The 110221-nt window shown below is 63.0% G+C and carries 112 protein-coding genes, 2 tRNA genes and 2 pseudogenes (2 of these 116 running past the window's edge); 46 read left to right on the forward strand and 70 right to left on the reverse strand.

Translation table 11 applies throughout. From position 1 onward, the window contains the following. Window positions 1-347, forward strand: the 3' portion of a protein-coding gene (locus FJ443_RS13305) for a TetR/AcrR family transcriptional regulator (protein ID WP_181175100.1). Its footprint begins 445 nt before the window's first position; the window shows 347 of its 792 coding nt (coding positions 446-792); its start codon lies beyond the left edge, outside the window; it ends in the stop codon at window positions 345-347. Continuing rightward, entirely contained in the window at window positions 344-1591 is a 1248-nt protein-coding gene (gene kynU / locus FJ443_RS13310) for a kynureninase (protein ID WP_140664409.1), read from the forward strand. The genes FJ443_RS13305 and kynU overlap by 4 nt, the downstream gene beginning before the upstream one ends. A 63-nt stretch (window positions 1592-1654) precedes the next feature. On the opposite strand, the gene kynA is transcribed toward kynU, so the two are convergent. Both kynA and FJ443_RS13320 read right to left on the reverse strand, forming a co-directional pair. Continuing rightward, window positions 1655-2491 (reverse strand): tryptophan 2,3-dioxygenase, encoded by an 837-nt coding sequence (kynA, locus tag FJ443_RS13315; protein ID WP_140664412.1) that lies wholly within the window; start codon window positions 2489-2491, stop codon window positions 1655-1657. After that, window positions 2488-4113 carry an AMP-binding protein gene (locus FJ443_RS13320; protein ID WP_140664414.1) on the reverse strand — a complete coding sequence of 542 codons (1626 nt, stop codon included), beginning with the start codon at window positions 4111-4113 and terminating at the stop codon, window positions 2488-2490. The genes kynA and FJ443_RS13320 overlap by 4 nt, the downstream gene beginning before the upstream one ends. A gap of 166 nt (window positions 4114-4279) precedes the next feature. Here FJ443_RS13320 and FJ443_RS13325 point away from each other — a divergent pair, with 166 nt between their 5' ends. Continuing rightward, window positions 4280-5110 carry an alpha/beta hydrolase gene (locus FJ443_RS13325; protein ID WP_140632812.1) on the forward strand — a complete coding sequence of 277 codons (831 nt, stop codon included), beginning with the start codon at window positions 4280-4282 and terminating at the stop codon, window positions 5108-5110. A 15-nt stretch (window positions 5111-5125) separates the two neighbouring features. On the opposite strand, the gene glp is transcribed toward FJ443_RS13325, so the two are convergent. The 5 genes from glp to FJ443_RS13350 are packed head-to-tail and all read right to left on the reverse strand — an operon-like array spanning window position 5126 to window position 10550. Continuing rightward, complete coding sequence (glp, locus tag FJ443_RS13330) at window positions 5126-6331, reverse strand: gephyrin-like molybdotransferase Glp (RefSeq protein ID WP_140515365.1); 1206 nt, start codon at window positions 6329-6331, stop codon at window positions 5126-5128. After that, window positions 6331-6831: a cyclic pyranopterin monophosphate synthase MoaC gene (gene moaC / locus FJ443_RS13335; RefSeq protein WP_140525225.1), complete on the reverse strand. Its 501-nt coding sequence runs from the start codon at window positions 6829-6831 to the stop codon at window positions 6331-6333. Before moaC ends, glp begins: the two co-directional genes overlap by 1 nt. Window positions 6832-6833: 2 nt before the next feature. Beyond that, window positions 6834-7646, reverse strand: a complete 813-nt coding sequence (trpC, locus tag FJ443_RS13340) for an indole-3-glycerol phosphate synthase TrpC (RefSeq protein ID WP_140664417.1) — start codon at window positions 7644-7646, stop codon at window positions 6834-6836. Window positions 7647-7650: 4 nt separating this feature from the next. Beyond that, window positions 7651-8661 (reverse strand): anthranilate phosphoribosyltransferase, encoded by a 1011-nt coding sequence (gene trpD / locus FJ443_RS13345; protein WP_140515367.1) that lies wholly within the window; start codon window positions 8659-8661, stop codon window positions 7651-7653. Next, window positions 8658-10550 carry a SurA N-terminal domain-containing protein gene (locus FJ443_RS13350; RefSeq protein WP_140664419.1) on the reverse strand — a complete coding sequence of 631 codons (1893 nt, stop codon included), beginning with the start codon at window positions 10548-10550 and terminating at the stop codon, window positions 8658-8660. Before FJ443_RS13350 ends, trpD begins: the two co-directional genes overlap by 4 nt. 143 nt (window positions 10551-10693) lie before the next feature. Here FJ443_RS13350 and tpiA point away from each other — a divergent pair, with 143 nt between their 5' ends. From tpiA to FJ443_RS13375, 5 genes are all read left to right on the forward strand, one after another. Next, window positions 10694-11461 carry a triose-phosphate isomerase gene (tpiA, locus tag FJ443_RS13355; protein WP_140664422.1) on the forward strand — a complete coding sequence of 256 codons (768 nt, stop codon included), beginning with the start codon at window positions 10694-10696 and terminating at the stop codon, window positions 11459-11461. Between the two features lie 171 nt (window positions 11462-11632). Further along, a complete protein-coding gene (gene secG / locus FJ443_RS13360; protein ID WP_140498650.1) occupies window positions 11633-12109 on the forward strand; it encodes a preprotein translocase subunit SecG in 477 nt (158 codons plus the stop codon). A 330-nt stretch (window positions 12110-12439) separates the two neighbouring features. Further along, entirely contained in the window at window positions 12440-13564 is a 1125-nt protein-coding gene (locus tag FJ443_RS13365; protein WP_140664424.1) for a L,D-transpeptidase, read from the forward strand. Between the two features lie 212 nt (window positions 13565-13776). Further along, on the forward strand, window positions 13777-15414 hold the full coding sequence (locus FJ443_RS13370) for a CTP synthase (protein ID WP_140498648.1): 1638 nt from the start codon (window positions 13777-13779) through the stop codon (window positions 15412-15414). A gap of 26 nt (window positions 15415-15440) precedes the next feature. Beyond that, window positions 15441-15992, forward strand: a complete 552-nt coding sequence (locus FJ443_RS13375) for a DUF1697 domain-containing protein (RefSeq protein ID WP_140498647.1) — start codon at window positions 15441-15443, stop codon at window positions 15990-15992. A gap of 46 nt (window positions 15993-16038) precedes the next feature. Here the strand turns inward: FJ443_RS13375 and FJ443_RS13380 are convergent, their stop codons facing one another. Then, window positions 16039-17496 (reverse strand): NCS1 family nucleobase:cation symporter-1, encoded by a 1458-nt coding sequence (locus FJ443_RS13380; RefSeq protein WP_140664427.1) that lies wholly within the window; start codon window positions 17494-17496, stop codon window positions 16039-16041. A gap of 328 nt (window positions 17497-17824) precedes the next feature. Here FJ443_RS13380 and FJ443_RS13385 point away from each other — a divergent pair, with 328 nt between their 5' ends. Both FJ443_RS13385 and dusA read left to right on the forward strand, forming a co-directional pair. Beyond that, window positions 17825-18127: a DUF982 domain-containing protein gene (locus tag FJ443_RS13385; protein WP_140498645.1), complete on the forward strand. Its 303-nt coding sequence runs from the start codon at window positions 17825-17827 to the stop codon at window positions 18125-18127. A gap of 456 nt (window positions 18128-18583) precedes the next feature. Next, window positions 18584-19582 carry a tRNA dihydrouridine(20/20a) synthase DusA gene (gene dusA, locus FJ443_RS13390; protein WP_140498644.1) on the forward strand — a complete coding sequence of 333 codons (999 nt, stop codon included), beginning with the start codon at window positions 18584-18586 and terminating at the stop codon, window positions 19580-19582. Window positions 19583-19599: 17 nt separating this feature from the next. On the opposite strand, the gene FJ443_RS13395 is transcribed toward dusA, so the two are convergent. Together FJ443_RS13395 and FJ443_RS13400 are read right to left on the reverse strand one after the other, a co-directional pair. After that, window positions 19600-20304, reverse strand: coding sequence for a TIGR02281 family clan AA aspartic protease (locus FJ443_RS13395; protein ID WP_140498643.1), 705 nt, complete (start codon window positions 20302-20304; stop codon window positions 19600-19602). 13 nt (window positions 20305-20317) lie between these two features. Beyond that, window positions 20318-20551, reverse strand: a complete 234-nt coding sequence (locus FJ443_RS13400) for a DUF1289 domain-containing protein (protein WP_140498642.1) — start codon at window positions 20549-20551, stop codon at window positions 20318-20320. 160 nt (window positions 20552-20711) lie between these two features. Here FJ443_RS13400 and FJ443_RS13405 point away from each other — a divergent pair, with 160 nt between their 5' ends. Further along, complete coding sequence (locus tag FJ443_RS13405) at window positions 20712-21710, forward strand: nicotinate-nucleotide--dimethylbenzimidazole phosphoribosyltransferase (protein WP_140498984.1); 999 nt, start codon at window positions 20712-20714, stop codon at window positions 21708-21710. Window positions 21711-21747: 37 nt separating this feature from the next. On the opposite strand, the gene FJ443_RS13410 is transcribed toward FJ443_RS13405, so the two are convergent. Then, window positions 21748-23268 carry a HAMP domain-containing sensor histidine kinase gene (locus tag FJ443_RS13410; RefSeq protein WP_140515376.1) on the reverse strand — a complete coding sequence of 507 codons (1521 nt, stop codon included), beginning with the start codon at window positions 23266-23268 and terminating at the stop codon, window positions 21748-21750. 73 nt (window positions 23269-23341) lie between these two features. Between FJ443_RS13410 and FJ443_RS13415 the strand changes: the two genes are divergently transcribed. From FJ443_RS13415 to FJ443_RS13430, 4 genes are all read left to right on the forward strand, one after another. Then, a complete protein-coding gene (locus FJ443_RS13415) occupies window positions 23342-23965 on the forward strand; it encodes a thermonuclease family protein (protein ID WP_140515377.1) in 624 nt (207 codons plus the stop codon). Between the two features lie 49 nt (window positions 23966-24014). Then, a complete protein-coding gene (locus FJ443_RS13420) occupies window positions 24015-24626 on the forward strand; it encodes a glutathione S-transferase (protein WP_140515378.1) in 612 nt (203 codons plus the stop codon). 2 nt (window positions 24627-24628) lie between these two features. After that, on the forward strand, window positions 24629-25246 hold the full coding sequence (locus FJ443_RS13425; protein ID WP_224518976.1) for a uracil-DNA glycosylase family protein: 618 nt from the start codon (window positions 24629-24631) through the stop codon (window positions 25244-25246). Window positions 25247-25354: 108 nt separating this feature from the next. Next, window positions 25355-25846 (forward strand): Lrp/AsnC family transcriptional regulator, encoded by a 492-nt coding sequence (locus FJ443_RS13430; protein WP_006205209.1) that lies wholly within the window; start codon window positions 25355-25357, stop codon window positions 25844-25846. Window positions 25847-25892: 46 nt separating this feature from the next. On the opposite strand, the gene FJ443_RS13435 is transcribed toward FJ443_RS13430, so the two are convergent. The 13 genes and pseudogenes from FJ443_RS13435 to moaA all read right to left on the reverse strand — a co-directional run bounded on the left by FJ443_RS13435 (window position 25893) and on the right by moaA (window position 35090). Continuing rightward, on the reverse strand, window positions 25893-26462 hold the full coding sequence (locus tag FJ443_RS13435) for a DUF3299 domain-containing protein (RefSeq protein ID WP_140664430.1): 570 nt from the start codon (window positions 26460-26462) through the stop codon (window positions 25893-25895). Between the two features lie 47 nt (window positions 26463-26509). Next, window positions 26510-26989 carry a GNAT family N-acetyltransferase gene (locus FJ443_RS13440; RefSeq protein WP_224646503.1) on the reverse strand — a complete coding sequence of 160 codons (480 nt, stop codon included), beginning with the start codon at window positions 26987-26989 and terminating at the stop codon, window positions 26510-26512. Window positions 26990-27100: 111 nt separating this feature from the next. Next, the gene (locus FJ443_RS13445; protein WP_140557183.1) at window positions 27101-27784 is read right to left on the reverse strand and encodes a DNA alkylation repair protein; all 684 of its coding nucleotides are present in this window, start codon (window positions 27782-27784) and stop codon (window positions 27101-27103) included. A gap of 7 nt (window positions 27785-27791) precedes the next feature. Then, window positions 27792-28661, reverse strand: coding sequence for an NAD(P)-dependent oxidoreductase (locus FJ443_RS13450; RefSeq protein ID WP_140498634.1), 870 nt, complete (start codon window positions 28659-28661; stop codon window positions 27792-27794). 110 nt (window positions 28662-28771) lie between these two features. Beyond that, window positions 28772-29596 (reverse strand): ABC transporter permease, encoded by an 825-nt coding sequence (locus FJ443_RS13455; RefSeq protein ID WP_140498633.1) that lies wholly within the window; start codon window positions 29594-29596, stop codon window positions 28772-28774. Then, complete coding sequence (locus FJ443_RS13460) at window positions 29593-30309, reverse strand: ABC transporter permease (RefSeq protein WP_140498632.1); 717 nt, start codon at window positions 30307-30309, stop codon at window positions 29593-29595. Before FJ443_RS13460 ends, FJ443_RS13455 begins: the two co-directional genes overlap by 4 nt. 74 nt (window positions 30310-30383) lie before the next feature. Then, a complete protein-coding gene (locus tag FJ443_RS13465) occupies window positions 30384-31169 on the reverse strand; it encodes an ABC transporter substrate-binding protein (protein ID WP_140498631.1) in 786 nt (261 codons plus the stop codon). 159 nt (window positions 31170-31328) lie between these two features. Further along, a complete protein-coding gene (gene mobB, locus FJ443_RS13470) occupies window positions 31329-31838 on the reverse strand; it encodes a molybdopterin-guanine dinucleotide biosynthesis protein B (protein WP_140557185.1) in 510 nt (169 codons plus the stop codon). Between the two features lie 76 nt (window positions 31839-31914). Then, window positions 31915-32007 (reverse strand): annotated as a pseudogene (locus tag FJ443_RS32060) (molybdenum cofactor guanylyltransferase MobA); the annotation flags it as partial. Between the two features lie 42 nt (window positions 32008-32049). Further along, window positions 32050-32970, reverse strand: a complete 921-nt coding sequence (locus FJ443_RS13480; RefSeq protein WP_140557186.1) for a DMT family transporter — start codon at window positions 32968-32970, stop codon at window positions 32050-32052. Window positions 32971-33089: 119 nt separating this feature from the next. After that, window positions 33090-33449 carry a hypothetical protein gene (locus tag FJ443_RS13485; protein WP_140498628.1) on the reverse strand — a complete coding sequence of 120 codons (360 nt, stop codon included), beginning with the start codon at window positions 33447-33449 and terminating at the stop codon, window positions 33090-33092. 117 nt (window positions 33450-33566) lie between these two features. Beyond that, complete coding sequence (locus FJ443_RS13490; RefSeq protein WP_140557188.1) at window positions 33567-34040, reverse strand: hypothetical protein; 474 nt, start codon at window positions 34038-34040, stop codon at window positions 33567-33569. Window positions 34041-34094: 54 nt separating this feature from the next. Beyond that, window positions 34095-35090 (reverse strand): GTP 3',8-cyclase MoaA, encoded by a 996-nt coding sequence (moaA, locus tag FJ443_RS13495; protein ID WP_140557190.1) that lies wholly within the window; start codon window positions 35088-35090, stop codon window positions 34095-34097. Between the two features lie 197 nt (window positions 35091-35287). Here moaA and FJ443_RS13500 point away from each other — a divergent pair, with 197 nt between their 5' ends. Together FJ443_RS13500 and FJ443_RS13505 are read left to right on the forward strand one after the other, a co-directional pair. Continuing rightward, complete coding sequence (locus tag FJ443_RS13500) at window positions 35288-35641, forward strand: DUF971 domain-containing protein (RefSeq protein WP_140557192.1); 354 nt, start codon at window positions 35288-35290, stop codon at window positions 35639-35641. 63 nt (window positions 35642-35704) lie between these two features. Continuing rightward, a complete protein-coding gene (locus tag FJ443_RS13505) occupies window positions 35705-36316 on the forward strand; it encodes a pyridoxamine 5'-phosphate oxidase family protein (RefSeq protein WP_140498624.1) in 612 nt (203 codons plus the stop codon). 21 nt (window positions 36317-36337) lie between these two features. On the opposite strand, the gene FJ443_RS13510 is transcribed toward FJ443_RS13505, so the two are convergent. Next, window positions 36338-36790, reverse strand: coding sequence for a MarR family transcriptional regulator (locus FJ443_RS13510; RefSeq protein ID WP_140664432.1), 453 nt, complete (start codon window positions 36788-36790; stop codon window positions 36338-36340). A 47-nt stretch (window positions 36791-36837) separates the two neighbouring features. On the opposite strand from FJ443_RS13510, the gene FJ443_RS13515 reads away from it, so the two are divergent. Next, window positions 36838-37749, forward strand: coding sequence for an alpha/beta fold hydrolase (locus FJ443_RS13515; RefSeq protein ID WP_140561218.1), 912 nt, complete (start codon window positions 36838-36840; stop codon window positions 37747-37749). 8 nt (window positions 37750-37757) lie between these two features. Here the strand turns inward: FJ443_RS13515 and FJ443_RS13520 are convergent, their stop codons facing one another. Next, window positions 37758-38159: a rhodanese-like domain-containing protein gene (locus FJ443_RS13520; protein ID WP_140548470.1), complete on the reverse strand. Its 402-nt coding sequence runs from the start codon at window positions 38157-38159 to the stop codon at window positions 37758-37760. Window positions 38160-38231: 72 nt separating this feature from the next. Next, complete coding sequence (locus FJ443_RS13525) at window positions 38232-38846, reverse strand: TetR/AcrR family transcriptional regulator (protein WP_140525204.1); 615 nt, start codon at window positions 38844-38846, stop codon at window positions 38232-38234. 97 nt (window positions 38847-38943) lie between these two features. Here FJ443_RS13525 and FJ443_RS13530 point away from each other — a divergent pair, with 97 nt between their 5' ends. Both FJ443_RS13530 and FJ443_RS13535 read left to right on the forward strand, forming a co-directional pair. Next, the gene (locus FJ443_RS13530) at window positions 38944-39690 is read left to right on the forward strand and encodes an SDR family oxidoreductase (RefSeq protein ID WP_140525203.1); all 747 of its coding nucleotides are present in this window, start codon (window positions 38944-38946) and stop codon (window positions 39688-39690) included. Between the two features lie 210 nt (window positions 39691-39900). Further along, window positions 39901-41796, forward strand: coding sequence for a murein L,D-transpeptidase (locus FJ443_RS13535; protein ID WP_140664435.1), 1896 nt, complete (start codon window positions 39901-39903; stop codon window positions 41794-41796). 4 nt (window positions 41797-41800) lie between these two features. Here the strand turns inward: FJ443_RS13535 and FJ443_RS13540 are convergent, their stop codons facing one another. From FJ443_RS13540 to FJ443_RS13560, 5 genes are all read right to left on the reverse strand, one after another. After that, entirely contained in the window at window positions 41801-42277 is a 477-nt protein-coding gene (locus FJ443_RS13540) for a hypothetical protein (protein WP_140664437.1), read from the reverse strand. Between the two features lie 166 nt (window positions 42278-42443). Next, on the reverse strand, window positions 42444-42701 hold the full coding sequence (locus FJ443_RS13545; protein ID WP_140525200.1) for a PepSY domain-containing protein: 258 nt from the start codon (window positions 42699-42701) through the stop codon (window positions 42444-42446). 304 nt (window positions 42702-43005) lie between these two features. After that, on the reverse strand, window positions 43006-43179 hold the full coding sequence (locus FJ443_RS31160; RefSeq protein ID WP_181165341.1) for a hypothetical protein: 174 nt from the start codon (window positions 43177-43179) through the stop codon (window positions 43006-43008). A 196-nt stretch (window positions 43180-43375) separates the two neighbouring features. Continuing rightward, window positions 43376-43450: transfer RNA gene (locus FJ443_RS13555), tRNA-Val, on the reverse strand. 375 nt (window positions 43451-43825) lie between these two features. Continuing rightward, on the reverse strand, window positions 43826-44509 hold the full coding sequence (locus FJ443_RS13560; protein WP_140498617.1) for a phosphoglycolate phosphatase: 684 nt from the start codon (window positions 44507-44509) through the stop codon (window positions 43826-43828). Between the two features lie 387 nt (window positions 44510-44896). Here FJ443_RS13560 and rpiA point away from each other — a divergent pair, with 387 nt between their 5' ends. From rpiA to gor, 3 genes are all read left to right on the forward strand, one after another. Then, window positions 44897-45592 carry a ribose-5-phosphate isomerase RpiA gene (rpiA, locus tag FJ443_RS13565; RefSeq protein ID WP_140498616.1) on the forward strand — a complete coding sequence of 232 codons (696 nt, stop codon included), beginning with the start codon at window positions 44897-44899 and terminating at the stop codon, window positions 45590-45592. 21 nt (window positions 45593-45613) lie between these two features. Beyond that, window positions 45614-46210 carry a DUF2059 domain-containing protein gene (locus tag FJ443_RS13570; RefSeq protein ID WP_140498615.1) on the forward strand — a complete coding sequence of 199 codons (597 nt, stop codon included), beginning with the start codon at window positions 45614-45616 and terminating at the stop codon, window positions 46208-46210. Window positions 46211-46328: 118 nt separating this feature from the next. Then, on the forward strand, window positions 46329-47720 hold the full coding sequence (gene gor, locus FJ443_RS13575) for a glutathione-disulfide reductase (protein WP_140664440.1): 1392 nt from the start codon (window positions 46329-46331) through the stop codon (window positions 47718-47720). 52 nt (window positions 47721-47772) lie between these two features. On the opposite strand, the gene mgtE is transcribed toward gor, so the two are convergent. The 5 genes from mgtE to FJ443_RS13600 form a co-directional block, all read right to left on the reverse strand. Further along, complete coding sequence (gene mgtE / locus FJ443_RS13580; protein ID WP_140664443.1) at window positions 47773-49137, reverse strand: magnesium transporter; 1365 nt, start codon at window positions 49135-49137, stop codon at window positions 47773-47775. Window positions 49138-49427: 290 nt separating this feature from the next. Then, the gene (locus FJ443_RS13585) at window positions 49428-51332 is read right to left on the reverse strand and encodes an ABC transporter ATP-binding protein/permease (protein WP_181168624.1); all 1905 of its coding nucleotides are present in this window, start codon (window positions 51330-51332) and stop codon (window positions 49428-49430) included. A gap of 372 nt (window positions 51333-51704) precedes the next feature. Then, the gene (locus tag FJ443_RS13590; protein ID WP_140498611.1) at window positions 51705-51974 is read right to left on the reverse strand and encodes a hypothetical protein; all 270 of its coding nucleotides are present in this window, start codon (window positions 51972-51974) and stop codon (window positions 51705-51707) included. Then, window positions 51949-52629 carry a DsbA family protein gene (locus FJ443_RS13595; RefSeq protein WP_140498610.1) on the reverse strand — a complete coding sequence of 227 codons (681 nt, stop codon included), beginning with the start codon at window positions 52627-52629 and terminating at the stop codon, window positions 51949-51951. The genes FJ443_RS13590 and FJ443_RS13595 overlap by 26 nt, the downstream gene beginning before the upstream one ends. Before the next feature lie 61 nt (window positions 52630-52690). Next, window positions 52691-54511, reverse strand: a complete 1821-nt coding sequence (locus FJ443_RS13600) for an extracellular solute-binding protein (protein WP_140515397.1) — start codon at window positions 54509-54511, stop codon at window positions 52691-52693. A gap of 225 nt (window positions 54512-54736) precedes the next feature. Here FJ443_RS13600 and FJ443_RS13605 point away from each other — a divergent pair, with 225 nt between their 5' ends. Continuing rightward, window positions 54737-55366, forward strand: a complete 630-nt coding sequence (locus tag FJ443_RS13605) for an invasion associated locus B family protein (protein ID WP_140498608.1) — start codon at window positions 54737-54739, stop codon at window positions 55364-55366. A gap of 92 nt (window positions 55367-55458) precedes the next feature. On the opposite strand, the gene hspQ is transcribed toward FJ443_RS13605, so the two are convergent. After that, a complete protein-coding gene (gene hspQ, locus FJ443_RS13610; RefSeq protein ID WP_181165343.1) occupies window positions 55459-55782 on the reverse strand; it encodes a heat shock protein HspQ in 324 nt (107 codons plus the stop codon). Window positions 55783-55941: 159 nt separating this feature from the next. Next, entirely contained in the window at window positions 55942-57156 is a 1215-nt protein-coding gene (locus FJ443_RS13615; RefSeq protein WP_140664446.1) for a UbiH/UbiF family hydroxylase, read from the reverse strand. Window positions 57157-57268: 112 nt separating this feature from the next. Here FJ443_RS13615 and FJ443_RS13620 point away from each other — a divergent pair, with 112 nt between their 5' ends. The 8 genes from FJ443_RS13620 to FJ443_RS13655 all read left to right on the forward strand — a co-directional run bounded on the left by FJ443_RS13620 (window position 57269) and on the right by FJ443_RS13655 (window position 65573). Further along, window positions 57269-58165: a DUF2182 domain-containing protein gene (locus tag FJ443_RS13620; protein ID WP_181175102.1), complete on the forward strand. Its 897-nt coding sequence runs from the start codon at window positions 57269-57271 to the stop codon at window positions 58163-58165. A gap of 14 nt (window positions 58166-58179) precedes the next feature. Continuing rightward, entirely contained in the window at window positions 58180-58794 is a 615-nt protein-coding gene (locus FJ443_RS13625; RefSeq protein WP_140515399.1) for a DUF1326 domain-containing protein, read from the forward strand. Then, entirely contained in the window at window positions 58791-59609 is an 819-nt protein-coding gene (gene pcsA, locus FJ443_RS13630; protein ID WP_140498605.1) for a phosphatidylcholine synthase, read from the forward strand. The genes FJ443_RS13625 and pcsA overlap by 4 nt, the downstream gene beginning before the upstream one ends. Window positions 59610-59636: 27 nt before the next feature. Then, window positions 59637-60614, forward strand: a complete 978-nt coding sequence (locus FJ443_RS13635) for a quinone oxidoreductase (protein ID WP_140557210.1) — start codon at window positions 59637-59639, stop codon at window positions 60612-60614. A 215-nt stretch (window positions 60615-60829) separates the two neighbouring features. Continuing rightward, window positions 60830-62407: an ABC transporter ATP-binding protein gene (locus FJ443_RS13640; protein WP_181168422.1), complete on the forward strand. Its 1578-nt coding sequence runs from the start codon at window positions 60830-60832 to the stop codon at window positions 62405-62407. Beyond that, window positions 62404-63534: an ABC transporter permease gene (locus FJ443_RS13645; protein ID WP_140664452.1), complete on the forward strand. Its 1131-nt coding sequence runs from the start codon at window positions 62404-62406 to the stop codon at window positions 63532-63534. The genes FJ443_RS13640 and FJ443_RS13645 overlap by 4 nt, the downstream gene beginning before the upstream one ends. Further along, a complete protein-coding gene (locus FJ443_RS13650) occupies window positions 63534-64454 on the forward strand; it encodes an ABC transporter permease (protein ID WP_140498601.1) in 921 nt (306 codons plus the stop codon). Before FJ443_RS13645 ends, FJ443_RS13650 begins: the two co-directional genes overlap by 1 nt. 51 nt (window positions 64455-64505) lie before the next feature. Beyond that, window positions 64506-65573, forward strand: a complete 1068-nt coding sequence (locus tag FJ443_RS13655; RefSeq protein ID WP_140498600.1) for a BMP family ABC transporter substrate-binding protein — start codon at window positions 64506-64508, stop codon at window positions 65571-65573. Between the two features lie 45 nt (window positions 65574-65618). Here the strand turns inward: FJ443_RS13655 and FJ443_RS13660 are convergent, their stop codons facing one another. After that, the gene (locus FJ443_RS13660) at window positions 65619-66725 is read right to left on the reverse strand and encodes an acyltransferase (RefSeq protein WP_140664455.1); all 1107 of its coding nucleotides are present in this window, start codon (window positions 66723-66725) and stop codon (window positions 65619-65621) included. Window positions 66726-66824: 99 nt separating this feature from the next. Then, window positions 66825-68138 (reverse strand): 30S ribosomal protein S12 methylthiotransferase RimO, encoded by a 1314-nt coding sequence (rimO, locus tag FJ443_RS13665; RefSeq protein WP_140664458.1) that lies wholly within the window; start codon window positions 68136-68138, stop codon window positions 66825-66827. 315 nt (window positions 68139-68453) lie between these two features. Between rimO and FJ443_RS13670 the strand changes: the two genes are divergently transcribed. Further along, on the forward strand, window positions 68454-68879 hold the full coding sequence (locus FJ443_RS13670; RefSeq protein WP_140561200.1) for a hypothetical protein: 426 nt from the start codon (window positions 68454-68456) through the stop codon (window positions 68877-68879). Between the two features lie 29 nt (window positions 68880-68908). On the opposite strand, the gene FJ443_RS13675 is transcribed toward FJ443_RS13670, so the two are convergent. The 5 genes and pseudogenes from FJ443_RS13675 to FJ443_RS13695 form a co-directional block, all read right to left on the reverse strand. Beyond that, window positions 68909-69595: a TerC family protein gene (locus FJ443_RS13675; RefSeq protein ID WP_140498596.1), complete on the reverse strand. Its 687-nt coding sequence runs from the start codon at window positions 69593-69595 to the stop codon at window positions 68909-68911. A gap of 197 nt (window positions 69596-69792) precedes the next feature. After that, window positions 69793-70200, reverse strand: a complete 408-nt coding sequence (locus FJ443_RS13680; protein ID WP_140498595.1) for a DUF930 domain-containing protein — start codon at window positions 70198-70200, stop codon at window positions 69793-69795. Between the two features lie 45 nt (window positions 70201-70245). After that, the gene (locus tag FJ443_RS13685; RefSeq protein WP_140525192.1) at window positions 70246-70944 is read right to left on the reverse strand and encodes a DUF2161 family putative PD-(D/E)XK-type phosphodiesterase; all 699 of its coding nucleotides are present in this window, start codon (window positions 70942-70944) and stop codon (window positions 70246-70248) included. A gap of 47 nt (window positions 70945-70991) precedes the next feature. Then, window positions 70992-71249: pseudogene (locus FJ443_RS31670) on the reverse strand (FAD-dependent oxidoreductase); the annotation flags it as partial. Window positions 71250-71495: 246 nt separating this feature from the next. Continuing rightward, a tRNA-Ser gene (locus FJ443_RS13695) sits at window positions 71496-71585 on the reverse strand. Window positions 71586-71912: 327 nt separating this feature from the next. On the opposite strand from FJ443_RS13695, the gene FJ443_RS13700 reads away from it, so the two are divergent. The 8 genes from FJ443_RS13700 to FJ443_RS13735 all read left to right on the forward strand — a co-directional run bounded on the left by FJ443_RS13700 (window position 71913) and on the right by FJ443_RS13735 (window position 80312). Further along, window positions 71913-73130: a septal ring lytic transglycosylase RlpA family protein gene (locus tag FJ443_RS13700; protein WP_140557224.1), complete on the forward strand. Its 1218-nt coding sequence runs from the start codon at window positions 71913-71915 to the stop codon at window positions 73128-73130. Between the two features lie 83 nt (window positions 73131-73213). Further along, complete coding sequence (locus FJ443_RS13705; RefSeq protein ID WP_140557226.1) at window positions 73214-74380, forward strand: D-alanyl-D-alanine carboxypeptidase family protein; 1167 nt, start codon at window positions 73214-73216, stop codon at window positions 74378-74380. Between the two features lie 183 nt (window positions 74381-74563). Beyond that, window positions 74564-75238 carry a dTMP kinase gene (gene tmk, locus FJ443_RS13710; protein WP_140561191.1) on the forward strand — a complete coding sequence of 225 codons (675 nt, stop codon included), beginning with the start codon at window positions 74564-74566 and terminating at the stop codon, window positions 75236-75238. Then, complete coding sequence (locus FJ443_RS13715; RefSeq protein WP_140557229.1) at window positions 75235-76290, forward strand: DNA polymerase III subunit delta'; 1056 nt, start codon at window positions 75235-75237, stop codon at window positions 76288-76290. Before tmk ends, FJ443_RS13715 begins: the two co-directional genes overlap by 4 nt. 83 nt (window positions 76291-76373) lie before the next feature. After that, window positions 76374-77927: a methionine--tRNA ligase gene (gene metG / locus FJ443_RS13720; protein WP_140664461.1), complete on the forward strand. Its 1554-nt coding sequence runs from the start codon at window positions 76374-76376 to the stop codon at window positions 77925-77927. After that, the gene (locus FJ443_RS13725; RefSeq protein WP_140498582.1) at window positions 77927-78721 is read left to right on the forward strand and encodes a TatD family hydrolase; all 795 of its coding nucleotides are present in this window, start codon (window positions 77927-77929) and stop codon (window positions 78719-78721) included. The genes metG and FJ443_RS13725 overlap by 1 nt, the downstream gene beginning before the upstream one ends. Before the next feature lie 3 nt (window positions 78722-78724). Next, the gene (locus FJ443_RS13730) at window positions 78725-79546 is read left to right on the forward strand and encodes an MBL fold metallo-hydrolase (RefSeq protein ID WP_140664463.1); all 822 of its coding nucleotides are present in this window, start codon (window positions 78725-78727) and stop codon (window positions 79544-79546) included. Window positions 79547-79829: 283 nt separating this feature from the next. After that, window positions 79830-80312, forward strand: coding sequence for a heme-binding protein (locus FJ443_RS13735; protein ID WP_140664466.1), 483 nt, complete (start codon window positions 79830-79832; stop codon window positions 80310-80312). A gap of 385 nt (window positions 80313-80697) precedes the next feature. Here the strand turns inward: FJ443_RS13735 and FJ443_RS13740 are convergent, their stop codons facing one another. Further along, window positions 80698-81465, reverse strand: a complete 768-nt coding sequence (locus tag FJ443_RS13740; protein ID WP_210239466.1) for a putative nucleotide-diphospho-sugar transferase — start codon at window positions 81463-81465, stop codon at window positions 80698-80700. Window positions 81466-81823: 358 nt separating this feature from the next. Further along, on the reverse strand, window positions 81824-82084 hold the full coding sequence (locus FJ443_RS13745) for a DUF1127 domain-containing protein (RefSeq protein WP_181165346.1): 261 nt from the start codon (window positions 82082-82084) through the stop codon (window positions 81824-81826). 135 nt (window positions 82085-82219) lie between these two features. On the opposite strand from FJ443_RS13745, the gene FJ443_RS13750 reads away from it, so the two are divergent. Beyond that, a complete protein-coding gene (locus FJ443_RS13750; protein WP_181175103.1) occupies window positions 82220-83737 on the forward strand; it encodes a winged helix-turn-helix domain-containing tetratricopeptide repeat protein in 1518 nt (505 codons plus the stop codon). A 43-nt stretch (window positions 83738-83780) separates the two neighbouring features. Here FJ443_RS13750 and FJ443_RS13755 read toward each other — a convergent pair whose 3' ends face one another. From FJ443_RS13755 to FJ443_RS13775, 5 genes are all read right to left on the reverse strand, one after another. Further along, entirely contained in the window at window positions 83781-84173 is a 393-nt protein-coding gene (locus FJ443_RS13755) for a GFA family protein (protein WP_140664469.1), read from the reverse strand. A gap of 78 nt (window positions 84174-84251) precedes the next feature. Further along, the gene (locus FJ443_RS13760) at window positions 84252-85136 is read right to left on the reverse strand and encodes an aldose 1-epimerase family protein (protein ID WP_140664471.1); all 885 of its coding nucleotides are present in this window, start codon (window positions 85134-85136) and stop codon (window positions 84252-84254) included. A gap of 205 nt (window positions 85137-85341) precedes the next feature. After that, entirely contained in the window at window positions 85342-86058 is a 717-nt protein-coding gene (locus FJ443_RS13765; protein WP_140525179.1) for a Bax inhibitor-1/YccA family protein, read from the reverse strand. Between the two features lie 23 nt (window positions 86059-86081). Beyond that, window positions 86082-86852: an anti-sigma factor gene (locus tag FJ443_RS13770; RefSeq protein WP_140664474.1), complete on the reverse strand. Its 771-nt coding sequence runs from the start codon at window positions 86850-86852 to the stop codon at window positions 86082-86084. Then, complete coding sequence (locus FJ443_RS13775; RefSeq protein ID WP_246671044.1) at window positions 86849-87370, reverse strand: sigma-70 family RNA polymerase sigma factor; 522 nt, start codon at window positions 87368-87370, stop codon at window positions 86849-86851. Before FJ443_RS13775 ends, FJ443_RS13770 begins: the two co-directional genes overlap by 4 nt. A gap of 205 nt (window positions 87371-87575) precedes the next feature. Between FJ443_RS13775 and FJ443_RS13780 the strand changes: the two genes are divergently transcribed. Then, window positions 87576-88760, forward strand: coding sequence for an amino acid aminotransferase (locus FJ443_RS13780; protein ID WP_140498574.1), 1185 nt, complete (start codon window positions 87576-87578; stop codon window positions 88758-88760). An 89-nt stretch (window positions 88761-88849) separates the two neighbouring features. Then, window positions 88850-89674 carry a nucleoside triphosphate pyrophosphohydrolase gene (gene mazG, locus FJ443_RS13785; protein ID WP_140584645.1) on the forward strand — a complete coding sequence of 275 codons (825 nt, stop codon included), beginning with the start codon at window positions 88850-88852 and terminating at the stop codon, window positions 89672-89674. 61 nt (window positions 89675-89735) lie between these two features. Here the strand turns inward: mazG and hflX are convergent, their stop codons facing one another. The 8 genes from hflX to dusB all read right to left on the reverse strand — a co-directional run bounded on the left by hflX (window position 89736) and on the right by dusB (window position 99949). Next, window positions 89736-91124 (reverse strand): GTPase HflX, encoded by a 1389-nt coding sequence (hflX, locus tag FJ443_RS13790; protein ID WP_140664477.1) that lies wholly within the window; start codon window positions 91122-91124, stop codon window positions 89736-89738. Next, window positions 91125-91370: an RNA chaperone Hfq gene (hfq, locus tag FJ443_RS13795; protein WP_006202172.1), complete on the reverse strand. Its 246-nt coding sequence runs from the start codon at window positions 91368-91370 to the stop codon at window positions 91125-91127. It abuts the gene before it with no gap. A 145-nt stretch (window positions 91371-91515) separates the two neighbouring features. Further along, the gene (locus FJ443_RS13800; protein ID WP_140564573.1) at window positions 91516-92379 is read right to left on the reverse strand and encodes a D-amino-acid transaminase; all 864 of its coding nucleotides are present in this window, start codon (window positions 92377-92379) and stop codon (window positions 91516-91518) included. Window positions 92380-92563: 184 nt separating this feature from the next. After that, window positions 92564-93925, reverse strand: a complete 1362-nt coding sequence (locus FJ443_RS13805) for a sigma-54 dependent transcriptional regulator (RefSeq protein ID WP_140498569.1) — start codon at window positions 93923-93925, stop codon at window positions 92564-92566. After that, window positions 93915-96200 carry a PAS domain-containing sensor histidine kinase gene (locus tag FJ443_RS13810; RefSeq protein ID WP_181165348.1) on the reverse strand — a complete coding sequence of 762 codons (2286 nt, stop codon included), beginning with the start codon at window positions 96198-96200 and terminating at the stop codon, window positions 93915-93917. The genes FJ443_RS13805 and FJ443_RS13810 overlap by 11 nt, the downstream gene beginning before the upstream one ends. Before the next feature lie 130 nt (window positions 96201-96330). Then, a complete protein-coding gene (gene ntrC / locus FJ443_RS13815) occupies window positions 96331-97791 on the reverse strand; it encodes a nitrogen regulation protein NR(I) (protein WP_140498568.1) in 1461 nt (486 codons plus the stop codon). Continuing rightward, a complete protein-coding gene (locus tag FJ443_RS13820; protein WP_140658221.1) occupies window positions 97788-98930 on the reverse strand; it encodes a nitrogen regulation protein NR(II) in 1143 nt (380 codons plus the stop codon). Before FJ443_RS13820 ends, ntrC begins: the two co-directional genes overlap by 4 nt. Then, entirely contained in the window at window positions 98927-99949 is a 1023-nt protein-coding gene (gene dusB / locus FJ443_RS13825; RefSeq protein WP_140664479.1) for a tRNA dihydrouridine synthase DusB, read from the reverse strand. Before dusB ends, FJ443_RS13820 begins: the two co-directional genes overlap by 4 nt. Before the next feature lie 239 nt (window positions 99950-100188). Here dusB and FJ443_RS13830 point away from each other — a divergent pair, with 239 nt between their 5' ends. Together FJ443_RS13830 and FJ443_RS13835 are read left to right on the forward strand one after the other, a co-directional pair. Further along, complete coding sequence (locus FJ443_RS13830) at window positions 100189-101418, forward strand: bifunctional 2-C-methyl-D-erythritol 4-phosphate cytidylyltransferase/2-C-methyl-D-erythritol 2,4-cyclodiphosphate synthase (RefSeq protein ID WP_140664481.1); 1230 nt, start codon at window positions 100189-100191, stop codon at window positions 101416-101418. After that, entirely contained in the window at window positions 101415-101921 is a 507-nt protein-coding gene (locus FJ443_RS13835) for a CinA family protein (RefSeq protein ID WP_140664482.1), read from the forward strand. Before FJ443_RS13830 ends, FJ443_RS13835 begins: the two co-directional genes overlap by 4 nt. On the opposite strand, the gene FJ443_RS13840 is transcribed toward FJ443_RS13835, so the two are convergent. The 9 genes from FJ443_RS13840 to FJ443_RS13880 all read right to left on the reverse strand — a co-directional run. Beyond that, the gene (locus FJ443_RS13840) at window positions 101900-102355 is read right to left on the reverse strand and encodes a type II toxin-antitoxin system RatA family toxin (RefSeq protein ID WP_140664484.1); all 456 of its coding nucleotides are present in this window, start codon (window positions 102353-102355) and stop codon (window positions 101900-101902) included. The genes FJ443_RS13835 and FJ443_RS13840 overlap by 22 nt on opposite strands. 114 nt (window positions 102356-102469) lie before the next feature. Beyond that, window positions 102470-103435 carry a lipoyl synthase gene (gene lipA, locus FJ443_RS13845; protein WP_140664485.1) on the reverse strand — a complete coding sequence of 322 codons (966 nt, stop codon included), beginning with the start codon at window positions 103433-103435 and terminating at the stop codon, window positions 102470-102472. 135 nt (window positions 103436-103570) lie between these two features. Further along, complete coding sequence (locus FJ443_RS13850) at window positions 103571-103828, reverse strand: GlsB/YeaQ/YmgE family stress response membrane protein (protein WP_140498561.1); 258 nt, start codon at window positions 103826-103828, stop codon at window positions 103571-103573. A 99-nt stretch (window positions 103829-103927) separates the two neighbouring features. Beyond that, on the reverse strand, window positions 103928-105373 hold the full coding sequence (gene lpdA, locus FJ443_RS13855) for a dihydrolipoyl dehydrogenase (protein WP_140557255.1): 1446 nt from the start codon (window positions 105371-105373) through the stop codon (window positions 103928-103930). A gap of 15 nt (window positions 105374-105388) precedes the next feature. Then, window positions 105389-106024 carry an SGNH/GDSL hydrolase family protein gene (locus FJ443_RS13860; protein ID WP_140557256.1) on the reverse strand — a complete coding sequence of 212 codons (636 nt, stop codon included), beginning with the start codon at window positions 106022-106024 and terminating at the stop codon, window positions 105389-105391. 123 nt (window positions 106025-106147) lie between these two features. Beyond that, entirely contained in the window at window positions 106148-107542 is a 1395-nt protein-coding gene (locus FJ443_RS13865; RefSeq protein ID WP_140664487.1) for a pyruvate dehydrogenase complex dihydrolipoamide acetyltransferase, read from the reverse strand. Between the two features lie 18 nt (window positions 107543-107560). Then, window positions 107561-108952: a pyruvate dehydrogenase complex E1 component subunit beta gene (locus tag FJ443_RS13870; RefSeq protein WP_140664489.1), complete on the reverse strand. Its 1392-nt coding sequence runs from the start codon at window positions 108950-108952 to the stop codon at window positions 107561-107563. Between the two features lie 15 nt (window positions 108953-108967). Beyond that, window positions 108968-110005: a pyruvate dehydrogenase (acetyl-transferring) E1 component subunit alpha gene (gene pdhA, locus FJ443_RS13875; protein ID WP_140501346.1), complete on the reverse strand. Its 1038-nt coding sequence runs from the start codon at window positions 110003-110005 to the stop codon at window positions 108968-108970. 214 nt (window positions 110006-110219) lie between these two features. Then, window positions 110220-110221, reverse strand: partial view of a septum formation initiator family protein gene (locus FJ443_RS13880; protein WP_140501344.1) — a 2-nt sliver only. 322 nt of this gene lie beyond the right edge of the window; a 2-nt sliver of its 324-nt coding sequence is all that appears in the window; the start codon falls outside the window, past its right edge; its stop codon straddles the right edge of the window (only 2 of its three bases are visible, at window positions 110220-110221).

The following is a 110221-nucleotide window of genomic DNA, read 5'->3' on the forward strand; positions in this document are numbered from 1 at the left end:
ACGTCAACGATACAGGCACGCTTGGCCAATCGATCGCGCAATTCGGCCGCAATACCATAATGCCGCTTGTTGGCGACCTGCTTCGAACCGCAAGTCGGGCCGGCCCGATCGCCTGTGACGATCCTGCCGAAGCCGCCGACATCTACATCAGTCTTTTGATCGGCGATCTCCAGGTTCGCCGGATCGTTGGGGTGCTCGAGGAACTGCCTCGGGCGGAAATCGAGCAAAGATCGAACCGGGCGTTCACCCTGTTCTTGCGCCTCTATGCGGCCAGCCCTTGCCCGGGCGGCAAAACAGCCGGCCCGTTTCCAGGGCGCTCTTCTCACCGAGGAACATCGCGACCATGAGCAAAATTCCCGATCTCGCAGCGATCGAGGCAATGGACACCGCGGATCCGCTGCGTGCCATGCGTGACCGCTTCACCTTGCCCCAGGGGGTGATCTATCTCGACGGCAATTCGCTGGGCGCCGCTTCGCCAGCCGTGTTCGGCGAGCTGCAGAAGGCCGCCACGCAGGAGTGGGCGCAGGATCTCATCCGCGCCTGGAACACCGCCGGCTGGTTCGACATGCCGGTCGAACTCGGCGACCAACTCGGGCGCCTGATCGGGGCCGCCGCCGGCCAGACGGTGGTCTGCGATACCACCTCGATCAACATCTACAAGGTGCTGCATGCGGCACTCGGGATGCGGCCGGACAGGTCAGTCATCATCGCCGAGGGGGACAGCTTTCCGACCGATCTCTATATGGCCGAAGGCGTTGCCTCGACGCGGCCGGGCACGGTGCTGCGGCTCGAGGGTGTCGATGCGCCGACCATAGAAGAACTGATCGACGAGCGGGTCGCGGTCATCCTGGTCAACCACGTCAACTACAAATCCGGGCAGTTACGCGACATGGCCGCGCTGACGCGGACGGCACATGATGCCGGCGCGCTGATCGTCTGGGATCTCTGCCATACCGCCGGCGCCTTGCCGGTCGAGCTCGACCGTTCGAACGCCGATTTCGCCGTCGGCTGCACCTACAAATATCTCAATGGAGGCCCAGGTGCCCCGGCCTTCATCTACGCGGCCGAGCGCCACCATGGCGATGTCCGCCAGCCGCTCAGCGGCTGGTGGGGCCATGCGCGGCCTTTCGCCTTCGAACAGGGTTTTGCTGCCGGCACAGGCATCCGCCGGTTTCTCTGCGGCACGCAGCCTGTGCTGTCGATGCGCGCGCTCAAAGGGGCCCTCGATGTCTGGAACGACGTCGATATGGCAGAGGTGCGCAGGAAGAGCATCGCATTGACCGATCTGTTCATCCAGCTCGTCGAGGCAAAATGCGGCGCCTACGGCCTCGAACTCGAAGGCCCGCGCGACGGCAATGAGCGCGGCAGCCAGGTGTCGTTCCTCCACCCGCATGGCTATCAGGTGATGCGGGCCTTGATCGAGCGCGGCGTGATCGGCGATTTCCGCGCGCCATCCACGATTCGCTTCGGCTTTACGCCGCTTTATGTCGGCTATGTCGATGTCTGGCAGGCTGTCGAGGTGCTGGAAGACATTTTGCGCACGGACGCGTGGCAGGAGGCGCGTTTCGCCGTCAAGGCGGCGGTGACTTAAGAGCCTGTCGCTCAGAAAAGCGCAGCGGGTTCGGGATAACGATATGCAGTCGGCAAAGCTACGTCAGAGCCGGGTGCGGACCTTCCACAGCTCCGGGAACAACTCCACCTCCAGCATCTTCTTCAGGTAGGACGCGCCCGATGTGCCGCCGGTGCCGCGCTTCATGCCGATGATGCGCTCGACCGTGGTGACGTGGTTGAAGCGCCAACGGCGGAAATAATCCTCGAAGTCGACCAGCTTCTCGGCGAGTTCGTAGAACATCCAGTAGCGCTGCGGGTCGCGGTAGATGGTCTGCCAGGCGACAAGGACCTCTTCGTTCTCGGTCCGCGTTTCGCGCCAGTCCGTACGCCTTGCGTCGGCGCCGATGTCGAAGCCGTTGCGGGCGAGCAGCAGCAGCGTCTCGTCGTAGAGCGACGGTTGCGCCAGAATCGCCTCCAGTTTCTCGCTGAGGTCCGGCCGGTGTTTGTGCGGTCCGAGCATTGCGAGATTGCGGTTGCCGGCCACGAACTCGATGGCACGGTACTGCCAGGACTGGAAGCCCGAGGACTGGCCGAGCGCATCACGAAACTCGGTGTATTCACTGGGCGTCATGGTGCGCAGCACGTCCCAGGCATTGTTGAGCTGCTCGAAGATGCGGGCGACACGCGAAAGCATCTTGAAGCTCGGTTCGAGACGGTCGGCGCGGATGGAGCGGATTGCTGCGCCGATTTCGTGCAGCGCGAGCTTCATCCAGAGTTCCGACGTCTGGTGCTGGATGATGAACAACATCTCGTCATGGGCTGACGAAAGCGGATCCTGCGCCTCGAGCACCTTTTCCAGATGCAGATAGTCGCTGTAGGACATGCGCTCCTTGAACGACATTTCCGCGCCCTCGGCGGACGGGTCGTAGGGCTTGCTCAATTGATCTTCTCCGCGCGCAGCCGGAAGCGCTGGATCTTGCCGGTCTGCGTCTTGGGCAAAGCGGCGATGAATTTTACCGAACGCGGATATTTGTAGGGCGCGATCATGGCCTTGACGTGATCCTGCAGACGCTTGACGGTCATTGCGTCTGGCGCCACGCCTTGCACGAGCACGACATGAGCCTCGACGATCTGACCGCGCTCGGCATCCTCGGCGCCAACCACCGCGCATTCGGCGACATCGGCATGCGCCAGCAGCGCCGCTTCGACCTCAGGGCCGGCGATGTTGTAGCCGGCACTGACAATCATGTCGTCGGAGCGCGCGGCGAAGTGGAAGAAACCGTCCTCGTCCTGCCAGAACGTGTCGCCGGTGAGATTCCACCCGTCGCGGACATAGTCGCTCTGCCTGGCATCGGCCATGTAGCGGCAGCCGGTCGGTCCCCGCACCGCGAGCCTGCCCGCGGTGCCGCGCGGCACTTCGCGCATTTCGTCGTCGACGACGCGCGCCTGATAGCCGCCAACGGCCTTGCCGGTGGAGGCAGGCTTCATGTCATCGAAGCGGTTGGAGATGAAAATATGCAGCATTTCCGTGGCGCCGATGCCGTCAAGGATCGGCTTTCCGGTTTTCTCAGTCCATTCCTCGAAGACCGGCGCGGGCAAGGTCTCGCCGGCCGAAACGGCGACGCGCAGCGACGATAAATCGGCCCCTTCGTCCATGGCCTTGAGCATTGCGCGATAGGCGGTGGGCGCGGTGAAGGAGATCGTCGCTTTGTAGGTTTCGATGATGTGGACCATGTTGGGTGGCGTGGCCTGTTCCAGCAGCGTCGCCGCGGCGCCGAAACGCAGCGGAAAGATGGCGAGCCCGCCAAGGCCGAAGGTGAAGGCCAGCGGCGGCGAGCCGACGAAGATGTCGTCAGGCGTCACCTGCAGGATCTCGCGGGCGTAGGCGTCGGCGATGATCAGGAGGTCGCGGTGAAAATGCATCGTCGCCTTCGGCACGCCTGTCGTGCCTGAGGTGAAGCCGAGCAGGGCGACGTCGTCACGCCCGGTCTGCACCGCAGTAAACGTCACGGGCTTGTCGAGGGCGGCGCGATCGAGCTCGGCGTCATGGTTGGCGGTGCCGTCGAAACCGATGACCTGCTTGAGGAACGCGCTGTCCTTGGCGCAGGCGGTCATCTCGTCCATCAGCCTGGTGTCGCACAGCGCTGTCGTGATTTCGGCCTTGTCGACGATCTTGGCGAGTTCGCCGGCGCGCAGCATCGGCATCGTGTTGACCACGACGGCGCCGACCTTGGTGGCGGCCAGCCAGCAGGCCACCATTGCGGGGTTGTTGGCCGACCGGATCAGTACCCGGTTGCCTGGCTTGACGCCGTAATTCTCGACCAGCGCATGCGCCAGCCTGTTCGTCCAGTCGGATAATTCCTTGTAGGTACGGCGGCGGCCGTTGCCGATCAGCGCGGTGTGGTCGCCCAACCCTTTCTCGACCAGCCTGTCGGTCAGTTCGACGCCGGCATTGAGCCGTTCGGGATAGTCGAAGCCGTCGAGCAGGAAGTCCGGCCATTGATCCGGCGGCGGCAGGTTATCGCGCGTGAACGTGTCGATATGCGCTGATGGCCCAAGCATTTTCGGCTGCCCCTGTCTGCCTCACGCCCATCGCTGAACAAAGCACAGGATCGCACCAGTCGAAATTTGTTTCAAGCCTAAAATGTTTTGCCTTGGAGCATTGACGTTGCCGCTGTCGATGGCCATTGCTAGCGGCTGAAACGATGCCGTCCGGGGGAGGGTGCCGATGCTCGAACATCGCATTGCCGATTGGGACAATGCCTACGCCAACGGCGCCAACATCGCCGGCAGCGATCGCTGGCCGGCCGCATGGGTCGAACCGGCGCAGGCATTTCGCGATGCGCTTGCGGCAAAGGGCAGGGCTCAGCTCGACATCGCCTATGGCGACAGGCCGCGCAACCGGCTCGATCTCTTCCTTCCCGCCGGGGCACCCAAGGGGCTCGTCGTGTTCATCCATGGCGGCTACTGGCTGGAGTCCGACAAGGATAGCTGGTCGCATCTCGCCAAGGGCTCGGTTGACAGCGGCTTTGCCGTGGCGATGCCGTCCTATACGCTCTGCCCCGCCATACGCATCGCCGGCATCTCCCACGAGATCGGCGCGGCGATCGGCAAGGCGGCGGCGATGGTCGGGGGACCGCTTATGCTGACCGGGCATTCGGCCGGCGGCCATCTCGCCAGCCGCATGGCGACGACATCAACGCCCCTGGCGGCCGGCGTGGCAAGGCGCGTACGCCACGTCGTTTCGATTTCGGGCCTGCATGACCTGCGTCCGCTTATGCGCACCGGCATGAACGCGGCGCTGAAAATCGATGAAGCCGAGGCGCTGACGGAAAGCCCGGCGCTGCTGCGGCCCATGGATGGCGCTCGCGTCACGTGCTGGGCCGGAGGCGGCGAGCGGTCCGAGTTCTTGCGCCAGAACGCCTTGCTGGCCAATATCTGGACAGGGCTTGGTGCCGTCACGAGCGCGGTGGTCGAGCCGGACCGACATCATTACGACATTGTCGAAGGCCTGGCTGATCCGGTCCATCCGCTGACACGAACTTTGCTTGCGGAGTAGAAAAACGGCGAAACTTCACCTCAGCATTATAACGCTGCAGGCATTTCCTACAGCCGCGGCGGACGCAGACGGTTCGCGCACGATCAGTCCGTTGGCGTCGGCCAGTATCCTCAGCATCGAGGAATCCTGGATGCTGAAAGGGGTTGCCACCAGCATGCCGGCCTCTTGCCTGACCACCGCCCGCACATAGTCCTGGCGCAGATCATTGGCCTGCATGGCGGCGCCCAGCCTTGCCTGACGAATATCTTGCCGGAAATCGCGGCCGCCGAGGCGTGCCAGGAGCGGTTTCAGGAACAGTTGCGAGCAGACGAGGCTCGCCACCGGATTGCCGGGCAGGCCGATGCACCTGATGTCGCCGAGGCGGCCGAACATCAGCGGCTTGCCGGGACGCATGGCGATCTTCCAGAAACCGAGCGTCATGCCTTCGCCGGTCAGCACGTCATGGATCAGATCGTGGTCGCCGACCGAGGCGCCGCCAAGCGTGACGATGACATCAGCGCCGGCCGCGACCGCTTTCCTGACCAGCGCCGCGATGGCTTCCTCGCGATCAGCGGCAATGCCGAGATCAAGCGCATGCGCGCCGACCGATTGCGCGGCGGCGGCGACGCCATAGGCGTTTGACGAAATGATCTGGTCGGGGCCGAGTTCGCTGCCGGGCGGCAGCAGCTCGTCGCCGGTGGCGATGATGGCAACCAGCGGCCGCTTTACGACGCCCACCCGGGGATGGTTGGCCGAGGCGACAAGCGACAGTGCTGCCGGATCGAGCACGCGGCCTTTTTCCAGCAGGATGTCGCCCTCGGAGAAATCGAGCCCGAAGCGGCGGATGTTGCGCCCCTCGGCCGTCGGTTCGACCACCTCGATGCTGCCGCCGCCGAGGTCACGAACGTTTTCCTGGATGACGATGGTGTCTGCGCCTTGCGGCAGCGGAGCACCGGTGAAGATGCGCACGGCCTGCGCCTTGCCGACGGCGCCGTCAAAGCCGCGCCCGGCCGCCGCCACGCCCATCACCGAAAGCCGGGACGGCACGGACGCGACATCGACAGCGCGGACCGCGTATCCGTCCATGGCAGAGGCGTTGAAGGGCGGTTGGGTGCGCAACGCCACCACCGGTTCCGCGAGAACGCGATCCACGGCCTCGAGGAGCGAAACGCTTTCGCTCGCAAGCGGCGCAGCACCCTCCAGCAGGCGTTCGAGCGCTGCTGCGACCGGAAGCAGCGCCATCAGGCGACCGCCCCATCTTCGCCAGCGGCTTTGTAGTCGCCCGACTTGCCGCCGGTCTTTTCGACCAACCGGATGCCGGTGATGATCATGGCACGGTCGACCGCCTTGGCCATGTCGTAAATGGTCAGGCAGGCAACCGAAGCCGCGGTGAGCGCTTCCATCTCGACGCCGGTCTTGCCGGTGACGCGCGCCAGCGCAATGATCTTCAGTCCGGGCAGGGCAGGATCGGGCTCAATGTCGACGGAGACCTTGGTCAAGAGCAGCGGATGGCAGAGCGGGATCAACTCATGCGTCTTCTTCGCTGCCATGATGCCGGCTATGCGCGCGGTGCCCAGCACATCGCCTTTCTTGGCATTGCCGGCCAGGATCATCTTCAGCGTCTCGGGCCGCATCGAGACGAAACCCTCGGCGACAGCGGTGCGCGTCGTTTCGTCCTTGCCGCCAACATCGACCATGTTGGCCTGGCCCTGCGGGCCGAGATGGGTGAGGGCGGCCGTCATCGTCAGACGGCCTCGGCCGCTGCCTTGCCGGTGAGCAGCACGCGCGTTGCCGCGGTCACATCCTGCTGGCGCATCAAACTTTCGCCGACCAGGAAGGTGCCGATGTCGCTCTTCTGCAATCTGAGGCAGTCGTCATGAGAGAAGATGCCGCTTTCGCTGACCAGCAAGTAACCGCCCGGAATCATCGCCCGCAGTCGTTCCGAGGTTTCGAGACGGGTCTCGAATGTCCGCAGATTACGGTTGTTGATGCCGATTAATTGCGACGACAGCTTCAGTGCGCGCTCCGTCTCGGCCTCGTCGTGGACCTCGATCAGCGCATCCATGCCGAGTTCGAATGCCGTCGCTTCAAGCTCGCTCGCCAAATCATCATCTACGCTGGCCATGATGATCAGGATGGCGTCCGCCCCCCAGGCGCGAGCTTCATGGACCTGATAAGGATCGAACAGAAAATCCTTGCGCAGCGCGGGCAGGGTGACGGCGGCTCTTGCCTTGGTGAGAAATTCCGGCGCGCCCTGGAAAGACGGTGCGTCGGTCAGCACCGAAAGACAGGCGGCGCCGCCCTTTGCATAGGCCCGCGCGAGCGCTGGCGGATCGAAGTCGGCGCGGATCAAGCCCTTGGACGGGCTTGCCTTCTTGATCTCGGCAATCAGAGCGAAGCCGCCGGATCTGCGCTTCGCCTCAAGCGCCGTGAGAAAGCCGCGCGGCGCGTCAGTGTCTTTCGCCCGCGCCTTGATCTCGGCCAGCGGCACGCGCGCCTTGGCCGTCGCGATCTCGTCGCGCTTGTAGGCCTCGATCTTGCGCAGGATGTCCGACATCTGTCTAACCGTTCGAAATCTCGACCAGCCGGTCGAGCACCTGCAGCGCCCGGCCGCTGTCGATGGCTTGCACTGCCGTCGCCATGCCGTCGGCGAGCGTCGTCGCCTTGCCCGCCACCACCAAGCCGCCGCCGGCGTTCATCAGCACGGTGTCGCGAAAAGCGCCCACGGCGCCACCCAGCATAGCGCGCAACGCCTCGGCGTTGTAGGCAGCGTCGCCGCCGCGCAGTTCTTCCTTGGTGTGACGGGTCAGGCCAACCGCTTCGGGCGTCAAGGTGAAGGTGCGGATCTCGCCGCCGATCAGTTCGGCGACATGCGTTTCACCCGTGGTGGTGATCTCGTCGTAGCCGTCACCATGAACGACCCAGGCATGCTCGGTGCCCAGCGCCTTCAGCGTCTGGGCCACCGGTATGATCCATTCCGGCATGAATACGCCGACCATCTGCCGGCGCACGTCGGCCGGGTTGGAGAGCGGACCGAGCAAGTTGAAGATGGTCCTGGTGCCGAGCTCCACGCGGGTCGGGCCGACATGCTTCATCGCCGGGTGATGTGCCGGCGCGAACATGAAGCCGACACCAGCCTCGTGGATGCAGCGGCCGATGGCCTGCGGCGTGAGGTCGATCTTGACGCCGAGCGCGGTCAGGACGTCGGCCGCACCGGTCAGCGAAGACAACCCGCGATTGCCATGCTTGGCGACCGGAACCCCGCTGGCGGCGATGACGAAAGCGGATGCCGTCGAGATGTTGACGGAGTGCGAATTGTCGCCGCCGGTGCCAACGATGTCGATGGCGCCGACAGGTGCGTCGACGCGAAGCATCTTGGCGCGCATGGTGGCGACGGCGCCCGAAATCTCGTCCACCGTCTCGCCGCGCACACGCAACGCCATCAGGAAGCCGCCGATCTGGCCGGGCGTAGCATCGCCCGACATGATGATGTCGAAGGCCTCGCGCGCCTCGTCGAAGGACAGGGCGGTGCCGGTCGCGACCTTGGCGATATGGGTTTTCAGCGCGCTCATCTTGTCGAGGCTTGGGCAACGGCAGCCTGGTCGACGCGGACGCCGTACTGCGTCTGCAACTGCGCCACCAACTGGTCGAGCAGATCGTCCGACATGCCGGAGGTGAAGGACTTGCGCGCGTCCTCGGGCACCGAACTGGCATCGGCCCCGGCGGGTTCGAACACCTCGGCGACCTTGAACAGGATTTGCGCGTCGCTGGTGGGAGAGGGGATCAAGCCGGTGCCGCCTTCGCCGACGCCGAACATCACCGCTGCACCTTCCTTGCCGAAATCGGCGTCGTCGGCTTCGCGCTTCAGGCCACGCTTGGTCTGCTTTTCCAGCTTGAGCTCGCCGGCAATGACGTCGAGCGTTGCGCCGGCCTTGAGCCGCTTTTCCAGCTCCTGCGCCTTGGCGGTCAGCCGCTTGGCCGTCTCGGCCGCGGTCCAGTCGGCAACGACCTTCTGGCGAACTTCGTCCAGCGTGCGGTCGCGGGCCGGCGTGATCGAAGCCACTTCATAGAAAATGAAGCCGTTATCGGCCGTGGTCAGCGCCTCGTTTTCAGTATTCGGTTCGGCATCGAAGGCAGCCTTGATCAGGGCCGGCGATTCCGGCAGATCCTTGACGATGGAGCCATCGGGCCGCAGGCCACTGCGATCGATCGCGTCGACAGTGACGACCTTCAGCTTCAGCTTGGCGGCGGCGTCGGCCAGCGAACTGCCGGCGGCGCGACTGTCCTCGTAATTATCATGCACGTCCAGAAGGATGCGGTTTGCCTCGCCCAGCGCCAGGTCCTTGCGGATCTGGTCCGACACTTCGGCCAGCGGCTTCACGACTTCGGGCTTGATCTCGGTGACGCGCAGCAGCACGGGACCAAAGGCACCCTGCACGACAGGGCTGACCTCATTGACGTTGAGCGCAAAAGCAGCGTCGGCGACCGCCTTGTCGGCGATCTTGTCCTTGGCGAGCGTTCCGAGCAGCGTGTCGGCCGGGATCTTGCCTTCCGCAGTGACGAGCTTGTCGAAGGTTGCGCCGGACTTCAACGAATCGAGCGCGGCCTTGGCCTCGTCCGGCGTCTTGAACACAAGCTGCTCTATGGTGCGCATCTCGGGAGTGGTGTAGCGCGCCTTGTTCTTGTTGTAGTCGTCGCTGACCTGGGCGTCGGTCACCGAGCTCGTGTCCATGATGTCCTGCGGCTCGAGCCTGACATAGGAAAACTTGCGGTATTCGGGCGCGGCATAGGTCTTCTTGTTGGCCTCGAAATAGGCCTGCAGCGCGCTGTCGCTCGGCGCCTCGATGGGTTCGACCAGCGTCTTCGGCAAGGTCAGATAGTCGACCGTACGATCCTCGCCACGGTACAGGGCCACCGCCTTGAAGAAGGTGTCAGGCGCCTTGAGGCCGTCCGAAACCGCCTCGACGATCTGCTGGCGCACCGCGACCTGGGCACGATTCTTCAAATAATCCTCCGGGCGCATGCCAACCTCACGCAGCCTGTATTCGAAGGCTCTCCGGTCGAACTGTCCGCCGGGGCCCTTGAACGCCGGATCCTCGCGGGTGAGTTCCGCCAGCCGGTCCTTGGACAGGCCAAGGCCGAGCTTGCGAGCCTGTTCGTCGAGGACCGCGCCCGAAACAAGCTGCGCCAACACCTGGTTGTCGACGCCGAGCGCCTTTGCCTGTTCGTGGGTGAGGCGCTGACCGAACTGCTGCGACATGACGGCGAGCTGGCGGTCATAGGCGAGGCGGTATTCGTTGATCGACACCTTGGTGCCGCCGGCCGTGATGACGGAGTCGTGGCCGGCAAGGCCACCCATCAGCCGTCCCGATACGCCCCAGACCGCAAAACTGACCACCAGCAGCGAAAGCAGTAACTTCGCGACCCAGGTGCCCGCCGCGCTTCTCAATATACCAAGCATCGTTACTTCCGATTTATGCGCATTTTCGGATGCGCCGAGTCTGAAACAAGCGCAATAGCGCCCTTCCGGTCCACTGTCGATTGCTTTGTGGCTTGATTTTGGTAGTGAGAACGCCAGCCGAATGTCACCCGGAGAAGCAAACGATGACGCCAGGAATTCGCCCGCTCGTCGCAGGCAACTGGAAAATGAACGGTACCAGCGCCTCGCTCAACGAACTCAGGATGATCGGCAACGGTTTCATGAGCGGGCTCGACGCAGACACCGAGGCGCTGGTCTGCGTTCCCGCGACCTTGCTCGCCCATGCCGCCGAGATTCTGTCGCGTACGCCGGTTCATGCCGGCGGTGAGGATTGCCACGCCAAGGAGAGCGGCGCCTACACCGGGTGCATCTCCGCGGAGATGCTGAAGGATGCGGGCGCGACCCACGTCATCGTCGGCCATTCCGAATGCCGCGAACAGCGCGGCGAGGATGATGCGACAGTTCAGGCCAAGGCCTCCGCAGCCTGGCGCGCCGGGCTTGTGGCCATTGTCTGCATCGGCGAGACGCGGCAGGAGCGCGAAGCGGGCGCGACGCTGGACGTGCTGTCACGCCAAGTTGCCGGTTCGGTGCCGGCAAGCGCTACCGCGTCCAACACGATCGTTGCCTATGAGCCGGTGTGGGCGATCGGCACCGGCCTGACCCCGACCGTCGCCGATGTAGCCGAAGCGCATGCGCATATTCGCGAAAAACTGTCGGAGAAGCTCGGCGCCGCCGCGGGCAAGATGCGCATTCTCTATGGCGGTTCGGTCAAGCCGTCCAATGCAGTGGAACTGCTTGGGGTCAGGAATGTCGACGGCGCGCTGGTTGGCGGCGCCAGCCTGAAAGCGGCCGACTTCCTGGGCATCGCGGACGCCTATCGCAGCATCTCTTGATGACTTCGCGCGGCGCCGAAGCTGCCGCGGCGCACGGGAAATCGTTGTAAAGGACGCCTTGCTTCCCATATTCCGGCCGCGGGCTTGGAAATGCCGTGAAAGCATTGTATTGAGCCGCCTCCAATTCCCCGGTCGTGTCCGCGGCCGGGCAGGGCATTGCCAGGATAAACTATGCAAACCGTACTGATCGTCATCCATCTCATGGTCGTTCTGGCCCTTGTCGGCGTTGTGCTGCTGCAGCGCTCCGAAGGCGGCGGCCTTGGCATTGGTGGCGGATCCGGCTTCATGACGGCGCGCGGCGCCGCCAATGCGCTGACCCGGGCGACGGCGATTCTGGCGGCCGCTTTCTTCGTGACGTCGCTGACCTTGTCGATCATTGCCCGCTACGGCGAGAAGCCGATCGACATTCTCGACCGCGTTCCCGCAACATCGGACGGCGCCGGCAAGGGCGTACTCAACCAATTGCCTGGCACGACCACCCCGACGCCGCCTTCAGGCAACGCCGCGCCGACGCCGCCTTCCGGCAACGGAGCCGCGACAACGCCGCCTGCCAATGCTCCGGCCACGCCGCCTGCCGCCGGCTCGACGCCGCCGGCGACCAACGGCACCAGCACCGCGCCCGCGGCCCCGCAGGTTCCGAACCAGTAATCCGGGTTCGTTCAAGGGCTATCTGACAGGGAGCGCCGGCGTGCGAACGCCGGCATTCTGCGTCGTTACAACCGAACTGCGCTCGGTTCCGGTTCTCGCCGCCAGGCTCTCGGCCCGCTCTGATCTCTTACACTCAGCCGATCTGTTGTCGTTTGATCACAGTCGCGGCAAATGCGGCGGCATCACGAAGATTCGACGGGAAGTGCAGCGGCCTCGCGCTTGAGGCGCCCGCGCTTATTCGACTATAGATTGCGCGCGGCATTTTCGGTGTCCTTGGGGGACGCCGGGCGACGCCGTGGGCAACAAATATTGAACGATCGGATCTTCGCCATGCAGCTTCGCAGCTTCATCTTCCTGGGACTTTGCGCCGCACTCGGCATGAGCTCCCCGGCTTTCGCCGGCGTGCCAGCCAATTTGGCCGCCAATCAGTCGGTCGGCAAGACCGACGCCATCAACGTCGCAGCCAAGAGCGATGCGGCGCAGTTGAGGCTTCTCAAGAAGAAGAAAAATCCGACACCGGACGATCTCGTCCAGATCAAAAAGATCGAGGCCAAGATCGTTGCCGACAAGGAAGCCGCCAAGGCCAAGGCGCTGGAAGCCAGGAAGATGGCGATGCGCGAGGCGGCGAAAGCGAAGGCCGAGGCGGAACGGCAGGCGTTCCTGGCCAAGAAAGGCAAGACTGCCCCAGCGACCGAAGTGGCCGCGGCCAAGCCGGCCAAGAAGATCACGAAGATCATCGAGCCGTTGACGCCGATCGAGCCGATTCCTTCGGCCGAACCGGAATCGGCCGAGGTGATGAACGTTGCGCTGACCGGCAATAATGGCGAATTGCGCAGCGAGCTGCCTGGCCAGAAACAGCGCACCGGCGGCGGCCTGTTCGCCGGACTGTTTGGCGGCCAGATGGCATCGTCCTCGATCAACTATCTGCCTGAGACCCGTGCGCTGGATTCGGCGTTCGCCAGGAAAAACGCCAAGAAGCCGTTCAAGGTAAAGCCGGAGTTCGTGCCACAGGACGTGGAATTCACCGGTTACGAGGCCGGCACGATCGTCATCGATACCAGTGCCCGCCGGCTCTATCTGGTGGAATCATCGTCCACCGCCCGCCGCTACGCCATCGCGGTCGGCCGCGAAGGATTGCAGTTCAAGGGCACCGTGGCGGTCGGCGACAAGCAGGAGTGGCCACGCTGGATCCCGACGCTGGACATGCAGAAGCGCGAGCCCAAGCATTATGCCCAGTACAAGGACGGCATGCCCGGCGGCGGCCAGAATCCGCTCGGCGCCCGCGCCATCTACCTCTATGACGGCAAGAAGGACACGCATCTGCGCATCCACGGCACCATCGCGCCGCAGTCGATCGGAACCAGCGCTTCCAATGGCTGTTTCCGCATGATGAACGAGCACGTCATGGACCTCTACAGCCGCGTCAAGGTCGGCACCAAGGTCGTCATCATCTGACGTTTGCAGCAGCTTGCCAAAAGGGCCGGTTCAGCCGGCCCTTTTGTTTTGCCTCGCTCTCGGTCGCGTTCCAGTGGAACGGGCCAGCCCGTTCGACATGGGCCTATCCGAAAACCGGATCCCATTTTCGGATCACGGTTCGAGCGCCTTGTTGGGAAAAAGCCTTAGCGGCGGTTTTTTCTCTGGCGGAATCAATCCGGCCGCGTTAAGCGATGACTCCCATGGCGCGATATGTATTCATCACAGGCGGCGTGGTTTCCTCACTTGGAAAAGGCATTGCCGCAGCGGCCCTCGGGGCTCTCTTGCAGGCGCGGGGCTATCGCGCACGCATAAAAAAACTCGATCCCTACCTCAATGTCGATCCAGGCACGATGTCGCCGTATCAGCATGGCGAGGTGTTCGTCACAGATGACGGCGCGGAGACCGATCTCGATCTTGGCCATTACGAGCGGTTCACTGGCCGTTCCGCCAACCAGCAGGACAACATCACCACCGGCCGCATCTACAAGAACATCATCGAGCGCGAGCGGCGCGGCGACTACCTCGGCGCCACCGTGCAGGTCATCCCGCACGTCACCGACGAGATCAAGAATTTCGTCCTCGACGGCAATGACGACTATGATTTCGTGCTGTGCGAAATCGGCGGCACCGTGGGCGACATCGAGGCGATGCCGTTCCTGGAGGCAATCCGCCAGCTCGGCAACGACCTGCCGCGCAACAACGCCGTCTATGTGCATCTGACGCTGATGCCCTATATCCCGACCGCGGGCGAATTGAAGACCAAGCCGACCCAGCATTCGGTCAAGGAGCTGCGCGGCATCGGCATCGCGCCCGACATCCTGCTCGTCCGCGCCGACCGGGCCATTCCCAAGGAAGAGCGTAGAAAACTGTCGCTGTTCTGCAATGTCAGGGAAAGCGCGGTCATCCAGGCGCTCGACGTGCCGCACATCTACGACGTGCCGATGGCTTACCACAAGGAAGGGCTCGATTCGGAAGTGCTGGCCGCGTTCGGCATCGACCCCGCGCCGAAGCCGCGCATGGAGCCGTGGCAGGCCGTGTCCAACCGCATCCACAATCCGGAAGGCGAGGTGACCATCGCCATCGTCGGCAAATATACCGGCCTCAAGGACGCCTACAAATCGCTGATCGAGGCGCTGTCGCATGGCGGTCTGGCCAACCACGTCAAGGTCAAGCTCGACTGGATCGAATCGGAAATCTTCGAGAAGGAGGATCCGACGCCCTGGCTGGAAAAGGTGCATGGCATCCTGGTGCCCGGCGGTTTCGGCGAGCGCGGCTCGGAAGGCAAGATCCTGGCTGCGAAATTCGCGCGTGAGCGCAAGGTGCCGTATTTCGGCATCTGCTTCGGCATGCAGATGGCCTGTATCGAGGCGGCGCGGTCGCTGGCCGGGGTCGATGAGGCCTCCTCGACCGAATTCGGCCCGACCAAGGAGCCGGTCGTCGGCCTGATGACGGAGTGGCTGAAGGGCAACATGCTGGAGAAGCGCCGGGCAACCGGCGATCTCGGCGGCACGATGCGGCTCGGCGCCTATCAGGCCGAGCTCGCCAAGGGTTCCAAGATCGCCGACATCTATGGCGACACGCAGATTTCCGAGCGTCACCGCCACCGCTACGAGGTCAATATCGACTATAAGCAGCGGCTGGAGGATTGCGGCCTGGTGTTTGCCGGCATGTCGCCCGACGGCGTGCTGCCCGAAACGGTCGAATACCCCGACCATCCCTGGTTCATCGGCGTGCAATACCACCCCGAGCTGAAGAGCCGGCCGCTCGACCCGCATCCGCTGTTCGCCAGCTTCATCGAGGCGGCGGTCGAACAATCGCGCCTGGTATAGGCGCGCCAGGCGGGGTTCGGCATCCGATGCAGACCTACGTCGCCCTTCTCTACAGCATCGTCCTGGGAGAAGGGCGCCGGGTCGTGATGTCCGACCTGAAGGCGATGGCGGAAGGCCTCGGGCTGAAGAATGTCCGTACGCTCGTGGCGACGGGCAATCTTGTCTTCGAGGCGCCGGCGACGGACGTCGCCGGTCTCGAGCAGCGTCTGGAGGCCGCCTTCAAAAAAGCTTTCGGCCGACATGTCGATATCATCGTGCGCGCTGCCGAAGATTGGCTGAGGCTCGCGGCCGGCAATCCGTTTCCGGCTGAATCCGCCGAGACCGGTGACCAGGTGGCGGTCCGGATAATGCGCAAGCCCGTGCCCGATGATGCGGCGGCGGCGCTCGAGACCTATGCCGCCGCCGATGAGAAGGTGATGTCACGCGGCGGCGACATCTGGGTCGTCTTTTCGCGGGAACGACCGAGTTCACGGCTGCTCGCGGCCGCCAATCACAAACGCCTGGGCGTCGGTACGTCGCGCAACTGGAACACGGTGCGCCGGTTGGCCGAGATGGTAGGAGCAGGCAGTAGGCAGTAGGGGGAAGCCGTCTGCTTTCCCTACCTTTCCTGCCTACTGCCCCATTTCAGGCCTTCGCCGTCTTGGCGCCGGCACCCACGGCGGCGGTGCGCAGCACGTAGTAGATGATGCCGGCAATCCCGACGCCGAAGAACCAGCCATAGACGCCCCACCAGGATGGCAGCCAGTTGGTGAAGTTCGGCAGGATCGAGGAGAAGACGGCGCCAATGCCGGCAGCGATGAAGGCATTGACATGCCAGCCGCCCTGGAAGCGGAACTCGCCGTCCTCGCGATAAAGCGCTTCGACGTCGACCTCGCCCTTCCGGATCAGGTAGTAGTCGACCATCATGACGCCGAAGATCGGCCCCATCGTCGCGCCGATGATGTTGACGAAGGACGCAGCGCTGCCTTCCCAAGGCGCGAAGGGATAGAGCACGAGCGCGATCAGTGCCGCGATGTAGCCGCCCTTCTTGAAGTCGATCTGGCGCGGGAAGACGTTAGAGAAGTCGAAGGCCGGCGAGACGAAGTTGGCCACGACATTGATGCCGAGCGTCGCCACCGCGAAGGTCAAGGCGGCGAGCGCGGCCAGGAACCAGCTGCCGAATTTCGCCGATATCTGGTCGGGGTGCAGCAGCACCTCGTGATAGACGTCGTAAGCGGCAATGGTGGTGACGCCAGCGACCAGCGAGAACAGGATGAGATTGATCGGCAGGCCCCAGATATTGCCCTTGCGCAGCGATGCCTTGTCCGGTGCATAGCGGGCGAAATCGCAGAAGTTGAGATAGAGGGCCGAAAAATAGGTCACCCAGATCGCGGCGACGGCGAACAGCGACGTCCACGATCCCGGCGTACCTGGCACGCCCGCATCCTTGGTCTTTTCGAGCAGCACCTCCACCGGAATGTCACTGGTGAAGGCGAAGGTCCCGGCTTTGACACAGAGATAGACGGCCAGGATCAGCATCATCACCCACACGGCTGGCCCGGCCCAATCCTGGAAGCGGCGCACCGTCTCCATGCCGTTCTGGATAATCAGCAGCTGCAGCGCCCAGATGACCACGAAGCAGATCACTTCCAGCCCGGAGTGGCCGAGGAAATGGGTGTTGGCGTTGAAATCGGCGAACCATTGCGAGCGGATCAGCAGCGCGACAATGGCGCCGGAAGCGGCCGCCGTCTGTGCGCCGTACCAGAAGCAGGCGACGATGGCGCGCACCAGCGCCGGTATGTTGGCGCCCCATATGCCGAACGAGGCGCGGGCGAGCACTGGGTAAGGCACGCCGGTCTTCACGCCGGCATAGCCGACCATGTTCATCAGCGCGTAGATGACGAGCGAGCCGATGCCGATGGCGATGATGAAGTTGACGAAACCGCCGCAGAACAGGAAAAGGCTGGCGGCGAGATAGTAACCCCAGAGGCTGTGCACGTCCGACGTCCAGACGTTGAAGATCGAGAATGGTCCCCAGTTTCGTATCTTGGCCGGTGCGAGATCTTCGTTATATAGATCCGGCGATGCGCCTTGTATCGTCATTGCAATTGTCCCCTTCTTGCAGCACGCGCCCTCACGCGTTGACCGTCAAGGTTACGCCTGACGCGAGGGAAGGGGCAATCGGCTGATTTGCCGGCTTTGGCCTTAAAGATATTCAATGGGGATCGCCATTGTCGCGCGGCATGATGCTTGCCCTCTGATCGGCGAGTCGGGTTCGTGGCGCTTTCAAGCGCCGGCGCGACGACATCGGAGCCGCGACGGGCAAACCTGCCCTTTTTTTGCCAAGCGTACGTTTTTTATGGAACCAAGTGGATGATGGCGCGTTTGATGGGGTTCGGTCGAACACGTCGCGACCGAGCGGGAGGATATGATGGACTATTTGCATTTTTTTTCGCCCGTGCGGATTTCACGCGGGCAGGGACACCCTATCGAGGAAATCGACAGTGTTGCCGAGGCCATGATGTTTTTGCGTAAATGGCCGACCGGGCGACGTGGCCCTGTCTATCAATGCGCGCTGAACTGCTGCGCGGCCGCCCTGTCGGGGCAGATGTCGGCTGAAGAAGCCAGGAAGGCGTTCACCGGCTTCGCCCGGATCACGCGGCTTCTGGATGACGACATGGCCTTGTCGGTGGGCAGCGAGCCAGCTGGGCGCGTGTACGCGCTGCGGCGGTAACGTTCTGAACCGGCTGTAGTCGAAAATCGGCGCCGACCCCCGGCGCCGATCGACTGTTTGTCCGTTTGCCATGGCGTCGGCGAACGCCTAATGCGGCGCGGCCCAGGATGGCCACCATCTGCTTGTGGTCGGCAACTTCGGAAAGCAGCCAATCCTGGAAAGGCGGTCCCCCGTCTTGTTCGCCGCAGTTGAAAGACTATCGACCAGGTCGCAAAACGGCGTGCCGCTCTCCTGCGGTGTAGCAAGGGGGTGCAAGCTTCCGATTTCTTGGAGCGATTTCGCCCAGCACTCGAAAAAAACGAGAAGACAGCACTTCAGGCCATAGGATTTGGCAGGCGCAGAAGGACCGCCTTCAGACTTACTGCTCGAGCGAGGGGCTTGCCTACTTCGCATATGTCGCCGATATGAGGATTGGTGGCCATACCGCCCGCATCAACCAACCAATTGACGCAAAAAATGTCGAGATACCAAGAGCATAAGGTGGCAATCGCCCCGATGATGGATTGGACGGACCGCCATTGCCGGTTCTTCCATCGCCAGCTGACTCGCCGTGCGTTGCTCTACACCGAGATGGTGGTGGCGGACGCGGTCATCCAGGGCGCGCGCGAGCGCCTGCTTGGTTTTGATGAGGCGGAACATCCGGTCGCGCTGCAGCTCGGCGGCTCCGATCCGGGGAAGCTGGCCGAGGCGGCGCGCATCGGCCAGGCTTTCGGCTATGAGGAAATCAACCTCAATGTCGGCTGCCCGTCGGACCGCGTCCAGTCCGGTACGTTCGGCGCCTGCCTGATGAAGGTGCCTGACCTCGTCGCCGACTGTGTCGCGGCGATGAAGGCGGCCGTGACCATTCCCGTAACCGTCAAATGCCGCATCGGCGTCGACGAGCAGGATCCCGAGCCGGCGCTGGATGCGCTTGCAGACGGCGTTTTCGCGGCCGGCGCCGACGCCCTTTGGGTGCATGCGCGCAAGGCATGGCTGGAGGGGCTGAGCCCCAAGGAAAACCGCGACATCCCGCCGCTCGACTACGGTCGCGTCTATCGGCTGAAGACGAGAAAAACGAGCGAATTCATCGGCATCAATGGCGGTATTCAATCGCTTGAAGAGGCGCAGACGCATCTCCAGCACCTCGACGGCGCCATGCTCGGCCGCGCCGCCTACCATACTCCAGGCATTCTGACCGGCGTCGATTCCATGTTTTATGGAGAGCGGACCGTTCCCTTCGATTTCGCCGCGCTGATCGACGTCATGGCCGGCTACGCCGCACGCCATGTCGAACAGGGCGGGCGGCTCGGTCATGTCACCCGCCACATGGTCGGGCTATTCCATGGATTGCCCGGTGCGCGCCGCTACCGCCAGATCCTCTCCACGGATGCAACGCGCCCCGGCGCTGGGCCGCAGGTGCTGAAGACGGCGTTCGCTGCGGTCGACCTCAGCGGGGCGGTCGACAAGGCCGCCTGAACCGCTTTCGCCGAACGTCAATCCCGGAGGGTCATCCGGTCGCCGCGCACGTCGAAGCCGGACAGCGAACTGATGAAGTTCATGCCGAGCAGGCTCTGGCCAAGCATACCGGGTGCCGCGACCATCACCGGCATATTCTTTCGCACGATGCCGCCGATGGCCAGTTCGTTGGTTTTCACAGCCGCGGCGCGCGCCGTGCCGTTGGCGGTCGAGACCGGTATGGTGAAATCGAGAGCGGCGGGATTGATCCCGGCTGCCTGGGCGTCCTGCGACGTCAACACGGTGCTGGTCGCTCCTGTGTCGACCACCGTGCGCACTGGCGCGCCGTTGATCAGGATGCGCGCCTCGAAATGGCCATTGTCGGCCTTGTCGAGCGTCACGGTGGCATGGCCGTCCTCGATGCCCAGCGCCAGCGGGCTGCCGGGAACAAGGCCAGCGGTTACCCGGTTGGCGAAATCCTGCAATTCGTAGCGATATTGATAGCCGGCGATCAGCGCGAGCGCGATCGCCGCCCACGCGCCGAGATTGCGCGCCATGGCGCTGAGCGGGCGGCCCGACCTTAGAAGGCCGGCGCCGATGAGCGCGCCGAAGGCGCCCAGCCAGATCAACCGGCCGAAATCATCGTTCTCGACGCCGAGCGTATTGCCGGCGGAATCGTTGAACATCAGCAGCACCGCGCCGACGCCGATGACGAGCATCAGGATCCAGAACAGGCGGTTCATGTCGGCAATCCGTTCACGAGAGCGCGTCGCGTTCCCGTGCCATACGGGTGCGGCGGGTTTCGCGGCGCGGCCGGCGCTCGACCGTCTCCAGCCTTGCAGGCAGTTGGGCCATGACGTTACGGCGCGCCTGCGCCGTCATGTCGATCCAGGCGCCGATCTCGTCCCGGGTGCGGCCGCACCCGAAACAGAAACCGGTCTTCATATCGATCGAACAGACCAGAATGCATGGGGATTCGATGGCCGTCATGAATGTTTCCTTGGCTGACTTCCACATGGTGCAACGGCATGGCCTTTGCAAGCCCTCGGGAATGCGTCGCTCGCGGCCGCTTTTACATCAGGCGCGGGAGGTTGTGCCGGCGCACGAGGGCGGCTATGCCGCTGCCATCTGCAAGGACGATTTCCACGACATGACCAGAGCACAGCCCTTCGACGATTTCCGTAACCTGCTGGCCAACCTGCCGGCGGCCGACACGACAGCCGAGGCCCGTGTGCGAACGCTGTTCGCCAAGGCGGACAAGCCAAGGAACTCGCTTGGTCGCATCGAGGATATCGCTGCCTGGCTGGCAGCATGGAGCGGCCGTGCGCCGCCGGCAGTGACGCGGCCTCTGGTCGCGGTCTTTGCCGGCAACCATGGTGTTGTCAGGCACGGCGTCTCGCCGAGAGTCGTGGCGGCGACCGCCAACGCCGTCGAACTGTGTGCGGCCGGCGGTGCAGCGATCAACCAGGTCTGCGTCGCCAACGACCTCGGGCTGAAGGTTTTCGATCTCGCCTTGCATATTCCGACAGCCGACATCACGCAGGATGCCGCACTCGACGAGCGGGGTTGCGCCGCGACCATGGCCTTCGGCATGGAGGCGATCGCCGGCGGCGCCGACCTGCTTTGCCTCGGCGATCTGGGCGTCGGCAATTCCACCGTCGCCGCGGCCCTGTTCGCGGCCGTGTTGGGCGGCAAGGGCACCGATTGGGTCGGCCCGGGCTCCGGCGCCGATGCGGCGATGCAGGCGCGCAAGGCGGAGGTGGTCGATGCGGCGCTGGCTTTCCACGCCGGCCATCTCGATGAACCGTTGGAGGTGCTGCGCCGGCTCGGTGGCCGTGAGTTCGCGGCGATAGCCGGCGCCATCCTTGCGGCACGGATGCAGAGAATCCCCGTGCTGCTCGACGGAGTTGCGGCAACGGCCGCGGCGGCGGTGCTGCATGCCGCAAATCCTGCGACACTGGATCATTGCCTGCTCGCCGGCCTGTCGCCGGAGCCCGCGCATGCGCAGGCCGCCGAGCGCCTTGGCCTTCGCCCCTTGCTTGACCTCGGCGTCGGCCACGGCGAGGGAGTAGGCGCGGCACTTGCCGCCGGCCTAATCAAGGCAGCGGCACTGACCAGTTCGGGCATGGCCGCGGCCGTTCGCGGCTAGGCCGAGCATTCGTCGCTCATTCCACGCATGAGGCGCGTCAACGCCGACGCGCCGCGACCGCCGCGGTCGGCAGGGCCGGGAGTTCCTCCATTACCCGGCTCAGCGGGAAGATGGCAATCGCCTCTGTGCCTTCGCGCAGCTTGGAATGAAGTTGGAATTCGCCGCCATGCATGGCGAGCAGGCCCTGCACGATCGGCAGACCAAGTCCGGTGCCCTGTTCGGCGCTCTTGATGGCGATCGAACCCTGGCCGAAGGCCGAAAGCACTACCGGGATCTCGTCTTCCGGTATGCCGGGGCCGTTGTCCCTGACCGAGATGTATTGTCCGCCGCCGGCCGTCCAGCCGACGCGCACGCGGATTTCGCCGCCGGTAGCGGTGAACTTGATCGCGTTGGACAAGAGGTTGAGGGTGATCTGGCGCACCGCGCGCTCGTCGGCGAACAGGCGCGGCAAGGCATGTTCGAAATCCTGAATGACGCGGATATCCTTGTTGCGCGCCTTCAACTCCATCATGTGGCAGCAATCCTCGACAATGCCGAGCAGCATCACCGGCTCTTCATTGAGCTGGTACCGGCCGGCCTCGATGCGCGACAGGTCGAGGATCTCGTTGATGAGGTCGAGAAGATGCTGGCCGGATTCGTGCACGTCATGGGCATAGTCGCGATAAGTGGGATTGCTCATCGGCCCCAGCACTTCGTTCGACATCACTTCGGAAAAACCGAGAATTGCGTTGAGCGGCGTGCGCAATTCATGGCTCATCGAGGCAAGAAAGCGCGATTTGGCCAGATTGGCATCTTCCGCGCGCCGCCGCGCCTCGTCCGACATCGATTTCGCGGTCTCGACTTCGGCGATCAGCGCGTCCTTTTCGGAGCGGAACGACAAAAGCATCAGGGAGGAGCGGTTGAGGTTCCGCGCGATATAGGCAAAGAAAGGCAGCGAAAGAACGAGCAGTACGGCCATGATCGCCCCGACAGGCATCCACAGTCTTATTTCGGCGTAGGCGTAAAGCGTCACCGGAACAGCGAAAGTCGCCAGCAGCGCCCCGCGCAGGGATGAGGCCATGATAGCGGTTCCGGCCATGGCAAGCAGCAGCACCACGGCCTTGACCACCTGAAACTGGTCGACCGCGCAGGCACCGCAGCCGAGCCAGACGAACCAGCCCCAGCCGAGGCCGCACAGGAAATGTGCGAACAGGAATTCTCTCTGGGTTTGCAACGGGTTAAGCTCGGACGCTTCCACGCGTTCGACGCGGCGCGCCATGAAAGCCAACATCGTGTAGCAGGTCAGGGTGAACAGCGCCCAGAGAATGATCTCATTGCCGATGCCGGCCAGCCGGCCAAGCGCGGCGATCGCCAGGACAAGCAGCGGAATGGCAATGGCCCCGCTGGTCATCGCGCGCGCATGGAGTTTCAATAGTTCGCGATCGAAATCCGGATTGCCGGCCTGTTGCGAAAGACGGTCGCGCGTCTTGCGCACCGCGCGCGCGACATCGCTGTTGCGATGGCGTTTCCTGCGGTCCACAATGAATTTGTCCGCTGTGTTCGAGCGTTGCAAAGGCATGAAGACTTCAATTATGCGGGCGGCATTTCAAGGTGTTAAGCTACGTTCGAATGATTAACCAACCGTTTGCCATATGAGCCGTTCCTGGTCGCAAGGACCGCGCCGGCGGTACGCTGCGCCGCGTCCGCGAAGCCCATGGCGCAAATTGCTGGACTACGGGCTGACCGTCATTATTCTGGGGTTGCTGATCGTGCTTGCGGCGCGCCTCGATCGCGTGGAGACGCGAAAGACACAGGGCGTCGCCATCATCAATGATGGCGACTCGATCACGCTCGGCGCCGAACGCATTCGCATGCGCGGCATCGACGCGCCGGAATACACTCAGACCTGCCGCAAGAAAGGCGCCGACTATTCCTGTGGCACGCTTGCGCGCCAATCTCTGGTGCGCCTGATCGCCGGCAGGCCCGTCATCTGCAGCGGCTGGCAGCGCGATCGTTACGGCCGGCTGCTCGGCGATTGCAGGGCCGGGGACACCGATCTCAACCGCGCACAGGTCGAGGCGGGCTGGGCGGTCGCTTTCGGCGATTACGAGAGCGAGGAAGCGATCGCGCGCGCGGCAAAGGCCGGTATCTGGGCAGGTACGTTCGACCAGCCGCAAGATTGGCGCGACAGCCACCATGGCGAGTCCGTCGAGAGAAAACATGGCACGTTCGCCTCCATCGGCGATGCCGTGCGAGAGATCTTCCGCTTCTGGTAAGCCGGCGGAAGCTGAACCCTGCCATCACCGGCAAGAACTGGAGGATCGAATGAAGCTCTTCGACGGCGGCCGGGCGCCCAACCCAAGACGGGTTCGCATTTTTCTGGCCGAGAAGGGAATCGCGGTTCCGCTGGTGTCCGTCGACATGGGCGCGCTGGAACACAGGCAACAGGCGGTCAGCTCGCGCAATCCACTGCGGCGATTGCCGGTGCTGGAGCTTGACGATGGCACCGTCATCACCGAGTCCGTCGCCATCTGCCGCTATTTCGAGGAACTCAATCCCGAGCCCGCACTGTTCGGTCGCGGGGCGCTCGGCAAGGCGCAGGTCGAGATGTGGCAAAGGCGGATGGAATTCAACCTGCTGACCTGCGTCGCGCAAGCTTTCCGCCACACCCATCCGGCCATGAAGGAATGGGAGATCCCGCAGATTCCCGAGTGGGGCGAGGCCAACAAGCCGAAGGCAATCGAATTTCTGCGACTTCTCGACGGCGAACTGGGAACCCGCGAATTCGCCGCCGGCGACGCCTATTCGATCGCCGATATCACCGGGATGATCGCCATCGATTTTATGAAACCGGCGCGCATCAAGGTGCCGGACGAGTGCAGCAATGTGTTGCGCTGGTATCGGATGGTTTCGAGCCGGCCGAGTGCCGCGGCCTGAGGATGACTGCGGAACTCGAAAGCTTCGCCGCGACGGTTCGCGCCTGCCGCATCTGCGTCGACAATCCGATCGGCCGGCCACTGCCGCACGAACCGCGCCCGGTGCTGCGACCCTCGTCGAATGCCCGCATCCTGATTGCCAGCCAGGCGCCGGGAACCAAGGTGCATCTGTCGGGCATGCCGTTCACCGATGCTTCGGGCGACCGGCTGCGAGACTGGCTCGGCGTCACCAGCGAGGAGTTCTACGACACCGAGAAGTTCGCTATCGTGCCGATGGGCTTCTGTTTCCCCGGCCAGGACGCCAAGGGCAGCGACTTGCCGCCAAGGCGTGAATGCGCGCCGGCCTGGCGCGCGCCGTTGATGGGGCTCATGCCGCAGATCGACTTGGTGCTGACGATCGGCATCTACGCGCAGTCCTGGCACATGGGTGCCGCGCGGCGCCCGTCCCTGACGGAAACGGTGAGGGACTGGCGCTCCATCTGGGAGAAATCCGCTGGCCAGAAGGTGCTGCCGCTGCCGCATCCGTCCTGGCGCAACACCGGCTGGCTGAAGCGGAATCCCTGGTTTGAAATGGATTTGCTGCCTTTCCTCAGGTCGGAAATCCGCTATCGCCTCGGTTAGACATTCAGCAAGAAACCACCGGCTTTTCCGCCAATCAGCAGAATTTTTTTCTTGTGGAAGCCTATAATAACGCCGATTATGGCCAATCCATTCCTTCAGGAGCTTTCAATGGACCGCCTTGACCGAAAAATTCTCCGCCTCCTGCAGGAGGACGCGACGCTCGCGGTCGCAGATGTCGCCAAGAAAGTGGGACTGTCGACGACCCCTTGCTGGCGGCGCATCCAGAAGCTCGAGGAAGAGGGCGTCATCAAGCGGCGTGTCGCCATTCTCGATCATGAAAAGGTCAATGTGCGGGTCACCGTCTTCGTCTCGATCCGCACCAATTCGCACAGCCATGAATGGCTGCGGCGCTTTTCCGAAGTCATCCAGGAATTCCCCGAGGTGGTCGAGTTCTACCGCATGAGCGGCGATGTCGACTACCTCCTGCGTGTCGTGGTGCCCGACATTGCAGCCTATGATGCTTTCTATAAGCGGCTGATCGCCAAGATCGAGATTCGCGACGTCTCGTCCTCCTTCGCCATGGAGCAGATCAAATACACGACCGAAATCCCGCTCGATTACATGGTGCTGGACAAGGAATCGGGTGCGAACGCGGCCTGAGCGCGCGTGGCCTTGATGCATGCAAGGTCACGCAAGCTCGCCTTGCTTAGTTCTTCTTTTTGTTGAGGAAAGTCCAAGGCGAGTTGACCGGTAGGGTGACTGTGTCCGGCACGGTGTCGACGCCGGTCACGTCTGCCTTGCGCACGGTATAGCCCGACTGGATGACCGAGACGCCGTCCAGGATGAAAAGCTGGCTCTTCTCCATGCCCGGTTTCAGCGCGCCGGTTACGGAAACCGGCTGGTAGGCCCGCGATATTTTGTAGGGCTGAGCCGGGGTGACCAGGACGATCTGGTTGGGTGGTGGTGTCGGCATGTGGCTGCAGGCGCCGGTCCACGGCACCAGTAGGAATTGATAGACAAGATCGCCTTCGCGATCGACCGGCAACGCATAGCCGGCTATTTGTATGGTCTTGTCCTGCAGGCCGAGGGATAACGTCTCGCCGCGATCGGGCAATTTTGCCGCGATCATCGGCAGGCCAGCTTCTTCGGCAACCGCCTGGGTCGCCGGGCGCAAATCCTTCCAGAATATGTGTGTGGTCTCGGCCGAAGCGAGGGCGGCTGTAAAAGCCGACATCGCGCCCGCGAACGCTGCCATGGCTATCAGACGTTTGGTCATCGGACGTTTTCCTTTGCGTTCGAGTAAAGACACCGCCACCGGCGACGTCAACGCTCGAGCCGCATTACATGCCGGCGAGAACCGGTCATGCCGGCGTCGTGAAAGCCGCGCGCCGCAAACATGTCGCGAAACCCCATGAAACGGTAGCTCGGCGATGCCTCGCCCACCGGATAGGCCTCAATGATATGCGCCCCCTTGGCGAACGCGTGGTCAATGGCCGCATCGAGCAATGCGGAAGCAAAACCGCGACCGCGCAAAGCCCTTGGCACATAAAAGCAGACGATTGACCATACCCCCGTCTCGCTGTCGTCCTGCTGCTTTGAAAGCCTTCGGTAGGTTTCGCGCGGCGCGACCGAACACCAGGCAACGGTCTTGCCGTCGATCTGGGCGAGGATGCCGACCGGCCTGCCGGCATCGATAAGTGCCATCATCTGGCGCTTTTTCTCATCATTCGGGATGTGCTCGCGGACGGACTGCCGCCACGCCATGCACCAGCAATATCTTGGCGCACCCGGCTGCTCGAACAATATCTCGAAGTCGCCGCGTGTTGCCGGCGTCACCTCCGTGAACCGGATATCGGCAAGATCAGCTTTTTCTGGAGGTGAGCCGTTCCAGCCTTTTGGCATCCGTTAACTCCTTCACGGCGTCCCGGCCGATCCAGCTAACTCCTTCACGGCGTCCCGGCCGATCCAGCGCGCCGTCTTGTCGGATGATCCGGCCAACTTTTGCGCGAGCGCAAGGGCAGGGGCATGCAGCGCCGCCGAGCGTTTGCCGATCTGCCGCAGCGCCCAGCTGACCGCCTTCCTGACGAAATTGCGCGGATCGCCGGCATGCGCCTCGATCAACGGCAGATAGGCGAGAAACGTCGCGTCCGGCTCCTGCTTCAGATGCACTGCGCTCCACGCCACCATGGCAAAGCCGGCGCGGCGCACGAACTCGCGTTCGTCGGCAGCAAACTCCTCGATCAACTCACGCCGGAACGGCGTTTCAGCAAAGAGATCCGAAACGCTGTCTACGATCTCCCATGAATCGAAATCGCCGGCCCAGCGGCGGCACTGCTCGGCCGTGATCCTTTTCTGCTCCCCGGTGAACGCCGCCACCAGCCGCGCCTCGCGAACACCGCTGTCCCACAGGGCAAGCGCCCGCTCGTGATTGCGCTTCAGCTTGCGCGCCAGCGGCCGCAAATCCGAATTGCCTACACCAAGCGCCGTCGCGGTGTTGATGCCGAACCGGGCCATGCCGGCGCGGTTTTCCTGCGTGCCGATCGAGCGCAGGTGAGCGACGACGTCGTCCGCGCTCCAGCTCGGGCAGGGCAGGGACATCTGCGTTCTACTTTTCCAGCCTCGCCAGCAGTGAGGATGTGTCCCAGCGCCTGCCGCCCATCGCCTGGACGTCCTTATAGAACTGGTCGACGAGCGCCGTCACGGGCAGTCTGGCCCCGTTGCGGTCGGCTTCATCAAGGCAGATGCCGAGATCCTTGCGCATCCAGTCGACCGCGAAGCCGAAGTCGTATTTGCCTGCATTCATCGTCTTGTGCCGGTTCTCCATCTGCCACGAGCCCGCTGCGCCCTTGGAGATCACATCGATGACCTTCTCGATGTCGAGCCCGGCTTTCCTGCCGAAATGGATGCCTTCGGACAGTCCCTGCACCAGCCCGGCGATGCAGATTTGGTTGATCATCTTGGTGAGCTGGCCGGCGCCTGCCGGTCCCATAAGCCCTACCATCCGGGCATAGGCGTCGATGACGGGCCTGGCTTTGTCGAAGGCTGCCTGATCGCCGCCGACCATGACGGTCAGAATGCCGTTTTCGGCGCCGGCCTGGCCGCCGGAGACCGGCGCGTCGAGGAACGAGAAGCCGCGCTCCTGTGCGGTCTCGGCCAATTCGCGCGCGACCTCGGCCGATGCCGTGGTGTTGTCGATGTAGACGGCGCCCTTTTTCATGGCCTGAAAGGCACCGTCCTTTGCCGTCGTCACCGAACGCAGATCGTCGTCATTGCCCACGCACGAGAAAACAAAGTCCTTGCCTTCGGCAGCCTGCGCCGGCGTCAGGGCGAGAGCGCCGCCGTGCTGGGCGACCCATTGCTCCGCCTTTGCCCCGGTGCGGTTGTAGACGGTGACGTCATGGCCGCCCTTGTTCTTCAGATGCGCGGCCATGGGGTAGCCCATGACGCCAAGACCGAGAAATGCCACCGATGCCATGGCTTGTTCCTTCCGACGGGAGCAAAGATTGCAGTTGCGGAAGGTCTAGGCCATGCGGCGGATTCGTCAAGGCGCGCGCCGCGCCATCGACTGGCACAGATCAGGTAGGCTTACCGTTTCAGGTGAATGGTAATCCGGCGCTCGATCCATTCGACCCCGTGGCGCAGGATCTCGACCATCACCAGATAGACGATTGCCACCCAGACATAGGCCTGGAAGTCGAAGGACTTGGCGTAGGCGAGTTTCGCATTGCCCATCAGGTCGTAGACGGTGATGATGGCGACGATCGCGGAGGCCTTGATCATCAGAACGAGTTCATTGCCGTAGGGTCGCAAGGCCACGATGATCGCCTGGGGCAGTATGACCTTGCGCAGCGTCTGCAACTTGTGCAGGCCGAGCGAAGCGGCGCCTTCCCACTGGCCCCTTGGAACGCTCTCTATGGCGCCGCGCAAGATTTCGGCCTGATAGGCGGCCGTGTTGAGCGCAAAGGCGAACACGCCGCAGTTGAAGGCGTCGCGGAAGAACCACCATAGCCCAACCGATTCGAGCTGCACGCGGAAAGAACCGACCCCGTAATAGACCAGATAGACCTGGACCAGCAGCGGCGTGCCGCGGAAGAAATAGACGTAGCAATAGGCGGGCCACGACAGCAACCGGTTGTTCGACATGCGGCCATAGGTGACGGGCAGCGACAGGATGGCGCCGGCCACCATCGACACAGCCACCAGCGACAGGGTGGTTCCAAGTCCCTGCAGATAGGCCGGCGCATATCGTGCGAAGAACTCGCCGTTCCACGCGGAGACCAGATAGGCCAGTATGCCGAAGCCGAAGAGGATCCAGAGGCCGACGAGTGCGTATCCCACGATACGGGCACGCGGCCAGCCGCGCGCCGGCGGCGGCGGCCGATCGACGGCAATGGTGTCGGTGACGCTCATCGCGCTTCCTTCTGCCCGAGCGACCGCAAGATGAAGCCGGTGGCGATCGAAGACAGGATTGCCAGGATGAGAAAAACCAGCGCCGCGACGCTGTAGAACAGGAACGAATGTTTGGTGACGCGCGCCGCGACGCCCGCATTGCGCAAGGTCTCGGCGAGGTTGACGACCGAGACCAGGGCTGTGTCCTTGAGCAGGCTGAGCCAGCAATTCTCGAGACCGGGGAAGGCGATGCGCAGCAATTGAGGCAGGATCACCTTGCGCATGGTCAGCCACTTCGACAGACCGATCGCATAGCCGCCCTCATACTGGCCCTTCGGAATGGCGCGAAAGGCCGAAAGGAATACCTCGCTGGCATAGGAAGAGAAGATCAGCGAGAGCACGATCATGCCGGCGATGAAGCTGTCGACATCGATCGTCGCCTCGGGCCTGAAGAAGCGGATGATGTATTGCAGCAGGATGGGCATGCCGAAGAAGAACAGGAAGAGCGTCACCAGCTCCGGAAGGCCCCGAAACATGGTGGTGTAAATGTTCGCGGCCAGCCGCAGCGAAGGCTCTTCGGATTGCTTTGCCCAGGCAATGAAAAAGCCGATCGTCAGGCCGATCGGAAGCGTGGCGAGCGCCAGCGCGATGGTGACCACCGCGCCATAGGCGATATCGTCAAGCCAGCCATTGGGTCCCCAACTGAGAAGTGTCCATATGCTTTGGGCTGGCATCGAGTGGTGTTATCTCCAGAGCTCCCAGATCGGGTAAGGCGGCAGGGAGACCCTGCCGCCCTTGGAGGTGATTATCAGGACTCGGCGCCGTAGACGTCGAACTTGAAGTACTTGTCGTTGATTTCCTTGTATTTTCCGTTGGCCCTGATGGCGTCGATGGCGGAATTCAGCTTGTTGACCAGATCGGTCTCGCCCTTGCGCACGGCAATGCCGGCGCCAGGTCCGAAAATCTCGACCGGCTGCGGCGAGGGCTGGCCGAGGATCTTGCAGCAGGCACCGTCAGGCGAATCCAGCCACTGCTGCAGCACCACGATATCATCCTCGATGGCGTCGAGGCGGCCGTTGGCCAGATCCGCCTGTTCCTCGGGGCTGCTCGGATAACCCTTGATCGTGCTGTCGGTGTAGGTCTTCGAGGCATAGTTGAAATGCGTCGTCGTGGTGGCCACGCCGATACTCTTGCCGGCGAGGTCCTCCTTGGTCACGCCCTTCAGCGTCGAATCCTTCGGGACGGCGAGCGCCGAGGGCGTGTTGTAGTATTTGTGAGTGAAGTCGACCTTCTCGGCACGCTCCGGTGTGATCGACATCGAGGCCACGATGGCGTCGAACTTGCCCGCCTGCAGCGCCGGGATGATGCCGTCCCAATCCTGGGCGACAAAGGTGCATTTGACCTTCATCTCGTCGCAGAGCGCCTGGGCGATGTCGATGTCGAAACCGACGAGCTTGCCATCGGAAGTCAGGTTGTTGAAGGGCGGGTAGGCGCCCTCGGTGCCGATCCTCAGGGTCTTTTCCTGGGCCTGGGCTACGCCGAGCGTCAGCAGCGCGGCCGAAGCGGCGAGCGCGATACGCAGTGCAATACGCATAATGATCCTCTCTTTATGGTCCCGGCCGTCGTTCCGAAACGGCTCTGTGGGGGCGGTGCTTTTGACCGCCCGCTGGCCCGATACTCCCACTCTTTCCAAGAAAAAAGCAACTGCAAAACCACGAAAATCGGCAATGTCCTTCTGCCGTTACGTTACTTCTCAAGCAACGAGGCCGGTCGCGCGCTCGACGAAGTCGGCTATCGATTTCACGTCGTCGAGATCGAACACCGGCAGGCTTTTGTCCTCGATGACGAAGTCGGCCGCAATGGCAACGATCCCGGGGTCACCCGCCGAAAGCGGCGTCCGGTCCTTCGCCTCCAGGCGCCGGGTTTCGATCTTGCGGTGGGCTTCGCGCTTGTAGCCTTCGACCAGCACGATGTCGGACGGCGCAAGCCGCGACAGGATGGCTTCCAGCGCCGGCTCATCCTCGCCGCGCAATTCGTGCATCAGCGCCCAGCGATTGGCGGAGACGATGGCGACTTCCATGGCTCCTGCCTGCCGGTGGCGAAAGCTGTCCGCGCCCGGCTTGTCGATGTCGAAATCATGATGGGCGTGCTTTACGGTCGAAACCCTCCAGCCGCGCCCAACGAGTTCCGCGACCAGTTTCTCAGTCAGGGTCGTCTTGCCGGAGTTCTTCCAGCCGGTGATGCCGAAGAGGCGCTTGTTCATCTCAGATGCTCTGCAGCAACCGCGCCGCCTTGGCAAGATCGTCGGGCATGTTGATGTTGATCGGCCGCCGTGGCCAGCCGCTTTCGAGCCGCAGCAAGGTCTTGTCGCCGCCGCCCCTGCATCTGGATTGAACGCCGGCCAGCATCAATCCCGCAATATCTCTCACCATCATCGAGCCCGTGCGCCTTCGCGAAAATTCCCCGCGAGCCTCTTATATGCCGTCCGGGGCCATGGCAGGACCAGTGCTTTCCGCGACGATCCTGCGCCGGCCGACGACGCGCTCACGATAAAGCGCGTAAAGGCCGGAGCCGACGATTGTGCTGGCGCCGATGATCATTGTCATGTCGGGGACATCGCCGAAGACCAGCAGGCCGAGCACAATGGACCAGAGCAGCGCCGTATAGCGGAACGGTGCTATGAAGGAAATCTCGCCCGAGCGCATCGCCATGATGATGAATTGGTAGCCGATGAGCACCAGCACTGCTGCGAGCGCCAGCAGCGCAGTGGCTTTTCCCGTCATCGGTGTCCAGCCGCCCATCGGCGACAGCAGCAGCGCGCCGACCACCGTCATGGCCAATGCCGTTGCGGTGGAGACCAGCAGCGTGGGGATAGCCTGCGGAATCCGCTTGGTGGCGAGGTCGCGCACTGCGCAGCAGGCGACGCTGGCCAGCGCCACGAGCGAAAACATGCTGAACCCCTCGAAGCCCGGGCGCACCACGACCAGCACGCCGGCAAATCCAACGGCGATCGCCAGCCAGCGGCGCCAGCCGACCGCCTCGCCGAAGACAAGGGCCGCGCCCATTGTCACGGCCAGCGGCAGTGCCTGCAGGACGGCCGAGACGCTGGCGATCGGCAAATGGGCAAGCGCGACCAGGAAGGTCACCGTCGCGCCGGCCTCGGCAAGGACGCGCAGCGCCACCAGTGGCTGCAGCATCGAGCGCGGCCGGACCAGCGCGCCGCGCTGCCAGGCAAGCAGGCCGACGAAGAGCGAGGCAAATGCGCCTCTGATCAGCATGACCTGCGCCATGTTCATCGACTGCGACGAATATTTGGTGATCGCGTCATTGAGGGTGAAGCCGGCCATCGCCACCACCATGAACAACGCACCGCGAAGATTGGGAGAAAGGGGCAAGATCTCTACCGGTTCTGCTTTGAAAAAAGCCTGTAGCAGCCGGGACCGAAACAGCAACGACAAAGGGCTGGGCCACGGCCTTGATCGCGGCCCAGAATTTCAACCGCGGATGACCGGCCTTACTTCTTCGGCGTTAGCACCTCGGTGCCGCTGCCGTCTTTGCCGGCGATCGTCCACAGGCCGTGCAGCGAGCCGTCGTCATCCATCTTGTAGACGACAAGGCCGATCTCCTTGCCCAGGACATAGCCGGCCGAGAAGGCGTTGTCGTTGCGCATGCAGATGCCGTCCGAGGACGAGCCGCCGGTTTCCCAATGGATCGTGCAGGTCGTGCCGCTTGTCAGCGTGATGGTTGCTTCGCCGCCATAGGCCGAACCATCGAAATTGGTGCCGGCGACATCGTAAGTGCCGCCGATGGATTGCGCCGCCGCCGGCATGGCGGCGAGGCCGAGCAAGGCAACAGAAAAGATGAATTTGCGCATAATGTTTTCCCCACGGAGCGAAAGCCGCTACCGGATGGAAGGCTAGGCGCGAAAACGGCTGGGGTAAATCAGGCGGGCATCCGCCGGCGGAGATTTATTGCGGCATGGCCGCAATAGTCACGGTCCCTCGAGGCTGGCGGCGATGGCGCTGACCAGCGGGTCGTATTTCGACTTCACGGCCGGCGGATATTCGATCCAGACGGTGCGGATGACGCCGTCCTTGCCGAACAGGCGGCGCTCATAAAAGATGTTCCCGGCCTTCAGCCCCGAAAGCACGGCCCAGTTCTTTCCCGTCCTGCTGTAGGTGACCTTGTAACCCGCCTCCGTGCTGGCTTTCTCGGTCGCGACGAAGTGTCTCGGCGTGTCGTTGTCGATATTCAGGATGCCGGAACAGATCAGGCTGGCGCCGTCGGGCGCGAGCCATTGCTGGCCGTCACCGTTGTCCGGTTCGGGCTGGCGGTCGGTGAAAACATCATCGGGAAAGGTGCAGACCGTGCCGAATCGCTCGTTGGTGTAGGTGAAAGGAGCGGCGGCCGAGGGGATTGCCGCGATCGCCGCAACGAATGCCAATACCGAGCGCGCGCACTTCATTCCATTCCTCCAGCAGTCAGCCGGAAGCGATCCTGCACCAGATCCGTGGGAAAATCAGCCGCCGGTGACGCTCATATGCCGCGACACGGAGGGGCGGCTGGTGCGGCGGTCGATGATGAAATCATGCCCTTTCGGCTTGCGCCCGATCGCCTCGTCGATCGCCGCGCCGACCAGATCGTTGCCTTCGGACGCACGCAACGGCTCCCTGAGATCGGCGGCATCCTCCTGGCCCAGGCACATATAGAGCGTGCCGGTGCAGGTCAGCCGGACGCGGTTGCAGCTCTCGCAAAAATTATGGGTCATCGGCGTGATGAAGCCGAGCCGGCCACCGGTTTCCGCGACATGGACATAGCGGGCCGGACCGCCGGTCTTGAACGGGACGTCTGTCAGCGTGAACTGGCGCTCCAGCGAGGCGCGCAGCAGCGACAGCGGCAGGTACTGGTCGGTGCGGTCGGCGTCGATCTCGCCCATCGGCATGGTTTCGATGACGGTCAGGTCCATGCCGCGGCCATGCGCCCAGCGCATCATCTCAGGCAATTCGGCGTCGTTGAAATCCTTCAGCGCCACGGCGTTGAGCTTTAGCTTCAGCCCCGCCGCCTGCGCCGCATCGATGCCGGCCATGACCTTGCCGAGATGGCCCCAGCGGGTGATTGCGTGGAACTTGTCGGCATCAAGCGTGTCGAGCGAAACATTGATGCGCTTGACGCCGCAATCGGCGAGCTCGGCAGCAAAACGCGAAAGCTGCGAGCCGTTGGTGGTCAGCGTCAGTTCTTCCAGCGCGCCGCTTTCGAGATGACGCGACAGCTGACGGACCAGGTGCATGATGTTCTTGCGCACCAGCGGCTCGCCGCCGGTGAGACGCAATTTGCGCACGCCCTTTGCGATGAAGACGCTGCACAGCCGGTCGAGTTCCTCGAGCGACAGCAGGTCCTTCTTGGGCAGGAAAGCCATGTCCTCGGCCATGCAATAGGTGCAGCGGAAATCGCAGCGGTCGGTGACCGACACGCGCAGGTAGCTGATCGTGCGGCCGAAAGGATCGATCATGTCCATGCGTGAAGCGTTTCCCGTGGCTGTGAACGACGGCGTTATATATCGCTATGTGATACGATCCGGCCTGTCGTTCAAGATAGCCGCTCTCGATCTTTGGTAACATTCCCCGACCGACACCGGATGTCGGCTGCCTGGTACGGGCTTTTCCAATCCGGCGAAGCGGCGTAGGGAAGGGCGGTTCGAAACGGAAAAACACCATGACGGCGCCGAAGGAACTGCGGGTCTCCAAAGACCGCAAACTGCTCTCCGTGACCTTTCCCGGCCACCAGCCATTCGAGCTGCCGGCCGAGCTGCTGCGCGTCGCCTCGCCGTCGGCCGAGGTGCAGGGCCATTCGCCGGACCAGCGGGTGACCGTTCCGGGCAAGCGCGATGTCGCCATCCTCAAAATTGAACCGGTCGGCAACTACGCGGTGCGCATCACCTTCGATGATTTCCATAACACCGGTATCTTCACCTGGAATTACCTGCACACGCTGGGCCACGAGAAGGATGCGCGCTGGAATGCCTATCTTGCCGAGCTGGCACAAAAGGGTCTCAGCCGCGACCGTTAGCCGGCGGGCGTCGTCAAGATGTCATGGAGCGGGAGTAGGGGCGGCGGATCGGGAGACAAGACAATGTCCATCATAACCACCGTCGAACAGCTTGAAGCGTTCTATGGCCTGCCCGGCGAAGCCTCGGTGGTCAAGGAACTCGACCACGTCATTCCCGAATACGCCGCCTTCATCGAGGCCTCGCCCTTCGTCGCGCTGGCGACCAGCGGGCCGGAAGGGCTGGATTGCTCGCCGCGCGGCGATCTCGCCGGCTTCGTGCGCATCGTCGATCCGAAAACCCTGATGATGCCGGACCGGCGCGGCAACAACCGCGCCGATTCGCTGAAAAACATCATTCGCGATCCCCGCGTCGGGCTGCTGTTCCTGGTGCCGGGCTCCGGAACGACGCTGCGCATCAACGGCCGCGCGCGCATCACCACGGATGCCGCGCTTTGCGCGTCGTTCACGGTCGACAGCAGGCCGGCACGCTCGGTGAGCGTCATCGATGTCGATACGGTCTATTTCCAATGCGCCCGCGCCATCGTGCGGTCGGAACTGTGGAACCCGGAAAGGCATGTCGATCCGAAGTCCCTGCCGACGCCAGGAAAGATCCTGGAGATCACCAGCCGCAGGAACATCGACGGCGAAACCTATGACAAGGAATGGCCGGAGCGGGCAAAAAAGACGATGTGGTGATCCGCTGGACCGCAATGGCGGTCAGGCGTCCTTCAACACCTCGTAGATCTTGCGCATCTGCTCGCCGATCATGTCGCACTGCTCCGGCGTCGACTGGCTCATCGCTTTCTCGATCAGCGCCATGTGCACCTTCAGCGCCTGCATCAGCAGCGCCTCGCCAGCTTCGGTGAGGGCCAGCCGCAGGATGCGCTTGTCCTTCTCGTCGCCTTCGCGGCGCAGCAGGCCGCGTGCCTCGAGCTGCGGCAACAGCATGGTGATGTTGGAGCGGCCGACGAGCAGCTTGCGGGCGAGATCGTGCTGCGACATGCCGGGATGGCGATAGAGATTCATCAAAACATCGAGCTGCGCGGGCTTCAGATCGAGCGGCGCGAGCTTCACGGCAAGCGTGCGCTCCAGCACATGGCAGGCGCGCGCAACCGCGACCCAGTTGCGAAACCGCGGGTTGTTCCAGGGCAGCTCTTGTTTATTGTTCATCTTTGAACTATTATGTTCATGCTTGAACGTATGGATGGAGTCCCACTATGGCATCATTCGGACTGAAGGTCATCCGGGGTGTATTCGGGGCCGCCGAACACGTCGCCCCGCGCCTTACGGGGCGCGCCGCATTCGAGCTGTTCTGCCGTACGCCGAACGCCAGGGTGCTGAGCGAGGGCGAACGCCGTGCCGTCGACCGCGCGGCAGATTTCATGGCTGAAGCGCGGCATCACCGGCTGAAAGCCGGATCCGGCTGCGTCATGGTGCATGAATTCCGTCCGGAGCCGGGCAGGGCGTCCGCCGGCACGGTTCTCGTCGTCCATGGCTGGCGCTCGCGCACCGAATATATGCGCATGCTGATCGAGGGCTACCGCGCCGCCGGCTACAGGGTCGTCTCGCTCGACCTTCCCGGCCACGGCCAATCGCATGGCCGGCGGTTGAACATGGTCAATGCCGTGGATGCGGTGCGAATCGCGGGCGAATGGTTCGGCCCGTTCGCGGCGGTGGTCGGTCATTCCTTCGGCGGCGCCGTCGCCGCCAATGCAATTGCCGGATCGATCAGGAACATTGCGCCGCTGGCGGCCGGGCGCCTGGTGCTGATCGCCGCGCCGAGTTCATTGCCGGCCATCTTCGCCGACTTCAGTCGCATGCTCAATGTCGGTCCGCGCTCGCAGGCCGCCATGGCGGACCGTGTCGAACATCTTTCCGGCCGGCCGCTGCACGAATTCACCGGCGATCGCCAGCTTGCCCAGGCGCCGGTGCCGACGCTGGTCATCCACGCACCCGACGATCGCGAAGTCTCGGCCGATCATGCCTGGCGTTATGCCGGCGCCGGTGACCATGTGTTGCTCCACTGGGCCGAAGGGCTCGGCCATCGCCGCATCCTGGCGGACAAGGGCGTGGTGGAACGCGCCGTCAGCTTCGTGGCCGCGCACCGGGAGCCGTCGCTGCTCCATTGAGCGCGCAATCAGGGCTGTTTCTTCTTCTCGCCGGGTTCCACCGGCAGTCCGGCCGCCTTCCAGGCGGTGTAGCCGCCAAGGATATGCTTGACCGGCGACAGCCCCATGTCCTGCGCGGTCTTGGTGGCGAGCGCCGAACGCCAGCCGCCGGCGCAGAAGAAGACAAAGCTCTTTCCCGAAGCGAAGAACGGCTTGTGGTAAGGGCTCTCGGGATCGATCCAGAATTCCAGCATGCCACGGGTGACATGTTTGGCGCCGGGAATCCTGCCGTCGCGTTCAATCTCGCGAGGATCTCGCAGGTCGACAAAGATGGTGCCTTCGTCCTCGATCAGGGCTGCCGCTTCCTCGGGCGAAAGCACTTCGATCTCGGCATTCGCCTCATCCAGCAGTTCGCGATAACCCTTTTTCACCGTCCGATCCTCCCGGCCCGTTTAGACTGGCGCTCCGTCCGTTCGGATTTCGAGCACAACGCCCGGCGTTTGTCATCCCGCGTCGGTACCGGCTATCATCTTCCAGGCGGCCATTGCCCCCTCCACGGTTGCCAGCAGGGCCGCATGCGAAGCACCGTCGCGCGCCTGGATCGACATGCCGTGTTGAACCGTCGCGAAAAAGGTCGCGGCGGCTTCGCAGTCGAAACTCCTCGGCAATTCGCCCTCGGCCACGCCACGCTCCAACCGCCTCTGCAAGGCTGCGTGGTTTTCGGCGCGCCGACGGCGCAGGTCGTTGCAGATGGCGCCGCGCGAGCTGTCCTGATGCAACGCGCCGAGCGTGACCAGGCATCCTTGCGGGCGGTCGGTCTGCGAATAGGCCTTGGCGGTCTGACGCAGGAAAGCCTCGATCGCCTCACGTGCCGTTGGCGCCTCGTCCAGCGCGGTCCAGATGTCCGTGCCTTCGGCCTGCGTGTAAAACTCGGTCGCCTCGAGGAAGAGCGCTTCCTTGCTGCCGAAGGCGGCGTAGAGACTTGGCGAATTGATGCCCATCGCCCCGGTCAGGTCGCTTATCGACGTGCCTTCATAACCCTTGGCCCAAAACACCTCCATCGCGCGCCGTAAGGCGGCGGTTCTGTCGAAGGTGCGGGGGCGTCCTCGTTCCGGCATGATCTCTTTCTGTGCTGATCGATACATAAATCAGTTGACGGGGCCGAACAAGCCTGACATCTATTTCTGTATCGATCATTACAGAAAGGAGAAATCGATGTCACCGAATCGTTTGAGCGGCAAGGCCGCGCTCGTCACCGGCGGCAGCCGCGGCATCGGCGCAGCGATCGCTCGCAAGCTGGCGGCAGACGGCGCCAGCGTGGCACTGACCTATGTCAATGGCGAGGAGCAGGCCCGTGCGGTGGTCGGCGAGATCGAGGCCAATGGCGGACGCGCCATCGCCATCAAGGCCGACAACCGCGACGCCGCGGCGGTCGCGAGGGCGGTCGACGATGTTGCTTCTGCCTTCGGACGGCTCGACATATTGGTCAACAGCGCGGGCATCTGGCGCGCCGCGCCCATCGACACCCTGTCGCTCGCCGACTTCGATGAAACCATGGAGGTCAACCTGAGAGCGCCGTTCGTCGCCTCCAAGGCCGCGGTGGCACATATGGGCGAGGGCGGCAGGATTATCTCCATCGGCAGCAATCTGGCGGAGCGTGTGACCGACACAAGCCTCAGTGCCTATTCCGCGAGCAAGGCGGCGCTGGTCGGACTAACCAAAGCCCTGGCACGCGACCTCGGTGCGCGCGGCATTACCGCCAATATCGTCCATCCGGGCTCGACGGACACCGACATGAATCCGGCAAGCGGTCCGCATGCCGAGCATCAGCGGGAAAAAATGGCCACACCGCGTTTCGGCGACGCCGATGAGGTCGCCGGCATGGTCGCCTGGCTCGCCGGTCCCGAGGGGCGCTTCGTGACCGGCGCCGCGCTGACCATCGATGGCGGCGCCAACGCCTGACGTCGCCCGCCCGCTTCGACGGCCGGAGCGGATTGTGTCCGCTCCGGCCGTCACGATGTTGTGAAACCGTTCTGCCACAGCTGCCCCAAAATTTATGAAAGCTTAACGAAATCGGTATGAATCGGTATAGTCGCGTCTTACATCCGCCATGCGGTGGGCAAGACGCACGAGCGTGCGGAACGGAGCCGGTTGCGGCTGGAGCGGGTGACCATGAAATTGCCGGGAAACAAAGCTACCGCGTTGCCGCTTGCAGCGCTCGTGGCGACGCTGGCCCTGGGAACGCCGCAAGCAGGCGCGCAGGGGCTTTTCGACATGCTTTTCGGCGGCGGCGTAAGGCACGAGCCGCGAGGTGAGTTTCCTCCTCCGCCACCAAGGCGCAAGCCGAACCCCAACGTATCCGCCGGCGGTGGTGGCGGCGGCAGCGTGAAGATCAGCAGCCCTTCCTACTACACCTACAAAGCCGACAAGCTCGTGCGCGTCGACTTCTCGGCGCTTACGGCAGCGCCGCAGCCGGCGACGCCGCAGGACGCCGCCTTCGTGCCCTCAGCCACCGGCAACGCCTTTCGCGAGGCAATCGCCGGACTGAGCGACTACGAGCTCTATGCGGAGCCGGATATCGCCAAGGCGCTGATCGCCTATTATTCGGCCAATCCGGATTTCATCTGGGTGACCGGAGCCAACGCCAACAGCCGCGCACAGGACGCGGTGCGGGTGCTTGGCGAGGCGGCGAGCTACGGCCTGGCACCGTCCGACTACACGGTCGACGTGCCGACCGCCGCTGCGTCGACTGGTGACGCCGCTGCACGTTTGAAGGAGTTCGTGCGCTTCGAAATGGCGCTGTCGGCTCGCGTGCTTCGCTATGTCCATGATGCCCAAAGCGGCCGCGTCGAACCCAACCGCATGACCGGCTACTATGATTTCCCCGCCAAGCCGCTCGACATGGAAGGCGTTTTGAAGACGCTGGCGCACACCCAGGAAGTGCGCACCTATCTCGAATCGCGGCATCCGCAGAACCCGGAGTACCAGGCGCTGCGCGTCGAGTTGGAGTCGCTGCAAGCGAGCGCCGAAAACGAGATCGTCGTCGATCCCAAGCTGTTGCTGAAGCCGGGCGAAACCAGTCCCGAGCTTCCCAAGCTGCTGAGCCTGATCGCGCGCAATCTCGACGACGAGATGGGCGGCGCCTACGGCGAAGTGCTGTCGCGGCTCGCCACCAGCGACGTCTACCTCCCTGAGCTGGTCCCGGTCATCAAGGCGGTGCAGCAAAAAGCAGGCATGAAGGGCGACGGCGTCATCGGACCGCGCACCGTCGCGTCGCTGGCCGGAACGTCCAAGGCCGACCGGCTGCTCAAGGTACAGGTGGCGCTGGAAGAACTGCGCTGGCTGCCATCCGACCTCAGCAGCCCGCGTGTGTTCATCAACCAGCCGGCCTTCACGGCGAGCTACATCGACAATGGCGAGGAAAAGCTGAAAACCCGTGCGGTCATCGGCAGGACCACCAACCAGACCGCCTTCTTCTACGACCAGATCAAGCAGGTCGACTTCCATCCTTATTGGGGGGTGCCGCAGTCGATCATCGTCAACGAAATGCTGCCGAGATTGCGCAGCGATCCGGGTTATCTCGACCGGGCCGGCTATGAGGTGACCGATTCGCGCGGCAAGCGCATTCCGTCCTCGGCGGTCAACTGGGGCGGCTATGGCGCGAACATCCCCTACAGCGTGCGCCAACTCCCGAGCGAGGCCAATGCGCTGGGCGAATTGAAGATCCTGTTCCCCAACAAGCACGCCATCTACATGCATGACACACCGCAGAAGTCGTTCTTCCAGCGCGATATGCGCGCGCTCAGCCATGGTTGCGTGCGGCTGCAGGATCCGCGGGGCATGGCGGCTGCGGTGCTGGGCACCTCGGTCGACGATATCGCCGAGAAGCTGAAGCACGGCCATTCGACCGAGAGCGTGACGCGCACAATCCCGGTCTACGTCGCCTATTTCACTGCATGGCCCGACATGTCCGGCAAGGTCGAATACTTCAACGACGTCTACGACCGGGACACGCGGTTGAAGCAGGCCCTGGACGCCACCGAAGCGGCACGCTCGCCGTCGAGCTGAGAATTCAGCGGGCCGAGAGCGGTCGCCGGAAACCGGCGTCGCGCCCTGCGATCAGCCAGTAGACAAGCCCGGCGACCAGGCCGGCAGCGGCGATGATGCCTATATCGGCCCAGCGCTCCGACGCCATGTCCTCGAGCGCGCTCGGCCAGATCAGGGCAAAGCCGCCGACCGCCGCCGCACCGCCGAAGAGCATGTGTAGCCAGAAGCCGCGCAACGAGAAGCATTCGACGATCAATGCGAACACCAATGTCTGCACCCCGGTCAGCACGATCGTCAGGAAATAGATGAACATGCCGAGCGGCGGCACCACCAGCGCCGCGATCGGCGAGACGCCCATGAGGTCGAAATACCGGGGCGCATTGGGTAGGGAGCTCAGCACGGCATAGATCGCGACAACGGCGATCAGGCCGACCAGCACGGCGACGAGATAGCCGGCAAGCACCATCAAGATACGTTTCAACACATGCCTGGCCGTCGCCATGCATACCCCCCGTGAAGCTCCGCTGTAATCAGCCATCAAAGGTGCATTGGCGCAAGGGCGGGCACATCTCACGCCGCAGGCTCGGCATTTTCAGATGGGACCGGTGATCATTGCCGGGAGGGATCGTAGAACGGGTTGCCCGTCCCGCAGGTTTCCCCTGACGAAGCTATCTGGGTTCGGCTGTCACCGGATCATAGGTGATTTCGACCTTCGCCTTGTCGGCGGTGTAGTAGGTGACGGTATAGGCGCCATCATCCCAGTCGACCTCCTTGACATAGCGGAAGCCATCGCGCTGCTCGACCTTGGCGATGATGTCGGACAATTTCTTGGCATTGGGCGGCGGCAGCGGTTTTTCGTCGGCCGCCAGAACCGGGCCGGAGCCGAGAAGAACGGCGACGCTTGTCGCCACGAGAAATCTGGTCATGGTTTTCCCTCAAGTTTCGACAGGGGGAAACTCAGTGATGGGGAGGTTTGTTCCCCAGGCGGGATGGATGGCCAGGCTATGCATCGGCTTTGTGACTGCCCTCGAGCAATTCCCGATTTTCTTGCAATCAACCCCGCCGGCTTTGTCCCGGCGCTACAAGACGGCGAATGATCATGGTCGAATCGATCGCGATTCTCGAATACCTGCTCGCCCGCACGGGCCGAGCCCGCTCGCCGTCGCCCCACATGATCCGGCTTTCGTCGCCTACCTGCAATTTTTCGGAGGGCTTCTCAACCCCCACGCGTCAGGCTGACCGCTTAAGCTCTGCCACCTGCACACCCAGCCGGAACGCCTGACCGTCGGCGTATGAGCGCGCATAGCTTTCGGCTGAGAATGGGACGGTGGTGGTGACGCCATTGACGGTCACGCGAACCGACCACGACTTTTCCCTGACGATTTCAACGGCGTGTTCTGCCATGTTCTCCCCCGAGAATCTGACGTTGAGGAAGCTACCATAGCGTCGCCCAACTGATTTGCATACAAACAAACCGACAGATGGTGACGGAAACCCAAAATCAATAAGGGCGAGGCGCCAAGCTGTTTGGCCTACGCGCCAGTAGCTTTTTTGGACAAAGTGGAGGGGCCTAGTCATCCAACAAATCAGTTTAGTTGGATGGTGGGCGATGCAGGGATTGAACCTGCGACCCCACCCGTGTGAAGGGTGTGCTCTCCCGCTGAGCTAATCGCCCGCTCGTTGCCCGAAGGCCAAGCGAGCCGCGATATAAGGGAGGGCGGTGCGGGAAGTCAAGGCGGTGTCCGGCGTTCTCACAAGGGGCAATCGCTTCAGGTTTCGTCATACTCTTTCAAGCGCCGGCGCCGCCCCTCACCTGCCTGCCGGCATCCTCTCCCCGTATAGACGGGGAGAGGGGGCTGTGTCGCCGTTTTCGCCAATTTTTAACGTTGCAATGGAGGCGCCAGCGTTCCGGCCAGACCCTTCTCCTCGTCTCTGTGCGGGGAGAAATGCCCGGCAGGGCGATGAGGGGCGGCGCCGACTTCGATCATTAGAGGCATCCGCCGCAAACAGGAAACTGTCATTGAACCTGTCCCGGCCGCCCGCTATCCGTTCAATGTTGCGCCGCGGCGATCAGCCGCTCAGCTAGGTCCAGCGTCAGCGCGTCGAAATGCGAGATTACCGCCGAGGGCTCGAACTCGCGCACGTGGCGGTCGGTGTAGCCGAAGTCGACGGCCACCACTGGGATGCCGGCGGCTTTCGCGGTGTCGATGTCGGTCTGCGAATCGCCGACCATCAAAGCGCGGTGCGGGTCGCCGCCGGCGCGCTTGATGGTTTCGGTGAGGTGGCGCGGATCGGGTTTGCGGAAGGCGAAGGTATCCTGTCCGGCAATCGCCGCGAAGTGTTTGGTCAGGCCGAGCGCCTCGATCAGCGCCAGCGAGTTGGCCTCGTATTTGTTGGTGCAGACGGCCAGGAGGTAGCCGGCCTTCTCGAAGCGGGCGATCGCCTCGAGGACGCCGGGGTAGGGGCGGGACTTGCCGGGAATGTTGAGGGTGTAGTGGTCGAGGAACAGTTTCAGCAGCCGGTCGTGTTCGGCGACATCGAGCGACCGTTGCTGCGCGGCGTGCGCCCGTTCGATCATCACGCGGCCGCCATGGCCGACGAAGCGCCTGAAGCCGGCTTCGTCGACGGCCGCGAGCGCGCTGGCGGCAAGGCTGTGGTTCAGGCTGTCGAGCAAATCCGGTGCTGTGTCGATCAGCGTACCGTCGAGGTCAAACACGATGATCGGGCGGGTCATGATCCATCCTGGGCAGTTTATGCAATGGGCAGGCGATAAAGGCTGCGGCGCGTCAAGGCAAGCGCCGGGCAGGCTCGTTCAGGCAAGCAAGCTCCCCGGACCGGGCATTCGCGACGAACCGCCAGCCATGAAAAAACCCGCCAGTGCGGCGGGTCCCGGCGCAAATCTGCACCATAGGCAAATATGTAGCATAACTGCCTTCACCCAGTCAATGGCATATAAGAAAAAATTCCTATGAACGTTACTCGCGCATCGCTCGCTGGCCGCGCGGGCACACCATTGACGGGAGGCCGAACGTCATCAACCTACGCCGCTGCAAGGGCTTTGACCGGACCGGCAAAAATGGTAGGAGCCGCAAACACCAGGTTCCGGGGCGGTAAAAGCGGCATGGATGCAAGACAGTTGAAGGTCGAAGCCGCGCGGGCGGCCCTTGCCCATGTCACCGACGGCATGCGGCTCGGCATCGGCACCGGCACCACCGCCGACGAGTTCGTGCGGCTGCTTGCCGACAAGGTGGCCACGGGCCTGACCATCATCGGCGTGCCAACGTCCGAGCGCACCGCCTCGCTGTGCCGCGAACTTGGCGTGCCGCTGTCGACGCTGGAAGAGACGCCGGAACTCGATCTCACCGTGGACGGCGCCGACGAAGTCGACCCCGCGCTGACGCTGATCAAGGGCGGCGGCGGCGCATTGCTGCGCGAGAAGATCGTCGCGGCGGCTTCCGCTCGCATGATCGTCATCGCCGACCGGTCCAAGATGGTCGAGACGCTCGGCCGTTTCCCATTGCCCATCGAGGTCAACCCATTCGGTCTGCGCGCAACCGAAATCGCGATCGGCAAGGCGGCTGCAAGGCTCGGCCTTTCCGGTCCGGTTACATTGAGGATGACGGGCGGCCAGGCTTTTGTTACAGACGGCGGCCACTTTATCCTCGATGCATCTTTTGGCCGCATTCCGGATACAAGAGCGCTATCGAATGCTCTCCACGCCATTCCCGGCGTGGTCGAGCACGGTCTTTTCATCGGGCTGGCGTCAGCGGCCATCATCGCCGGGGGCGATGGCATCCAAACCGTCCATGCCGCCTGAAAACAGGGAGTTCTATCGACCATGATGTTGCATAACCGGGTTCGCCGCTTTTCCGTCCTTCTGGCGGCATCGGCCGTTTTGGCCTTCTCTTCGCCGGCGTTCTCGCAGGACGTCACGGAAGCGCACCTGAAGGCGGCGCGTGCCGCGGTCACCGCGATCCATGCGACCGACCCGTTCGACAACATCCTGCCGCAAGCCGCCGCCGCCCTCGAATCGCAGCTCATCCAGAAGAACCCCGACATGCAGGAGCTGATCGCCAAGACGATCAGCGAGAAGGCCCTGGCGCTGGCCTCGCGCCGGGCCGACCTGGAGAAGGAAGCAGCCCTTGCCTATGCGAAGGTGTTTTCCGAACAGGAACTCAACGACATCGCGACCTTCTACAATTCGGACTCCGGCAAGAAGCTCCTCGAGAGCGGCCCGGCCGTGACGCGCGACCTGGTGAAAGCGGCCGATATCTGGCAGAACGGGCTTGCTCGTGACCTCGCCCAGCAGGTCGGTGAAACGCTGGCCGCGGCGGCCAAGGCGAAAGCGCCGGCAGCGCCTGCTAATGCGGCCGCGCCCGCCGATGGCGCCGCCCCCGCCGACGGGTCGGCCCCTGCCGACGACACGCAGAACTGATCCTGCCATTTCAAACGGCCCTGCGGCCATCTGTGAAGCCCGGCTTGTCCGGGCTTTTCTTTTTATGCTTTGCGGCCTACCTGTCACTCACATTTTCCGAAGCTCAAGGAGCCGCGCAATGGCCGCTTACGACTACGATCTTTTCGTCATCGGCGGCGGTTCGGGCGGGGTGAGGGCGGCGCGCGTCGCCGCAGCGCTCGGCAAGCGCGTCGGCATCGCCGAGGAATATCGCTTCGGCGGCACCTGCGTCATCAGAGGCTGCGTACCGAAGAAGCTCTATGTCTATGCTTCGCAATTTCCCGAGCATTTCGCCGATGCCGCCGGCTATGGCTGGACGGTGCCGGAAGCCAGTTTCGACTGGCCCACGCTGGTCGCCAACAAGGACCGCGAGATCAGCCGTCTGGAGGCGATCTACAAGAGGAACGTCGAGGGCGCCGGCGGCGAGGCCTTTCACACGCGCGCCATGATCGTCGACCCGCATGTGGTGCATCTTCTGGACCAGGACCGTACCGTCACCGCCGACCAGATCCTGATCGCCACCGGCGGCCGTCCGGCGCCGCACCCGGCACTGCCCGGCCACGAATACTGCATCTTCTCCAACGAGGCCTTCGACCTCGAGCAGTTGCCCAAGTCGATCATGATCGAAGGCGGCGGCTATATCGCGGTCGAATTCGCCAACATCTTCCATGGCCTGGGCGTCGACACCACGCTGGTCTATCGCGGCAAGGAGATCCTCAGTCGCTTCGATATGGACCTGCGGCGCATGCTGCACGAAACGATGGAGAAGAAGGGGATCAAGATCCTTTGCCATGCCGTCTCGGAATGGATCCGCAAACGGCCGGACGGCCGGCTCGACGCGTTGCTCACCGGCGGCCAGACGCTGACGGTCGACCAGGTGATGCTCGCCATCGGCCGCATCCCCAACACCGAGAATATGGGACTGGAAGGCATCGGCATCGAGATGACCGCGACCGGCGCGATCCAGGTCGACGCGTACTCCCGCACCAACGTCGAAAACATCTGGGCGATCGGCGACGTCACCAATCGCGTGCAACTGACGCCGGTGGCGATCCACGAGGCGATGTGCTTCGTCGAGACCGCCTTCAAGGGCAACCCGACCGCGCCCGACCACGACACGATCGCCACCGCCGTGTTCTCGCAGCCGGAGATCGGCACGGTCGGCCTGTCGGAAGACGAGGCGGTCAAGCGCTTCCCCGACATCGAGATCTATCGCGCGGCATTCCGTCCGATGCGGCACACCTTGTCCGGCCGCGACGAAAAGATGCTGATGAAGCTGGTGGTCGATGGCGCGTCTAAGAAGGTACTCGGCGCGCACATATTGGGGCCGGATGCCGGCGAGATGGCGCAGCTTCTCGCCATTCCGCTGAAGGCCGGGCTGGTCAAGGATGATTTCGACCGCACCATGGCCGTGCATCCGACGGCCGCGGAAGAGCTTGTGACCATGTACAAGCCGACTTACCGAGTGAAGGATGGCGAGCGCGTAGACTGACGGACAAACGCGCCGCGGCAAGGTACTTGCCGCGACGCAGCTAGGAGAGCTGCTACAGCAACGTGCCGCGCAGGATCACCTGCGCCACCGAGAAATAGATGACAAGCCCGGTGACATCGACCAGCGTGGCGACAAACGGCGCCGACGCGCTGGCCGGGTCGAAGCCGACGCGTTTCAAGGCGAACGGCAACATCGAACCCGACAGCGAGCCGAAGGTGACGATGCCGACCAATGCCGCTCCGACCGTCGCGGCGATCAACGGCCAGTGCGGGCCGTAGTCGTAGAAGTCGAAATACTGCCAGAGCGCGATGCGGCAGATGCCGACGACGCCGAGTATCGCCCCGAGCAGGAGGCCGGTGGGCAATTCGCGCAACGCCACCCGCCACCAGTCGCGCAGGCCGATCTCGCGCAATGCCAGCGCGCGTATGACCAGCGAGGTCGCCTGCGAGCCAGAATTGCCGCCGGAACTCATGATCAGCGGAATGAAGAGCGTCAGCACGATCGCTTTTTCCAGCTCGCTCTCGTAGCTTTGCATCGCGTTGGCCGTCAGCATCTCGCTGATGAACAGCGCGCACAGCCAGCCGGCACGCTTCTGGATCATGGCGAGGAAGCTCATCTTCATGTAGGGCTCGTCCAGAGCCTCCATGCCGCCGAAGCGATGCACGTCCTCCGTCGTCTCCTCGATCATCGTGTCGATGATGTCGTCGATGGTGACGATGCCGAGGATCTTGCCGTGATCGACGACGGGAACGGCGAGCAAATCGTATTTGGAGATCGTCTGCGCCAGGGTTTCGCGATCGGTCAAAGGCGTGACGGTCACCGGCACGCGGTCCGGCGCCACCGACAGGATCGAATCGTCAGGCTCGCCGGTGATGAGCCGGCGCAGACCGGTCGAGCGCATGAGCAGATGCGTCTCGGGATCGACGATGTAGATGGCGTAGACGGTTTCGCGCGTCCGCTCGACCTTTCGGATGTAGTCGAGCGTGCGGCCGACGGTCCAGTCCGAGGGCACGCTGACGAACTCCGTCGTCATGATCGAAGCGGCACTGCCTTCGGGGTAACCGAGAATCGAGAGCAGGGTTGCGCGCAGCGGGGGCGCCAGCACGCCGAGCAGCTCGGAACGGGCGGGTTCGTCAAGATCGCGCAGGATGTCGGCAGCGCGATCGACCGACATGGCGGTAAGCAGCTTGCCCGCCTTGGCGCGAGGCAAGGCCTCCGCCAGCTCGGGCGCGCCCTCGAGCTCCGGCTGGTCGAAGATCTCGACCAGCCGTTCGAACGGCACTTCGCAAAGCAGCTCGGTCGCCGTTTCGCGCGACTCGCGGTTGAGCGCTTCGACCACGTCTGCGACATGGTCGTTTGCAAGGATGCGGGCGATGGCGACGGCCTCGTCGTCCGCTACGGGGGAAAAATCGTTCATGGTTCACTCCTTGCCGTCCGGCAAGACGTGAACCGTCGAGGTCACGTCAGGGCGGACGGCGGTTGCGTTCGACTGTGACTGTCGCCAGGCATGGCGCGGTGACCTTTCCGCTCGCGGGTTCGAGTTTGATGTCTGCGAGCGGGTGCAACATAGGAGCTCGCCTTGCCCTGTCAATCGAGGTGATCGAGGAAAATGCGGGCAACATGCCCCAGTCGCGAGACTGTGATCGCTGAAGCGTATCGCGCCGAAACAGTAAAATGGCTGGACGGCCTATGCCGCGGCGAGTCCGGCTACTTCTGCTTCAGCCGGCGCGGAAAACGCAGCCATTTGTCGTCGACCGGCCTTGGCACCGGCCCCGGCTGTGCGAGAATGGTGGTGAGCTCGGGAGGCAGGCTCGGCACCAGCGGCTTCTTGGTGGCGACGCCGTCCGCGATCGCGACGATCGAGTGGTAGAACTCGGCGCCGGTGACCGATCGCGGCGCCACCGCTTCATGCATGACGCTGATCACCGTTACATCGGGGCAGTTGTCCTTGATCGCCTGGTGGAAGGCAACCTTGCCCTCCGGATCGAGTGCGCCGGTCGCCTCGTCCAGGAATAGTAGCCCGGGTTGATGGAGCACGATGCGGGCCACCACCAGCTTCTGTTTCTGACCGCCGGACAGGACCTGATCCCAGCTTTTGCCTTCGCGGCTTTCGTCGCCCATATTCTCGATGAAGTCGCCCAGACCCGCCTTGTGCAGCGCGGACGCGACCTGCGCGTCGCCATGGTCGTGCTCGGAGCCCGGCAGGCAGACCAGCTGCTTCAGGGTCACCTGCTGCAGCTTGACCTCCTGGGCTGCATAGAAACTCTTCACCCCTTCGGGGAAGACGATGGTGCCGCGGCCGTAGGGCCACAGGCCGTTGATGGCCTTGATCAGCGAGGTCTTGCCGCAGCCGGATTCGCCTTTCAGGAAGGTCCATTCGCCGCGCCGGAAGCGCAGGTTCGCCGCTACGAGGAAAGGCGTTGCGTCCTCACCCTGATGCGCCAGTTCGAGCTTCTGGATAGTCAAGCCAAAAACCGGGTTCTGGCTGGCGTAGCGGAAGTCGGAACGGCCGCTCTGGCTGTAGAATTCCTGGGGGTGCTGAACGTTCTCGATCGCATTGGCCAACTCGGTGACACGCTGGCTGTTGGCGCGCAGGGTGGCGATGGCGGGCATGACATGGATGAACCACGAACATTGGCCGATCAGCGAATTGACCAGTTCGGAGCCGGTTATGTAGCCCTTCAGGTCGAAGCCGTTGTGGATGAACGGCACAAGGCCCGGTCCATAGGCGACAATGCGGGCGCCGATGAAATTGTAGATCAGCTCGAACGACATGTAGACGGTGTTGACGATGTTGAGCCGCGTCCATGTGCCGTCAATATCGCCATAGAGGCGGCCATGCATGGTCCTCTGCACGCCTTCGCCGCGCGAGGCCGCGACATGGAAGCTGCGGCGCAGGAATGTCGTCAGCTCGCCACGGTAACTGCCTTCGGCCTGCTGCATCCTGACATTGAGACGCTCGAGCATGCCACCGAGCTTTACCGCGATCCAAGTGTTGAGCGGCACATAGATGGCGACGGCAAGGAGGGCGAGGATGGCGCTGCCATAGCTGCCGAGGAATTCGAGCCCCTTTACCTCGACGGAGGTCTCGAGCAGCTTCTGGCCGACGAAATAGAGCGAGGTGGCGACACCCAGCACACCCATGGCCAGCCCGATGGCGCCGCCCGTCATGTCCTTGATCGATTCCTGGACGCGCTGATCGATGTTGTCGGGGGCCGGCGCGCCATTGCCGGTCGAGGCATGCTGGGCGTGGAAATGGGTGTGGTTGCCGTCCAGCAGCGCCTCGTTGAAACGGCTGTCGAGCCAACCGCGCCATTTGCGGTGCAAGGTTGCTGAGACGAGATTGCGGATGCCCGTGAAGCCGGCGTCCTTGAGCACGACCAGCAGCACCAAAATACCGGCATTGGCCAAAAGCGTCTGGAGAGGGGTGGTGTTGGCGGCGTCGTGGAAGAAGGCGATCGAGTTGACCAGTTCCCCGGATGCTTCTGCGAACCAGACGCCGGCCTTGCTGGACAGAGCGGTGAGCAGCGCGATCACCAGCGTCAGCGTCCAGGCCTCCTTCCACCGGTCCGAGACCCAGTAGGCCCGCATCAGGCCCCAGAAGCTGCGCATCGAGGAAACCGGGGTCAGAAGCGACCGCCTTGCGGCATCGCTGTGTAGTCCATCTGTTCCTGACAGTTGCGGTGGTCTGTCGACCCGAATCACAATCCCGCCCAAACCTTTTTTGTATTGTTACGGATGGTAACACCAATTGATCATTTTCCATTAATTTTTATAGGGGGGCAGCGGGATTGAGGTGGATGCCGTGGCTGCAGGGCAACAGGTTCGGCTTCCCGAGCGTCGCGCCAAAGCCGACGAAAAGCCGGTTTAAGCTAGTGATGTCAGGTAATTACGCGGCATCAGAGCGCGACGTTTCTACCTTCCCCTAGGGAAGGCGTTCGCACGAATTTGTGACCCGCTTGGGCTGCCCGGCAAGCCGGCTTTTCATTGCAGGCTAATCAAAATTCCGGAAAACACGTCGCCCTGGACGCCTGATTCCTCGCCGGCATGTCCCCGCCGGAAGTCCGGAAATGACCTGAGACGCTGGGCAAGCCAGCGATCGACCGGACCGGCGGCATCAAGGCAGGCCGCGACGCCGGCAAAGCCAATGATCGCGGAACCCACCGGGGCCAGGCGTTGCCTCACGCCCGGGGAGGGCTGCTTGAAAATCCTGCGTTGAAGATCGGGTTCAGTCGACTTTTTCCAGTTCGCCACGCGCCTTGGCGGCGGCTACCTGGCGGATGGCGTCGGCGAGCGTGTCGACGTCCTGCGCGCCCATCACCGCGTATTTGCCCTCCAGCAGGAAGCATGGCACGCCTGATATGCCCATGCGCGACGCGGTGGCGATCTCGGTGCGAACCGCCTCGACATCGGCATCGGTCGGCAAGAGCGTCTCGACAACGGATGCGTCCATTCCGGTCTCGCGCGCCGCCTCGACCAGCACGGCGTGATCGCCGATGTTGGCGCCTTCTTCGAAGTTCAGCTGGAACAGGCGGCGCACCAGCCGGTTCTGCACGTCTTCGCCGGCCGCACCGGCCCAGCGAATGACGCGATGGGCATCAAGCGTGTTGGGCGCGACCTTGATGGCGCCGAAAGCGAAGGAAATGCCTTCGGCTTCACCGAGCGGCTCGATACGGGCGTGGATCTGGCGAATGTGTTCGTCGCTGCCGAACTTGGCCAGCATATACTCGCGGCGATCCTTGCCTTCCGGCGGAATGGTCGGATCGAGCTGGAACGGCCGCCAGCGTATATGCACATCCACCTCGCCGGCGGCGGCGACCGCCTTATCCAGCCGCTTCTGGCCGATGAAGCACCATGGGCACACGACGTCGGACACCACGTCTATGGTGATCGTATTCGCTTGGCTCATCTCGATCTCCTGAACGTTCGGGCGCCGTGCACTTACCGGGCTTCCACTCCTGGGCCTATGCTCAGTTCGGCTTTCGCCACCAGGTCGGCAACTGGTAACCGAATATGGGCGTCTTTTGCGGATGGTCCAGATAATTCCAGTAAGCGATCCATTGCTGCGTGTTGTGCTGCATCGGCACCATGTAGTTGCCGGAGATCAGCAACCGGTCGAGAACGCGCACGGCGGCGACGTAATCCTCCTTGGTGCGGGCGCGCAACATGGCCTCGATCGCAGCGTCCACCGCGGGATCGGCGACGCCGGCGAGGTTGAACGAACCTTCAGCCTTGGCGGCGGAGGATGACCAACGCCCGATCTGCTCGATGCCGGGCGAGAGCGAATTGTTGAAGCCGCTCGAGCCGATCAGCACCTCGAAATCGAAACGCTGCTTGCGCGACTGTATCTGGTCGCCGTCGAGGCTGCGGATGGAGACATCGATGCCGATCTTTTCCAGCGTGCGCTGGTAGATGCCGGCGAGACGCTCCTCGTCCTGCGAGGCGGTCAGGATCTCGAAGCCGAAGGGCTTGCCCTCGGGGTCGAGCATCGTGCCGCCCTGCAGGTGGTAGCCGATGCTTTTCAGGAGATCGAAAGCCGCTTTCAGCACCTTTCGGTCCTGGCCCGAGCCATCGGTCACCGGCGGCCGCCAGGTTCCGTCCATGACGTCGGCCGGCACGCGGCCGGGGTAGGGCGCCAGCAACGCTTTTTCCCTGTCGTCGGCCGGATGGCCGAGCGCCGAAAGCTCGGAATTCTGCCAGTAGCTCATCGTTCGCGCGTATTTGCCGCCAAACAGGTTCTTGTTGGCCCATTCGAAGTCGTAGAGCATGCCGAGCGCCTGACGCACCACGGGGTTCGAGAATTTCGGCAGCCTCGTGTTGAACAGGAAACCGGTCACGACGGGTGGAATACCGGTGTCGAAAGTTTCGGCAACCACCTCTCCCCTATGGAAAGCGGGAAAATCCAGATCGCGTTCGCGCTTCACCGGATCGCTGTCGTCGTCGATGGCGCAAAGGCCTTTCTTGAACGCCTCGAGCTTGGCATTGGCGTTGAGGAAATATTCGATGGTGATCTGGTCGTAATTGTCGAAGCCGCGCTTGGCCGGAATATCCTTGCCCCAATAGTCCGGGTTGCGCTTGAAAACGATGCGCTGGCCGGGCGTCACCTGTGCGATCCTGTAGGGGCCGCTGCCGATCAACGGCTTCAGCGTCGTCCTGTCGAAAGTCTCGATGTCGAAGGCGTGCTTGGGGATGATCGGCGTCAGCGCGATGATCAGCGGAAATTCGCGATCGGCCTTGTCGTTGAAGGTGAACCGCACGCTGTGGTCGCCGGTCTTCTCAAGCTTGGCAATCCTGGCCATGCGGTCGCTGTAGGGCGGACGGCCTTTCTGCGTATAGGCATCGTAGGTGAACAGCACGTCCTCCGGCGTCACCGGCTGGCCGTCCGACCATTTGGCATTCGGGTTGAGATGGAATTCGATGCTCTTGCGCTCGGAATCCATGTCGGCCGACTCGGCAAGCAAGCCATAGAGCGTGAAGGCCTCGTCGGCATTGCGCTGCATCAGCGGCTCGAAGACCAGATTGCCGAAGATCGTGTCCATCATGCCGCGCGCCGTGGTGCGCAGGCTCTTCAGGATGAAGGGGTTGAGATTGTCGAAACTGCCGACGACGCAATAGGTAATGCTGCCGCCCTTCGGCGCGTCGGGATTGACGTAGTCGAAATGCGCATAGTCGGGCGGCAGGGCCGGCTCACCCTGCATGGCAATTGCATATCTGGGTTCCGACGCCGCCGGCAGGGGCGAAAGGGCGAAAAATGATGTCGCGGTGATCAGCCAAACGAGAACGCGGCCCATGACCGTCTCCTTACCGGGTCGGCTTGATGATTCGGTGCGCACACTAGCATGGGGCACCGCCAATGTTCGTTGCCAAGAATCGCAGATTGCGGGCTGGATTCGGCACCGCTTGCAGTGTAACACGCCGTCCGAAGTCATTCTGTTGCCTCATTTCGGCAACAGGTAGCTGGACCACACGGCGCGAAGAAGCGGGTCCCCGGGATCATTTGAGAGGAAGTGCACGACATGACGAGCCTGAACAGCAATGCGTACCGCCTGTCGGTCATGGCCGCTGGCGTGATCGGCTTTCTGGGCGCGGCAATTCCCGTTGCTTCCGCACAGCAGCAACAACAGATCCCGCAGGGCTGGTTCAAGGCTTGCACAAAGCAGGAAGACGTCGACATCTGCAACGTGCAGAACATCACCACCGCCGGCAACGGCCAGTTGGTCACCGGCGTGAGCCTGATCGAGCTGAAAGGCAAGGTGAACCGCAAGGTCTTCCAGGTGACGGTTCCGACCGGTCGTCTGGTTGGTGCCGGCATTGGCCTCCAGATCGATACCGGCAAAACGCAGAAGCTTGAATATGTGGTCTGCTTCCCCGACCGCTGCGTGGCGGAAGTGCCGCTGACCGACCAGCTCGTCGCCTCCTTCAAGAAGGGCCAGGCGCTCACCTTGACCTCGATCAATTTCCAGAACCAGCCCAATCCGATCAAGGTCGCGCTGCAGGGCTTCAGCGGCGCCTATGACGGCCCGCCGCTGCAGCAGTCGGACATCGAGGACCGGCAGAAGAAGCTCCAGGATTTCGTCGCCAAGAACAACCAGGACTTCGCCAAGAAGCTCAAGGAAGAGCAGGACAAGGCGAAGACCGCGAACTGATCGGTTCGGGCATTCTCAAAGCCACAAAAAAGCGGGGTCATGCCCCGCTTTTTTGCTTCTGCACCTGACTCACTGATCAGTGCCTGAGGTGATCAATGCCTGGACTGCCGTTTCGGTTCGTAGCGTCCGTCCGGCTTTTTGTCGAACATTTCCTTGATCTGCGGGTGGCGGACCGGTTCTCCCGATTGGTCCTCGAGCAGATTCTGCTCGGACACATAGGCGATGTACTCGGTTTCCGAATTCTCGGCGAGCAGATGGTAGAACGGCTGGTCCTTGCGCGGGCGCACGTCGACGGGGATCGCCTCGTACCATTCCTCCGTATTGGCGAATTGCGGATCGACATCGAAAATGATGCCCCGGAACGGAAACAGCCGATGGCGAACCACCTGTCCGATCGCGAATTTGGCTGTTCTCATCGTACTCACCACTGAATTCCTTAGCTTTATTTGGCGCAGACTCCGAATCAATTCAATCCCGAAGCTTTGAGCGTCCTCAAGCTGCGTGTGATACGGAGCAAAGATTGTGGGCGAGTTGCCGGCCATCGATGCCTGCCGGCAGCAAATGTGTTCGCAAGCTCACTGCTGGCGCGCTTGCTTTCCCAAGCCACCGCCAAGCGCCGCAAACCCGCTGCCGGGACGGAGCCCTTCGCGCATGAAGAAAGCGCGAAGCGGTGCAAAACCACCAAGCACGCCGAGCCCGGCACCGCGCGCCATCTGCGCCGGCAGCAGGTCGGAAAGCAGCGACATGTTCAGTAGATTGACCGCGCTGCTGCGCGCCAGAATATCGGGCCGGCGCTTGAAGTCATAGATGGCGAGGGCTTTCGCGGCCCCTGGGTCTTCATAATTTTCATTCGCGATTCCAATAAGATCGTCGATATCCCTGATGCCAAGATTGAGCCCTTGCGCGCCGATCGGCGGAAATACGTGGGCGGCTTCGCCGACAAGCGCCACCCGGTCGCGCGCAAAACGCAGCGGCGTCGCCGTTGCAAGCGGATAGACCTGCCGGCCTGGCTCGACCGTCACCCGGCCCAGCATGGACTGCATCCGCTGTTCGACCCGCAGCGACAACGTCGCATCGTCCAGCGCGGCAAGTTCCGTGGCGGTTTCCGGCTTGACCACCCAGACCAGGCTCGAGCGGTTGCCGGGCAGCGGAACCTGCGTGAACGGACCGGTTTCGGTATGGAGTTCGGTCGAGGTGAAGGCATGATCGCGGCCGTGGGAGAAGTTGAGCACCAGCGCTGCCTGGGGATAAGTCCGGGCGGCGGTCGAGATGCCCGCCGCCTGGCGCGCCGGCGACAGGCGTCCGTCGGCGGCAACCGCCAGGGATGCTTCGATCACGCTGCCGTCGGCAAGGGCCGCGCGAGCCTTATCGGCGCCGAGATGCCAGGCATCGACCATGGATGTCAGCCACGCGATCCCGGAATGCGCGGCAACCCTGCCGGCGAGCGCGGGAATGAGGACGCTATTGGGCAGGTTGAGCCCGAACTGATCCTCGTCGATCTCGCTGGCGCGGAAGGTGACGACCGGACTGCGGATCAATCGGTTGGTCGCGTCGACGATGCGCATCACCTTGAGGGGCGCGGCCTGCGGCTTGATGTCGGCGAGGACGCCCAGCCGCTCAAGCACCTTCAAGGCAGGGTTCATCAGTGCCGTCGTGCGGCCATCGCGGGCGGATGCCTCCGGCCCGACGAGCGTCACCGGAAAGCCGGCATTGGCGAAACCGAGCGCGGCGATCAGCCCTGCCGGCCCCGTGCCGGCGATGAGTATCCGTGTTGTTTTCTGATGCTCCAAGATCGGCTTCCGGCTTGCGATGCGGGGCAGCGCACGCGCCCCGCCACTCGATGAGCATATAGGTCAGGTCATACGGCTTGATCAACGGGGCGATTCGGCCCATTCGAAGGTCATGACCGGCCGCCAGGACGACTTCAGCCATCTCGACAGCGCAGGCCGTGCGACGGCCGATATCGCACGCAACCCGCGTTTGACGGTGAACCTCGTTGTCGGCGCCGGCATCCTGCTTGCCTGGCTGTCCCTGGCCGCAATGGCGGTCCGCGCCGCGGAGGGACGCGCCGCGGGTATCGGCGCGCCCGGCGACGCCTTGTTGAAAACCCTGCCGCAGCTGCCGTTGCCCGATTCGCTGGCCCGGTTCTTCGCCCTCTGCCTCTCGGCCGCGCCCCTGGACGGAGATATCGGCCCGCGCGTCGGTGCGCTGACGGCAATGTGGTTCCTGATGGCGACCGCGACGATGCTGCCCTCGGCGGCACCGATGATCCGAACCTATTGCGAGATCGCCGATACGGCCAGGATCAGGCATGAGCCGGTCGTCCATCCGCTGGTGCTGGTCGCCGGCTATCTCTCGACATGGCTGGCCGCGTCGGCTGGGTTTGCGGCGCTGACGCTCGCCATCGATGCGTTCGCCTCGTCAGGCCAGATGTTCGATCCGGTTCTGGGCATTGCCGGTACCGTCGCCTTGCTGGTCGCCGGCCTCTACCAGTTCAGCGGCCTGAAGGAGGCCTGCCTGAAGAAATGCAGGAACCCGTTCGCGATCCTGTTTGCCAACTGGAGCGCGCGGCCTGCAGCCATTTTTCGGCTCGGCGTCGCGCAAGGCATCTGGTGCCTTGGCTGTTGCTGGGCACTGATGCTGGTGATGTTCGCCGTGGGCGCGATGAACGTCTTCTGGATGGCGCTGATCGGCCTGTTCACCCTGATCGAAAAACAAGCCGCGGGCAGGCTTCCAACCCGGCTGGCCGGTGCGATACTGCTTGTCTGGGCAGCCGCGCTGCTAGTAGTCTCGCTATGAGTGGGGGAAACTCGATGACGGATCCGAGCTGGGCAATGAAGGGGGAGCTCGTACTCTCCTGCAATTGCACGGTTTTTTGCCCTTGCGTGCTGTCGCTGGGCAGCCATCCTCCGACCGAAGGCTATTGCCAGACCTGGGCGGGTTTCCGTATCGATGCCGGTCATTTCGGAGAGGTCGACCTGTCAGGGCTTAATCTCGGGCTGATCATGGAAATCCCCGGCTATATGAGCCGCGGCAACTGGACCGCCGGCCTGTTCATCGACGTCAGAGCCTCGATCTACGCCGTCAAGGCGTTGACGAAGATCTTCACCGGCAAGGCGGGCGGGACGACGTCGCTGCTTTCGATCCTCGTCGGCAAATTCCTCGGTGTCGAACAAGTGCCGATTACCTATGAGACACGCGACAAGACGCGTATCTTCCAGATACCGAAGATCATCGATGGGGCGGTCACGCCAATTGCCGGCAAGGACCGCGACAAGGACACGGTGATCAGCAATTCCGAATATTGGATCGCGCCGGAGATCATCGTGGCCAAGTCCGACAAGAGCAAGATGCGAGCCTTTGGTCGCAACTGGAATTTCGGCGGCCGTTCAGCCGAAATCTGCAAGCTGGACTGGCAGGGCCCGTGAGCAAGAACACAACGGCCAGGAAAGCCGCCAAGAAAATCGCCGACCGGATTCCGCGGCCGAAGAAGAAAGTCACCTGGCCGCAGGCGCGCGCCTTTTCGGTGCATCTCCTGACCGCCTCGGGTTCGTTCCTGGCCTTCCTGTCGCTGGTGGCGGCGAGCGAGGAGCGCTGGACGGCCATGTTCTGGTGGCTGGGGCTGGCGCTGTTCGTCGACGGCATAGACGGGCCGATCGCGCGCAAGCTCGAGGTCAAGGAAATCCTGCCAACATGGTCGGGAGAGCTCCTCGACAACATCATCGACTATGTCACCTATGTGCTGATCCCGGCCTTCGCGCTCTATCAGCGCGGCTTCATGGGCGAGGGCCTGTCGTTCCTGTCGGCGGCCATCATCGTGGTGTCCAGCGCGATCTACTATGCAGACACCGGCATGAAGACGAAGGAGAATTTCTTCAAGGGATTCCCCGTTGTCTGGAACATGGTGGTGTTCACGCTCTTCGTCATCGAGCCGGGACAATGGGTCTCGTTCGCGGTGGTCGTGGTGGCGGGCATCCTGACATTCGTTCCGATCAACTTCATCCATCCGGTTAGGGTGGTGCGGCTGCGGCGCATCAATCTCGCAATGACTCTTTTGTGGTGCGCTTTCGGCGCGCTTGCGCTTGCGCAAGCGGCACTCGCCGCCTTCTATGACCAGATCGGCGTGCTGGGCGCGCAGGTCAGCACCTTCATAAAGATTGGCATTACCGTTACCGGGCTCTATCTCGCCTGTATCGGCGGCATCATGCAGTTCTTTCCAAATCTCGGTGCCAAAAAAGCCTGATCGGCAAATTTCTCAAGGAAGCCCACCATGCCCAAAGCAGTCCGCATCCACGCCCATGGCGGTCCGGAAGTCCTGACCTATGAGGACACCGATCCCGGCCAACCGGGATCAGGGCAGATCCTGGTCAGGCACACGGCAATCGGCCTCAATTTCATCGACGTCTATCATCGCTCCGGTCTCTATCCGCCGCCCGGCGGGTTTCCGCTTATTCCCGGCAGCGAGGCCGCCGGTTTGGTCCTGACTGTGGGCGAGGGCGTTGACTGGCTGAAGCCCGGCGACCGGATCGCCTATGCCGTCACCACAGGCGCCTATGCGCAGGAGCGCGTCATCGATGCCAGCAAGGTCGTCAAGGTGCCGGACGGCATCAGCGACGAGCAGGCGGCAGCAATGATGCTGAAAGGCATGACCGCCGAATATCTCTTGCGCCGGACCTTCAAGGTCAAGGCAGGCGACACCATCCTGTTCCATGCGGCAGCCGGCGGCGTCGGGCTCATTCTCGGCCAATGGGCGAAGCATCTGGGCGCGACCGTCATCGGCACGGCAAGTTCGAGCGACAAGATCGAACTCGCAAAGGCACACGGCTTCGACCATGTCATCAACTACAAGGAGCAGGATTTCGTTGCCGGCGTCGCGGCCATCACCGGCGGCAAAAAATGCGACGTCGTCTACGACTCCGTCGGCAACGACACATTCCCGGCCTCGCTCGACTGCCTGAAGCCGCTCGGCATGTTCGTCAGCTTCGGCCAGTCGTCGGGACCGATCCCGCCATTCTCGATGTCGCTGCTGGCGCAGAAAGGCTCCTTGTTCGCTACAAGGCCGACGTTGTTCGTCTACAATGCAAAACGCGAGGATCTGGACGCCTCGGCCGCGGCCTTGTTCGAAGTCGTGCTTAGCGGCGCCGTCGAGATCAAGATCAACCAGCGTTATGCACTCAAGGACGCGGGCAAAGCCCATGCGGATCTTGAAGGCCGCCGGACCACGGGCACGACCATACTGGTTCCCTGACGGGAACTGCCCTGGTTTTGAGCTCTCTGCCGCAGGTGCGGGCACGGTTTGCGCGAAAAGGCGGCCCGCCGCGTGGTTGCGCGAAGAAGACTGATCTTTGCCCTTGAGTTTCCGCTGAAATTCTTGAAGCTCTTTCAAGTCGAGTGCTGCTTTCGCATGAGAGCTGGCCGCGCATACGATGCTTGCGGGAACACAGAACATATCCGGGAACCCGGATGGGAGGCACTGTGAGTGCAAATCATAACGGAGCGAATCTGCTTGAGGTTCGCGGCCTGACCAAGATTTTCGGCACGCTGACGGCGTGCGATCATGTCGACCTCGACATAGCCAAGGGTGAGATCCACGCGCTGCTCGGCGAGAACGGCGCCGGCAAGTCGACGCTGGTCAAGATGCTGTTCGGCTCGCTGGAACCCAATTCCGGCGAGATCTTCTGGAATGGCCAGGCCGTCCGAATTACCAGCCCGGGCGTCGCGAAAAAGCTCGGCATCGGCATGGTATTCCAGCACTTCTCGCTGTTCGAGGCACTGACGGCGGCCGAGAACATCGCGCTTTCCCTGGATGACGGTTCGCCGATCAGCAGCATCGCGGCCAAGGCGAGGGCGCTTTCCTACAGCTATGGCCTGCCGCTCGATCCGGAATCGCTGGTCGGCGACCTGTCGGTGGGCGAGCGCCAGCGCATCGAGATCATCCGCTGCCTGCTGCAGACGCCGCAGCTCATCATCCTCGACGAGCCGACCTCGGTGCTGACGCCGCAGGAGGCCGACAAGCTGTTCGAGACGCTCGAACGTCTGCGCTCGGAAGGCAAATCGATCCTGTACATCTCGCACCGGCTGGAGGAGGTCAAACGCATCTGCGACCGCGCCACCGTGCTGCGGCACGGCAAGGTGGTCGGCCACTGCAATCCGCGCGAGGAGACCGCCGCGTCCTTGGCCCGCATGATGGTCGGCAACGAAGTGCAGGCCGTGGTGCGCGCGCCGGTCGCGGGCATCGAAACGGCACAGTCCCTGCTCGAAATCCGCGGCCTCAGCCGCAAGCCGGCGACGCCGTTTTCGATCCCGCTCAAGAATATCAATCTCACCGTCCGCGCCGGCGAGGTGATCGGCATCGCCGGTGTCGCGGGCAACGGCCAGGGCGAGTTCTTCGAATCCGTTTCCGGTGAAGTCCCGCAGCCGGATGCCGCCTCGGTGCGCATTCGCGGCAAGGATGCGGGCAGCCTCAGCATCACCGGGCGCCGGCTGCTGGGTGCAGCCTTCGTGCCGGAGGAGCGCCTCGGCCATGGTGCCGCCCCGCGCATGCGGCTTTCGGAAAACCTGCTCCTGTCGCGCCATGCCACCGACGGCAAGACCTTCGTCGGGACGGGCGGAATGGTCAAGAGCGGCACCGTCTATGCCGCCGCCCAGCGCATCATCGAGGCGATGGACGTGCGCAAGAGCGCGCCCGATCCGGAGGCGGCAGCGCTGTCCGGCGGCAATCTGCAGAAATTCATCGTCGGCCGCGAACTCGACCGCAGGCCTGACGTCATGGTGGTCAACCAGCCGACCTGGGGTGTCGATGCAGGCGCAGCCGCCCATATCCGCCAGGCACTCATCGAACTGTCCCGCAGCGGATCGGCGGTGTTGGTCATCAGCCAGGATCTCGACGAGCTGTTCGAGATATCGGATGCGATCGCGGTGATGCACAATGGCGAACTGTCCAGGCCGCTGGCGATCGCCGAGGCGACCTTCGAAAAAATCGGCCTGCTGATGGGCGGCGCCGAACCAGGCCACGCCGAACACACGCTGGAGACGGCATGATGCGCCTCGAACTCGTCAAACGGCCGCAGCGCTCGGCGCTGTTTTCCATGCTGTCGCCATTCATCGCCTTCGCGCTGACGATCATCGCGGGCGGCATCATGTTCGCGCTGCTCGGAGTCAATCCGTTCAGCGCGTTCAACATCTATTTCATCGAGCCGGTCAGCCAGGTCTGGCAGTTGCACGAGCTGGCGATCAAGGCGGCGCCGCTGATCCTGATCGCGGTCGGCCTGTCGGTCTGCTACAAGGCCAACATCTGGAACATCGGCGCCGAAGGCCAGTTCGTCTTCGGCGCCATCTTCGGCTCGGCCGTTCCGGTGCTGTTTCCTGGGTTCGAGGGCCCATTGGTGCTGCCGCTGATGCTTCTGCTGGGCATGGTCGGCGGTGCCGCCTACGCGGCTATCCCCGCATTTCTGAAAACCCGCTTCAGCACCAACGAGATCCTGACCAGCCTGATGCTGGTTTACGTCGCACAGCTCTTCCTCGACTGGCTGGTGCGCGGACCCTGGCGCGACCCGCAGGGCCATGGCTTCCCGCAGACCATCCAATTCGGCGATTCCGCCATCCTGCCGGAACTGATGCCGGATGCCGGCCGCGCCAATTGGGGCTTCGTGTTCGCGCTGGTCGCGGCGGTGCTGGTGTGGCTGATGATGAGCCGCATGCTCAAGGGTTTCGAGGTTCGCGTGCTCGGCTCCAGCCCGAGGGCAGGGCGCTTCGCCGGCTTCGGCCTCAACCGCATGGTCTTCTTCGCCTTCCTGTTGTCGGGCGCCCTGGCCGGGCTTGCCGGGATATCGGAAGTTTCCGGCGCCATCGGGCAACTTCAGCCCGTCATTTCGCCCGGCTACGGCTTCACCGCCATCATCGTGGCGTTCCTTGGCCGGCTCAATCCGCTCGGCATCGTCGCGGCGGGCCTGGTGCTGGCCCTGACCTATCTCGGCGGCGAGGCGGTGCAAAGCGCGCTCGGCATCTCCGACAAGGTGGCGCGCGTGTTCCAGGGCATGCTGCTGTTCTTCGTGCTCGGCTGCGACACGCTCATCCATTACCGCATCCGGTTGATCGGTCTGGCGCTGACCAAATCGGAGAGTGCCGCGAAGCTCGAGGCCGCGCCAAAGTTGAAGGAAGCCCGCTGATGGACATCACCGTCAACATCCTCCTGACCATCGCCACGGCGGCGACGCCGCTGCTCATTGCGGCGATCGGGGAACTGGTGGTCGAACGCTCCGGCGTGCTCAACCTTGGCGTCGAAGGCATGATGATCATGGGCGCCGTCGGCGGTTTCGGCGCAGGCTATCTGACCGGCTCGCCCTGGATCGGGCTCTTGGCGGCCATCGCCATGGGCGCGCTGTTCTCGCTGCTGTTTGCCGTCATGACGCTGTCGCTGGCCACCAACCAGGTGGCGACCGGCCTGTCGCTGACACTGCTCGGCCTCGGCCTCTCCGGCATGATGGGAACCAGTTTCGTCGGCCAGCCCGGCGTCAGGTTGCCCAATCTCGATATTCCCGGGCTCAGCTCCATCCCGGTGGTGGGCAGACTGCTGTTCGGCCAGGATCCGCTGTTCTACATCTCGATAGCGCTGACGGCGGCGGTGATGTGGTTCCTGTTCCGGACGCGCACCGGGCTGACGCTGCGCTCGATCGGCGACAGCCACGCCTCGGCGCATGCGCTCGGCATCAGGGTCATCCGCTACCGCTATCTCTCGGTGATCTTCGGCGGCGCCTGCGCCGGTCTTGCCGGCGGCCATCTCTCGCTGGTCTACACCCCGCAATGGGTCGAGAACATGAGCGCGGGCCGCGGCTGGATCGCGCTTGCGTTGGTGGTGTTCGCGTCCTGGCGGCCGTGGCGGGTGCTGGCGGGCGCCTATATCTTCGGCGCGGTGTGGATCGGCCAGCTTCATGCACAGGCTTTTGGTATTCCGGTGCCTTCGCAACTGCTTTCTTCGTTGCCCTATCTGGCGACGGTCGTGGTTCTCGTTCTAATCTCGCGCAACAAGCGTCTGACGATGATGAACACACCGGCTTCCTTGGGGCAGCCATTCGTTCCGGATCGTTGACAACAATAACAAGACGGGAAGCTCCAAGGCTTAACTCAGAGAGGTAACACGATGAAAAAACTGCTTATTGCCCTGATGACGACGACAGCGGCATTTTCGCTGGTCGCGTCCGCGGAGGCCGCCGACAAGCTGAAGGCATGCTGGGTCTATACCGGCCCTATCGGCGACTTCGGCTATTCCTACCAGCACGACCAGGGCCGCCTCGAAGTCGAAAAGGCGCTCGGCGACAAGGTCGAGACCGCCTATCTTGAAAACGTCTCCGAAGGCCCCGATGCCGACCGTGCTTTCGAGCGGCTGGCGCGCGAAGGCTGCAAGATCATTTTCGGCACGTCCTTCGGCTTCATGGACGCCGAAGTGAAGGTCGCCAAGAAGTTCCCCAAGGTGATGTTCGAGCACGCCACCGGCTACAAGACGGCGGACAATCTCGGCATCTACAATGCGCGCTTCTATGAAGGCCGCTATGTGCTCGGTCAGATCGCGGCCAAGGAATCGAAGTCCGGCGTCGCCGGCTACATCGTCTCCTTCCCGATCCCGGAAGTGGTGATGGGCATCAACTCCTTCATGCTCGGCGCGCAGTCGATCAATCCGAATTTCAAGGCCAAGATCGTCTGGGTGAATTCCTGGTTCGATCCGGGCAAGGAAGCCGATGCGGCCAAGGCCCTGTTCGACCAGGGAGCCGATATCATCGTCCAGCACACGGATTCGACCGCGGCCCTGCAGGTGGCCGAGGAGCGCAAGCTGCACGGCTTCGGCCAGTCCTCCGACATGATCAAGTTCGCGCCGAACGCGCAGTTGACTTCGCTGACCGACGAATGGGGACCCTATTACATCAGCCGGGTTCAGGCAGCCATCGACGGCACCTGGAAGCCCGACAATGTCTGGCTCGGCATCAAGGACGGCGCGGTGAAGCTCGCGCCCTACACCAATATGCCCGACGACGTGAAGGCGATGGCCGAGGCGACCGAGAAGAAGATCGCCGGCGGCTGGAACCCCTTCACCGGACCGATCGCCAAGCAGGACGGCTCGCCATGGCTGAAGGACGGCGAGGTCGCCGATGACGGCACGCTGCTCGGCATGAATTTCTACGTCAAGGGTGTCGACGACAAGCTGCCGCAATAAGCTCTACGTACGTTCGTCAGGGAAGGGCGCCGCGAGGCGCCCTTTTCATTCGGCGGCTTGCGCTACCGCCGGGACATGGCGAAACCGCACCAGGCCGGCGTCCACCACGAGGCTGAGCCGGATCCTGAGCCAACGCTGCACCGGCCGCTCGAAATAGCGCCAGATCGTCCACGACACCAAAACCATGAGCGCCACGCCGGTCCACGCTGCAATCCATTTTCCGGCCAGCGGCGTCAAGGCGTTGATGAAGAGATAGCCGGCATTCTGGTGAAGGAGGTAAAGCGGGTAAGTCAGCCCGCCGAGAGCCAGCGTGAGCGGCGACGGTCTGATCCGGTCGCGCAGCAGGACAGCGCCGATCAGCGCCGCGTGCATCGCTAGGTTGGCGGCCACGAGATGGGCGGACGAGACCGCAATGCCATAATGCCCGATCATCCACTGTTGCGTCACCGATAGCGTATAGCTGGAGAGCACGAAGGCGGCCGCCAGCAACAGCAAGGCCGGCACTGAGCGACCATGCGCGTGGAGATGATGGACCAGCATGCCGGCGGCGAAGAACGGCCCGAACTCGGTGAGAAACAGAAGCCGCGCCGCGCCGCTGCCGAGGAAGAGTTCGTTGATGGCCGAGATCGCCAGCCAGCCGAGGATCAGCCCCAATTTCCATCGCTGGAAAACGCCGGCAATCAGGGCCAGCGTCACCCAGCCGTAGAAAACCACTTCAAGCACGACCGACCAGTAGACGCCGTCCATGAAAGGTTGGCCGACGGCCGGCGCGAACATTGTGAGATTGGCGAGATACTGGCTGAAGGAGGCTGGGAGCAGCGGCGTGCCGGAAAAGGCGATAACCGCGAAGCTTATCGTCATGCAGAGCAGAAAGCCCGGATATAGACGCGCGAAACGCGCGACGGCGAACTCTTCCCAGCCGCCGCCTTCCGCCGACCATGCGATGACGAAACCGCTGATCAGAAAGAAAAGATTGACGCCGAGATAGCCGTACAGAGCGAGTGGCGCGGCATGAGGATAGCCCGCCGTGAGAAAGCCGTCTGCTGCCGCGCCGCGGAAGAAATAGTGAAACAGCACGACGGCCAGCGCCGCCGCCAGCCTCAACAGGTCCAGCGTCGCGATATAATCCTGGCGGACAGGTCTGGGGTCCATCCTGAGTTCCTGCGTTTACGGTCCGGAAACCATAAGGCAGGCGGCGGCCAAACAGGGTAAATGGCCGGAACTATCGCGAAATGTGGTAAATCGTGGTCCTCAGACGGCCGAACCGTAGAGATCATAGGCGTCGGCGCGATCGACCTTGACGGTGACGATGTCGCCGGCGCGCAGCGGGCGGCGCGACTGGATATGGACGGAGCCATCGATCTCAGGCGCATCGTATTTGGTGCGGCCCTTGGCCGATGTGCCATGCGCTTCGTCGATCAGCACCGGCAGGCGCTTGCCGACCTTCTTGGCCAATTGCGTCGCCGAGATCTTCTGCTGGCGCTGCATGAAGCGGTGCCAGCGCGCCTCCTTGATTTCCTGCGGCACCTGCTCAAGGCCGAGTTCGTTGGAGCGCGCGCCCCGTACAGGTTCATATTTGAAGCAGCCGGCGCGATCGATCTTTGCTTCGTCCAGCCAGTCGAGCAGCATCTCGAAATCCTCGTCGGTCTCGCCGGGAAATCCGACGATGAAGGTCGAGCGGATGGCGAGGTCGGGACACACATCGCGCCAGCCGCGAATGCGCTCGAGCGTCTTTTCGCCATGTGCCGGCCGGCGCATGTTCTTCAACACCTGCGGCGACGCATGCTGGAAGGGGATGTCGAGGTAGGGAAGGATTTTTCCCTCGGCCATCAGCGGGATGACGTCGGCCACGTGCGGGTAGGGGTAGACATAGTGCATGCGCACCCAGATGCCGAGCTTGCCCAATTCCTCGGACAGGTCGAGGAACTTCGCCCGCACTTCACGATCACCGAACATGCTGGTCTGATATTTGATGTCGATGCCGTAGGCGCTGGTGTCCTGCGAGATGACGAGGAGTTCCTTGACGCCGGCCTTGGCCAGTTTCTCGGCTTCACGCAGCACATCGGCCGCCGGCCGCGAGACAAGGTCGCCGCGCAGCGCCGGGATGATGCAGAAGGTGCAGCGATTGTTGCAGCCTTCCGAAATCTTGAGATAGGCATAGTGGCGCGGCGTGAGCTTGACGCCTTGAGGCGGCAGGAGATCGATATAGGGATCATGGCTCGGCGGCGCCGCCTCGTGCACGGCCGCCATGACGCTCTCATAGGCCTGCGGACCGGTGATGGCGAGAACGTTGGGATGCTTCTCGCGAATGACATCGGGCTCGGCGCCCAGGCAGCCTGTGACGATGACCCTGCCGTTCTCCGAAAGCGCCGAACCAATGGCGTTGAGCGATTCATCACGGGCGGAATCGAGGAAGCCGCAAGTGTTGACCACGACGAGATCGGCACCGTCATGCTTGCGCGCGATCTCATAGCCCTCGGCGCGCAGGCGCGTGATGATGCGTTCGGAATCCACCAGGGCTTTGGGGCATCCGAGACTGACGAAGCTGACGCGCGGGGCGGACATGGGCAAGGTTCCAATGGACATGAACCGGAAACGCTGATCCGGCTCGAAGTCTCGACATATAACGGTTTGCACGGCTCTGGCGGGAGCTCAATTCGGGCGGCGCAATAGCACGGCTTGCCCGATCAGGCAAACAGGCAAGCTCTGCGACGTCGGCGATCTCGTTGTGTGGATCGAAGCGAAGAAGCCGAAAGCCGTTGGTTCGTGGCTCTTACAAAAAGCGAATTGTCGGGTAATGGCAGCCAGTCAACGCGACTTTCAGCGCTATGATTAGGACTCACTAATATGCTATAGGCAGAATGGTGAGGGGCTAGTCCCATGAGACAGTTGCTAGGACACATTGCGTTGGCGTGGCTTGTGCTGCCCGGCGATGCGGACGCACACGGTTGGTATACGGGCAAGACCGATCCCGTTCTTCACTATGACTGCTGCGGAAACAAGGATTGCCGCCCCATCGATTCCAACGATGTCAGGATGACCAAAGACGGCTATTTTGTCAGGCTGCACCCTACCTACTTGAATGAGCCACAAGAAGCAGAGTGGTTTATCCCGAGAGAACGTGTCCAGGCTGCGCCCGATGATCGATACCACATCTGCGAGCGTCTAATGACGTTTTATCGAACGATCATTCCCCATATGAAGTTTGATCCTTACCAGCGATATAGGTGGACGTGCTTCTTCGCGCCGATGGGCACCGGTTCAATCCCGATTAGAATGAACCACTACGCTGCAATTTCAAACTGACCAACATCGGCGGGCGCGAGGGTTCCGGCTCAGTGGCCGCTCGACCCGAACCATGGCGCCAGGAAAGCGAATTGGTCGGGAAACTGCTGCACGGCGCCGTCGAGAAGCATCTTCACGGCGACGTAAAGGATGATCAGCAGGCCGATATAGGCGATCCAGCGGTATTTGTGCAGCAGGCGCGCGACGAAGGACGCGGCGAAGCCCATCAGCGCAATCGACAGAGCGAGGCCGATGATCAGCACCGTCGGATGGTTCATGGCCGCTCCCGCCACGGCCAGGACATTGTCGAGCGACATCGAGACGTCGGCAATGACGATCTGCCACGCGGCCTGCGAGAAGGTCTTGCGCGGCGACTTGCCGGCGATGGTCCCATCCTTGTCGAAATCGCCATTCGACAGCGCTTCGGTCGCGTCGCGCTCCTGCTCGTGGCTGACACCCAGCTCCCGCCACATCTTCCAGCATACCCAAAGCAGCAGCAGGCCGCCGGCAATGAGGAGCATGGGGCCAATTGTCAGCAGCCATTGCGTGATCAGGGCGAAGAAAATGCGAAGGACGGTGGCCGCGATGATGCCGACCAGAATGGCCCGTTTGCGCTGACTGGCCGGCAGGCCGGCCGCCGCAAGGCCGATGACGATGGCGTTGTCCCCAGCCAGCGCAAGATCGATCGCGATAACCTGAAAAAGGGCCGATAAGCCTGCGGCAGTAAATATTTCCATCGACCTGGAAGCCCTTGCCTGTTCGCCGAGTGTTCGTTGTCGATCGCCCAGCCCGCCCTAAAGGCATGGTTCCTTGCCGTCAAGACATCGCTTCGGGCAACGCCGCAAAACCGCTTTCGTTGCAGCGGCGCCATTGAGGGGATTCGACAATCACGGGCAGGCGAGCCGAAACGGCAATGAAAACCTAGTCGTAGCGCCTAATCGTAGAGATTGTATTTTGCCCAGTCGGTCTCTGGAATCTCGTCGCCGATGCGGTAGCGGAGCTGTAAAACCTCCATATGGTCCGGCGCCGTCTCGCACTTGAATTTCAGCCGGTACCATTGCCCCTTGCTGCGGAAGGCGGCTCCTGGGCTCTTAATGGCGTCGTCGCTCATGACCGGCGTGGCAAAGGCGTAAGCGACCACCCGATCCGCCTTGTACTTGCGGTCGTCATGGGTGATCCGGTCGAGAACTTCAGCGTCGCAGCGCTGTTCGAGGCGGGTTTGCGGGTCGAGTTTCAGGAGGCCTGCGCGCAAGGCGCTGTCCATGGCGTTGGCCGGAAAAGCCAGGGTCAAGAACGCCATGACCGTCGTGCAGAGTGTCTTCATGGGCGGGACAAGCAGCATATTTTGTCTGAAAAATCAACCAAAGGGCTGGGCGTTGTCCCGCGCTCAGGCACTCGGCGCGTTCAAAATCCCGTGTCGGGATTCATCGTGCGATGGCTGCGGCCAACGCATCAGCGAGGCACGGCCGGCGTCGGTCAGATCATAGACGCCGCGGTCGACGCGCGCAAACCAGCCATAGACATTGTGCAGCAGGATTTTCGGCGCAAGCGGCGTCAGCGCCTTGAGATCGCGCGGGCGCTTGGGCCCGTCGGCCAATGCCGCGGCGCAGGCGAGGGCGCTTTGGCGGTACGCTGTCATGATGGGATTGCGCGATCCCCCGCCCGCGACAGGATCGCCGCGGCGCCGGCGATGTTCGTCGACCAGCCGCGAGCGGCGCCGTGGGTTCTTGCGCGGCGCGACGGTGACCGGGCTCAGAAGCACCTCGACCCGGTCGCTCGCCGTCACGCCGAGCAGGCCGAAGCCAAGCCGGCGGCAAAGATTGCGAAACCGGGCGTCGCTCTCGCGTCCCTTGCCCCGGGCCGACATGCGCGCGGCCAGCCACACCTCGTCGCAGGCGGTCGCGCGGTCGACGCCTTGCAGCACCAGTTCGAGATTGAACGCCAGCTTCAACTCGCAAATGACGACGACGGGCGGCTCCCCCTCACGCAACGCGACAATGTCGCAGCCGCCGATCTCGCCCTTCACGGCAAAATCCAGGCTTTCGAGAAACCGCTTCACCGGCGCGTAGAGTGAGGTTTCGTTCATAGGCCCAAGGCTTAGCCGATTCGGCACGAAAAGCCTCGGGAGCAGGCCTACATGCCTTTCCGGGGTTCGCCGAACCATCGTGATGCGGCTTGAGCGGCTTCCTCCGGGTTGGGGTCATCCTCGCCAGCCCAGGCCACGAAGCCGTCGGGGCGCACGAGCACGGCGCTCAAGCCAAGCTGATCCCTGGCCTTTCCGGCGACGTAGGTGATCCGGTCGCCCCAGCGGCCTGCAAGCGCTTCAAGCGATGGGCGAGCGTCAAAGTCAAGGAACAGGCCCTTGCCCGGGCTGAGGAGCCCGCCGATTTTGACAGCGGCTCGGCTCCGAATGCGCGGTCTTCCTCGGATGGCGGTTCAATATCTCGGATAAGGCTCGACGCGATGGCATCAGCGGTCGCCAACTCTCGCAGGAACACCGCCAGCGCTTCCTCTTCCAGCAGACGTTTTTTCGGGGGAGCCATGTCGCACTCCATAGTCAACCAGTGGGATGAAAGTGGGGATCGGTAACGCAACCTGCGATTAGCGAAGCCATATCAACACCTTACGGCAATAATCTGGCGGAGGGAGTGGGATTCGAACCCACGGTGAACTTGCGCCCACGCCGGTTTTCAAGACCGGTGCCTTAAACCGCTCGGCCATCCCTCCAGCGACATCTCTTCGCCAACGTCACCCGATCCGATATTCGAGCCTGGCGGCGAATGAAGAGAGCCATCTCGCTGATGCTCTAGTGTGCCCGGCAAAGATCTGTCAACCGGCATGCGCGGACCGCATGTTTCCCGGCAGCCGACGCCGGGCAGGGTGGCGTCACAATCTTGCCCGGTTCCGGCCACAATCGATTAATAGCGTGATAAACAATTCCTGCGCACAAAGGACAGGGGTTCGAGGCGTCGTTGGTCTTAGTCAGGTAAGCTTTGGCTCCTGCGACGTTCAAGCCGCGGCGTTTTTGGTCGAGACTGTAGGGGACATCAGGAAATGCAAACTACGGCGCGCCCGCGTCTACGCCGTGCTTGCGCTTTCGCGCTATTCACCATGTCGGCAGCCTTGCTTGCCGCCTGCGCGTCGCAGCCTGAACCAAAAGGGATGGTCCACAAGAAGACCCGTTCCAAGGAATATTTCGCCGAAACCGAATATGGCGTGAAGGCCAGCCCTCGCGTCGCCTTCATGCGGCGTGGCGGCGGCCGCGACCAGCTCGGAAAACCCTACCAGGTTCGCGGCAAGTGGTACTATCCGAAGGAAGACAAGCACTATGCCAAGGTCGGCCTGGCGTCGTGGTACGGCGATGCCTTTCATGGACGGCTGACCGCCAACGGCGAAGTCTACGACATGAGCCATCTGACGGCGGCGCACCCGACCATGCCTCTGCCGAGCTACGCCCGCGTCACCAATCTCAAGACCGGCAGTTCGGTCATCGTGCGCGTCAACGATCGCGGTCCCTACCACCAGGGCCGCATCATCGATGTCTCGGAACGCGCCGCCCAGATGCTCGACTATGCCAATGTCGGCACGGCCGAGGTGAAGGTGGAATATGTTGGCCGCGCGCCGCTCGACGGCAATGACGACCAGTATCTGATGGCCTCCTACCATCCAGGCAACAGGATACCGGATCCGTCGGACGGCCTGCCGACCGGCGTCATGGTGGCCATGAACGGACCGTCGCCCAGCCTGCCGGTGGGCGCTGCCGCCGTGCCGTTTCCGGGTCAGCTGACGAATTCCGATATGATTCCGCAAGGGCAGGTGCCGGCACAATCGCCGGCCTTGGGTGACCTGGCGCTGCCCGACTTCGGTCCGATCGTGCCAGAGCGTCCGGATATCGGCCTGCCGCCGCAATCGCCGTTTTCGGTGGCCTCGCTCTCCTATGCCGACGAGCGCGTGCGGAGCGCCGATGTCTTTGCCGCACTTGACGACGACGGCATGTCGCCCGCCGACATCCTGCGCTCATGGAAGAGCGCCAATCCCCAGGCGCCGTCGCCGGCCTATGTCGCGGCCGGCACCTTCGATGACGCCACCGAGGCAAAACGCGTGGCCGCCGCGCTCGAGCCCTTCGGCAGGATCGAGATCCAGCGTTCCGAATTCGATGGCAAGGACTGGTATGCGGTGAACCTCTATCCGGACGGCCATGGCGGCGTCGACGATCTGCTGCAGGCGGCCTGGTCGCATGGTGCGCCGGACGCTCTGGCCGTGCGCAACTGATCTATTTTTCCCGCACGGTTGATCCTGCGGAAAAAACCCTGATAGCTTGGCTGCGCCAGAACCGGCAAACGGGTCGAGATTTCATGCAGTTGCGCGTCTTTCCGCCTTTGGCCGGATTTCTGGGATTGGCCCTGCTGCTGTTTTGCATCGCGCCCGCCAGCGCGCAGCTTTTCGAGACCAAGGCAGCCCAGGCCTTCATGATAGACGCCGACACAGGGACGGTGTTGTTTTCCAAGGACGCCGACAAGCCGATACAGCCGGCCTCGATGGCCAAGCTGATGACGATGGAAGTGGTGTTCAACGCCATCAAGTCCGGGCGCCTGACCCTCGACGACACGTTCGTGGTGAGTGAAAACGCCTGGCGCAAGGGCGGCGCCCCTTCGGGAACGTCGACGATGTTTGCCAAGCTCAAATCGGCGGTCCGGGTCGAGGACCTGATCCAGGGCGTGACGGTGCAGGCGGCCAATGACGGCTGTATCGTGCTGGCCGAAGGCTTGGCCGGGTCCGAGGACAATTTCGCCGCGCAGATGACCGAACGCGCCCGCCAGATCGGCCTGACCAAATCGACTTTCGTCAATTCGACCGGGCTGCCGGCGGAGGGCCAGCAGACGAGCGTGCGCGAGCTGGCAATGCTGGCTTTGCATCTGTGGCGCGAGTATCCGGACCTTTATCGCTACTACGGCCTGAAGGATTTTACCTGGAACAAGATTTCGCAGAGGAATCGCAACCCGCTGCTGGCGATGGACATCGGCGCCGACGGCCTGGCGGTCGGCAGCAGTGAGGTGTCCGGCTTTGGCATAGTCGGCTCGGTCGGCCACAATGGCGCGCGGGTGATCGCGGCGATGAGCGGGCTCGCCAGCGACAAGGAACGCGCCGAGGAGGCGCGCAAGCTGCTCGAATGGGGTGCCCGTTCCTTCGAGAAGACGCAAATCTTCGCCAAGGACGAGGTGGTGGGCCAAGCTCAGGTTTTCGGCGGCATTAAAGCCGGCGTGACGCTGAAGGCGAAAGGGCCGATCGCCATCTTCCTGCCGGTAGCCAACCGCGACAAACTGACGGCGAGCATCGTCTATGACGGACCGGTTGCCGCACCTGTGGAGGAGGGGCAGCCGGTAGGCGTGCTGCGGGTCTGGATCGGCGATACGCTGAGCCAGGAGACGCCGCTGTTCGCCGCCGAATCGATCGGCATCGGCACGCTGCCGCAACGCGCCCTCGACGCCGTCAAGGAACTGGCCGTCGGCTGGCTCCGCTAAAGCGCGTCGCGCTGAACCGGATTCACGCGATGCGCTTTAGCGTCTTTGTTTATGCATGTCGTTCTCTCAAAGCCGAGCTCACTTTTGAGCGACTGCGATAACGCCGGCGGCATGGACGTTTCCCCGAACGCGGACTATCTAGAGCGCTAGAATCCATTCAAATAAGGGACAAAGGCCTTTCGATTGGCACGCGGATTTTTCATCACCTTCGAAGGCGGCGAAGGAGCAGGCAAGTCGACGCAGATCGAGCGGCTGGCGGGAAAGATGCGCGCCAAGAAGTACGACGTCCTCGTCACCCGGGAACCGGGCGGCTCGCCGGGCGCGGAAGCGGTCCGGCATGTGCTGCTCTCGGGCGCCGCCGAGCCGTTCGGGCCGAAGATGGAAGCGCTGCTTTTCGCGGCGGCGCGCTCCGACCATGTCGAGCAGGTCATCCGCCCGGCGGTCGAGCGCGGCTCCATTGTCCTATGCGACCGCTTCCTGGATTCCTCGCGCGTCTACCAGGGCGTCACCGGCGGCCTCGACCCGGTGTTCATGGAGACGCTGGAGCAGGTCGCCATCAATGGCATGATGCCCGACATGACGCTGATCTTCGACATCGATCCCACGGAAGGCCTGAGACGCGCAACAGTGCGTCGCGGCGCCGGCGCCGGCCCCGATCGCTTCGAAAAGGAAACGCTTGCCATCCACCAGGCGCGCCGCGAGGCGTTCCTGGCGATCGCCGCGGCCGAGCCGGAGCGCTGCGTTGTGATCGACGCATCCGCCGCTCCCGATGCGGTAGAAAATGTCGTCACCGCCACGGTGTTCGCGGCGCTGGAGGCGAGGGCGCCCATGCGCAACAGACAGACCGCTCCCGCATGATCTTCGAACGCATCGCGCCGGAACAGCATGACACGCTGGACGGCGTCCCTGAACCGTCCGAAACGCCACGCCTGGTCGGGCACGGGCAGGCCGCCGCCATGCTCGCCGCCGCCTATCGCGCTGGAAAGCTGCCGCACGCGCTGATCTTCACCGGACCGCTCGGCATCGGCAAGGCGACGCTCGCGTTCCATCTGGCGCATCATCTCCTGAAGCATCCGGCCTTCGAGCAGGCGCCGGAGACGCTCGCCGTTCCCGATCCGGCGTCCTCGCTGTTTCGCCAGATCGCCACCGGCGCGCATCCCGGCGTGCTGCACCTGACGCGGCCGCTGAACGACAAGACGAAGAGCTTCAAGACGGTCGTCACCGTCGACGAGATCCGCAAGGTCAATCGCTTCCTGTCGATGACTTCGCATGACGGCAGCTACCGGGTGGTGATCGTGGACCCGGCCGACGACATGAACACCAATGCAGCCAATGCCTTGCTGAAGAATCTTGAGGAGCCGCCGGCGCGAACGCTGTTCATCCTCATCGTCCATGCACCGGGCAGCCTGTTGCCGACGATCCGCTCGCGCTGCCAATTGGTTCGGCTGTCGCCGCTCGATGCCGACGAGCTGATGGCGGTGCTGGAAACTGCCGAGCCGCCTCCGCCGGACGATCCGGCCGCGCGGACAGCCCTTGCCGCGCGGGCAGGGGGCAGCGCCCGCAATGCGATCCTCCTGACGCAGTATGGCGGGTTGGAGATCGCCGAAACGCTGGACGCCCTGGTGAGCGCCGGCAAGAGCGACATCGCCGGCGCCTATCGCCTTGCCGAAGTCGTGGCCGGGCGCGACCAGGCGATCCAGTTCGATATCTTCAACCGCCGCGCGCTCGATCTGTTGTCCGATGCGGCGAGCCGGGCGGCGCTGGCCGGCGATCTCGCACGAGCCAAAACGCTGTCGGACACTTGGCATGAGGCGCTGGACGCTATATCTGAGACTGATACCTACAATCTCGACAAGAAGCAGCACGCCTTGACCATGATCGACCGCCTGAAGTCTGCAATGCGAATGTGATGGTTCCCTCGGGATGGCAATCGCCACCCCGATGCGATATCCACCGCCACGCCTTCCATTCAGACATTCATGACGGTTCATTCATGTCACGCGATACATTCTACATCACGACCGCGATCTCTTACCCCAATGGCAAGCCGCATATCGGCCATGCCTACGAATTGATCGCCACCGATGCGCTGGCCCGCTTTCAACGGCTCGACGGCAAGCAGGTCTTCTTTCTCACCGGCACCGACGAACACGGCATCAAGATGCTGCAGACAGCGAAGAAGGAAGACATTTCGGCGCGCGAACTGGCCGACCGCAATTCGGCCGAGTTCAAACGCATGGCGACCGCTCTCAACGCCTCCAACGACGATTTCATCCGCACCACCGAAGAGCGGCACTACGCGGCCTCTCAGGCGATCTGGAAGGCGATGGCCGCCAATGGCGACATCTACAAGGGCGGCTATGCCGGCTGGTACTCGGTGCGCGACGAAGCCTATTACGGCGAGGAGGAAACCGAGGTTCGTCCCGACAATATCCGCTATGGCCCGCAAGGAACGCCGGTCGAATGGGTCGAGGAGGAAAGCTATTTCTTCCGGCTCTCGGCCTATCAGGACAAACTGCTGGCGCTCTATGAGGGCCAGCCGGATTTCATCGGCCCGGCCGAGCGGCGCAACGAAGTGATGAGCTTCGTCAGATCGGGACTGAAAGACCTGTCGATCTCGCGCACGACGTTCGACTGGGGCGTGCCGGTGCCCGGCGACGAGAAGCACGTGATGTATGTCTGGGTCGACGCGCTGACAAACTACATTACCGGCGTCGGCTATCCCGATGAAAAAGCAGATAATTGGAAATTCTGGCCGGCCGATGCGCACATCATCGGCAAGGACATCGTGCGTTTCCACGCCGTCTACTGGCCGGCCTTCCTGATGTCGGCAGGCATTCCGCTGCCGAAGCGCGTCTTTGGCCACGGCTTCCTGTTCAACCGCGGCGAGAAGATGTCGAAATCGGTCGGCAACGTCATCGACCCCTTCACCATGGTAGAGCACTACGGGCTCGACCAGGTGCGCTATTTCTTCCTGCGCGAGGTGCCGTTCGGCCAGGACGGCAGCTACAGCCACGAAGCGATCGTCAACCGCACCAATGCCGACCTCGCCAACGGCATCGGCAATCTGGCGCAGCGCTCGCTGTCGATGATCGCCAAGAACTGCGGCGGCGTGGTGCCGACGCGCGGCGAGCTGACGGATGCCGACAAGGCAATCCTCGATCAGGCGGCGGCCGCTCTTGCCGCCGCGCGCAAGGCAATGGCCGAGCAGGGCATCCATCTGGCGCTGGCGTCGATCTTCGGCGTGGTGGCCGAAGCCGACCGGTATTTCGCCGGACAGGAACCCTGGGCACTGAAGAAGACCAACCCCGAGCGCATGCAAACGGTGCTGTGGACAACGGCCGAGGTGGTCCGGCGCGTGGCGATTCTGTGCCAACCCTTTATTCCAGGATCGGCCGCGAAGCTGCTTGACCTGCTGGCGGTGCCGGCAGACGAGCGCAATTTCGTGCATCTCCACGCCGACCATGCGCTTGTGCCGGGCAGAGCGTTGCCTGTGCCAGAAGGCGTGTTTCCGCGTTATGTCGATCAGCCGGAAGCGAACGGCTGATGCTCGTCGACAGCCACTGCCATCTGGATTTTCCGGACTTCGCCGAGGAACGGGCGGCCGTCGTCGCCCGTGCCCTGGCCGCCGGGATCGGCCGCATGGTAACCATTTCGACGCGCGTGAAGCGATTTCAGCAAATACTTGAAATCGCAGATGCTTTCGACGAAGTGTACTGCTCCGTCGGAACCCATCCGCACAATGCCGCCGAAGAGCTTGACGTGACGACGGCGGATCTCGTGCGCCTGTCCGCTCATCCAAAGGCGGTGGCGATCGGCGAGGCCGGGCTCGACTATTTCTATGACAAGGCGCCCCGCGATGCGCAGGCGCAGGGTTTGCGCAACCACATCGCCGCTGCTCGCGAGACGGGCCTGCCGCTGGTCATCCATTCGCGCGACGCCGACGACGACATGGCTCATATTCTTGAGGAAGAAACGGGGAAGGGCGCCTTCCCATTCGTCCTGCACTGTTTTTCGTCGGGACGCAGGCTGGCCGAGGTCGGCGTCTCGCTGGGCGGCTATGTTTCGTTTTCCGGCATCCTGACCTTCAAGAATTCGCCCGAAATACGCGCCATAGCCGCCGACCTGCCGCACGACCGGCTGCTGGTGGAGACCGATGCGCCATATCTCGCGCCGATCCCATTTCGCGGCAAGCGCAACGAACCCGCCTATGTCGCGCACACGGCCAGGGTTCTGGCCGAGACGATCGGCGTCAGCGAAGGTGAAATCGCAGCTTTGACGACCGATAATTTCTTCCGGCTGTTCGGCAAGATGCCGCGACCCGCCGAGCAAAGCGCCTGAACGATGACAGACCGGCTGCGCCTCACCATTCTCGGCTGTGGCTCGTCACCCGGAACGCCGCGCATCACCGGCGACTGGGGCAATTGCGATCCGCACAACCCGAAAAATCGGCGCATGCGCACGGCAGCCCTTGTCGAGCGGATTGCCGAGAGCGGCGCCCGCACCACCGTCGTCATCGACACAGGACCGGATTTCCGCCAGCAGATGCTGATGGCGTCGGTCAAACGCATCGATGCCGTCGTCTACACCCATCCACATGCCGACCACATCCACGGCATCGACGACCTGCGCGGCTTCGTGCTCGACCAGCGGCAGCGGATCGATATCCATGCCGACCAGCCAACGATGCTGCGGCTGCGCCAGGCCTTCGGCTACTGTTTCGAGACGCCGCCAGGCAGTTCCTATCCACCGATTGTCGACGCCCATATCATCGATCACACAAAGCCGGTCGTGATCGAAGGCGAGGGCGGTGCCCTCACCCTCGAGCCGCTGCCGCAGGTTCATGGCGACATCATATCGCTCGGTTTCCGCATCGGCGGACTAGCCTATTGCCCCGACATCAGCGATTTTCCGGCTGCCACCGCCGAGCGGCTGCGTAATCTTGATGTCCTGATCGTGGACGCGCTTCAGTACAGGACGCACCCGAGCCATCTGTCGCTCGGCCAGGCGCTTGAATGGATCGAACGGCTGGCCCCGAAACAGGCTGTGCTGACCCATATGCATGGGCCGCTGGACTACGCTACCGTGATGGCTGAGACTCCGGCAAATGTCGAGCCGGCATTTGATGGCATGGCGCTTGAAATTCCTTATAGATCAGACAGATAGAATGTTCTCTTCATAGCTGGCATTGGTCGCCTGGCCATGAGCCGCGACTACAGGTGCGACGTCGAGATCTTGCACTTGGCATCGCCACACGGCCGCCGCCAGTTCGCTGCCGCTTCAAGATTGCAAAATGTTCAAAGAGGATTGCATTGTCAGGCCGGTGGATGCTCGTCGATCTGCATTGCAGGCCTGACAGGCAGTCGCAGTCTATGTGACAACTTCCTAAAATATACATTGAGAACAAGAGGCGCTAATCTTTGCCCGTTAGTTGGAAAGGAGAGGCCAGATGATTCGCAAACTCGTACTTACAGTGACGCTTCTTGCTCCTATCGCTACCACAGCGCAGGAATTGCCAACCGCCCCTTACTTGCCGCTTGAACGGGCAACCAAGGCAGCACAAGCCGCGCTGGAGGCCTGCGCTGCCGAAGGCAGCAATGTCAGCGTCGCCATCGTGGCGCGGAGCGGCGCGACGCAAGTGCTGCTCAAGGCCGATAATTCCGGCGCACACACCGCATCCAGCGCCGAAGGCAAGGCCTTCACCGCGGCAGCCTTGGGTCGCGACACTGCGGGGCTCGCCGAATTCATAGCCTCCAAGCCGGCAAATGACGGCATGCGTGACATGGATCGTCGCATGGTGATCCAGGCTGGCGGCTTGCCGGTCAAGTTCGATGCCTTGGTGGCCGGCATTGGCGTCGGCGGTGCTCCTTCGGGCGATATCGACGCCAAATGCGCCGCCGCCGGGCTCAAGGCGATCGGCGCCGCCGAGTAGACCTGCCTAGACCTGCCTAAGATGCCAACGCAGCCCGTCCAAGGCGGGCTGCTCTGTTGAACGGGGTTCAGTCTGTGAACCCTGTCTCCACACCGGAACCGGCGGACGTAAGATCGCATTCGACCGGCAACCGACGGCCGATCCTGAGACCCGAGCTGGAAGCTTAGTTCCATAATCTATCTTATGCGACTTTCGGCAAGGTAGGAATGTCGCTCCTGCTTGTGCGCAGCCAATCTCCCCACCTCAACTCTCCTGACACGGTTTTTGGTGCCCGTTCTGCTAAACTGGTGAATTGGAATGAACGCTTTGCAGATCACGGGCCACATGGCAGCCGCTTCGTCGCCGCCCGCGAGGGCATCGAAGCTGCAACAATGGCTGTCGTCGGCTACCTGCGTAGCCGCTCTCTGTGTTCGTCAAGAATGCGCTCAATGGTCCGGACTCGGTCCTGCCGACGGTTGAGACCTCTGCGTGCTTTGCCGCGAGCGTGCCGCTCATAGATTTCCCGGCTCGCCTGGAGCTGCTCGATATACACCTTATCGGGCTTCCCATTCTCAAGGCGGTCGAACACCCAGCAGAACGGCGCCGGGAGCTGGCCTTCGCGATAGCGCGGGCTTGCCGAGGCCTGATCTTCGTCGAGGATTTCCTGCAGCACGACCTGATCCCAGACTTCCGGGTTTTCATCGCTGCGCTTCTTCCACAAGGCGAGGATCTCGCGAGCAGCCGGCGTATCGTTGATGAGGATGGTTCCAGCCATCAGCCGGCCACTTTCGCGATAGACCGCGATGTCGCAATCAAAACCGGCGAGCTCCGGCCAGGGATCATGATGGAAGACCGTGTCGACGTCCACATACAGCAGCGGTCCCTGAAGCCTCCTACGCATATTGACAAGGAATGTCGGCTTCAGGCTCGCGTTGCGCACCCAGGATCCAGCGTCGGCGAATGGCCGGGCTTGGACAGAAAGGCCAAGACGCCACGCTGACGCGGTCATGCGAGCGGCTTCTGTCTCATAGAAGGAGTTGATCGTAAAGAACGCCACGATTTCACCGGCCTTGTCCGGGTTGCCGGACGGCTGTGGGTTTATCGGGAAGGGAGCGAGCATTTCCCGGTGCCTGTGTTTGGTGGCCCGGAACAAATCAAGAATGTGGGTGAGCAACGCGAAGCCTTATTAGGATATGAATATTTAGACGCCAAGCATATAGCAATAAGTCCGAATAGCCTCGCAATGCGATAAAGTCATCGGTAGCGGCGCAGAAAACATTGGGCCACAACCATTTTGTTGACGAGGGGCGCCAGCTGGGCCGAGGCCGCGGTCTGGAACTCCTGTCCTTGCGCTCAACCAGATCATTTCGCCGGCCATGATGCAGCCGTAAGGATACACCTGGTCGATGACCTCGGCGAGTTCGTGCTTTGGATCTGGCGACGCGCTGCTGGTTTGCCCCCGGCTTCTCGAGGCAACCTCCCTACCCCAGAACTTTCAATGAGCTCCGCTCGCTCTGGTTGCAGCATTCGGCCTACCGTTGCCAAAAAGGCTTTGCCAGCTCCGCCTCGACCTGTTGTCTCGTCAATCCGATGTCGTCGATCAGATGAGGATTGTCCTTCGACATTCGCTCAAGCTCCCAGCGAAAGCGTATCCGCTCGCGCCAGGTCCGATCGTGCCAGGCCGCGACAATGCTTCGCAGGGTCGCCAAGTGCCGACGCGACGCTTCCGCCAGCACTACAGGCATTCTCGGCCGCACCGTCTGACACCGCGTCGATGCAAGGGTATCGTTCATGGCAACCTCCTATGGTTTGAGGGTGGGTCCTCGACTTGGGACCTCGACCTGAAAGAGGTTGAATTGTGCCGGATGCAAACAGCGCCGTAATTAAGCCCTCCCAAATAGTTCTCAAAAGTTCCAAACGGGCTATAGATGCGCCTTATGCAGGGATCGCGCTTTGCCTTCGGTCCGTTCGTGCTTGATCCGGATGCGGGAACGCTGCTTCGGAACGATGATCCTGTTGCCGTCGGCTACCGCGGGCTGAAGCTGTTGGCGGCGCTCGTCGGGCGGCCTGGCGAAATCCTCGACAAGGCCAAGCTGATGGATGCGGCGTGGCCGGGTACGGCCGTCGAGGAAGGCAATCTCACCGTCCAGATCGCGCAGCTGCGCAAGCTGCTTGGTCCGTCCGCCGACGGCGGTGAATGGATCACCACTGTTCCGCGCGTCGGCTACCGCTTCACGGGGATGGTCGAACCCCTCGATGGCGCGAACCGAAAAGCTTTGCCGCTGCCCGACAAGCCGTCGATAGCCGTGCTGCCCTTCGTCAATCTCAGCAACGACCCCGAACAGGAGCCCTTCGCCGACGGATTGACCGAAGACCTGATCACCCACCTGTCCAGAGCCTCGGGCTTGTTCGTCATCGCGCGCAACTCGACCTTCGCCTACAAGGGAAAGGCAGCAGACGTGCGCGAAATCGCCCGGGAGCTTGGCGTGCGCTACCTTCTGGAGGGCAGCGCAAGACGTGCCGCGGGGCGCGTGCGCATCAACGCCCAGTTGGTCGACGCGGCGAGCGGCGACCACCTTTGGGCGGAACGCTTCGACCGCGGGCTGGACGATATCTTTGCCGTTCAGGACGAGGTGACGGCCAAGATCGTGGAAGCGCTGCTCGGCCGGCTGCGCGCGCCGCCGCCGCGCAATCGGCCCAAGACTCTCGAGGCCTACGATCTGTGCGTGCGGGCGCGCAAGCTGATCGACGATTCGCCGCAGACGGCGCGGGAAGCGCATCTGATGCTGACGCGCGCGGTCGCGCTCGATCCGGACTATGCCGAGGCCTATCGCTGGCTTGCCATGAACCACTGGATGGGATGGGTGCATTGGGGCGAACCGGTGGAACCGAACCGCCGTATTGCCCTGGAGCTGGCGCGCAAGGCGGTGGCAATCGATCCCAACGACGCCGGCTGCCGCTGGGTGCTCGGCAACCTGCTTGCCTATGAGCGCGACTTCGCCGAAGCGGATGCCGAGTTCGCCAGGGCGTTCGAGCTCGACCCCAACGAGGCCGATGCCTGGGCGACACTGTCTGACATCTCCGTGCTGGCCGGGCGGGTCGAGGAAGGGCTCGAACAAATCCGCAAGGCGTTCCGGCTCAACCCGTTTCCGGCAAGCTGGTACTATCTGACGCTCGGCGCGGCGCAATATGCGGCGCGCGACTACGAGGCCGCCGTCAAGACGTTGCGCCGGGACGAGACTTACCGCACCAGCTCACGCCGCTTCCTGGCGGCCAGCCTCGCGCAGCTCGGCCGGCTCGACGAGGCGCGCGCGGAAGTCGAACTGTTCCTCGTCGGCAATCCGCATTTCACCACCAGCCACTGGGTCTGGACGGAGCCCTTCCGCGATCCGGCGATGCTCGACCATTTCGTCGATGGCTTCCGCAAGGCCGGCCTTCCGGAGTGAAGCGCCGCTGGTCCGCTGACCACGCCGCCTTCCCGCCGTTTGTCTACTCCTCGAAGCGGCCCGTGGCGTCACGATCGCGCTCATATCGTCTCGTGAGCGGAAACGGCGGCAACCAGGACTCGCGACGGACGATCCAGCTTTCGTAGGTCGGCGTCAGTTGGTCAGGGGCATCCAGGGATCCCAGGTTGACTTCGATTTCGTCGGCGGTGCGGCCGAAAAGGGTCGAGCCGCAGCGAGGGCAGAAAAACCGCCCGACGTAGTCGCGTGTTTCGCCATCGATCGTGACCGCATCCTGAGGGAAAATCGCGGAAGCGTGAAAAAGGGCTCCATGATGCTTGCGGCAGTCGAGACAGTGACAAAGGCCCACCCGGTATGGGCGTCCAGTCGCCACAATTCGGACGTTGCCGCACAGGCAACCGCCGGTGAATCGGTCCATGCTGCATTCCTCCAAATCAAGCGAGTTGGATGTTTACGAACAACTCCACCATCCATGAACGCGACGCCAGCCTTTCAGCTAATGCGTCTGCGGTTGAAGTTCGATCCGATAGCCGAGCACGCACCTTCCGGCCGGCTCGATCAGCATCACTCCTGGCTTGTCGGCGAATTCGCCATCGAAATCCACCGGGCTGGCGAGGCCGTGCCAGGGTTCGATGCAGAGGAATGGCGCGCCGCCCGGCTTTGACCAGACGCCCAATTCCCGGAATCCGTTCCAATGCATCTCGATCGCCGGACCACGATCGGCACCGTAACGCACAGCGGTGCTGGAAGGCTGGTCCAGGATCAAGGCATCCTCGTCAAACAGCCGATCCGACAAAGCGAGAATGTTGCCCTCGATGGGCGTCGGCTGCCTTGCCGCCAGCAGTAACCCATCCTTGAGACGGCGGATCGGCGCATGCTCGGGCTTTGCAAAGGTCAGGCGGTAGGCCTCCTTGGGCAGGTCCGGCAGCAGCGGCCAGTTGAATGCCGGGTGCGCCCCGATCGACGCCGGTAGCGGCTCGTCGCCGGTGTTGGTGATCTCGAACGTGACGCCAAGCTGCCGGCCGTCGAGAGTGTAGGTTACCGCCAGACGGAAGGCGAAGGGGTAGTGCGTTCGGGTCTCCGCGTCGTCGGTGAGCACCAGCATGCAGGACCGAGAACCCCTCTCCGCCCAGGCAAACGACTTATCGCGGGCGAAGCCGTGCTGCGTCATCGGATAGGTCTGGCCGCGATGGCGCAGTTGGTCGCCCTTCAGCCGGCCGACGATCGGAAACAACACCGGGGAATGACGGCGCCAGGCCGGTCCGGCCTGCCACACAAGCTCCAGCCCATCCGCATCCCGCAGCGAGACCAGTTCGGCCCCCTGCCCGACTATAACGGCCGAGATGTCGTCGCCATGAAGTGTCTGGCTGTCCTGTGCCATATGTTCTCGCGGTTTGTCTTTGCTTGGCCGGCAGGCTAGCAAATGGCCAGGCGTGAACTCAAGGCGGCGGTTTGCATTGCGTTTCACACAGTCACGATGAACGTGCGATGGCACAAGCGGGCAAGGCGCCGTCTCAAATGAAGAGTGGCCGGAGATTTCCCTCCGGCCACGGCAAGATGCAAGGTGTTGCCTGCTACAGTTCGGACTATTCCCGCTCGCCGGTGAAGTTCAGCAACAGCTGGAAGATGTTGACGAAGTTGAGGTAGAGCGAGAAGGCGCCGAAAACGGCCAGCTTCTGCCGCGACTCCGCGTCGAAGTTCTCCGCATACTGTTCCTTGATCGACTGCGTGTCCCAGGCAGTCAGGCCGATGAACACGGCGATGCCGATCACCGAGATGGCGAACTGCAAAGCGGTCGAGCCGAGAAAGATGTTGACGATGCTGGCAATCACCACGCCGATCAGGCCCATGATCAGAAAGGACGAGAACTGGGTCAGGTCACGCCGGGTCGTGTAGCCGTAGAGGCTGGTGGCGCCGAACATGGTGGCGGCGATGAAGAAGGTGCGTGCGATGCTGGTTCCGGTGAAAACCAGGAAGACCGAGGCCAGCGACAGACCCATGACCGCACAGAAGGCCCAGAACATCGCCTGCGCGCTTGCCGCCGACATCGTCTGCATCTTGAACGAGAACAGCAGGACGAAGGCGAGCGGCGCCAGCATCACCACCCATTTCAGCGGGCTGGAAAAGATTGGCACGTAGAGCGCGGGCGTCGACGACACCATGAACGCGATGAGGCCGGTGACCACGAGGCCGAGGCCCATATAGTTGTAGACGCGCAGCATGTGCTGGCGCAGGCCCTCGTCGTAGAGGGCGCCGCTTTGGGCGCCGGTGCCGACGCGGTATCCCAGGTTGGGCGTGTTCATTTGCATTCTCCTTTGTGAACGGATCAGTAAAGCGTTCTCGCAAGCGTCTCGGCGGCGCGGTCGAGGTCGCGGACCTGGCTTTGCGCGACCACCGCATAAGCGACCTCGCCGATCTGGAAATAGGCCGAGGAAATGTCGCCCGAGGGCGCGACGGTCGGCTTGACCACGTCGAAGGTTCCCGGCCGTATCGCGAACAGCGACACCAGGCCCATCTCCTTGGTCTCGACCGCCATCTCGACGCTGGGGCCGAAGCGCGATGGATAGACCTGCACGTCGCGGACCTTCCAGTCCTTGGGCAAGGACGGCATGACGATGGCCGTCGCCGCGCGGATTTCGCCGGCATTGTAGTTTGGCGCCTCGGCCTGCGAAGACATGCTTTCACGCACAAGGGTCGTCCTGTGCGCGCGCACCGCCTCGTCGACATAGGCGGGCGGCTGCGGCGAGGCGACGACCCTGGTCACAGACATCGGCCCGACGATGCCGTTAGCCAGCCAGCCGGCAGCGACGAAAGCGGCCACCGCCGCGGCACGTTGCAAGACGCCGAAGATGCGGCCCCGGGCAAGTCCCCTCTCCAGGCGCCGCGCGGCATCGGTCGTCACCGGCCTCGCCATGCCTGATCCGGCCAGCGCCACGCGCAGTTCGTCCCGCATCCTGAGATCCGACATCACACGCGCGGCCTCTTCCGGCCGGGCGGAGAGGAAGGCCTCGACTTCGATACGGCGCGAGACGTCGAGCTGATCGTCGACATAGGCGTCGAGATCAGCGTCCGTCACGGGGTCGATAGTTCCTGTCATGACGGGCCTCCAACAATCCTGAGGTGATTTTTCGCCTTCGTCGGAGCCCCCTCCTCCATCTTCCGAAGCGCGGCGCGCGCCCTACCGATGCGCGACATCAGTGTTCCGAGTGGCACGCCGCTGGCATCGGCCGCCTGGCTGTAGGAAAGGCCCTCAATGGCGACGAGATGCAGGGCCGAGCGCTGTTCTTCGGGCAGGCTGAAAAAAGCATCGCGCACCTGGCCCAGGCGCACCGAATGCTCCTGCGGCGCCGGCGCGCTGCCATCCGCAAGGTATCCAGCCTGTTCGATGCGCGCTGCTTCAGAGCGTCGCGAGCGCATGCGGTCGACGAACGTGTTGTGGACGATGGACAGCAGCCAGGCGCGCAAATTTCCGCCCGAGCGGAAGGTGCCGCGCCGCTCATAGGCGCGCACAAGAGCGTCATGCACGAGATCCTCGGCATCGGCACCGTCGCGCGTCAGCGAGCGCGCGTAACGCCTGAGCGAACCGAGTTGTCCGACGATATCGAAGCGTGGCATCGACCGTTTCATGCCCTGTTTACGGAACATGTGGGGGTTTTAATCCCGGCCCTGCAGATTTTTTCGCGAAACGCCGCAGATATGCAGCCGCGGAGGTAGCTCGCAGCGATGCCAGGCCATGCGATTCAGGCTGGCGCGAGTTAAAACCGCTGGTGCAAGGGGTTCGATTTGCGTATCACTCCGCCGCGCCAACGGAACCATGCAGATGTTTGAAAACCTTCAGCCGGCTGCCGCCGACAAGATCCTTGCCCTAATCGGCCTCTATCGTGCCGATCCTCGACCCGACAAGGTCGACCTCGGTGTCGGCGTCTACAAGGATCGCGACGGCAAGACGCCGGTCATGCGGGCCGTGCGCGAGGCGGAGAAGCGGCTGCTGCAGGGTCAGGACACCAAGACTTATCTCGGCCTCGCCGGCGACACCGGGTTCAATACCGTGATGGCCAGGCTCGCCTTCGGTGCGGACGCAGACATGACGCGGATCCGTGCCGCGCAGGCGCCGGGCGGCTCCGGCGCGTTGCGGCTGGTGGCCGAGCTTTTGAAGCGAACCCGCGCCGATGCGACGGTCTGGTTGTCCGATCCCACCTGGCCGAACCACATGCCAGTGATGCGCGCCGCCGGGCTGCAAATCCGTGAATATCCCTATTTCGACGCGACATCGGGCGCCGTTCGCTTCGACGACATGCTGGCAGCACTGCGCACGGCGAAGGGCGGCGACGTGGTGCTGCTGCATGGCTGCTGCCACAACCCGACCGGCGCCAATCTGGACATCGCGCAGTGGGCCGCTGTCACCGATCTCGTCGTCGAGCGCGGCCTGCTGCCGTTTGTCGACATTGCCTATCAGGGCTTTGGCGATGGCCTCGAGGCCGATGCCGGCGGACTGCGGCTGCTGGCCGAAAAAGTTCCGGAAATGGTCGTCGCGTCCAGCTGCTCGAAGAACTTCGCCGTCTACCGCGACCGTGTCGGCGCGGCGATGATCCTGGCCAGGGACAGCGCGCAGGCCGACGTGGCGCTGGGCCAGATGCTGTCGGCGGCTCGTGCCATGTATTCGATGCCGCCGGACCACGGCGCAGCGGCAGTGCGCATCGTGCTCGAGGACGCGGTCTTGCGCGCGGACTGGGAAGCCGAGCTTGAGGAGATGCGCCTGCGCATGCTCAGGCTTCGGGTGCAATTCGCCGAGGCGCTGCGCCGGCAGTCCAATTCCGACCGCTTCGATTTCGTCGCCAGCCATCGCGGCATGTTTTCCCGGCTTGGGCTCACGGAAGCGCAGGTCGAACGGCTGCGCGCGGAATATGGCGTCTACATGGTCGGCGACAGCCGCATCAATGTCGCCGGCCTGCCGGAAGACGGCATGGACAAGCTCGCCAAGGCGATCGTTTCCGTGCTCGACTGACCGGACTTGTTCGGCGCAACTGTGGACAAGCCCGCTTCGCTCGCCGACAGCATTGGCCGCGCGGCGGACCGCGCGATAGCATCCGCCGCATGAAGCCATCGAAAGACATTTCGCGCCTGATCGAAATCATGGCGGCGCTGCGTGCGCCAAAGACAGGCTGTCCGTGGGATATCGAACAGGATTTCTCGACCATCGCGCCTTACACGATCGAGGAGGCCTATGAGGTGGCCGACGCCATCGCGCGCGGCGATCTCGACGATCTGCGCGACGAACTCGGCGATCTCCTTTTGCAGGTCGTGTACCACGCGCGGATGGCTGAGGAAGCCGGCGAGTTCGCTTTCGGCGACGTGGTCCAGGCCATCACCACGAAGATGATCCGCCGCCATCCACACGTCTTCGGCGACGAACAGGCCCGCAGTGCCGGCATGGCCAAGGGCATGTGGGAGAAGATCAAGGCACAAGAGAAGACCGAGAAGCGTAGCGCCCGTCTCGCGCGCGGACTCGACCCGGAAGACAACGGCAAGGGGTTTCTGGACAGCGTGCCGGTCGCCCTGCCCGCACTGACGCGGGCATTGAAGCTTCAGGAGAAGGCCGCCCGCGTCGGTTTCGACTGGAGCGAGGCAGCGCCGATCCTCGACAAGATCGAGGAAGAGATCGGCGAATTGCGCGAGGCGCTGGCCAAAGGCCAAACCGCGGAGATCAAGGATGAATTCGGCGATATGCTGTTTGCCGTCGTGAATCTCGGCCGTCACCTGAAGCTCGATTCGGAAGCAGCGCTCAGCGGCACCAACGAGAAATTCCGTTCGCGCTTCCACTATGTCGAGCAGGCCCTGGAGAAATCCGGCAGCTCGCTGGAAAAGGCTGATCTGGACGAAATGGAAGCGCTCTGGCAGGAAGCAAAAGGCACGAAGTAGAGCTCTTCGTCATCACGCAGCCTCGGGCGGAATAACGCCCAGCGTTTTTCCTGGAATCCCTTCAGCCGTTGTTCTTGCGACGCAATCTGCTTTCGATCTCTTCGCGGGCACTTTGCGTGGCCTTGAGGGAGATGGTGGCGCTGCCGTCGTCATTGTCGGTTCGCGAAACAACATCGCCATTGCGGTAAAGCCAGTCGACAAGGCCGAACTGCGCCGGCCCGATCGTCACCGTCAGATCCTCAAGCTCGCCGGACATGCGTGTCTCGATAATCGCGTTCAGCGCGTCAATGCCTTCGCCCGTGACGGCCGATATGGCGACGGGCGGCGCCTTGGCGTCCGTACTCTCGGCAAGCAGCCGTGCGCGATTGCCTTCATCGAGCAGGTCGACCTTGTTCCAGACTTCGATGACCCGCTTGGCGTCGCTAGCGTCGACGCCGAGATCGGCCAGGATGCGCTCGACGTCCTCAGCCTGGGCTGCGGTATCGGGGTCGGAAATGTCGCGCAAATGGATGACGAGATCCGCCTCGACCACCTCTTCAAGCGTGGCGCGGAAAGCCGCGATGAGATGCGTCGGCAGGTCCGAGATGAAGCCGACCGTATCCGAGAGGATGATCGGCGTGCCGTGCGGCAGCCGCACGCGGCGCAGCGTCGGATCGAGCGTGGCGAACAGCATGTCCTGCGCCAGCACCCCTGCCCCGGTCAGCTTGTTGAACAGCGTCGACTTGCCGGCATTGGTGTAGCCGACGATGGCCACCACCGGAAACGGCACCTTCTTGCGCTTGGCACGATGCAGGTCGCGGGTGCGGCGTACCGTCTCCAGCTCGTGCTTCAGCTTGACGATCTTGTCCTGCAGGACGCGCCGGTCCGATTCGATCTGGGTTTCACCGGGGCCGCCGAGGAAGCCGGCGCCGCCGCGCTGGCGCTCGAGGTGGGTCCAACTGCGCACCAGCCGGCCCTTCTGGTAGTTGAGATGGGCAAGCTCGACCTGCAGCGTGCCTTCCTTGGTGCGGGCGCGCTCGCCAAAGATCTCGAGGATCAGCCCGGTGCGGTCCAGCACCTTGGCGTTGAATTCCTTCTCGAGGTTGCGCTGCTGCACCGGCGTCAGCGGATGATCGACGATGACCACCTCCGCATGCCCTTCCTTGACGATCTCCGCCAACTCCTCGACCTTGCCGCTGCCGAGCAAGGTCGCCGGACGTGGATCGTTGACGGTAACCACGGCCGTGTGGATCAGATCGAGATCGATGGCGCGGGCAAGACCGACCGCCTCGTCGTGACGGGCCTCGGCTGAGCGCGTCAGCCGCGGACGGTTGGTGTCGTCCTCGCCGCGCGGCTGGCGGGTAAGCACCGGCACGATGACAACTGCCCGGGTCGGACCCTCGGCCTCCGTCCCCGGCTGATGTGCTGATTTTCCGCGAACGCTGCGGTCCGGGTCCTTCTCACGTGCCAATCAGGCGCCCTGGCTTTCCTCGCCATCGAACATCTGAACCGGCTGGCTCGGCATGATCGTGGAAATGGCGTGCTTGTAGACGAGCTGGGAGTGGCCGTCGCGGCGCAGCAGGACGCAGAAATTGTCGAATGAAGTGACGACGCCGGTCAGCTTCACGCCGTTGATGAGAAAGATGGTGAGCGGGTTCTTGCTCTTGCGAACAGAGTTCAGGAACAGGTCCTGAAGGTTTTGCGATCGTTCCGCCATTGTTCTTGTCTTTCGCCGATCCCCTTCGGTTTGCAGGCCAATGCGCCAAATTAACCAGCACATGTCAAGCGCGCAAACACCGTCTTGTCGTCAGTAACGACAAGCAGAACGAGATATATTGATGTTCATTCCACCTGTGCGGTTATCAGGCTGGACTTTTTTCCGCAATGTCAAAAAAGGCTTGCCGCAACGAAAGTGTTATCGAGCCGGGGTGGCCGTTGGCGATCGGGTCGCCGTCTATGGCCACGACCGGCATGGCGATCGTGGTCGCGGAACTGATGAAAGCCTCCCTCGCCGCCTTGGCCTCGGCGACGGAAAAACCGCGTTCCTCGATCTTGAGTCCGAGCTTGGCCGCCACTTCAAACATGGTGGTGCGGGTTATGCCGCGCAGAATACCGTGCTCGGCGGGCCTGGTGACCAGAACGCCGTCCCTGGTGACGATCCAGGCATTCGACGACCCGCCTTCCTTGACGTTGCCGTCCGTATCCACGAACCAGGCTTCCTGCGCGCCAGCTTCCTTGGCCTTCTGCTTGGCTAACACATTGGCTAGCAGGCCGGTGCTCTTGATGTCGACGCGATCCCAGCGATTCTCGGGCACGGTGATGACGGCGATACCGGTCTCGGCCCGCTTGGCTCCAGCAGCGGGATCCAGCTTCCTGGCGGTGATCACCAGCGACGGCCTGGTATCAGCCGAGGGGAAGGCGAAGTCGCGGCTGGCGACGCCGCGTGTGACCTGGACGTAAACCAGGCCGTTGACGACATGGTTGCGATTGACCACTTCGCGCATGATGAGCGGCAGGACGCCTGGGGTGACCGGCCAGCCGATCGACAGCTCGCTCAGCGAACGGTTCAGCCGGGCGAGGTGACGCGGCATGTCCACGATGAAGCCGCGCGCCACTTCGCAGACCTCGTAAACGCCGTCGGCGAACTGGTAGCCACGGTCTTCGATATGCACAGCGGCATCGGCATGAGCGGTGTAGCGCCCGTTCACATAGGCAGTACGCGGCATTTGTCACCTCGGGGGATCTGCTTCGGCTTGTTTAGGCGATTCCGCCTCAACAGTGATGGATAATCGCGTGGGCCACTGAAGCAACTCCAGAAAGCGTGTAACGATTTTCCGGCCGGAACTGCTTGAGCAAGGTATCGAACCGGGCCGGCAATGCATCAAACGTCGAACCGCTCAAGATATCAGGTCAGACGCCGAGCGACTTCAGCTTGCGGTGCAGCGCGGAACGCTCCATGCCGATGAACTCGGCCGTTTTCGAGATGTTGCCGCCGAACCGGTTGATCTGGGCGATCAGATAGTCCTTCTCGAATTGTTCGCGCGCCTCGCGCAGCGGCAGCGCCATGATGTGCTGGTCCGACTGGTTCGGCGTGCGGGGCATGACATCGCCGATTTCGGACGGCAACAGGTCGGCGGTGATCGGCGCATCGACATTGTCGCCGCGCGCCAGAATCATCAGCCGTTCGACATTGTTGCGCAATTGGCGAACATTGCCTGGCCAATTGTGCGCCTGCAGCACCGCCATGGCGTCATCGCCGATGCGGCGCGGCTTGATTCCGGCCTGACGGGCGATCTGCTTCATGAAATTGTCAACGAGATAAGGAATGTCCTCGCGCCGCTCGGCAAGTCCCGGCACCGTCACCGGTACCACCGCAAGGCGATGGTAAAGATCCTCGCGGAAACGGCCATCGGCGATCATCGCCTCCAGGTTCTGCGACGTCGAGGAGATGATGCGGACATCGACCTTGACCCGTTTGGTGCCACCGACGCGCTCGAACTGCTGTTCGACCAGCACACGCAGGATCTTGTTCTGCGTCTCGCGCGGCATGTCGGCCACCTCATCGATGTAGAGGATGCCGCGATGGGCTTCCTCCAGGGCGCCGACCTTTCGCTCGACGCCGTTCGATTCGGTGCCGAACAGTTCGATCTCCATGCGTTCGGGCGTGATGTTGGCGGCGCTCAGCGTCACGAAAGGCGCGCTCTTGCGCGCCGACAGCGTGTGGATGGCGCGCGCGGCCAGCTCCTTGCCAGATCCGGAGGGGCCAATGATCATGACGCGGCTGTTGGTCGGCGCGACGCGCTCGATGGTCTGGCGCAACTGGCTCATCGCCGACGACATGCCGATCAGGTCGAAGGTCTCGCCGCTGCGCAGCTTGAGATCGGAAACCTCGCGCCTCAGCTTGGAGGTTTCCAGCGCACGCTCGGCAATCAGAATCAGCCTGTCCGCCTTGAAGGGCTTCTCGATGAAGTCATAAGCGCCGCGTCTGATGGCGGAGACCGCGGTTTCGATGTTGCCATGGCCCGAAATCATCACCACCGGCAGGTTGGGGTGCATGGTCTTGATCTCGTCCAGCAAAGCCAGGCCGTCCAGGCGCGAACCCTGCAACCAGATGTCGAGGAAAATCAGCCGCGGCGCTCGGTCGGCGATGGCTGCCAGCGCGGTGTCGGCATCGGATGCCGTGCGGGTTTCGTGACCTTCGTCGCTCAGTATGCCTGCGACGAGCTCACGGATGTCTTCCTCGTCATCGACGATCAGAATATCAGACGCCATTACCGACCTTTTCAGTTTCTCTTTCGTGTTCCATCCTGCTTTCGCCGCGCGCTGGCGCCACGGCCGCAGGTGGCAGGATGATGCTGATCATCGCGCCGCGCCCGCCATGGAAATCCGCAGGCGCATCGTGGAGCTCCAGCCTGCCGCCATGGTCCTCCACGATCTTCTTGACGATGGCGAGACCGAGGCCCGTGCCCTTCTCACGCGTGGTCATGTAGGGCTCCAACAGCCGCTGACGATTCTCCCGCGGCAGGCCTTTGCCATTGTCGATGACGTCGATGCGAATCGCGCCATTCTGACGTCCGGCTTGAATCCGGATTATGCCGTGCGAACCGTCCTTCTGTTCCAGCCCGTCGATCGCTTCGGCAGCGTTCTTGATCACGTTGCCGAAAGCCTGCGCCAACAAGCGGCTGTCGAAAGTACCCTTGAGCGGTTCGTTGCCGAATATGCGCTCGAACGTGATGTCGGAACGGCTCACCTCGACCAGGAAGGAGGCCTCGCGCAGGGATTCACGCAGGTCTATGGACTTCATCTCGGGCTTCGGCATGCGCGCGAAAGCGGAGAATTCGTCGACCATGCGACCAATATCCTCGACCTGCCGGATGATGGTGTCGGTGCACTGGTCGAACACCTCGCGGTCCTCAGTGATGACCTTGCCGTAGCGGCGCTTGATGCGCTCGGCTGAAAGCTGGATCGGCGTCAGCGGGTTCTTGATCTCATGGGCGATGCGGCGCGCCACATCGGCCCAGGCAGAGGAGCGCTGCGCCTGGACCAGATCGGTGATGTCATCGACCGTGACGACGTAGGATTTCTCCTCCGTGCCGTTATCGCCGGCCTCGATGGTGATCTGCACGTTGAAAGTCCGCTCCGTGCCGGCGCGGAAAAACGTCACCTGCTCGCGATAGACGGGCTTGCCCGATTGGCGGCCGATCTCGAAGACGCGGCCGACATGCGGGAGAATGGCGGAAAGGTTCTGCCCGAGCGCCGCACTGGCCGAAATGGCCAGCATGGACTCGGCCGAGCGGTTCACGATGGTGATAATGCCATAGGGGTCAACGCCGATGACGCCGGCGGTGACACCGGCCAGCACCGCTTCCGAAAAGCGCCGTCGCTCGTCGATCAGATCCTTGGCCGACAGGATCTCGTTGCGCTGCGATTTCAATTCCTGCAGCATCTTGTTGAAAGTATTGCCGAGCGAGGCAACGTCGCCGTCGGACGGGCGCACCGGCACGGCGACGTCGAGATTGCCGGTCGCGACCTCGTCGGCAGCGCCGATGAGCTGACGAATCGGCCGCACCAGCCGGTCGGCCACGGCAATGCCGGTCCAGATTGCCGACAGGATGATAATCAAAGTCAACGACAGATAAGGCAACGCGAAAGCCACCTGCGAAGTGCGCCTGTTGTCTTCGAGATTGCGATATTCGTCGGTGTTCGATCTGACGATCTGGCGCGCCTTTATCACCTCGGGATCGACCAGCCGGATCGTGTAGAGGTAGAGCCCCTCGATCTCACGCAGCTTGACGATGGCGCCCATGATGTTGCGCGTGCGCGGCTCGATCAGAACCGGCTTGCCGTCGGTGGCGCTGGCGACCGCTCCCTCCGGCGGTTCCGGCATGGCGAAGTCGGCATCGGTCTTGGCGCTCATCACGAAGGAGCCGTCGGGCTTGATCAGCGCGGCATGCGCCAGCGAGCGGCCCACCGCCTCCTTGCTCATCAGATCGAGGAAGCCAGTTCGGTCGAGGCCGTAAAGCGTGCGCGACGCGTCGAGGTCATAGGCCATCGACAGCGTCGTGCCCTGCAGGTTGCGCGCGTTTTCCTGCACATAGGCATCGGCGATGGAAAGCGACGAATTGACGATCGTCTTGGTGCGAATCTCAAACCAGCGGTCGAGACCGATATCGAGCGTGATCGACGCAATGATCGCCACCATGATGGCGGGGATGGCGGCGACGAGCGCGAACATGGCCACGATGCGCACATGCAGCCGCGAGGCTGCCTTGCCATGCCGGCGCGCCATGACGATGCGATGCACCTCCCGGCCGATCAGTGCGATCAGCAACAGGACGAAGATGGCGTTGAGCGCGATCAACGCCCAGGTTGTCCTGGCGTCGGGCGCAATCGGCGTCGCGCCGACCAGGATCGCGAACGAAATGGCCGCCATGACCAGCGCACCGACGACCGCCACCACGCCGGGCAGCGCCAGCAGCCGGCGCCCGTCACGCGTGCCGGGGTCGTTGAAAAGCGGTTCGTTCGGTGTCGGAGCCTGCGAAGCCATGTCGCCGTCTAGAGCCAGTGATTGCGTCGGATCTATGCAACGCATTGTGGCGATTATGCAACAAGTGTGGCCTGGACGGAAATCTTTCGCGGACAGTCCCCCGGAAAAAGCGCTTCGGCTCTATCCCGGCTCAGGCCTGGCGTGACGATTTGTAGACGTTGACGCCGAGTTCGCGAATCTTCTTGCGCAGCGTGTTGCGGTTCAGCCCCAGCAGTTCCGCGGCTTTGATCTGGTTGCCGCGCGTCGCGGTCATCGAGGCCAGCACCAGCGGATATTCGACCTCCGAGAGAATGCGCTGGTAGAGGCCGGCAGGCGGCAATTCGCCGGCAAACGAGGTGAAATAGCGCTGCAGGAAATGCTCGACCGCCTGGCCGATGGACAGGTCGTCGGGAATGAGGTTGCCGCCGCCCGGCACCACGGGACGCTCGCCGGTCTTGAGTTCCGCCTCGATGATCTCGGAGGAAATCTCGTCCTGTGAATAGAGCGCGGCGAGCCTGCGGACCAGGTTTTCCAGTTCGCGCACATTGCCCGGCCAGGGATAGCGCTTCATCAATTCGATGCCGCCCGACGAGATACGCTTGGTCTGGAGACCCTCCATCTCGCCGAGCTTGAAGAAGTGCCGGACGAGGTCCGGCACGTCCTCGGAGCGCTCGCGCAGTGCCGGGAGCCTGAGGGGCACGACATTGAGGCGATAGAAAAGATCCTCGCGGAAGAGCCCCTGGTTGATCAGCGTGCGCAAATCCTTGTTGGTGGCGGCGACGATGCGCACGTCGGTCTTGATCGGCGTGCGGCCGCCGACGGTCGTGTATTCGCCCTGCTGAAGCACGCGCAGCAGGCGCGTCTGCGCTTCCATCGGCATGTCGCCGATCTCGTCAAGGAACAGCGTGCCACCTTCGGCCTGTTCGAAGCGGCCGGTTGAGCGGTTCTGCGCACCGGTGAAGGCGCCCTTCTCATGGCCGAACAGTTCCGATTCGATCAGGTCGCGCGGGATGGCCGCCATGTTGATGGCAACGAAAGGGCCGCCACGGCGGCGGCCATATTCGTGCAGCGCACGCGCCACCAGCTCCTTGCCGGTGCCCGATTCGCCCGAAATCATCACCGTCAGGTCGGTCTGCATCATGCGCGCCAGCATGCGATAGATGTCCTGCATGGCGGCCGAGCGGCCGACCAGCGGCATCGTCTCGGGCTGCTCTTCTGGCCGCGCGTCGATCTTGGGGCGCCGCGGCTCCGACAGCGCCCGGTTGACGATGTTGAGGAGCTCGGTGAGATCGAACGGCTTCGGCAGATATTCGTAGGCGCCGGTCTCGGAGGCACGGATCGCCGTCATGAACGTATTCTGGGCGCTCATGACGATGACGGGCAGCTCCGGCCGAGCTTTCTTGATGCGCGGCAGCATGTCGAATGCGTTCTCGTCCGGCATCACCACGTCGGTGATGACGAGATCGCCCTCGCCCGCCGCCACCCAGCGCCACAGCGTCGAGGCATTGGAGGTCACGCGCACCTCATGGCCGACACGCGAAAGGGCCTGGTTGAGGACCGTACGGATCGCCGCATCGTCGTCGGCGACGAGAATATTGCCGCGAACGGTCATTTGCGGTCTCCTTCAGCGTCTTCATCGGTGCCGAGCGCCGTTTCCTTCCAGGCCGGCATCAGGATGCGGAACATTGTCGCGCGCGGCGTCGATTCGCATTCGATGATGCCGCCATGCTCGCCGACGATCTTGGCCACCAGCGCGAGGCCCAGTCCCGAGCCGTTCGGCTTGGTGGTGATGAAGGGATCGAACAGGATCGGCAGGATATCCTCCGAGACGCCGGAACCGTTGTCGCGCACGCAGAACTCGAGCGGCAGCGACACGCGATCCTGAGTGCCTGGAACCGAAACGCGAATGCCCGGCCGGAAGGCCGTCGACAGGACGATTTCACCTTGGGGATCGCCGCCGATCGCCTCGGCGGCGTTCTTGACCAGGTTTAGGAACACCTGGATGAGTTGGTCGCGGTTGGCGAAGACCGGAGGCAATGAAGGATCATAGTCCTCCAATATCTTGATTTTTTTCGCAAAACCGTTCTTGGCGATCGCCTTCACATGGTCGAGCACGACATGGATGTTGACGGGATAGCGGTCGATCGGCCGCTCGTCGGAAAACACCTCCATGCGATCGACCAGCGACACGATGCGATCGGTCTCGTCGGTGATCAGCCGCGTCAGCGCGCGATCTTCGTCTGAAGCGGACAGTTCAAGCAGCTGGGCAGCGCCCCTGATGCCGGAGAGCGGGTTCTTGATCTCGTGAGCCAGCATCGCCGCCAGACCGGTCACCGAGCGCGCCGCGCCGCGGTGCGTCATCTGCCGGTCGATCTTGTCGGCCATCGACCGTTCCTGGAACATCACCACGACGGAGCCTGGAAACTCCGGCACCGGGGCGACATAGAGATCGACCACCTTCTCGATGCCGAGACGCGGAGACGACACGTCGACCCGGTACTCGTTGACGGGGGCCCGGCGCTCGCGCACCTGGTCGACCAGCGTCAGCAACGGGCTGCCGAAGGGAATGAGCTTTGACAGCGTGTTGCGGGCGAGCATCGTCGCGCTCGAGCGGAAGAAGTCCTCCGCATCGGCATTGGCGAAGGTGATGAACCCCTCCGGGCTGATCATGATGACCGGACGGCGGATGGTGTTGAGCACGATCTGGGCGGCATCCGCCATTTCCGGGCCCTGGCCGACGGAGGCGTTCATGCGGCGCTCCGCCTGGGTGCTTGCTCGGCGGCCGAAAACACGTCGCGAAGCAAGATAATCGTCCGCGCGGGGTCGAAAGACGTGAGAATGGCCTTGCGCCTTTCGCCGGCAAGGGCGCCGGCATGGCGGTCCAGATACCAGCCGAGGTGCTTGCGCGCCTGGCGCAGGCCGCTTTCGACGCCGTAGAGCGCCAGCATGTCCTCGTAGTGGGCAATGATGTAGTCGGTCAGTTCCGCAGCGCTTTCCGGTAGCCGGGCAAGCTCGCCTGCCGCCGCGGCCGCGATGGTTCCGGCGACCCAGGGCGCGCCGTAGTGGGCGCGGCCCACCATCACCGCATCGGCGCCGGATTGCTCCAGAACAGCGGCTGCTTGCGCAGGCGAAGACACATCGCCATTGGCGACGACCGGGATCGACACGGCAGCCTTGACGCGGGCTATGGCACGCCAATCAGCATTGCCCTGATAGAACTGGCAGCGCGTACGGCCGTGCACCGTCACCATCTTGACGCCCGCCTGCTCGGCACGGCGCGCCAGGTCGGGCGCGTTGAGCGCATTCTCGTCCCAGCCGAGCCGCATCTTCAGCGTCACCGGCACGCCGACCGCTCCCACCACGGCGTCGACCAGCGACAGTGCATGATCGAGGTCCTGCATCAGTGCCGAGCCGGCATAGCCACCGGTCACCTTCTTGGCGGGGCAACCCATATTGATGTCGATGACGTCGGCGCCCTCGCCGGCGGCGATGCGCGCGCCTTCGGCCATGTGTGCCGCCTCGCGGCCGGCAAGCTGCACCATATGGACGGGCAGGCCCGAATGACGTATGCGCAGGTCGCATCCGGCCCTGCCTTTGGCGAGCTCGCCGCTTGCCACCATTTCGGATACGACCAGGCCGGCGCCATGCGCATGGGCGCGTCGCCGGAACGGCTCGTCGGTAATTCCCGACATCGGCGCGAGGAACACGCGATTGCGGATACTCACGCCGCCGACGTCGAGAGGTGCGGTCAATTTGGTCAGGTCAAGCATGCACAAAAACCAAGCATGTTCATTTGCTGCACATTCTCTAGCCATATCGGCCGCAATGTGCAACGCGGAATGACGCCACATTACGGCGCAATTGGGAAATGCCGAGCTCGGCTGCAGTCCCGAGCAAAGCGCCGCGCCTTGCACGAACACGCAATGGACGTTTTAGGGCTTCCTGTTCGGCCTACAATCTCTCCGAAAACCGATTACACTTTTGGGGATCGTGCGCTAAGCCAATCGGCATGACTGACGCGAGCGAAAATCAGGCTTTGGAGGCCAACGGCAAGGTCGCGGTGGTTATTGTTGCGGCCGGCCGCGGCGCGCGTGCCGGACAGGCCGATGGCCCGAAGCAATATCAGCAGATCGGCGGTCGCGCCGTCATCGCCCACGTCATCGATATTTTCCTGGCGCATCCGCGTATCGGCCCGCTCGTCGTGGCAATACACGCCGAGGATCACGAACTTTTTCGACATGCCGTCGGCGCACACTCCAATCGCGTCACGGCAATTGCGGGTGGCCCCACCAGGCAAGACTCGGTTCGACTCGGACTGCAGGCGTTGAGAAGCCACGCACCGGACAAGGTTCTCATCCACGACGCGGCGCGCCCCTTCGTCGACGCGGACCTGATCGACCGCACGATCGCAGCCATCGGCGAGCGCGAGGGCGCGCTCCCGGCGTTGCCCGTCGCCGACACGCTGAAACGCGAATCCACCGCCGGGATGGTCGCCGAAACGGTTTCCCGGAGCGGGCTTCACGCAGCGCAAACGCCGCAGGGTTTCCCATTCCTGGCGATTATGGCCATGCATGAGGAAGCCTATAACAGCGGCAAAACCGACTTTACCGACGACGCCGCGATCGCCGAGTGGATGCAGATGCCGGTCAAACTCGTTCCCGGCTCGCCGGACAACGTCAAACTCACCTGGGCACGGGACATCGCCATGGCGGACCAACGACTTTCCAGCGAGCGCATGCGCTTTCCCGATATCAGAACCGGCAATGGCTACGACGTCCACGCGTTCGAGCCCGGCGACCACGTCACGCTATGCGGCATCGCCATCCCGCATGACAAGAAACTGTCCGGCCATTCCGACGCCGATGTCGGGCTCCATGCCCTTACCGATGCGCTGCTGGCGACCTGCGGCGCCGGCGATATCGGCACGCATTTCCCACCCTCCGACCCGCAGTGGAAGGGTACTGCCTCCCGGATATTCGTGGAACATGCGGCAAAGCTGGTGCGCGCGCGCGGCGGCCGCATCGCCAATGCCGACATCACGCTGATCTGCGAGGCGCCACGCGTCGGCCCACATCGCGAGGCGATGACGGCTGCCCTGTCGCAGGTGCTGGCCATCTCTGCCGACCGTATCTCCATCAAGGCGACAACCAACGAGAAGCTCGGTTTCGTCGGCCGCGAGGAAGGCATTGCGGCGATCGCCACGGCGAGCGTGGTGTTTCCCGGCGAGGTGCCGGAATGAGCAACAGCGAACTGGCAAATGCATTGCTGCAAGCCTGCCAGAAGCGCGGCATTATGCTTGCGACGGCGGAAAGCTGCACCGGCGGCATGATCATCGCCGCGCTGACCGATATCGCCGGCTCTTCCGCCGTGGTCGATCGCGGCTTCATCACCTATTCCAATGAAGCCAAGATGGACATGCTCGGGGTTTCCGCCGCCACGCTGGAGGCTCATGGCGCGGTTTCACGCGTGACAGCGATCGAAATGGCAACCGGCGCGCTGGCGCGCTCCCGTGCCGGGCTCAGCCTCGCCGTTACCGGCGTTGCCGGACCGGGCGGCGGCTCGCCGGAAAAACCGGTCGGCCTGGTCTGGTTCGGGATTGGCCTAAGCGGCCGGCCGGTGACGGCCGAGCGCGTGCTGTTCGCCGATGAAGGCCGTGATTTCATTCGCCAGGAGACCGTCAGCCATGCACTCAAGCTGGGATTGCACGCGCTTGGGCATGCTCACGCCGGTTTTGCACCGTAGATGACATCAGCACGCTTCTCGAAGGCCTCGGAAAACATACGGAAGGCACGGTCGAACATCGTGCCCATCAGGGCGCCCAGAATGCGGCTCTTGAACTCGTAGTCGATGAAGAAGCAGACCGCGCAGCCGCCGTCGGCAGGGTCGAATCGCCAGACATTGGTCAGATATTTGAACGGACCGTCGATGTACTTGACGTCGATCGCACGCTCGTCGGGCTTCAGCAGCACCTGCGTCGTGAAGGTCTCGCGGATCGCCTTGTAGCCGATGCTCATATCGGCGACGAGGATAGTGCGCCCGTCACGCTCCTTGCGCGAGCGCACCGTCAGTGCCTCGCAAAGCGGCAGGAATTGCGGATAGGCTTCGATGTCGGCGACCAAGGCGAACATCTGTTCCGGCGTGTAGGAAACGCGGCGGGTGGCTTCGAATTTCGGCATGAACCCGGCTCTAAAGCGCGTCGCGTCGACACAGACTCATGCGACGCGCTTTAGAGTCTTTGTTTTCGTGCATGTCGTTCTCCCAAACCCGAGGTCACTTTTGGGCGACATGCATCAGAGCGATTTCTGGAGCTGCGCTTCGCGCGCGGCGCGCAGCCTGGCGAAGTCGTCGCCGGCATGGTGCGAGGAGCGGGTCAGCGGGCTCGACGCCACCAGCAGGAAGCCCTTGGTCCGGCCGATCGTCTCGAAGGACTTGAACTCCTCCGGGGTGACGAAGCGGATCACCGGGTGGTGCTTTTTCGATGGCTGCAGATACTGGCCTATGGTCATGAAGTCGACATTGGCTGAACGCAGATCGTCCATCAGCTGCAGGATTTCGTTTCGCTCCTCGCCCAGCCCAACCATGATGCCGGACTTGGTAAAAATCGAAGGGTCGAGCTCCTTGACCCGCTGCAAAAGCCTGATCGAATGGAAATAGCGGGCGCCTGGCCGGACCGTCAGGTAGTTCGACGGCACGGTTTCCAAATTGTGATTGAACACGTCCGGCTTGGCGGCCACGACGATCTCCAGGGCGCCGTCCTTGCGTAGGAAATCAGGCGTCAGGATCTCGATCGTGGTCGAGGGCGTCGCTGCGCGGATCGCACGGATGACGTCGGCGAAATGCTGCGCGCCGCCATCAGCGAGGTCGTCGCGGTCGACAGAGGTGATGACGACGTGGCTGAGGCCCATCTGCTTGACCGCGTGGGCGACCCGTGCCGGCTCGTCCGGGTCGAGCGCGGTCGGGATGCCGGTGGCGACGTTGCAGAAGGCGCAGGCACGTGTGCAGATCTCGCCCATGATCATGAAGGTGGCGTGCTTCTTGTCCCAGCACTCGCCGATGTTCGGGCAGCCGGCCTCCTCGCAGACCGTCACCAGCTTGTGCGATTTCACGATCTCGCGGGTTTCGGCATAGCCTTTCGACGCAGGCGCCTTGACGCGGATCCAGTCAGGCTTGCGCAGCACGTCCTGGTCGGGCTTGTGCGCCTTCTCCGGATGCCGCAGCCGCGGCGCATTGGCGATCGTGTCGAGGACGGTGACCATCGGAACCCTGGTTTTCTTTGCGATCGCCGCCGGCGATCGTCACTTACACGTCATCTAGGACTTTTCAGCACAAAGAAAAAGGCTGCGGCGGTACATGCCGCCACAACCGTTTTCGCATGGCGGAAACGATACCGACTAACGGCGCACCAGACGTCCGGCCCAGATCAGCAGGCAGGCGCCGATGAAACCGGTGATCAGGTAGGCGGTCCAGCCGACGCCAAACACGCCGATGTTCAAGGCTCGCAGGATCGCGTTCAGCACCACTGCGCCGGCAATGCCCAAGATGATGTTCATCAAGACGCCGGTATTGCTCTTCATGACCATTTCGGCAAACCAGCCCGCCAGGCCGCCGATGATGATGGCTGCGATCCAGCCCACGCCATTCACGTCCATATGCCCTCTCCTTGCTTGAGAAAAAACGCATCCGGAACCGAACTAACTTGCCGTCGAGCTCCTGCGGCTTTCGCATCTGAGTCTCGTGCGGCCAATCTATCATGCGTTCAACGCACGGCCATAGGCGTCGAGTACGCTTTCCTTCATCATCTCCGACAGCGTCGGGTGCGGGAAGATCGTGTGCATCAGTTCTTCCTCGGTCGTCTCGAGGTTCATCGCAACGACAAAACCCTGGATCAGTTCGGTCACTTCGGCGCCCACCATGTGGGCGCCAAGCAGTTGGCCGGTGTTCTTGTCGAAGATGGTCTTGATGAAGCCCTGGTCCTCGCCGAGCGCGATGGCCTTGCCATTGGCGGCGAACTGGAAGCGGCCGACCCTGACATCCTTGCCCTCGGCCTTGGCTTTCGCTTCTGTCAGGCCGACCGAAGCGACCTGCGGATTGCAATAGGTGCAGCCAGGGATCTTCAGCTTGTCGGTGGCGTGCACGCCGGGGAAATTGGCGATCTTCTCGACGCAGACGACGCCTTCATGCTCGGCCTTGTGGGCGAGCATCGGCGGGCCGGCGACATCGCCGATGGCGTAGATGCCGGACACATTGGTCTTACCGTAGCCGTCGACGACGACGCAGCCGCGCTCCGTCTTCACGCCAAGCGTCTCCAGGCCGAGGCCCTCGATATTGCCTTGCACGCCGACGGCCGAGATCATGCGATCGGCCGTGATCTTCTCCACCTTGCCGTCCTTCATCTCGACATGCGCGGTGATCGAGTTGGCGCCTTTCTCGACCTTGGTTACCTTGGCTTCGAGAATGATTTTCATGCCCTGCTTCTCGAACTGCTTCTGGGCGAATTTCGACACCTCGGCGTCCTCGACCGGCATCACGGCCGGCAGCAGTTCGACGACGGTCACGTCGGCGCCCATGGTGCGGTAGAACGAGGCGAATTCGATGCCGATGGCGCCCGAACCCATCACCAGCAGCGACTTCGGCATTTCCTTGGGCACCATGGCCTCGAAATAGGTCCAGATCAGCTTGCCGTCCGGCTCGATGCCCGGCAGCGCCCGCGGCCGGGCGCCGGTCGCCAGTATGATGTGCTTGGCGGTGTAGGTGCCCTCGCCCTTGACGCCTTTCGGCACAGGCGGCTGCGGCTCCATCGGCTTCTTGGCCGTCTTGGAGACGACGATCTCGCCCGGTTTTGTCAGCTTGGCCTCGCCCCAGATGACGTCGACCTTGTTCTTCTTCATCAGGAAGGCGACGCCGCCATTGAGCCGCAGCGAAACCTTGCGCGAGCGGTCGACGACGGCCGACGTGTCGACGCTGACCTTGCCGTTGAGCTTCAGTCCATAGTCCTTCAGATGATCCGAATAATGCATGATCTCGGCCGAACGCAGCAACGCCTTGGTCGGAATGCAGCCCCAGTTCAGGCAAATGCCGCCGAGATGCTCGCGCTCGACGATCGCCGTCTTGAAACCGAGCTGCGCGGAACGCACTGCCGTGACATAGCCGCCGGGACCGGAGCCGATGATGATGACGTCGTAGTTCTCAGCCACGGTTTTCTCCTTCAATCACAATTCCAGCATGACGCGCATGAGCGGCGTCAACGCCTCGCCGATGTTTCGCGTATTTTCGGCATCGAGATGGACGCCGTCGAGCGGCGTGGTCTTGGCCACCGTGCCGGCATCGAAGAAGCCGCAGCCAGCCTCATCGGCAAGCGTGGAATATTGCGGCGCAAGCTCTTTGGAGGCATCGTCGCCGCCGGCAAACATCGCCTTGAACTCGGCATCTTCGGTGCGACTGACGAGAGGCGGCGAGACGATGAGGATCTGCGGCGGCGGCCAGTCGAACGGATAGTCGTGGCCGCGCACGATGTCGATCAGGCGCTGGATGCCTTGTTTGGCCGCAACGGGATTGCCGTGGATCCAGGGCTTCATGTCGTTGGCGCCGAGCATGATGACGATGACGTCGATCGGCGCATGCGTGGTCAGCACCGTCGGCAGCGTTCTTGCGCCATTGCGGTCGGCGCCTGCCAGGTGATCGTCGAACGCCGTTGTGCGGCCATTTAGCCCCTCGGCAATGACATGCACGCCGTCACCGAGCCCAGCCTGCAGCACGCTTGGCCAGCGATCCTCAAGCGCATGGCGGCCACCCTCGGCATTGTAGCCCCAGGTCAGCGAGTCGCCGTAGCAAAGAACCGTCTTCATCTTGCTCAACCCGCCCTTGCGAGGGAGTATTCTTCCTCGGCATTGGTGACGACGGCGAATTCCTGCGCCTCCAAGCCGCCGGCGAAGAGGCCGGTGAAGAATTTCCGCACCGCCTTGTTCTTCCTACACCAGCATGCCCATCGGGTTCTCGATCAGCTTCTTGAAGGCTACCAGCAGTTCGGCGCCAAGCGCTCCGTCGACGGCGCGATGGTCGGTCGACAGCGTCACCGACATCACCGTGGCGATTCTGATCTCGCCGTTCTTGACCACCGCCCGCTCCTCGCCGGCACCCACCGCCAGGATCGTCGCATGCGGCGGGTTGATGACGGCGGCGAAATCCTTGATGCCGAACATGCCAAGGTTCGACACCGCCGTGGTGCCGCCTTGATACTCTTCCGGCTTCAGCTTGCGACTGCGCGCGCGGCTGGCCAGGTCCTTCATCTCGTTGGAGATCACCGACAGCGTCTTTTCATCCGCCTTGCGAATGATCGGCGTGATCAGGCCGCCGGGGATCGAGACGGCAACGCCGACATCGGCATGCCTGTGCTTGACCATGGCGCTTTCGGTCCACGAGGCATTGGCATCCGGCACCGCCTTCAAGGCCATGGCCATCGCCTTGATCACCATGTCGTTGACCGAGAGCTTGTAGGCGGGCGCCTCGCCCTTGTCGGTCTTCTTTACCGGTGCGGCCGCATTGAGCTGCGTGCGCAGCGAAAGCAGCGCATCGAGCTCGCAGTCGAGCGTCAGGTAGAAATGCGGGATGGTGGTCTTGGCCTCGACCAGCCGCCGCGCGATGGTCTTGCGCATATTGTCGTGCGGCACCAGCTCGTAGGAGCCTTCCTCGAACAGGCGCAGCACCTGATCGTCCGACATCGCCTTTACCGGCGCGGGAGCAGCGGCCGGCGCGCCAGCCGGAGCTTTGGCAGCGGGTGCCGCCTTGGCGCCGCCGCCGGCTATGGCGGCATCGACATCGGCCCTCACCACCCGGCCATGCGGGCCGGTGCCGGTCACGGCAGACACATCGACGCCCGCCTCTTTGGCAATACGGCGCGCGAGCGGCGAAGCAAAGGTGCGCCCTTCACCCTCCCCCTTGTGGGGAGGGTCGGCAGGCCTTCCGGCCGGGGTGGGGGGCGCGGCGGTGGGTTCACCCGCGGCGCGACCTCCCCCATCGGACGGAGAGGTGGGAGTCTCGGTCTTCGATGTCTCAGCCTTGGGAGGCTCCGCTTTCGCCGGTGCGGCATCGCCACCGCTTTTCGCGGCGGCACTTGCGTCCTCACCCTCGGCGGCAAGCACGGCGATCAGCGCATTGACCTTGACGCCTTCGGTGCCGGCGGGAACGACCAGTTTCGCCACCGTGCCCTCATCGACGGCTTCGACTTCCATCGTCGCCTTGTCGGTCTCGATCTCGGCAATGACATCGCCGGGCGAAACCTTGTCGCCCTCCTTCACGAGCCACTTCGACAGATTGCCCTCTTCCATGGTGGGCGAGAGGGCCGGCATGGTGATGTTGATTGGCATTGTGTCCTCCCGCCCGGTTCAGCGATATGAGACGGCTTTGACGGCCTCGATGACCTCGCCGACATTCGGCAAAGCCAGCTTTTCGAGATTGGCCGCATAGGGCATCGGCACGTCCTTGCCGGCAATGGTGATGACCGGCGCGTCGAGGAAATCGAAGGCTCGCTGCGACACCTGGTTGGCGACATGGTCGCCGACCGAGTTCTGCGGGAAGCCTTCTTCCACCACGACCAGCCGGTTGGTCTTCTTCACCGAGGCGATGATGGTGTCGAAGTCGAGCGGACGGATGGTCCTGAGATCGATAATCTCTGCGTCGATGCCCATGCCGCGCAGTTCCGCTTCGGCCTTGACCGCATAGGTCATGCCAATGCCGAAGGAGACGATGGTGACGTCCTTGCCTGATTTGTGGATGCGCGCCTTGCCGATCGGCAGCACGAAGTCGTCCAGCTTCGGCACGTCGAAGGACTGGCCGTAGAGGATTTCGTTTTCGAGGAAGATGACCGGGTTCGGATCGCGGATCGCCGCCTTGAGCAGTCCCTTGGCGTCGGCAGCGGTATAAGGCATCACCACCTTCAGGCCCGGTATGTGGCTGTACCAGGCGGCGTAGCACTGAGAATGCTGGGCGGCGACGCGAGCCGCAGCACCATTCGGCCCGCGGAAGACGATCGGCGCGCCCATCTGTCCGCCGGACATGTAGAGCGTCTTGGCGGCCGAGTTGACGATCTGGTCGATCGCCTGCATGGCGAAGTTGAAGGTCATGAATTCGACGATCGGCTTCAGCCCAGCCATCGCCGCACCGACCCCGACGCCGGCAAAGCCGTGCTCGGTGATCGGCGTGTCGACGACGCGACGCGGTCCGAACTCCTGCAGCAGGCCTTGGGTGATCTTGTAGGCGCCCTGGTACTCGGCAACTTCCTCGCCCATGACGAAGACATCGCTGTCGCGGCGCATTTCCTCCGCCATGGCATCGCGCAGCGCTTCGCGCACCGTGGTCGAGACCATCTCGGTCCCGGCGGGCATGTCAGGATCGGCGGCGACTTCCGTCTTCGGCGCGGCCGCCACAGGCGCCGCTGCCTCGCTCTTGGCCGCGGCGGGTGCCGGTGTCGGCGCCTTTGCCTCAGTCTTGGCGGGCTCTTCACCGATGCCTTCGCCGGCCTTGTCGACGTCTTCGCCATCGACAGCCAGCACGGCGATCACCGCGTTGACCTTGACGCCTTCGGTGCCTGCGGGAACCACGATCTTGGCAAGCGTGCCCTCATCGACAGCTTCGACTTCCATCGTCGCCTTGTCGGTTTCGATCTCGGCGATGACGTCGCCGGCGACGACCTTGTCGCCCTCGTTCTTCAACCACTTGGAAAGATTGCCCTCTTCCATGGTCGGCGAAAGGGCGGGCATGAGAATTTCGATCGGCATGTCCTTGCCCTCCCGTTACAATACGATGTCGGTCCAGAGCTCGGACGGATCCGGCTCGGCGTCGTGCTGGGCAAACTCGGCGGCATCGGCGACGACGTCGCGAACCTCCTTGTCGATGGTCTTCAATTCGTCCTCGCTTGCCCACTTCTTCTGGATCAGCCGCGCTTTGACCTGCTCGATCGGGTCATGCTCGGAGCGCATCTTCTGCACTTCTTCCTTGGAGCGGTATTTCGCCGGGTCGGACATCGAATGGCCCCGATAGCGGTAGGTCTGCATTTCGAGGATCAGCGGCCCATTGCCGGCACGGCACCATTCGGTGGCGAGATCGCCGGCGGCCTTGACAGCACGCACGTCCATGCCGTCGACCTGGATGCCGGGAATCTTGAACGAGGCGCCGCGATTCGAGAAGTCGGTCTCCGCCGAGGAGCGCGATACCGAGGTGCCCATGGCATAGCGGTTGTTCTCGATGATGTAGATCACCGGCAGCTTCCACAGCGAAGCCATGTTGAAGCTTTCGTAGACCTGGCCCTGGTTGGCGGCCCCGTCGCCGAAATAGGTCAGCGTGACATTGTTGTTGCTGCGATAGCGGTTGGCAAAGGCCAGGCCCGTGCCGAGCGACACCTGGGCGCCGACGATGCCGTGGCCACCGTAGAAATGCTTCTCCTTGGAGAACATGTGCATGGAGCCGCCCTTGCCCTTCGACAGGCCGCCTCGGCGGCCGGTCAGTTCGGCCATGACGCCACGCGGCGACAGTTCCATCGCCAACATATGACCGTGGTCGCGGTAGGCCGTGATCATCTGGTCACCGTCGATCAGTGCCATCTTCATACCGGTGACGACCGCTTCCTGGCCGATGTAGAGATGGCAGAAGCCGCCGATAAAGCCCATCCCGTAAAGCTGGCCGGCCTTTTCCTCGAAACGGCGAATAAGCAGCATGTGCCGGTAGGCGGCAAGCTCCTCGTCCTTGGTGAATTCCACTGGTTTGGGCGCGGAAAGGCCCGATTTGCCGTCGGATTTCGATTTGGCAGGCGCTTTCCTGGCTGCGGTTGCCATGCATCACTCCCTGTTGGCGTCTCTTCGCGGACATTTCGAGCAAGATGAAATCTGCTCGAGCAAGATGAAATCTGCTCAGGGGAGATCAGCTCTCCCCACTGATTTTGGGGAGGCTAACACGTGAGAACGTGTTCCGCCATGTCGAAATTGCATAGCTGGCATGCGACTAAGCAATTAGAATCATTGAAAATATTGGTGATTAACCTGATATTGGTT

It is taken from the genome of Mesorhizobium sp. B2-6-1, assembly GCF_006440475.1.
In the GTDB taxonomy this organism is placed as follows: Bacteria; Pseudomonadota; Alphaproteobacteria; order Rhizobiales; family Rhizobiaceae; genus Mesorhizobium.

Bases quoted from the DNA above. Each gene is read 5' to 3' on its own strand.
- kynU (WP_140664409.1), top strand. From the start codon at position 344: ATGAGCAAAATTCCCGATCTCGCAGCGATCGAGGCAATGGACACCGCG.
- FJ443_RS13320 (WP_140664414.1), bottom strand. From the start codon at position 4,113: ATGCTTGGGCCATCAGCGCATATCGACACGTTCACGCGCGATAACCTG.
- FJ443_RS13325 (WP_140632812.1), top strand. From the start codon at position 4,280: ATGCTCGAACATCGCATTGCCGATTGGGACAATGCCTACGCCAACGGC.
- glp (WP_140515365.1), bottom strand. From the start codon at position 6,331: ATGGCGCTGCTTCCGGTCGCAGCAGCGCTCGAACGCCTGCTGGAGGGT.
- moaC (WP_140525225.1), bottom strand. From the start codon at position 6,831: ATGACGGCCGCCCTCACCCATCTCGGCCCGCAGGGCCAGGCCAACATG.
- trpC (WP_140664417.1), bottom strand. From the start codon at position 7,646: ATGTCGGACATCCTGCGCAAGATCGAGGCCTACAAGCGCGACGAGATC.
- trpD (WP_140515367.1), bottom strand. From the start codon at position 8,661: ATGAGCGCGCTGAAAACCCATATCGCCAAGGTCGCGACCGGCACCGCC.
- FJ443_RS13350 (WP_140664419.1), bottom strand. From the start codon at position 10,550: ATGCTTGGTATATTGAGAAGCGCGGCGGGCACCTGGGTCGCGAAGTTA.
- tpiA (WP_140664422.1), top strand. From the start codon at position 10,694: ATGACGCCAGGAATTCGCCCGCTCGTCGCAGGCAACTGGAAAATGAAC.
- secG (WP_140498650.1), top strand. From the start codon at position 11,633: ATGCAAACCGTACTGATCGTCATCCATCTCATGGTCGTTCTGGCCCTT.
- FJ443_RS13365 (WP_140664424.1), top strand. From the start codon at position 12,440: ATGCAGCTTCGCAGCTTCATCTTCCTGGGACTTTGCGCCGCACTCGGC.
- FJ443_RS13370 (WP_140498648.1), top strand. From the start codon at position 13,777: ATGACTCCCATGGCGCGATATGTATTCATCACAGGCGGCGTGGTTTCC.
- FJ443_RS13375 (WP_140498647.1), top strand. From the start codon at position 15,441: ATGCAGACCTACGTCGCCCTTCTCTACAGCATCGTCCTGGGAGAAGGG.
- FJ443_RS13380 (WP_140664427.1), bottom strand. From the start codon at position 17,496: ATGACGATACAAGGCGCATCGCCGGATCTATATAACGAAGATCTCGCA.
- FJ443_RS13385 (WP_140498645.1), top strand. From the start codon at position 17,825: ATGGACTATTTGCATTTTTTTTCGCCCGTGCGGATTTCACGCGGGCAG.
- dusA (WP_140498644.1), top strand. From the start codon at position 18,584: ATGTCGAGATACCAAGAGCATAAGGTGGCAATCGCCCCGATGATGGAT.
- FJ443_RS13395 (WP_140498643.1), bottom strand. From the start codon at position 20,304: ATGAACCGCCTGTTCTGGATCCTGATGCTCGTCATCGGCGTCGGCGCG.
- FJ443_RS13400 (WP_140498642.1), bottom strand. From the start codon at position 20,551: ATGACGGCCATCGAATCCCCATGCATTCTGGTCTGTTCGATCGATATG.
- FJ443_RS13405 (WP_140498984.1), top strand. From the start codon at position 20,712: ATGACCAGAGCACAGCCCTTCGACGATTTCCGTAACCTGCTGGCCAAC.
- FJ443_RS13410 (WP_140515376.1), bottom strand. From the start codon at position 23,268: ATGCCTTTGCAACGCTCGAACACAGCGGACAAATTCATTGTGGACCGC.
- FJ443_RS13415 (WP_140515377.1), top strand. From the start codon at position 23,342: ATGAGCCGTTCCTGGTCGCAAGGACCGCGCCGGCGGTACGCTGCGCCG.
- FJ443_RS13420 (WP_140515378.1), top strand. From the start codon at position 24,015: ATGAAGCTCTTCGACGGCGGCCGGGCGCCCAACCCAAGACGGGTTCGC.
- FJ443_RS13425 (WP_224518976.1), top strand. From the start codon at position 24,629: ATGACTGCGGAACTCGAAAGCTTCGCCGCGACGGTTCGCGCCTGCCGC.
- FJ443_RS13430 (WP_006205209.1), top strand. From the start codon at position 25,355: ATGGACCGCCTTGACCGAAAAATTCTCCGCCTCCTGCAGGAGGACGCG.
- FJ443_RS13435 (WP_140664430.1), bottom strand. From the start codon at position 26,462: ATGACCAAACGTCTGATAGCCATGGCAGCGTTCGCGGGCGCGATGTCG.
- FJ443_RS13445 (WP_140557183.1), bottom strand. From the start codon at position 27,784: ATGTCCCTGCCCTGCCCGAGCTGGAGCGCGGACGACGTCGTCGCTCAC.
- FJ443_RS13450 (WP_140498634.1), bottom strand. From the start codon at position 28,661: ATGGCATCGGTGGCATTTCTCGGTCTTGGCGTCATGGGCTACCCCATG.
- FJ443_RS13455 (WP_140498633.1), bottom strand. From the start codon at position 29,596: ATGAGCGTCACCGACACCATTGCCGTCGATCGGCCGCCGCCGCCGGCG.
- FJ443_RS13460 (WP_140498632.1), bottom strand. From the start codon at position 30,309: ATGCCAGCCCAAAGCATATGGACACTTCTCAGTTGGGGACCCAATGGC.
- FJ443_RS13465 (WP_140498631.1), bottom strand. From the start codon at position 31,169: ATGCGTATTGCACTGCGTATCGCGCTCGCCGCTTCGGCCGCGCTGCTG.
- mobB (WP_140557185.1), bottom strand. From the start codon at position 31,838: ATGAACAAGCGCCTCTTCGGCATCACCGGCTGGAAGAACTCCGGCAAG.
- FJ443_RS13485 (WP_140498628.1), bottom strand. From the start codon at position 33,449: ATGCGCAAATTCATCTTTTCTGTTGCCTTGCTCGGCCTCGCCGCCATG.
- FJ443_RS13490 (WP_140557188.1), bottom strand. From the start codon at position 34,040: ATGAAGTGCGCGCGCTCGGTATTGGCATTCGTTGCGGCGATCGCGGCA.
- moaA (WP_140557190.1), bottom strand. From the start codon at position 35,090: ATGGACATGATCGATCCTTTCGGCCGCACGATCAGCTACCTGCGCGTG.
- FJ443_RS13500 (WP_140557192.1), top strand. From the start codon at position 35,288: ATGACGGCGCCGAAGGAACTGCGGGTCTCCAAAGACCGCAAACTGCTC.
- FJ443_RS13505 (WP_140498624.1), top strand. From the start codon at position 35,705: ATGTCCATCATAACCACCGTCGAACAGCTTGAAGCGTTCTATGGCCTG.
- FJ443_RS13510 (WP_140664432.1), bottom strand. From the start codon at position 36,790: ATGAACAATAAACAAGAGCTGCCCTGGAACAACCCGCGGTTTCGCAAC.
- FJ443_RS13515 (WP_140561218.1), top strand. From the start codon at position 36,838: ATGGCATCATTCGGACTGAAGGTCATCCGGGGTGTATTCGGGGCCGCC.
- FJ443_RS13525 (WP_140525204.1), bottom strand. From the start codon at position 38,846: ATGCCGGAACGAGGACGCCCCCGCACCTTCGACAGAACCGCCGCCTTA.
- FJ443_RS13530 (WP_140525203.1), top strand. From the start codon at position 38,944: ATGTCACCGAATCGTTTGAGCGGCAAGGCCGCGCTCGTCACCGGCGGC.
- FJ443_RS13535 (WP_140664435.1), top strand. From the start codon at position 39,901: ATGAAATTGCCGGGAAACAAAGCTACCGCGTTGCCGCTTGCAGCGCTC.
- FJ443_RS13540 (WP_140664437.1), bottom strand. From the start codon at position 42,277: ATGGCGACGGCCAGGCATGTGTTGAAACGTATCTTGATGGTGCTTGCC.
- FJ443_RS13545 (WP_140525200.1), bottom strand. From the start codon at position 42,701: ATGACCAGATTTCTCGTGGCGACAAGCGTCGCCGTTCTTCTCGGCTCC.
- FJ443_RS31160 (WP_181165341.1), bottom strand. From the start codon at position 43,179: ATGGCAGAACACGCCGTTGAAATCGTCAGGGAAAAGTCGTGGTCGGTT.
- FJ443_RS13560 (WP_140498617.1), bottom strand. From the start codon at position 44,509: ATGACCCGCCCGATCATCGTGTTTGACCTCGACGGTACGCTGATCGAC.
- rpiA (WP_140498616.1), top strand. From the start codon at position 44,897: ATGGATGCAAGACAGTTGAAGGTCGAAGCCGCGCGGGCGGCCCTTGCC.
- FJ443_RS13570 (WP_140498615.1), top strand. From the start codon at position 45,614: ATGATGTTGCATAACCGGGTTCGCCGCTTTTCCGTCCTTCTGGCGGCA.
- gor (WP_140664440.1), top strand. From the start codon at position 46,329: ATGGCCGCTTACGACTACGATCTTTTCGTCATCGGCGGCGGTTCGGGC.
- mgtE (WP_140664443.1), bottom strand. From the start codon at position 49,137: ATGAACGATTTTTCCCCCGTAGCGGACGACGAGGCCGTCGCCATCGCC.
- FJ443_RS13585 (WP_181168624.1), bottom strand. From the start codon at position 51,332: ATGCGCAGCTTCTGGGGCCTGATGCGGGCCTACTGGGTCTCGGACCGG.
- FJ443_RS13595 (WP_140498610.1), bottom strand. From the start codon at position 52,629: ATGAGCCAAGCGAATACGATCACCATAGACGTGGTGTCCGACGTCGTG.
- FJ443_RS13600 (WP_140515397.1), bottom strand. From the start codon at position 54,511: ATGGGCCGCGTTCTCGTTTGGCTGATCACCGCGACATCATTTTTCGCC.
- FJ443_RS13605 (WP_140498608.1), top strand. From the start codon at position 54,737: ATGACGAGCCTGAACAGCAATGCGTACCGCCTGTCGGTCATGGCCGCT.
- hspQ (WP_181165343.1), bottom strand. From the start codon at position 55,782: ATGAGAACAGCCAAATTCGCGATCGGACAGGTGGTTCGCCATCGGCTG.
- FJ443_RS13620 (WP_181175102.1), top strand. From the start codon at position 57,269: ATGACCGGCCGCCAGGACGACTTCAGCCATCTCGACAGCGCAGGCCGT.
- FJ443_RS13625 (WP_140515399.1), top strand. From the start codon at position 58,180: ATGACGGATCCGAGCTGGGCAATGAAGGGGGAGCTCGTACTCTCCTGC.
- FJ443_RS13635 (WP_140557210.1), top strand. From the start codon at position 59,637: ATGCCCAAAGCAGTCCGCATCCACGCCCATGGCGGTCCGGAAGTCCTG.
- FJ443_RS13640 (WP_181168422.1), top strand. From the start codon at position 60,830: ATGGGAGGCACTGTGAGTGCAAATCATAACGGAGCGAATCTGCTTGAG.
- FJ443_RS13645 (WP_140664452.1), top strand. From the start codon at position 62,404: ATGATGCGCCTCGAACTCGTCAAACGGCCGCAGCGCTCGGCGCTGTTT.
- FJ443_RS13650 (WP_140498601.1), top strand. From the start codon at position 63,534: ATGGACATCACCGTCAACATCCTCCTGACCATCGCCACGGCGGCGACG.
- FJ443_RS13655 (WP_140498600.1), top strand. From the start codon at position 64,506: ATGAAAAAACTGCTTATTGCCCTGATGACGACGACAGCGGCATTTTCG.
- FJ443_RS13660 (WP_140664455.1), bottom strand. From the start codon at position 66,725: ATGGACCCCAGACCTGTCCGCCAGGATTATATCGCGACGCTGGACCTG.
- rimO (WP_140664458.1), bottom strand. From the start codon at position 68,138: ATGTCCGCCCCGCGCGTCAGCTTCGTCAGTCTCGGATGCCCCAAAGCC.
- FJ443_RS13670 (WP_140561200.1), top strand. From the start codon at position 68,454: ATGAGACAGTTGCTAGGACACATTGCGTTGGCGTGGCTTGTGCTGCCC.
- FJ443_RS13675 (WP_140498596.1), bottom strand. From the start codon at position 69,595: ATGGAAATATTTACTGCCGCAGGCTTATCGGCCCTTTTTCAGGTTATC.
- FJ443_RS13680 (WP_140498595.1), bottom strand. From the start codon at position 70,200: ATGCTGCTTGTCCCGCCCATGAAGACACTCTGCACGACGGTCATGGCG.
- FJ443_RS13685 (WP_140525192.1), bottom strand. From the start codon at position 70,944: ATGAACGAAACCTCACTCTACGCGCCGGTGAAGCGGTTTCTCGAAAGC.
- FJ443_RS13700 (WP_140557224.1), top strand. From the start codon at position 71,913: ATGCAAACTACGGCGCGCCCGCGTCTACGCCGTGCTTGCGCTTTCGCG.
- FJ443_RS13705 (WP_140557226.1), top strand. From the start codon at position 73,214: ATGCAGTTGCGCGTCTTTCCGCCTTTGGCCGGATTTCTGGGATTGGCC.
- FJ443_RS13715 (WP_140557229.1), top strand. From the start codon at position 75,235: ATGATCTTCGAACGCATCGCGCCGGAACAGCATGACACGCTGGACGGC.
- metG (WP_140664461.1), top strand. From the start codon at position 76,374: ATGTCACGCGATACATTCTACATCACGACCGCGATCTCTTACCCCAAT.
- FJ443_RS13725 (WP_140498582.1), top strand. From the start codon at position 77,927: ATGCTCGTCGACAGCCACTGCCATCTGGATTTTCCGGACTTCGCCGAG.
- FJ443_RS13730 (WP_140664463.1), top strand. From the start codon at position 78,725: ATGACAGACCGGCTGCGCCTCACCATTCTCGGCTGTGGCTCGTCACCC.
- FJ443_RS13735 (WP_140664466.1), top strand. From the start codon at position 79,830: ATGATTCGCAAACTCGTACTTACAGTGACGCTTCTTGCTCCTATCGCT.
- FJ443_RS13745 (WP_181165346.1), bottom strand. From the start codon at position 82,084: ATGAACGATACCCTTGCATCGACGCGGTGTCAGACGGTGCGGCCGAGA.
- FJ443_RS13750 (WP_181175103.1), top strand. From the start codon at position 82,220: ATGCGCCTTATGCAGGGATCGCGCTTTGCCTTCGGTCCGTTCGTGCTT.
- FJ443_RS13755 (WP_140664469.1), bottom strand. From the start codon at position 84,173: ATGGACCGATTCACCGGCGGTTGCCTGTGCGGCAACGTCCGAATTGTG.
- FJ443_RS13760 (WP_140664471.1), bottom strand. From the start codon at position 85,136: ATGGCACAGGACAGCCAGACACTTCATGGCGACGACATCTCGGCCGTT.
- FJ443_RS13765 (WP_140525179.1), bottom strand. From the start codon at position 86,058: ATGAACACGCCCAACCTGGGATACCGCGTCGGCACCGGCGCCCAAAGC.
- FJ443_RS13770 (WP_140664474.1), bottom strand. From the start codon at position 86,852: ATGACAGGAACTATCGACCCCGTGACGGACGCTGATCTCGACGCCTAT.
- FJ443_RS13775 (WP_246671044.1), bottom strand. From the start codon at position 87,370: ATGCCACGCTTCGATATCGTCGGACAACTCGGTTCGCTCAGGCGTTAC.
- FJ443_RS13780 (WP_140498574.1), top strand. From the start codon at position 87,576: ATGTTTGAAAACCTTCAGCCGGCTGCCGCCGACAAGATCCTTGCCCTA.
- mazG (WP_140584645.1), top strand. From the start codon at position 88,850: ATGAAGCCATCGAAAGACATTTCGCGCCTGATCGAAATCATGGCGGCG.
- hfq (WP_006202172.1), bottom strand. From the start codon at position 91,370: ATGGCGGAACGATCGCAAAACCTTCAGGACCTGTTCCTGAACTCTGTT.
- FJ443_RS13800 (WP_140564573.1), bottom strand. From the start codon at position 92,379: ATGCCGCGTACTGCCTATGTGAACGGGCGCTACACCGCTCATGCCGAT.
- FJ443_RS13805 (WP_140498569.1), bottom strand. From the start codon at position 93,925: ATGGCGTCTGATATTCTGATCGTCGATGACGAGGAAGACATCCGTGAG.
- FJ443_RS13810 (WP_181165348.1), bottom strand. From the start codon at position 96,200: ATGGCTTCGCAGGCTCCGACACCGAACGAACCGCTTTTCAACGACCCC.
- ntrC (WP_140498568.1), bottom strand. From the start codon at position 97,791: ATGACCGTTCGCGGCAATATTCTCGTCGCCGACGACGATGCGGCGATC.
- FJ443_RS13820 (WP_140658221.1), bottom strand. From the start codon at position 98,930: ATGAACGCCTCCGTCGGCCAGGGCCCGGAAATGGCGGATGCCGCCCAG.
- dusB (WP_140664479.1), bottom strand. From the start codon at position 99,949: ATGCTTGACCTGACCAAATTGACCGCACCTCTCGACGTCGGCGGCGTG.
- FJ443_RS13830 (WP_140664481.1), top strand. From the start codon at position 100,189: ATGACTGACGCGAGCGAAAATCAGGCTTTGGAGGCCAACGGCAAGGTC.
- FJ443_RS13835 (WP_140664482.1), top strand. From the start codon at position 101,415: ATGAGCAACAGCGAACTGGCAAATGCATTGCTGCAAGCCTGCCAGAAG.
- FJ443_RS13840 (WP_140664484.1), bottom strand. From the start codon at position 102,355: ATGCCGAAATTCGAAGCCACCCGCCGCGTTTCCTACACGCCGGAACAG.
- lipA (WP_140664485.1), bottom strand. From the start codon at position 103,435: ATGGTCACCGTCCTCGACACGATCGCCAATGCGCCGCGGCTGCGGCAT.
- FJ443_RS13850 (WP_140498561.1), bottom strand. From the start codon at position 103,828: ATGGACGTGAATGGCGTGGGCTGGATCGCAGCCATCATCATCGGCGGC.
- FJ443_RS13860 (WP_140557256.1), bottom strand. From the start codon at position 106,024: ATGAAGACGGTTCTTTGCTACGGCGACTCGCTGACCTGGGGCTACAAT.
- FJ443_RS13865 (WP_140664487.1), bottom strand. From the start codon at position 107,542: ATGCCAATCAACATCACCATGCCGGCCCTCTCGCCCACCATGGAAGAG.
- FJ443_RS13870 (WP_140664489.1), bottom strand. From the start codon at position 108,952: ATGCCGATCGAAATTCTCATGCCCGCCCTTTCGCCGACCATGGAAGAG.
- pdhA (WP_140501346.1), bottom strand. From the start codon at position 110,005: ATGGCAACCGCAGCCAGGAAAGCGCCTGCCAAATCGAAATCCGACGGC.